The 115,343-nt window shown below is 52.3% G+C and carries 85 protein-coding genes and 1 pseudogene (2 of these 86 only partly in view); 20 read left to right on the top strand and 66 right to left on the bottom strand.

Features of this window, described 5'->3' with window-relative positions; genetic code table 11:
• The 4 genes from PRIO_RS09640 to PRIO_RS09625 all read right to left on the bottom strand — a co-directional run.
• Positions 1-5,883, bottom strand: the 5' portion of a protein-coding gene (locus PRIO_RS09640) for a type I polyketide synthase (RefSeq protein WP_046502074.1). Its footprint begins 3,336 nt before the window's first position; 5,883 of the gene's 9,219 nt are visible here — the first part of the coding sequence; it begins with the start codon at positions 5,881-5,883; its stop codon lies off the left edge, out of view.
• Positions 5,880-7,067 (bottom strand): MFS transporter, encoded by a 1,188-nt coding sequence (locus PRIO_RS09635; protein WP_020427787.1) that lies wholly within the window; start codon positions 7,065-7,067, stop codon positions 5,880-5,882. The genes PRIO_RS09640 and PRIO_RS09635 overlap by 4 nt, the downstream gene beginning before the upstream one ends.
• Positions 7,068-7,080: 13 nt before the next feature.
• Positions 7,081-13,215 carry a non-ribosomal peptide synthetase gene (locus PRIO_RS09630; RefSeq protein ID WP_046506683.1) on the bottom strand — a complete coding sequence of 2,045 codons (6,135 nt, stop codon included), beginning with the start codon at positions 13,213-13,215 and terminating at the stop codon, positions 7,081-7,083.
• A gap of 198 nt (positions 13,216-13,413) precedes the next feature.
• Positions 13,414-14,163 (bottom strand): peptidoglycan-binding protein, encoded by a 750-nt coding sequence (locus PRIO_RS09625; RefSeq protein WP_020427789.1) that lies wholly within the window; start codon positions 14,161-14,163, stop codon positions 13,414-13,416.
• Between the two features lie 117 nt (positions 14,164-14,280).
• Here PRIO_RS09625 and PRIO_RS09620 point away from each other — a divergent pair, with 117 nt between their 5' ends.
• The 5 genes from PRIO_RS09620 to PRIO_RS09600 all read left to right on the top strand — a co-directional run bounded on the left by PRIO_RS09620 (position 14,281) and on the right by PRIO_RS09600 (position 22,229).
• Positions 14,281-17,292, top strand: a complete 3,012-nt coding sequence (locus tag PRIO_RS09620) for an ATP synthase subunit B family protein (RefSeq protein ID WP_141639078.1) — start codon at positions 14,281-14,283, stop codon at positions 17,290-17,292.
• Positions 17,293-17,393: 101 nt separating this feature from the next.
• The gene (locus PRIO_RS09615; protein WP_141639079.1) at positions 17,394-18,776 is read left to right on the top strand and encodes an ATP synthase subunit B family protein; all 1,383 of its coding nucleotides are present in this window, start codon (positions 17,394-17,396) and stop codon (positions 18,774-18,776) included.
• A 22-nt stretch (positions 18,777-18,798) separates the two neighbouring features.
• Complete coding sequence (locus PRIO_RS09610; protein WP_046502072.1) at positions 18,799-20,571, top strand: S8 family serine peptidase; 1,773 nt, start codon at positions 18,799-18,801, stop codon at positions 20,569-20,571.
• A gap of 6 nt (positions 20,572-20,577) precedes the next feature.
• On the top strand, positions 20,578-21,486 hold the full coding sequence (locus PRIO_RS09605) for a hypothetical protein (RefSeq protein WP_020427794.1): 909 nt from the start codon (positions 20,578-20,580) through the stop codon (positions 21,484-21,486).
• A gap of 161 nt (positions 21,487-21,647) precedes the next feature.
• A complete protein-coding gene (locus PRIO_RS09600; RefSeq protein WP_020427795.1) occupies positions 21,648-22,229 on the top strand; it encodes an LOG family protein in 582 nt (193 codons plus the stop codon).
• Positions 22,230-23,267: 1,038 nt separating this feature from the next.
• Here PRIO_RS09600 and tyrS read toward each other — a convergent pair.
• From tyrS to PRIO_RS09565, 7 genes are all read right to left on the bottom strand, one after another.
• Positions 23,268-24,527, bottom strand: a complete 1,260-nt coding sequence (tyrS, locus tag PRIO_RS09595; protein ID WP_020430762.1) for a tyrosine--tRNA ligase — start codon at positions 24,525-24,527, stop codon at positions 23,268-23,270.
• A 487-nt stretch (positions 24,528-25,014) separates the two neighbouring features.
• Entirely contained in the window at positions 25,015-25,812 is a 798-nt protein-coding gene (locus PRIO_RS09590) for a hypothetical protein (protein ID WP_020430763.1), read from the bottom strand.
• A gap of 39 nt (positions 25,813-25,851) precedes the next feature.
• Positions 25,852-26,643, bottom strand: coding sequence for an ABC transporter ATP-binding protein (locus PRIO_RS09585; protein ID WP_231869941.1), 792 nt, complete (start codon positions 26,641-26,643; stop codon positions 25,852-25,854).
• 86 nt (positions 26,644-26,729) lie between these two features.
• The gene (locus tag PRIO_RS09580; protein ID WP_046502065.1) at positions 26,730-27,773 is read right to left on the bottom strand and encodes a FecCD family ABC transporter permease; all 1,044 of its coding nucleotides are present in this window, start codon (positions 27,771-27,773) and stop codon (positions 26,730-26,732) included.
• On the bottom strand, positions 27,770-28,765 hold the full coding sequence (locus tag PRIO_RS09575; RefSeq protein WP_020430766.1) for a FecCD family ABC transporter permease: 996 nt from the start codon (positions 28,763-28,765) through the stop codon (positions 27,770-27,772). The genes PRIO_RS09580 and PRIO_RS09575 overlap by 4 nt, the downstream gene beginning before the upstream one ends.
• Positions 28,762-29,796: an ABC transporter substrate-binding protein gene (locus PRIO_RS09570; RefSeq protein WP_046502062.1), complete on the bottom strand. Its 1,035-nt coding sequence runs from the start codon at positions 29,794-29,796 to the stop codon at positions 28,762-28,764. Before PRIO_RS09570 ends, PRIO_RS09575 begins: the two co-directional genes overlap by 4 nt.
• Before the next feature lie 110 nt (positions 29,797-29,906).
• Complete coding sequence (locus PRIO_RS09565) at positions 29,907-31,481, bottom strand: helix-turn-helix domain-containing protein (RefSeq protein WP_020430768.1); 1,575 nt, start codon at positions 31,479-31,481, stop codon at positions 29,907-29,909.
• 249 nt (positions 31,482-31,730) lie between these two features.
• Between PRIO_RS09565 and PRIO_RS09560 the strand changes: the two genes are divergently transcribed.
• From PRIO_RS09560 to PRIO_RS09550, 3 genes are all read left to right on the top strand, one after another.
• Positions 31,731-33,395, top strand: a complete 1,665-nt coding sequence (locus PRIO_RS09560; RefSeq protein WP_046502059.1) for a cellulase family glycosylhydrolase — start codon at positions 31,731-31,733, stop codon at positions 33,393-33,395.
• Between the two features lie 288 nt (positions 33,396-33,683).
• Positions 33,684-35,183, top strand: a complete 1,500-nt coding sequence (locus PRIO_RS09555; protein ID WP_046502056.1) for an amidase — start codon at positions 33,684-33,686, stop codon at positions 35,181-35,183.
• Between the two features lie 261 nt (positions 35,184-35,444).
• On the top strand, positions 35,445-36,899 hold the full coding sequence (locus PRIO_RS09550) for a transposase (RefSeq protein WP_046501121.1): 1,455 nt from the start codon (positions 35,445-35,447) through the stop codon (positions 36,897-36,899).
• Positions 36,900-37,104: 205 nt separating this feature from the next.
• On the opposite strand, the gene PRIO_RS09545 is transcribed toward PRIO_RS09550, so the two are convergent.
• From PRIO_RS09545 to PRIO_RS37440, 4 genes are all read right to left on the bottom strand, one after another.
• Entirely contained in the window at positions 37,105-37,560 is a 456-nt protein-coding gene (locus PRIO_RS09545; RefSeq protein WP_167345601.1) for a GNAT family N-acetyltransferase, read from the bottom strand.
• A 220-nt stretch (positions 37,561-37,780) separates the two neighbouring features.
• Complete coding sequence (gene tnpB, locus PRIO_RS09540; protein ID WP_046502053.1) at positions 37,781-38,860, bottom strand: IS200/IS605 family element RNA-guided endonuclease TnpB; 1,080 nt, start codon at positions 38,858-38,860, stop codon at positions 37,781-37,783.
• Between the two features lie 281 nt (positions 38,861-39,141).
• Positions 39,142-39,243 carry a YjcZ family sporulation protein gene (locus PRIO_RS36675; RefSeq protein WP_231869851.1) on the bottom strand — a complete coding sequence of 34 codons (102 nt, stop codon included), beginning with the start codon at positions 39,241-39,243 and terminating at the stop codon, positions 39,142-39,144.
• A gap of 31 nt (positions 39,244-39,274) precedes the next feature.
• A complete protein-coding gene (locus tag PRIO_RS37440) occupies positions 39,275-39,409 on the bottom strand; it encodes a sporulation protein YjcZ (RefSeq protein WP_144412093.1) in 135 nt (44 codons plus the stop codon).
• Positions 39,410-40,259: 850 nt separating this feature from the next.
• Between PRIO_RS37440 and PRIO_RS34760 the strand changes: the two are divergent.
• A pseudogene (locus tag PRIO_RS34760) lies at positions 40,260-40,403 on the top strand (winged helix-turn-helix transcriptional regulator); the annotation flags it as partial.
• A 732-nt stretch (positions 40,404-41,135) separates the two neighbouring features.
• Here PRIO_RS34760 and PRIO_RS09525 read toward each other — a convergent pair.
• Positions 41,136-41,654, bottom strand: a complete 519-nt coding sequence (locus tag PRIO_RS09525) for a MarR family winged helix-turn-helix transcriptional regulator (protein WP_046502042.1) — start codon at positions 41,652-41,654, stop codon at positions 41,136-41,138.
• 199 nt (positions 41,655-41,853) lie between these two features.
• On the opposite strand from PRIO_RS09525, the gene PRIO_RS09520 reads away from it, so the two are divergent.
• Complete coding sequence (locus PRIO_RS09520; RefSeq protein ID WP_020429968.1) at positions 41,854-43,485, top strand: MDR family MFS transporter; 1,632 nt, start codon at positions 41,854-41,856, stop codon at positions 43,483-43,485.
• A gap of 77 nt (positions 43,486-43,562) precedes the next feature.
• On the opposite strand, the gene PRIO_RS09515 is transcribed toward PRIO_RS09520, so the two are convergent.
• On the bottom strand, positions 43,563-44,036 hold the full coding sequence (locus tag PRIO_RS09515; RefSeq protein ID WP_020429966.1) for a MarR family winged helix-turn-helix transcriptional regulator: 474 nt from the start codon (positions 44,034-44,036) through the stop codon (positions 43,563-43,565).
• A 91-nt stretch (positions 44,037-44,127) separates the two neighbouring features.
• Positions 44,128-44,562 carry a MarR family winged helix-turn-helix transcriptional regulator gene (locus PRIO_RS09510; RefSeq protein ID WP_020429964.1) on the bottom strand — a complete coding sequence of 145 codons (435 nt, stop codon included), beginning with the start codon at positions 44,560-44,562 and terminating at the stop codon, positions 44,128-44,130.
• A gap of 135 nt (positions 44,563-44,697) precedes the next feature.
• On the opposite strand from PRIO_RS09510, the gene PRIO_RS09505 reads away from it, so the two are divergent.
• Positions 44,698-45,153 (top strand): CBS domain-containing protein, encoded by a 456-nt coding sequence (locus PRIO_RS09505; RefSeq protein ID WP_046502039.1) that lies wholly within the window; start codon positions 44,698-44,700, stop codon positions 45,151-45,153.
• Between the two features lie 129 nt (positions 45,154-45,282).
• Here the strand turns inward: PRIO_RS09505 and PRIO_RS09500 are convergent, their stop codons facing one another.
• Complete coding sequence (locus PRIO_RS09500) at positions 45,283-45,885, bottom strand: TetR/AcrR family transcriptional regulator (protein WP_020429959.1); 603 nt, start codon at positions 45,883-45,885, stop codon at positions 45,283-45,285.
• Positions 45,886-46,052: 167 nt separating this feature from the next.
• On the opposite strand from PRIO_RS09500, the gene PRIO_RS09495 reads away from it, so the two are divergent.
• The 3 genes from PRIO_RS09495 (at position 46,053) to PRIO_RS09485 (ending at position 49,164) form a co-directional block, all read left to right on the top strand.
• Positions 46,053-46,946 carry an ABC transporter ATP-binding protein gene (locus tag PRIO_RS09495; protein WP_020429957.1) on the top strand — a complete coding sequence of 298 codons (894 nt, stop codon included), beginning with the start codon at positions 46,053-46,055 and terminating at the stop codon, positions 46,944-46,946.
• Complete coding sequence (locus PRIO_RS09490) at positions 46,943-47,755, top strand: ABC transporter permease subunit (protein WP_046502036.1); 813 nt, start codon at positions 46,943-46,945, stop codon at positions 47,753-47,755. Before PRIO_RS09495 ends, PRIO_RS09490 begins: the two co-directional genes overlap by 4 nt.
• A gap of 203 nt (positions 47,756-47,958) precedes the next feature.
• Positions 47,959-49,164 carry an ROK family protein gene (locus tag PRIO_RS09485; protein ID WP_020429952.1) on the top strand — a complete coding sequence of 402 codons (1,206 nt, stop codon included), beginning with the start codon at positions 47,959-47,961 and terminating at the stop codon, positions 49,162-49,164.
• A 29-nt stretch (positions 49,165-49,193) separates the two neighbouring features.
• On the opposite strand, the gene PRIO_RS09480 is transcribed toward PRIO_RS09485, so the two are convergent.
• The 25 genes from PRIO_RS09480 to PRIO_RS09355 form a co-directional block, all read right to left on the bottom strand.
• Positions 49,194-50,849, bottom strand: a complete 1,656-nt coding sequence (locus tag PRIO_RS09480) for a DUF6138 family protein (RefSeq protein ID WP_039789638.1) — start codon at positions 50,847-50,849, stop codon at positions 49,194-49,196.
• 701 nt (positions 50,850-51,550) lie between these two features.
• Positions 51,551-52,570 (bottom strand): SGNH/GDSL hydrolase family protein, encoded by a 1,020-nt coding sequence (locus PRIO_RS09475; protein WP_020429611.1) that lies wholly within the window; start codon positions 52,568-52,570, stop codon positions 51,551-51,553.
• Complete coding sequence (locus PRIO_RS09470) at positions 52,567-53,955, bottom strand: FAD-dependent oxidoreductase (protein WP_020429612.1); 1,389 nt, start codon at positions 53,953-53,955, stop codon at positions 52,567-52,569. The genes PRIO_RS09475 and PRIO_RS09470 overlap by 4 nt, the downstream gene beginning before the upstream one ends.
• 62 nt (positions 53,956-54,017) lie before the next feature.
• Positions 54,018-55,031 (bottom strand): glycoside hydrolase family 130 protein, encoded by a 1,014-nt coding sequence (locus PRIO_RS09465; RefSeq protein ID WP_020429613.1) that lies wholly within the window; start codon positions 55,029-55,031, stop codon positions 54,018-54,020.
• A gap of 41 nt (positions 55,032-55,072) precedes the next feature.
• Positions 55,073-55,972, bottom strand: a complete 900-nt coding sequence (locus tag PRIO_RS09460) for a carbohydrate ABC transporter permease (RefSeq protein ID WP_020429614.1) — start codon at positions 55,970-55,972, stop codon at positions 55,073-55,075.
• 102 nt (positions 55,973-56,074) lie between these two features.
• Entirely contained in the window at positions 56,075-56,974 is a 900-nt protein-coding gene (locus PRIO_RS09455; RefSeq protein ID WP_020429615.1) for a carbohydrate ABC transporter permease, read from the bottom strand.
• A gap of 71 nt (positions 56,975-57,045) precedes the next feature.
• The gene (locus PRIO_RS09450) at positions 57,046-58,470 is read right to left on the bottom strand and encodes an ABC transporter substrate-binding protein (protein WP_020429616.1); all 1,425 of its coding nucleotides are present in this window, start codon (positions 58,468-58,470) and stop codon (positions 57,046-57,048) included.
• Positions 58,471-58,598: 128 nt separating this feature from the next.
• A complete protein-coding gene (locus PRIO_RS09445) occupies positions 58,599-60,224 on the bottom strand; it encodes a response regulator (RefSeq protein WP_046502033.1) in 1,626 nt (541 codons plus the stop codon).
• A gap of 1 nt (position 60,225) precedes the next feature.
• Positions 60,226-61,974 (bottom strand): cache domain-containing sensor histidine kinase, encoded by a 1,749-nt coding sequence (locus PRIO_RS09440; protein WP_231869850.1) that lies wholly within the window; start codon positions 61,972-61,974, stop codon positions 60,226-60,228.
• 211 nt (positions 61,975-62,185) lie between these two features.
• A complete protein-coding gene (locus tag PRIO_RS09435; RefSeq protein WP_052741436.1) occupies positions 62,186-63,211 on the bottom strand; it encodes a CapA family protein in 1,026 nt (341 codons plus the stop codon).
• A gap of 686 nt (positions 63,212-63,897) precedes the next feature.
• A complete protein-coding gene (locus PRIO_RS09430) occupies positions 63,898-67,125 on the bottom strand; it encodes a glycosyl hydrolase (protein WP_167345599.1) in 3,228 nt (1,075 codons plus the stop codon).
• 32 nt (positions 67,126-67,157) lie between these two features.
• Positions 67,158-68,159: a glycoside hydrolase family 130 protein gene (locus PRIO_RS09425; protein ID WP_020429622.1), complete on the bottom strand. Its 1,002-nt coding sequence runs from the start codon at positions 68,157-68,159 to the stop codon at positions 67,158-67,160.
• A gap of 122 nt (positions 68,160-68,281) precedes the next feature.
• Positions 68,282-69,118, bottom strand: a complete 837-nt coding sequence (locus PRIO_RS09420) for a carbohydrate ABC transporter permease (protein ID WP_020429623.1) — start codon at positions 69,116-69,118, stop codon at positions 68,282-68,284.
• A 13-nt stretch (positions 69,119-69,131) separates the two neighbouring features.
• Positions 69,132-70,034: a carbohydrate ABC transporter permease gene (locus tag PRIO_RS09415; protein WP_020429624.1), complete on the bottom strand. Its 903-nt coding sequence runs from the start codon at positions 70,032-70,034 to the stop codon at positions 69,132-69,134.
• A 109-nt stretch (positions 70,035-70,143) separates the two neighbouring features.
• On the bottom strand, positions 70,144-71,541 hold the full coding sequence (locus PRIO_RS09410) for an ABC transporter substrate-binding protein (protein ID WP_020429625.1): 1,398 nt from the start codon (positions 71,539-71,541) through the stop codon (positions 70,144-70,146).
• Positions 71,542-72,200: 659 nt separating this feature from the next.
• Positions 72,201-73,811, bottom strand: a complete 1,611-nt coding sequence (locus PRIO_RS09405; RefSeq protein WP_231869849.1) for a response regulator — start codon at positions 73,809-73,811, stop codon at positions 72,201-72,203.
• A 1-nt stretch (position 73,812) separates the two neighbouring features.
• Positions 73,813-75,729, bottom strand: coding sequence for a sensor histidine kinase (locus PRIO_RS09400; RefSeq protein WP_020429627.1), 1,917 nt, complete (start codon positions 75,727-75,729; stop codon positions 73,813-73,815).
• A gap of 302 nt (positions 75,730-76,031) precedes the next feature.
• A complete protein-coding gene (locus tag PRIO_RS09395; RefSeq protein WP_020429628.1) occupies positions 76,032-76,697 on the bottom strand; it encodes an SGNH/GDSL hydrolase family protein in 666 nt (221 codons plus the stop codon).
• Between the two features lie 172 nt (positions 76,698-76,869).
• Complete coding sequence (locus PRIO_RS09390) at positions 76,870-78,210, bottom strand: erythromycin esterase family protein (protein WP_046502021.1); 1,341 nt, start codon at positions 78,208-78,210, stop codon at positions 76,870-76,872.
• A gap of 626 nt (positions 78,211-78,836) precedes the next feature.
• Positions 78,837-79,310, bottom strand: a complete 474-nt coding sequence (gene tnpA / locus PRIO_RS09380; RefSeq protein ID WP_020426871.1) for an IS200/IS605 family transposase — start codon at positions 79,308-79,310, stop codon at positions 78,837-78,839.
• Between the two features lie 249 nt (positions 79,311-79,559).
• Positions 79,560-80,546: a phosphotransferase family protein gene (locus PRIO_RS09375; protein WP_046502018.1), complete on the bottom strand. Its 987-nt coding sequence runs from the start codon at positions 80,544-80,546 to the stop codon at positions 79,560-79,562.
• A 228-nt stretch (positions 80,547-80,774) separates the two neighbouring features.
• Entirely contained in the window at positions 80,775-81,107 is a 333-nt protein-coding gene (locus tag PRIO_RS09370) for a DUF3888 domain-containing protein (RefSeq protein WP_231869940.1), read from the bottom strand.
• A 773-nt stretch (positions 81,108-81,880) separates the two neighbouring features.
• Positions 81,881-82,354: an IS200/IS605 family transposase gene (gene tnpA, locus PRIO_RS09365; protein ID WP_020426871.1), complete on the bottom strand. Its 474-nt coding sequence runs from the start codon at positions 82,352-82,354 to the stop codon at positions 81,881-81,883.
• Positions 82,355-82,679: 325 nt separating this feature from the next.
• Positions 82,680-84,077: a helix-turn-helix domain-containing protein gene (locus tag PRIO_RS09360; protein WP_046502015.1), complete on the bottom strand. Its 1,398-nt coding sequence runs from the start codon at positions 84,075-84,077 to the stop codon at positions 82,680-82,682.
• 149 nt (positions 84,078-84,226) lie between these two features.
• On the bottom strand, positions 84,227-86,905 hold the full coding sequence (locus PRIO_RS09355; protein WP_046502013.1) for a YhgE/Pip domain-containing protein: 2,679 nt from the start codon (positions 86,903-86,905) through the stop codon (positions 84,227-84,229).
• 222 nt (positions 86,906-87,127) lie between these two features.
• Here PRIO_RS09355 and PRIO_RS09350 point away from each other — a divergent pair, with 222 nt between their 5' ends.
• Positions 87,128-87,655 (top strand): hypothetical protein, encoded by a 528-nt coding sequence (locus tag PRIO_RS09350; protein WP_020432595.1) that lies wholly within the window; start codon positions 87,128-87,130, stop codon positions 87,653-87,655.
• A 205-nt stretch (positions 87,656-87,860) separates the two neighbouring features.
• On the opposite strand, the gene PRIO_RS09345 is transcribed toward PRIO_RS09350, so the two are convergent.
• From PRIO_RS09345 to PRIO_RS09320, 6 genes are all read right to left on the bottom strand, one after another.
• Positions 87,861-89,315 (bottom strand): transposase, encoded by a 1,455-nt coding sequence (locus PRIO_RS09345; protein ID WP_046501121.1) that lies wholly within the window; start codon positions 89,313-89,315, stop codon positions 87,861-87,863.
• An 861-nt stretch (positions 89,316-90,176) separates the two neighbouring features.
• On the bottom strand, positions 90,177-91,139 hold the full coding sequence (locus PRIO_RS09340; protein ID WP_046502010.1) for a glycoside hydrolase family 43 protein: 963 nt from the start codon (positions 91,137-91,139) through the stop codon (positions 90,177-90,179).
• Positions 91,140-91,347: 208 nt separating this feature from the next.
• Positions 91,348-92,826, bottom strand: coding sequence for an alpha-N-arabinofuranosidase (locus PRIO_RS09335; protein WP_020429505.1), 1,479 nt, complete (start codon positions 92,824-92,826; stop codon positions 91,348-91,350).
• 31 nt (positions 92,827-92,857) lie between these two features.
• On the bottom strand, positions 92,858-93,772 hold the full coding sequence (locus PRIO_RS09330; RefSeq protein ID WP_020429503.1) for a carbohydrate ABC transporter permease: 915 nt from the start codon (positions 93,770-93,772) through the stop codon (positions 92,858-92,860).
• A 54-nt stretch (positions 93,773-93,826) separates the two neighbouring features.
• A complete protein-coding gene (locus PRIO_RS09325; protein WP_020429502.1) occupies positions 93,827-94,705 on the bottom strand; it encodes a carbohydrate ABC transporter permease in 879 nt (292 codons plus the stop codon).
• Positions 94,706-94,785: 80 nt separating this feature from the next.
• Positions 94,786-95,988: an extracellular solute-binding protein gene (locus PRIO_RS09320; RefSeq protein WP_046506665.1), complete on the bottom strand. Its 1,203-nt coding sequence runs from the start codon at positions 95,986-95,988 to the stop codon at positions 94,786-94,788.
• 467 nt (positions 95,989-96,455) lie between these two features.
• On the opposite strand from PRIO_RS09320, the gene PRIO_RS09315 reads away from it, so the two are divergent.
• Positions 96,456-97,409, top strand: coding sequence for an ArsR/SmtB family transcription factor (locus tag PRIO_RS09315; protein WP_020429500.1), 954 nt, complete (start codon positions 96,456-96,458; stop codon positions 97,407-97,409).
• A 143-nt stretch (positions 97,410-97,552) separates the two neighbouring features.
• Positions 97,553-97,711: a hypothetical protein gene (locus tag PRIO_RS09310; protein WP_020429499.1), complete on the top strand. Its 159-nt coding sequence runs from the start codon at positions 97,553-97,555 to the stop codon at positions 97,709-97,711.
• Between the two features lie 627 nt (positions 97,712-98,338).
• On the opposite strand, the gene PRIO_RS37315 is transcribed toward PRIO_RS09310, so the two are convergent.
• The 3 genes from PRIO_RS37315 to PRIO_RS09300 form a co-directional block, all read right to left on the bottom strand.
• Entirely contained in the window at positions 98,339-98,488 is a 150-nt protein-coding gene (locus PRIO_RS37315; RefSeq protein ID WP_331709832.1) for a helix-turn-helix domain-containing protein, read from the bottom strand.
• A 10-nt stretch (positions 98,489-98,498) separates the two neighbouring features.
• Complete coding sequence (locus tag PRIO_RS09305; RefSeq protein ID WP_046502005.1) at positions 98,499-98,984, bottom strand: DUF2975 domain-containing protein; 486 nt, start codon at positions 98,982-98,984, stop codon at positions 98,499-98,501.
• 212 nt (positions 98,985-99,196) lie between these two features.
• On the bottom strand, positions 99,197-99,856 hold the full coding sequence (locus tag PRIO_RS09300) for a TetR/AcrR family transcriptional regulator (RefSeq protein ID WP_046502002.1): 660 nt from the start codon (positions 99,854-99,856) through the stop codon (positions 99,197-99,199).
• A gap of 186 nt (positions 99,857-100,042) precedes the next feature.
• Here PRIO_RS09300 and PRIO_RS09295 point away from each other — a divergent pair, with 186 nt between their 5' ends.
• Positions 100,043-101,035, top strand: coding sequence for an aldo/keto reductase (locus tag PRIO_RS09295; RefSeq protein WP_020432876.1), 993 nt, complete (start codon positions 100,043-100,045; stop codon positions 101,033-101,035).
• Positions 101,036-101,121: 86 nt separating this feature from the next.
• Here the strand turns inward: PRIO_RS09295 and PRIO_RS09290 are convergent, their stop codons facing one another.
• The 12 genes from PRIO_RS09290 to PRIO_RS09235 form a co-directional block, all read right to left on the bottom strand.
• Entirely contained in the window at positions 101,122-101,892 is a 771-nt protein-coding gene (locus PRIO_RS09290) for a class I SAM-dependent DNA methyltransferase (RefSeq protein ID WP_020432877.1), read from the bottom strand.
• A 127-nt stretch (positions 101,893-102,019) separates the two neighbouring features.
• Positions 102,020-102,955, bottom strand: a complete 936-nt coding sequence (locus PRIO_RS09285) for a CvfB family protein (RefSeq protein WP_020432879.1) — start codon at positions 102,953-102,955, stop codon at positions 102,020-102,022.
• The gene (gene rsfS / locus PRIO_RS09280) at positions 102,952-103,299 is read right to left on the bottom strand and encodes a ribosome silencing factor (protein WP_020432881.1); all 348 of its coding nucleotides are present in this window, start codon (positions 103,297-103,299) and stop codon (positions 102,952-102,954) included. Before rsfS ends, PRIO_RS09285 begins: the two co-directional genes overlap by 4 nt.
• The gene (gene yqeK, locus PRIO_RS09275) at positions 103,296-103,874 is read right to left on the bottom strand and encodes a bis(5'-nucleosyl)-tetraphosphatase (symmetrical) YqeK (protein ID WP_020432883.1); all 579 of its coding nucleotides are present in this window, start codon (positions 103,872-103,874) and stop codon (positions 103,296-103,298) included. The genes rsfS and yqeK overlap by 4 nt, the downstream gene beginning before the upstream one ends.
• The gene (locus PRIO_RS09270) at positions 103,846-104,448 is read right to left on the bottom strand and encodes a nicotinate-nucleotide adenylyltransferase (RefSeq protein WP_020432886.1); all 603 of its coding nucleotides are present in this window, start codon (positions 104,446-104,448) and stop codon (positions 103,846-103,848) included. Before PRIO_RS09270 ends, yqeK begins: the two co-directional genes overlap by 29 nt.
• 62 nt (positions 104,449-104,510) lie before the next feature.
• Positions 104,511-104,804: a ribosome assembly RNA-binding protein YhbY gene (yhbY, locus tag PRIO_RS09265; protein WP_020432888.1), complete on the bottom strand. Its 294-nt coding sequence runs from the start codon at positions 104,802-104,804 to the stop codon at positions 104,511-104,513.
• 132 nt (positions 104,805-104,936) lie between these two features.
• Positions 104,937-105,806 (bottom strand): shikimate dehydrogenase, encoded by an 870-nt coding sequence (aroE, locus tag PRIO_RS09260; protein ID WP_020432890.1) that lies wholly within the window; start codon positions 105,804-105,806, stop codon positions 104,937-104,939.
• 22 nt (positions 105,807-105,828) lie between these two features.
• Complete coding sequence (gene yqeH / locus PRIO_RS09255; protein WP_039790832.1) at positions 105,829-106,947, bottom strand: ribosome biogenesis GTPase YqeH; 1,119 nt, start codon at positions 106,945-106,947, stop codon at positions 105,829-105,831.
• A 5-nt stretch (positions 106,948-106,952) separates the two neighbouring features.
• Complete coding sequence (locus PRIO_RS09250; RefSeq protein ID WP_020432894.1) at positions 106,953-107,480, bottom strand: YqeG family HAD IIIA-type phosphatase; 528 nt, start codon at positions 107,478-107,480, stop codon at positions 106,953-106,955.
• 89 nt (positions 107,481-107,569) lie between these two features.
• Positions 107,570-109,816 carry a DUF4129 domain-containing transglutaminase family protein gene (locus PRIO_RS09245; RefSeq protein ID WP_020432896.1) on the bottom strand — a complete coding sequence of 749 codons (2,247 nt, stop codon included), beginning with the start codon at positions 109,814-109,816 and terminating at the stop codon, positions 107,570-107,572.
• Positions 109,813-111,063, bottom strand: a complete 1,251-nt coding sequence (locus PRIO_RS09240; RefSeq protein WP_020432897.1) for a DUF58 domain-containing protein — start codon at positions 111,061-111,063, stop codon at positions 109,813-109,815. Before PRIO_RS09240 ends, PRIO_RS09245 begins: the two co-directional genes overlap by 4 nt.
• A gap of 1 nt (position 111,064) precedes the next feature.
• The gene (locus tag PRIO_RS09235; protein ID WP_020432898.1) at positions 111,065-112,021 is read right to left on the bottom strand and encodes an AAA family ATPase; all 957 of its coding nucleotides are present in this window, start codon (positions 112,019-112,021) and stop codon (positions 111,065-111,067) included.
• A 188-nt stretch (positions 112,022-112,209) separates the two neighbouring features.
• Here PRIO_RS09235 and PRIO_RS09230 point away from each other — a divergent pair, with 188 nt between their 5' ends.
• The gene (locus PRIO_RS09230) at positions 112,210-113,160 is read left to right on the top strand and encodes a hypothetical protein (protein ID WP_231869848.1); all 951 of its coding nucleotides are present in this window, start codon (positions 112,210-112,212) and stop codon (positions 113,158-113,160) included.
• A 175-nt stretch (positions 113,161-113,335) separates the two neighbouring features.
• On the opposite strand, the gene PRIO_RS09225 is transcribed toward PRIO_RS09230, so the two are convergent.
• Positions 113,336-114,679 carry a methyl-accepting chemotaxis protein gene (locus PRIO_RS09225; RefSeq protein ID WP_231869847.1) on the bottom strand — a complete coding sequence of 448 codons (1,344 nt, stop codon included), beginning with the start codon at positions 114,677-114,679 and terminating at the stop codon, positions 113,336-113,338.
• Positions 114,680-115,060: 381 nt separating this feature from the next.
• Between PRIO_RS09225 and PRIO_RS09220 the strand changes: the two genes are divergently transcribed.
• Positions 115,061-115,343: the 5' portion of a hypothetical protein gene (locus tag PRIO_RS09220; RefSeq protein ID WP_046501990.1), read on the top strand. Its footprint extends 200 nt past the window's final position; only the first 283 of its 483 coding nucleotides appear in the window; its start codon is at positions 115,061-115,063; the stop codon falls past the right edge of the window.

Raw genomic sequence — 115,343 nt, 5'->3', positions numbered from 1 at the left:
AACCCCATGCAGCGGTCCATAGACGTCATGAATGCGGGCCAGCAGTTCCTCCATTTGCGCACGGCTGGTGACATCCACTGCCGCATACATCACCTGCGCCCCCAGCTTCTCCAGCTCCAGGAGCAGCTCAGGGTTGGCCGGAACCGGCTTGCGGCCGGTAATCACCAGATTGATCCGTGCCTGCCGGGCAAGCGCTTCGGCAATCCGGCTGCCGACAAGCCCTGTGCCGCCGGTAATCAGGTAGGTCTCGCCGCTGCACGGCTCAAACACTTCCCCGGCAGCTTGCTCCGGCATCCGTTCCAGGCTCCGCGAATACGCGGTGCCGCTGCGGATCGCGGTGACAGATTCCCCGTCTGCCCTCAGCAGCAGGGAAGTGTGCAGGGCGGCGGCAAATTCCCGGCCTGAAGGATAGTCCTCCTTGTTCATATCCAGCACCGAAACATGAATCCCTTCATGCTCCAGATCAATAACCTGACCCACTGCAGCCGCTGCCGCCTGAGCCGGATTGCCTGCTTCCAGATCCCCCTCGAGCCTGAACGCCTTATTCGTCACAATGACCAGCCGCACATCGCTCAGCCCCTGCAGCACCAGAGCCTGGCCGAGGAAATAGAGGCTCCAGATTCCGTCGTTCAACGCCTGGATGTCCGTTAAAAGCTCAGCGGTCCCAAGCTTCTCCCGCGCGTAGTTGGACAAATGAATCACGGCGGAGACCGCGCCCGGCAGCTGGCGCAGCATGGTGCTGTAATCCTCCTCCCTGTCCATCCGAATCGTGAAGCTCCGGTCCCCGTCATAATGCGGTTCATTGCCGAAGCTTATATAAAAGACAGGATTGCGCTCAGGGTCGAGCAGGCTCTCCAGTTCTTTTCCGAACTCCGTTTCCCCCTTCCACACCAGCACCGCCCCGGCCGCAAGGCTGTTGTCTTCCGCAAGCGGTTCAGGTCTCCATTTCCATTCATAGAGCCACTTCCTTGCATGTACAGCAGAGTCTGAGCCAGAGGCATCCCCGAAATCGGGCTTGAAGATGGTATGCTCAAAAGGATAGACCGGCAGGGGGACTTTACGGAAAAGACCGCCTTGCTCCACAGCCGCCCAGTCCAGCCTGGCGCCAAGGCAATGCAGCTGGCCGAGCAGGCCAAGCCAGGTGTCCCATGGGTCCTTCTTGCGGCTAAGGGCATGAAGCACCTGCGGTTTGCCCGGGTGCCGCAGCCCTCCGGCCATCCCGGCGAGGATGGCGTCAGGTCCGCATTCAATCAGAACCGAGACCTCCTGATCCAGCGCGTAGGCAAGGCTCTGTTCAAAGCGGACAGCTTCCAGGATATGCCGCAGCCAGTACTCTGCCGCAGGCGGGCCTTCGATCACTTCGGCCGTGACATTGGAGATCACCGGAATCAGCGGCGCATGGAATACAGTGGCCTCCAGCTCCTTCCTGAACGCCTCCAGCATCGGGGTCATCAGCGGAGTGTGGAAGGCCTGGGACACATTCAGCCGTTTGGCCCCGATTCCTTTGGCCTGCAATACGGCGAGGAATTCCCCGACCGCCTCGCTGCTGCCGGAGACCACTTGGTGCGTAATGTTGTATCCGGCAACCCATAAGGAACCGGCAAAAGGTTGCAGCAGTTCCTCCAGCGCGCTGCCTGAAGTGAATATGGCAGCCATGGCTCCGGCAGCCGGAAGCCCGCTCATGAGCCTGCCTCTTGCGGCGACCAGTCTCGCCGCATCGTCAAGGCTGACGATGCCCGCAAGGCATGCAGCGGTCCATTCTCCGATGCTGTGCCCCAGCATATAAGCAGGCTGGATGCCCGCATCCAGCAGCAGGCGGCCAAACGCATAGTCCAGCGTAAAGACGGCCGGCTGGGTAAGCTGCGTCCGGGCAAGTTGTCTGTCATCGGCTTCCCCGCCATAGATGAGATCCGTCAGCTTCAGATCCAGATAAGGCTCGAAGGCTGCGGAGCAGGCGTCTACATTTTTCCGGAAGGCGGGAAGTCCATCATACAGCGCTCTGCCCATGCCGGCATACTGCGAGCCTTGTCCGGTGAACATCAGGGCCATTGCGGGTGAATGAGAAACCGGGGCAGCGGCCGGGACTCCCGTTTGCAGCTTTCCGATGAGGTCCTGGACCGAATCCGTCACGGCATGGAAGCGGTGCGGCAATGCGGTTCGCGCGGCATTCTCGGTGTAGCAGACATCTGCCAGCGGATAGTCCCCGTGCTGCTCCAGAAATGCTGCAAGCTCCAGCATCTTCTGCTGCAGCGCATGCTCAGTCTGCGCGGACAGCCCTATAACATGCTTCGCGCGCACCGGCTGCTCCGCTTCACCTGCCGAGGCCCGTGCAGGCGCTTCTTCAACTACCATATGGCTGTTGGTGCCGCCGAAGCCAAAGGAATTGATCGCCGCTCTTCTGGCCTTTCCTTCGGCCACCGGCCATTCCTGGGCTGCGGCAAGCAGATAGAACGGCGTCTTCTCAAATTTCAGCATCGGGTTCGGAGCGGAGACATTGATCTGCGGCGGCATGATTTTGTGCTGCAGCGCCATCACCACTTTGATGAAGCCTGCAATGCCCGCTGCTCCCAATAGATGGCCAATATTGGCTTTCACCGATCCAATGGCAACAGACTGCCGCAGCAGCCCCCAGCGCTTGAAGGCACTGTCCAGTGCCCTAACCTCGCTCGGATCGCCGATTTTGGTGCCTGTTCCGTGAGCCTCCACATACTGCACATCCGCCGGACTGAGATTGTGCCTGATGTACAGTGATTCTATCAGCTCCCTTTGCCCGTCCGGATTCGGGGCCATTACGCCGATGGAATGCCCGTCATTATTAATTCCGCTGGCCTTCAGCACCGCCAGCACCGGATCGCCGTCTCTCAGCGCCTGCTCCAAAGGTTTCAGCATCACCAGTCCCGCACCCTCGCCGGGAACGAAGCCGTCCGCGTCAGCCGCGAACACGCTGCTGCGTCCGGTGGGAGACAAGGCTTCGGCGCTGCTGAAATATTGATAGGAGGTCGGCGTCAGCATAAGATGAATGCCGCCGGCAATGGCGGATTCGCATTCCCCCCTGCGGATGGAGTCTGCGGCCAGATGCAGCGTGACCAGGGAAGAGGAGCAGGCGGTATCTACCGCCATGCTTGGCCCTTTGAAGTTGAACTCCTGAGAGGTCCGGGCCGGAATCATATTGATGATATTATCCACCAGAAGGTTCGGATGGGTTCCCGTAACCCCCAGCTTCCGCTTCCATTCTTCCATAATACGCTCCTGCTGCACGCTCGTCAGTGTAGAAAAGCTGTCAAAGCTCTGCAGATTCATCCGGTTCAAGGTATTCAGGTGATATTCAAAATAGGAATTGCCGCCCGCTCCGACGAACAGCCCGACATCCCTGCCATTCATCTGCTGCCTTGAATATCCGGCCCGTTCAATCAGCTCGTATACCAGCTCCATCACGATCCGCTGCTGCGGGTCCATCACCGCCGCTTCATCCCCGGAGATGCCGAACAGAGCGGCGTCAAAGCCATAAGGGTTATCAAGGAACCCGCCATTGCGGCAGTAGATTTTGCCGAATTCCGGGGTGGGGCTGTAATAGTCGTCAATATTCCAGCGGTCCTGCGGCACTTCACCGATGGAATCCTTCCCCTGCAGCAGATTATGCCAGAATTCCTCCGGACTTGAAGCACCCGGGAACCGGCAGGCCATCGCAATTACAGCAATAGCTGCATCGCCGCAGCCGCTTCCTTGAACAGCAGCGGATTGCCGCTCCCCGGCAGAAGGCGGATTGCCGCCCATATTCACCTTGCGGGCCAGATAGCTGTCCATCTCCTCAATGGTGCGGCATTGGATCAGCAGATCATGCGTCAGTTCAATGTGCAGCTCATCCTCCAAAGCACCCAGAATCTGTATCGCCTTGAGCGAGGTGCCTCCCATGGACATGAATGATTGGTTATACGGAATCGCTGCAGGCGGACGGCCCAGCACTTCAGCCCAGACGCCGCGGATTTTCTCCAGAAAAGCTCCGGGAGCCGCCACAGGGAAGGGTTCCTCCAAGGACGGTGCCTCCAAGGACGGCGCCTCTAGGGACGATGCCTCCAGGGACGGTGCCTCCAGAGAGTAATCCCCCTTAGTCTCCTCTGCGAAAAACGCGGCGGAATACGACTTATCCTGGAATTCCCCCTTTCGGAAGGCCTCTACAAGAACGAACCGCTGCACTTTGCCGCTTGTCGTCTTGGGGATAGAGCGGATAAGGGACACATAGTCTACAGCAATGCCGATGACCTCGTTCACATGACGGAGTATTTTGGCGTAGAACGGCTTAACCTCTTGTTCCTGCAGCCGTACCGTTGAGAAGAGCCCGACTCTCTCTTGTCCTTCCTGTTCATCATGCCAGCCGCACACGGCAATCTTGCCCGGCTCGACCCCATCCAGCTCCTCAATTACCGCTTCAATATCATGCGCAAAGAAATTCTGTCCGTTGACAAAGATAATGTCTTTAATTCTTCCGATTACCGATAAGCGCCCGTCCAGAACAACGCCGGTGTCGCCGGTCTTCAGCCATCCGTCCTGATAAGACCGCGCGGTAGCCTCCGGGTTATTGATATAGCCCGAAGTCACATTGCGGCCGCGAATCTGAATTTCTCCCACCGTTCCTTGGGGAACGACTACACCGGAAGCATCGTCCACGATCCGGATTTCCATGCCTGTCACAGGGTAGCCCTCATCGGCTATTAATGAGGCATGCCGGTCATTCTCGCCGATGGCCTCAATCCGCGATTCACCGACCAGCCGCTCGCGGTTGACGGAATGAACCAGCGGCTCTTCGCCGGGCCGGGGGAAGCTGACCGCCAGGCAGGCCTCCGCCATTCCGTATACGGGATACATCGCACTGCGTTTTAGCCCGCTATGCTCGAATTTGTCCATGAACTCCCGCATGGTCTTGACCGATATAGGCTCGGCACCGTTATAGAGCAGGCGGAGCGAGCTTAGATCCCAGGATTTCAGCTGCGCTTCCTTCACTCTGCTGCTGACAAGCCGAAGCCCGAAATTCGGGCAGCCGGTGAAGGTAATCCGGTGCTTGTCGATCATATCCAGCCACAGGGTCGGCCTTTTTACAAATTTCATCGGCGTCATATTGAACTGGTTAATCCCGCAGGCCAGCGTGGACAGATGGAAGCCGATCAGTCCCATGTCATGGTGATACGGCATCCAGCCAAGGGAACGGTCATCTTCCGACATTCCTGAGCTGGTGATAATCGATTCAATGTTGGTTAGCAGGTTATCATGGGTCAGAATGGTGCCTTTCGGCACACTTGTGCTCCCGGAGCTGAATTGAATCATCGCCGGAGTATGCGCCCCGGCCAGCATAAGGGTCCCGGTCTGCCCGGCTGTATCCAGCTTTGCGGCTTCCAGAATCCGCAGGCCGCTGATGCCGAGTGTTGTCTCCATCTCATCCCTTGCCTCTGCGAGGCTGTGGTCCGAGATGATCAGCGGCCGTTCCAGGACCTCCCATATCGCCTGCAGCTTGCTGAGGGAGGTATTGATGACCTTCGAGGACGCAGGATAGGAGGCCGGTACGGGGATGATTCCGCCCAGGATGCATGCCCAGAATGTAAGCACGAATTCCCGGCTGTCCTCCAGCAAAATAAGCGCATACTGGCCTGGTGTAAAACCTTGCTCCTGCAGCCCGCCCAGTCGGCGGGTTGCGCCTTCAAGGAGGGCCGGATAGGAGAGAAAGAACTCTGAATTGTCATTCTGCAGGAAGGTAATGCCCCGGTCTTTATTGGCGGACACGTGAACCAGCACATTGGCCAGATTCTCCATTTCCGTAAATCTACCGGTGATGCTTTCGCCCTTCAGGATGGAAAGTTTGGTTTCTGATTTCTTCCGTTTGGAACTGCTCACAATATTTCCTCCTTCGTTACCCTTACTTTCGATCCTTTTCTTGTTATTGCCGCATGGGCAAGGAACAGGCAGAACAGAAGCACACATACAGTGAATAAATGCTGATTGCCCCATGCATTCATGGCTACTGAGGATAAAAACGGACCCGCCGCTGATCCAAAGCCATAAAATGTGGTAAACAAAGCGTTCCCTGAGGATCTCTCCGCTGGCGTCAGTACCTGGGCCGTAAGCGCCATCGCCAAAGGATACAGGGGGCCGATGATGAACCCGGAGGCAAAGGAGAACAGCAGTCTTAAAGGCATGCTGCCGGAGTTCACAATACCCAGCAGGGTAAAGATCGAGATAGCTACACATAAAATCAGGCACCTCTTGCATCCGATCCGGTCAGCCAGATAGGTGACCGGCAGCAGGCCGAGGATGCTGCCGACGGCAAAGATGCTTAAGCCATACCCCGTCTGGGCAACGGCAACATGCTCACGGATCAGATACAGGGGATACAAGGCCACCACTATCGTTTCACCGAAGCCGTAGACAAAAGCGCCGAACAGCGGCAGGTTGATTTTGGACAGCACCTTTTTCCCCGCATGCCCAGGAATGACCAGTGTACCCGGCAGCTTGAAATAGATAACGGCTGAAGCAAGCACCAGACAGAAGCTGCTGAACGCAAACGGCAGCCAGGCCACCTGGTCATAGACCATAGGCGCAAGTGCAGAGCTGGCAATCAGTCCAAGCGCAAAACACAGACTGTACATTCCGCTGACCATCCCCAGACTTTTCTCACCCGTAAGACTGTGGAGCGCCGTCTGAAGTCCCATCATGTTGCAGCTGATGCCTATCCCCATCAGTGACATCAGCAGCAGCCAGACTGCATTTACAGTAAACAGCGGGAAGAGCGCGGAGCAGACTGCTGTAAGCAGCAGGCCTGACGTAATGACCCTCTTCATATCGGTGCCTCTCATCGTTCTGTCTGCAGCCATGGAGCCAAGCGCCATGAAGAAAAAGTAGGAGGAGGAGATCACCCCAATCCATATTTCCTCGCCGTGATTCGCCGTCATGTGAGTGGTGGAGAGCGGATTAATGACACCGACGGAGGTGCCTACCAGAAGGGCGATACCGTAAATAACGGCTTTCCCTCCTCCAAAAAGGTCACCCAGCTTCCCTGTCTTATGCGTCTTTTGTTCCATCACGCCGCCCCCATTACGGCTGCCTGCGCTGCACGGCCTGAAGCATCTGCATCTGCTGTGCTCCGAACCAGTGCATATCCTGCTTGCCGTAGACCTGTACAGCCTCGCCGGTAATATAGTCCGCACGCGGAGAGGCCAGGAACACCACCGAGTCCGCAACCCCGGACGGCGGAATCGCCCGCCCCTTGAACGCCGCCGGCGCCATATCGGTGTCCACGAGCGCCGGGCACACAGCGTTCACCTGAATGTTGCTGTTCTTCAGCTCTTCTGACAGTGCACGGGTCAGTCCGAGCACCCCGTGCTTGGATGCCGCATATGCGCTCATCATCGGATAGCCGATAAATGAGGAATCCGAGCCGATGTTGATGATCTTGCCCTGCTTTTGCTTGATCAGATAAGGGATCACCGCATAGCAGAAATGATAGGTTCCCAGCAGATTCACCTGAATGATCGACTCCCACACCCCCGGGCTCATGTCGGCCATCGCCGCCATGCCGGTAATTCCGGCACCGTTGACAAGAATATCAATACGGCCGAAGCTTCCAATAATCTGTTCAACCGCCTTATTGACGCTTGGAGCGTCACTCACATCGGCGGATACGGACATGGCCTTCACCCCGAGCCGGCGGATTTCATCTGCGGTTTCCCGGAGCTGCTGCCCGGATCTGGATACCAGCACTATGTCGGCCCCTTCACCGGCCATGGACAGGGCTATGCTCCGTCCGATGCCTCTGCTGCCGCCCGTTATGACCGCTACTTTATTGGCCAGCAGTCCTTTTCTGGGAGCCGGGGGCAGCACCGGCGTATCCTGGATGGACTCCAGAAGCTCAAGGGCTTGCTCCCTATACTGCTCAGCCAGACTTTGGATCGTAGCGGCAGCATAAAGATTGGCCGAGTACTCGATCTCAACGGTCAGCTTCCCTTCTTCAATGGAGAAAAAGAATTCAATGACCGATATCCGTTTTTGACCCGGCAGTGATAATCTGCGGTCCATGCCTTCTCTGGAAAATTCCAGGCCCGGCAGGCGGGGGGCATCCCGGTTTCCGAGATAGTTCGCCCGGATTGGAGTCAGCTTCACATCCGGGTACATGTAGCGCGGCAGATTCTCGGATACCAGATCATAGCTCACTCCGCCAAGCGGCACATTTTCGAGACCTTTGCGGATGCTTGCGATCAGATTGCTCCAATGGCTGCCCTTCTCCACATTTATGCCCAGCGGAAAATTCACAGCAAAGTTGCCCGGTGTTTGCATGAAATTCTGTCCGCCGCTGAGTTCTCTTCCGTGCACCCGATGGCTCACCACAACCTCCGGCTGTCCGAAAAAAACGCTCAACTCCTTATAGAGGGGAGCCAGTAAAATCGGATACACATTGCTGTTGAAATGCTTCTTGGCCCTGGTCAGAAGCAGCGAGGTCTGCTCCCGGTCAAAAGTGAAGCGCTGAGTCGCAGCAGACTGTTCGTCATTGGGTCCCTTGATGAAGTCTGCCGGCAGCCTGCACACGGATTCAGGAGGGAAATGTGTGGACCAGTAGCCTGCGTACTCTTTCCCGTGGATTCTTTTTTTCTCCTGGACCGCCCGGACAAAATCGGCAAACGGTTTGGCATCGGGTAAGCTTATGTGCCGGGCTCCCGGGCTCAGCGAAGCGTAAATCTGCCAGACCTCCTGCAGCAGCAGCTGATTCGTGACCACATCCGAAATCAGGTGATGCCCGACCGCCGCAATCTCATAGACCGCTTCCGATACCTGAACGACAATGATCCGCCATAACGGCCATTGGTCCACCCGGAACCCTTGAATCGCTTCTGTCAGAATCGCCCCGATTTCTTCATTTCTTTCAGCTTCCTCCATATGGCTTCCATCATAGAAATCCACATTGCCCCCCAGCTCTCCTTGCAGGAACCTTTGTTCAAAGCCGTTATCCTTCCGCTCCAGAATGCTTCTCAGCGCGTCATGCCGCCGGTTCAGCATCATAACAGCCTGCTTGAACTGCTGGAAATCCAGCGGCTGCTTGTATAGGAAACGGGTATAGCCCGCCCAGCAGTAGGGATCATCGAAATAATTCATCAGCCAGCTCTGCGCCGGCGCAAGCGGGAGCAGGTCCCCTGCGCTCAGCGGCTCACGCTCCGCAGCCGGAGGAATCTGCATCTCTGAAGCTTGAGGCGTTTGAGGCGCTTGCCCTGTTCCGCTGAACATAACACTCAGCGCCTTGCGGTCCAGCTTGCCGTTCGGATTCTTGGGCAGCCTGGGCAGCCATTCCACCCGATGTGGAATCATATAGTACGGAAGCTTGCGGACGGCGAAGTTTTTGATCTCCTGGTCCGGCACCTGCTTGCCGGCCAGGCAGGCAAGCAGCAGCTGTTGTCCGGGCGCGGGCTGCGTGACAATCACCGCCGCCTCGGCCACATGGTCATGGCTGCCCAGCACAGCTTCAATTTCGCCCAGCTCCACACGGAAGCCGCGCAGCTTCACCTGGTTGTCAGTGCGTCCATGGTACTCATAGCTTCCGTCCGCCCTTTTGACCGTCAAATCACCTGTGCGGTAGATAAATTCTCCCGGAATCTCCGGAAACGGGTTGGGGTGGAAGGCTTCGCGGGTTTTTTCCGGGTTGTACAGGTACCCTTTGGCCAGTTGAATGCCGCCGATCCACAGCTCGCCAAGTTCACCCTCCGGCACTTCGCGCATGTGCTCATCCAGATTTTTGATATACACGCCGGGAATCGGCTTGCCGATGGGAATGCTCATCTCACCTGCTGAACCCGGCCGCCCTGAAATAATGTGGTAAGTAACATCGATTGAAGCCTCGGTAGGACCATACAGATTAGCCAGCTTCGTCTTGTTTCCATAGCGGTCCATCCATTTCTGCACCGGGCGGAGCGGCAGCCCCTCTCCACTGAAAATCAGCCAGCGAAGCGCAGGAAATGTATAGCTCTCATCCTCCAATGAATCTACAAATTCACCGAACAAGGAGGGCACGAAATGCATGACATTGATTCCGGTGTCCGTCATCCACCGGGCCAGGCTCCAGGGATTCTTGACAATTTCCTGCCTTACGGGGCATACCGTTCCGCCGTACATCAGCGGCCACAGCAGCTCCCACACGGAAATATCGAAGCAGCAGGAGGTCTTCTGGGCTACACGCTCGCCAAGCTGCAGGCAGAAGGTCTGCTGATGCCATTCCAGCCGGTTCATATAACCGCGGTGATTCAGCATAACTCCCTTGGGCTTCCCGGTTGAACCCGATGTGTACAGAACAACCATCAGGTCATGGGGGGCGCTGTCCACCCGCAGATCACCGGCGGGGCAGCTCTGCCACACTTCCGTTCCCGTCTGTTCAAAATGGCCGTGGACTTCATACCCTTCATCGAGATAGACCACTTTCCGGATAGAAGGACTCTTCTGAACTATAGGGTCTGTCTGCTTTTGCAGCGACTGCTCTGTGAGAAGGATACTGAGCTGCGCATGCTCCGCGATATATTCAATCCGGTCAGCGGGATACATCGGATCAAGCGGCACATAAGCCGCTCCCGCCTTCAAGATCCCCAAAATTCCGGTCAGCATGAGACGGCCCGGGAACGTCAGAATGCCGACCAGGCTCTGCGAACGCACCCCTTGTGAGATTAAATAATGCGCAAGCCGGTTGGACTGTTCGTCCAGCTCACGGTAGGTAACCTCCCTGGTGCCGTCTAATATCGCAACCGCATCGGGAGTTGCCTTGCACTGCCGGGAAATATGGAGATAGGGAATTTCTGCAGCAGAATCCCGGTCTGCCGGTTCAATCGCATTATTAACATGTGAAATGTGGGTAATGATTTCATTGAGAGTCCTGCATTCAAGCAATGCCCCCTTGTCGGCATGCCCGAATACTTTGCCCAGCCTGGTAATCAGCCGGATGCGCTGGAGGGAATCCATCCCGAGCTCTGCCTCCATATCCTTGAACAGGGCTTCCTCGTCAAGCGCCGTTCCGGAAATATCACGGACTATTCCGTACAGCCGTTCTCTTATTTCCGCGCTATGCGGCCCTTCGGTATCTTCCCCGGCAAGCACCGGCTTGCCCACAGGTCCCATTCCGGCAAGCTGGCTGAGGTTATCCATGAACCTGTCCATATGCTCCCCGATATAATCATCATCAAAAAAGCTGCTGTCATAGTTGGCCGTGATCATCAGCCTGCCCTGAAACAATTCAGCCAGGCAGTCAATCGTTCCCGGATTGGTACCTGTATAAGCTTCATAATCGTAAACTTCGTAATCCCCGTATCGCGTGTGTATGGATGTATTGCCTACAAATGAAAGATATAGGTTTGATTTCAACGTGGAGCGGATCATGGAGGCCACCGCTTCCGGCATAACGCCGTTCTGCAGATGGATGGTGTCTTTAGCATACTGCGCAGCTCTGTAGGTCTGCGCCCTGTCTATGCCTGAGGATAATTGATTGGTGAATTCTTCATGTGTTCTGTTAATTAATGATTCCCATTCTTCATTTGCATCCCCGCAGGTGAAGCTGAGTGCAAGATTCTGGGCAAAGGCGCTGAGCACCTCCGAAGCATCCGTGTGGGGGTAGAGCCTGCCGCCTGTCGGAAGATTCAGAATAATCCGATTCCGCTCTTCCCCCTGCTGCCTGATCGTCTTAAGATAGGCGCTGACCAGAAGAATAAAAAGCGAGGTGCGCCAGGTCTTGGTAGAGGCAATCAGCCGTGCTGTTATTTCCTCGCCGACCCAGTATTTGCGGGAATGAATTACGGCTCCGGCAGCGCCTGCTGCATTTGCCTTGCGGCTTGCCCCGCCGGGGTTGAAGAAGTAGGCTCCACGGCCCTGCTGCTGCAAATACCGGTCCAGCGCCTCCATCTCTTCCGGGGCATTCCAGGCATTGATTTCAGATACAATGCGGTTATATTCCCCGGCTGGCAGCGCGGGCCTCAGCCTGGCTGCTTTGTTGTGCGACTCTGCTCCGTAAATCTCCAACAGTTCTCTCAGAATCTGCTGGTTGCCCAGACCGTCCGAGATCATATGGTTAATGTCCAGAATCAGCTCGTATTCCAGGTCGGCCGTCTGGATAACTGACAAAGAATGCAGCGGCCAGCGGGTGATATCCAATTTCTCATTCAGCGACGCTTCGAACCTTTCCGAGATCCAGCGGAGCCTCGCTTGTTCATCCAGATGTCTGATATCCAGGACGGGAATTTCCGGCGGCACCGCAGCCTTCAGTAATTGGAGGCGGTACCCCTTCAAGCTCGCGTTCGCCGGCTCCGTGATGAACACGGCACGCAGTATAGGATGGCGGCGGATTAGCTCGCCCCACGACTTCCGCAGGTTGTCGGCATCCAGTCTCCCCCTCACGCGCACCCCTGACGTTATGGTCAGGTTGGCTACCGACAAATAAGTAATCAGAAATAAATATTGGGAATGTAATATTTCAAGAAATTCAGGCTCATTTTCAGGAATCTCCGCCTCAATAGTGTTCACGTCACCTGCAACTGCCAGGGTACCGCTGTTCCCCCCGTTGCGGACGGCCAGCATCTCCACGATATCTCCAACCGTATGCATGGACATGAGCGATGTTACTAAATTGCTTTCGCTGTGTCCACCGGATGAATCGGCAGGGAGCAAGGAAACCATCTCGCTCATTAAGGTAATCATTTTAATGGAATCCAGGCCCAAATCCCGCTCCAGATCCATATCCGTATGCAAATCTTCGGACTTATGTCCGGTAATGCCGGAAATCAGCCTGCAAACCTCTATTTTCAACTGTTCGCGCAGATCTGGGGGAGCGGAATGAATCTGGACTGCAGCGGGCTCCGGCCAGGTATCCTCTTGCGCTTGAAGTACGGCACTGGCCGCAGCCTGCACCTCTGCCCCTTGCTGCCGGGCATGTTCCCATTCCTCAAAAATCTGCACAAGCTCGCCGACGGTTTGCAGACCCATCAAGACAGTCACCGGGTATGCGGCCGTAAAATCATCCATTTGCTCTGCCGGGACCAGTCCGATCAATTCATTCATTAAGGTAATCATTTTGATGGAATCCAGCCCCAGATCATCTTCCAGATACATATCCGAATTCAAATCTTCGATCCTATGACCCGTTACATTTGAAACCAGCTGATAGACCGCTTGATTAGTGCCGCTTGAGGCACTTGATGAACGAACAAACATTTTGCTCACTAAGCCACTCCCCCTCGCATAGGTAATTTTTGTTACAAATAATCTTATATAAGATTTTTACCTTGCAATGGGATTTTGTGTCAATGATGTTTTACCTAAATTCTCTTATTTTATAAAATTTAACATCTATTTTACGAAATGGATGTTTTCTATGAGTTACATTCTTCATATTTGATTCCTCAATCTCCCCTATAGAACATCCACATGAAAATGGTCATTGTGTTCTGCGTCCAATGTAATCTTATCGGATACAATGCCATATTTTTCATGAAAAAAAACAGTTTTAATCTGTTCGTTGCCACTGCACAGCTCCAGTAAAGTTTTCTCTTCCTCCGCAGTCATTCCGGCATTTCTTATGTCTACTTCTTTGCCAGTCTGGTGTCCTTTGTGCTCAGGAGTATCTTCACCGTCGATCAGGGAACAGTCATTGATTTCAAGCTTCTTGCCGGTAGCGGTCCGGAAGGAGTCAGCAAGCTGGCCAAGCGTATGAACAGCCTCTTTCGTTAACCAGGAATGATCCAGTAAATATTTCTGGTCCTTCTTCATTCCTTCTTTTGTATCGTTGAAATTAATATAGGAGGCTCCAGGCGGTGATTCCAAACGTATAAATCCTTTACTTGAGACTCCGATCCTGGCGGCCATCCGATTTCTTGAGCTTTGACCATAGATCCCATCTGCGGTGAGATTCTCGAATCCTTGGAACTGGATCAGGTTTTGTTCAGTCTGCTCATCAAAAGTTTCCGGTGAAACATCCGTGATTTCCGGAATTTTGGACCAGTCCCCTCTTGAACCCGATCTGTAATTCCGCAAATTCTCTTTGAGAACTGCCACTTCCGCATGACTGTCGCCTTTGCGTAATAGCTCTTTATAATTTGTACCCCACTTAGTGTTCAAAACGGCTGTGCCAATAGCAGCTATATTGCCTTGACCTTTGGACATTGTTCAGGCCCTCCTTCATATTCTGGCTTCCATCCATAGAAGTTCCCCACAAAACCCTGAATTGATTCAGCGTTAAAACAAGCTGCATAAAAAAATCCATTTATGGGATGCTACACTATGACTTTAACGAAGGAGACGATTATGATGCCAGATGTGACTCGAAATGAACCCGGTTTTACAGGGCCTCCCATCCCGTTTACCGCAGAGGAAGAAGACTCCATTACCTCCAGTTCAACCCTTCCTGAACTTCTTAATAAATTTCTAAGCAGTACCAATCTGCCTGTTCCCAACCTTGAAGAAATACCCGAGATTGATTTGCAGAATATTCGCCTGGAAGGTACGCAGAACCCGGCTTTTGATGATGACACTCTTAACGGTCTCCAGGTAGCAGCCGAATCTCTTTCTGTTGTGACTCTAGGCCAGCAGGACCACGACGTCACGCTTGATGTTTCCTTGCATACCCGAACCTCACCAGATACCTTGCAGAAAGTTTGGGAGGGACTGCTCAAAGGCAGTGTCAGCTTCGGAACAGCCCAGTTGCAAATCGAGTATGATCTGATGAATCCCAAACGGTTGTACGGCAAATGGAAAGTGGTTCCGGGGGAGGAGATGACGTTTCAGGATATTCCCGAAGCTCTGGGGATACTGCACAACATCCCCATTGAAGCAATGCAATTGGATTTGCGGTTTAGCTCCATTTCTTTTGAACTTCAATTGGATAACGGCCATTTTTTCCTATCCGCACGGTCAGCCGCCTTGGGCGATGCCTTTTTTGCGGCCACCAATGCCGCAGACACCTGGAACTTTGTGTTCGGAATCCTGATTCCTCCCGATAAAATAAGCGGCTCATTAGACCAAATGGTCGGCAGTCTTATATCCCAGATTGGAATACGTGAAGCCTGCTGTATTTTCTCTACAATGGAAGATGAGGTTTTTGTGCTTCCCAAACTTCCGGAGTTGCCGGATTCCACGCAGCCTTCGTTTCAGTTCATGGAGTCGCAGCCTTGCAGCATTGAACGCGGGATTATTTTCTGTGCAGAAATATTGTTGTCCGAGGCAGATAACCCGCTGTTAAAAATCATCCATTCGGCCACTGGACAAGATCGCCTCCTGCTGCAGACCCCGCTAAGCCCCCCTTTAACCGGACAACGTTTTAACGCCCGCTTTCCAGAGCCGATTACACTTAAGGCCGGTCCCGCTTCGCTGATTTTGAAGCAGCCGGAGCTTCATTTGAACCTTGACCCTTTGCTGGTTCAGCTTGAGGGGCTTATGGATGTTCCGCTTGGAGCAGAAATCCTGTTGTGTACCGCAACGATGGAAATCGGCGAAACCCAGGCTCAATGCTCCGTTAGAGTCAACAATATGGAAGAAAACGGACAACCCAGATCCCTTCCCTCCCCTCTTGGCTTGCCGGGCCTTCACTTGGATGAAATTGAAGTAGACCTGGGCTGGACTTTCACACCTCCGGCCTTTCTGCTGGGCTTGAACGGAACCTTTCATATCCAGGAACAGCCCGCCGGCGTGAACGCCTTTGGAATCACTGTCGCCCTGACAGGCCCGCTCATTTCCCCTCAGCTCTTTTATGGATATTTGGAACAGCTGGATCTGGAAACCTTCTACGCTGCTGTAACAGGAAAACCGCTCTCAGGAATCCCTGACTTTCTGAAAAAGCTTGCAGCCAAGCAAGTGTTCATGTACTGGTCACAGATTTCCAAGGAATTACCGGACGGCACGCTGGTTAGCCAAGGAATCGGCTTTAACGGCTTCATTGATCTGTTCGGCTTCAGAACCCATGCCTCTTTTATGCTGTCCCGTGGAGGAATTCAGGGAAGCGCGCAAGCAGCCCCTTTCCGTCTGGGAAAGGGGCTTGCAATCGGCGGCAACGGTGAGGGGATCAGCCTCAAGGAGTATTTTGTTGACGGCAGTTGGATTACTTTGAAAAAAGAGCCGGAAGAAGCGTATGACATGCGAACAGTTCCTTATATAGAGCCCGGTGGAGCTGTATTTCGTTTTAACACTGTAGCTTCGCCTTACTTGTATGCCAGTGCGCGCATCTCATTTTTGGATCTGCTGGAGCAGGAAGCCGAGATTGAAATCAGCGATCAGGGCTTTCGTTTTGAACTGGAAACCGGGATAGGGGAATTGATAAATTCCAAGTGGAGCTGCCAGTTAACGGATCAGGCCACCTTCCGCGCCAAGGCGGAATTCACGCTCGATCTGGATATCAAGGTTGGTCCGATAAAAATGCTGGGGACCGATTTGGGAACGTACGGACTGGATATCGAGTTTAATGCCCAGGCAGAAATAAGCGGCAGCCTTACGGAATGGACACTTAGTGTCAGCGGAAAATTCATGTTTGAGGGAATCGAGATGAGCCTTCCTCCCTTTAGTTTAACCGCCGATGCCGACGTGCTCACCCATTTGCCCAGCCGCTTGGCAGATAAGATAGCCGATTTTGTGAAAAATAACTTTCAATTCCCCTCCGCGAGTGATGTGCTGCAAAAAGCTGCTGAAGCCGTAAACCATGCCTTGGAACAAGCTGGAGAAAACGCCAAAGCCCTTATAGACCATGCATCAGCCGAAGCGGCTAAGATTGCGGAAGAAGCGGAGAAGATGATTCAAACCATCGGTGCGGGAGTGGCCGGTGTGAATGAGCAAGCGGCGAAACTCAGCGAGGAAACCGGGCAAATTATCGCTAATGGCGCTCAGATGGTCACCAAGATTGCTGATGATGCGAAGGCGAAAGCGGAAGAGCTTAAGATGCAAGTTGAAGATTTCCCCAATAAAGCGGAAAAAGAAATCAAGGACATTCTCAATCACGCTGATGAGGAGGTCAACCGATTAGCCCAGGAAGGAGAAGCCGTGCTGAAGCATGCCGGCGAGCAGGCTGGGAAGCTTTTGGAGGATGCAGGGATAGAGAAAAAACGGCTTCAAGACGAAGCGGATAGATTAGCGGGAGATATCCTCAAGAGTGCCGAGGAGCTTGCCGCCAAACTGGAGGAAGAAGCCGCCAAAGTATGGAAGAGCATTGAGGACTGGGCAAAAGAAGAAGCGGAAAAAATTAAAAATTTCGGAAAAAGCCCCGGACATGAGATTGGAAAAGTGTTCAAGAAGAGAAAACTCATATAACAAAAAAATCATTAAAATCCAGGGGGAAGAACATGGCAAATTTGGAATCTCTGTCCTCAGCCGCAATTCTGAAGAGTGCAACCGCATATGGGATTCTTCAAATGAAAAAGGCAGCAGCGTTGTCCGAGCAAAAAATCAGTGAAGCAGATACAGTGTCTGCCGCAGCCATTCTAAGAGCCAAAGTGCAGGCAACTAAGCTATTCAACAAAAGTATAGACTCCATTTTTCTTGCAGATGACCGGGGAATACGGATTTGTGATGCACTTGGAAAAGAACAGGATCAATTTCAAACTCCCACCTTTGCCTACTGCATGACGGTAGACCCGTTGAACAATAAGTTATATTTCATCATTGAGACAACCGCACAGCCCATTAGCGTCAACGGAGGTGAACCCGTAAGAAAGCTTGTAGAAGTTACACTGTTTGCTACTTCATTACGGGGTACAGATATTGAGGAATTGAAAAAAATGCAGTATAACGTCCCGGTCGATGTAACGATAACAGGTTCATTGGATATTCATCCGGCGGAAGGAAAAATCATCTGGATTTCGCCTACGGGAACCATTCAGTCCATGAATGTCCGGGGAAATGAACTTCATGAACTTGCAAAAGCGAATTTTTCACCCAAAACACCGGCTGTCCATGCAACGCTCACAAGCACTGGAGCTCTATTCTGGACCGCGATGGAGAAACAAACTGCCGCAGGCAACAACTATGGGATCTGGAAATTAGAGAAGGATAGTACGGAAATAAGGAAGTTGATCAGTTATCCTCTCCCTCTTGCCGATGCCCATAGTGTGTTCCCGTCCAGAGTACAAGTTGATGAAACCGCCGGAAAGTTGTATTGGAATAGTTACCGTAAAATTGAAGCGATGACTCTTGAAGGCACAGACCGTGAGGTGATTTATACATCCGATTCTGCCATAACCGGCTTGGAGATTGACCCTCATTTGAAGCGGCTATACTGGCTGGAACAAAACCATATTCTTGTCCGGTCCACCCTTGATGGGAAGAACATCGAGCAGGCTATGAGGTTTGAGGAGAGTGAGTTCACTGTAAAAAGTCTATACCTTCGGACAAAGGCGGACGAGGCTGCCGGAATCCTCCTGGCCGCCCAAAGAGCGCGTCAGCTGGCCGCCCAAAAAGCTGCCGAAGATATCAGCACAGCCAACAAAGCAGCTTATGCCTATTTATTGCCTGCCCAAGAAACTTACCAAGCAGCGGAATCCGCATTCAAAGCGCGGATTGCTCCTGCTTTAAAAGAAGCCGAAGATAAGCTTGGACCTGCTAAAGCTCAGTATATGGAACAAAAGTCGCAGGCTGATACACAGTTGGCGAATGCTGCAAGTGAAAGGGACAAAATCTTGCTTCAAGCCCGGGATGAACATAAAAGCAAGGTTGCGGAAGCGCAAACTGATGCGGATAAAAAAATAGAGGCAGCCACAGAAAAATTAGACGAGGCCAGAAGAAACAAGAAAAATTAATGTGAGGAGACAAGAGATTATTATGAGTGAACAAAATCCTCCATCCCATTTAGACCCGCGGCTGCAAAAAACGATTGCCCGCTCGCAGGCCGGAACTAACGAAAACTTCGAAACATCGGAAGAGGCAGAGGAACTGGTCTCCGTAATTGCAAAGGTTAAAAACGTTCAAACATTTCTGGATCTTCCGGGTGTTTATCAAGGGAAGAGAATCACGCTTGCCCCGGATAAATCCGGACATATTGTCACCGCCAAAGTCTCCGTATCCCGGCTGGAACAAATCCAGCAATCTTCCGTGGTCATGACTTTGAGCAGTGCACAGCCCATAAAATTAATGCTGAAGGATACCCTTAGAGAAATCGGCCTTTCTGCCCCAGGTCCACTGGAAATGAACGGGGGAAATGGGGTCATCATCGGTATAATCGATCACGGCTGTGATTTTGCCCACCAAAACTTCAGGAACAGCGATGGAACTACCCGGCTGCTCTCACTTATGACCCAGAGTGTAAATCTAATTAATGGACAAACCAAAGAAATCATCTACACGCCTGACAAGATTAATACTGCGCTCCAAAACATTAATCCGTATCAGCAGCTTGGATACGATCCGGGTTATAGCTCACACGGCACTCACGTCATGGATATCGCTGCGGGAAACGGACTGGCGAAAATGAGCCCTGGAGTAGCGCCAAAAGCGGACATCATCTTTGTGGACCCGGATTACAGGGATATTCAAAATGGAGAGCTGGGTAACTTCGCTGATTCTCGGAATCTGCTGAATTCTGTAAAATATGTGTTTGATGAGGCTGGTGCTACCCCGTGTGTGATTAATATTAGTCTTGGCACCTATGGCGGTCCCCATGATGGAACCTCTCTAGTAGAACAAGGCATTGATGGTCTGGTGATGGAGCAAACCAATCGTGCGGTGGTTATAGCTGCCGGCAATGCATTTGACGACCGCATACATGCGTCCGGTACGATTACGGAAGGAAGTTTCACCGATTTGCATTGGGAAGTCTTCGAAGGGGATACCACCAATAATGAAGTGGAGATCTGGTATTCTGGAGAAGATGAGTTCCGCATCGAATTGCTTAACCGGGATCATCAAAGCATTTTCAATATAGGTGTAGGTGAAAAAGCAGACTCACCCGGCTTTTTTGCAGCCCATACCAAAGGGAGTAACGGGGACCATCAGGCCATGATTTTTAGCGGTTCCGGTTTAGCGGGAGTCTGGATTGTGCGAATTCACGGAGTGAAGGCCGCGCACGGAACCTTCCACGCCTGGATTGAGCGGGATGACAACCGCAATCTGCACAAGTTCAATCAATCCCGGTTCCAGTCCCCCGTGGACAATACCTGTACATTAGGTTCCATTTGCTGCGGGCAAAAAAGCATTGTCGTCGGGTCTTACAACGGCAAAGATCCCTCCCTTCCCATCTCCTATTTCTCGTCTGCCGGGCCGACCCGTGACGGCCGCCAAAAGCCTGAAATAAGTGCACCCGGCCACTTCATCATTGCCGCCTGTTCCCGCACGATAAACGAGCCTAAGATCGATTCAGGAACAAGCATGGCGGCCCCGGTCGTTACCGGGGTCATTGCCTTAATGCTGGCCGAGGCCGTCAAATATGATCTCAAGCTCTCCATAGATGAAATCCGCAGGCTTTTGTTCAGCACAACAAAAAGGAACCCCCCGGCTGAGCAGGGCTGGAACAACCAATACGGCAACGGAAGAGTGAATGCGGTGGCTGCCGTTAAATCAGTAACTGCGCTCGTCGGCAATATGCCCGTGCCAAGCTGATAAATCATGGCTCCTTTTTTAACGGTAAATCTGAAGAAAGCAGGGATTGGCATGCCGCAAAAGCTGGCAGTGATTGTGATCCACGGGTTAGGCAAACAGCATGAGGACTTTGCAGATAAATTTATTGAAGAAATGCACAAGGCCTTCTCGGCGGTAAGCGGAGAAAAAGAGCCCGGTCAGCGAATCGTGGTTAAGCCGGTATATTGGGCTTCTGTCTTTGCTAACCGGGAAGATAAATTAATGAAGACGCTGGTAGGACCTCCTTACAATCTGCACTATAGGGAACTTAGGGAGTTCATGATTCACTACTTAGCGGATGCTGTAGCCTACCAGCCCTTGGATGGCGGGGACGATAATTATGAGGCCGTTCATAAAACGATAAGCACGCAATTAAACATACTAAGCGCTGAAGCCGGACCGGATGCACCGCTTTGTGTCATTTCACATAGTCTAGGGACTGTGATTGCAAGCAATTTCTTTTACGATTTGCAGAATGGCCACCGGAAACCTCCTATTTTGAATCCAGATTCCGCGCTGGAACGGGGAGACACCTTGTCGCTGTTCTATTCCTGTGGAACCACACTGCCATTGTGGGGCTTGCGCTTTCCTGAGTTAGACAAGCCGATCCAGGTTCCCAGCAAAGAGTTCTCCGCTCAGCATCCGCAGATTTCAGGCGAATGGATTAACTTCTTCGATAAAGATGATGTGCTAGCCTATCCGCTCAAGAGTATTGACCCTGCCTATGATAAGGTTGTGACTGAAGACCGGGATGTCAATGTTGGAACAATTATCAAAGGCTGGACCCCTTTATGCCACAATGGTTACCTTAAGAGCAGCAACGTCATAACCCCGATAGCGGAAGGTCTGGATAAACTGTGGCAGCAGATCAACGTTAAGGCGCTGCACAACCATTGATTTTATTGACCCGTTTGCCCGTATCCCTCCCCTCTTTCACCCCTAATTCTTGAGCCAGAGGAAGTGCATTAAGCTTATCAATGTGCTACCGTTAGAAGTATACTCCTGGAGACGGCTTCCGGTGAGTTGATCTTACTCAAGCAAAGGAGAGTTATTCACCTATGAAAAGCATTGCTGTTTTTTGCGGGTCACGTGATGGAGCTTCACCCGTCTACAAAGAAAGCGCCCATGCGCTGGGAAAAGTGCTGGCAGAACACGGCATCACCCTGATCTACGGAGGGGCGACTGTCGGCCTCATGGGTGAGGTGGCGGACGCCGCTTTGGAAGCCGGAGGGGACGTGATCGGGGTCATCCCCCATTTTCTCAAAAGCCGGGAAATCGAACACAAGCATCTCACGGAACTGATCCTGGTGGATTCAATGCATGAGCGCAAATTAAAAATGTCGGAGCTGGCTGAAGGCTTCATTGCTTTACCGGGCGGCCCGGGGACGATGGAGGAGTACTTTGAGATTTTTACTTGGGCGCAATTGGGACTGCATCAGAAGCCTTGCGGAATTTTGAATGTACATCATTATTATGATCCGCTGATTGCCCTGTTTGACCAAATGGCCCGGGAACAGTTCATGCCGGACAAACACCGGTCCATGGTCCTCACCGATGTCTCTCCCGAGGGCATGATCCGGCAATTCCTGAACTATTCCCCGCCGCCGGTGAAGACGTACCTCACGGATGAGCGCACCTGATTCGTGCAGAACACATAAGTCTTTATAGTTCACAATAGACCGGGTCCGCCGGGCCAAGCACAATATCGAAAACGGGTACACAACCTTTTGAAAGACGTTTCAGAACAAAAACGGCTGTGCCGTCCTACACGGGACAGTGCAGCCGTTTTTGTTCTAGCGTTACCTGGAGAACGATGCCCCATGAATCCTACGGCAACTTTTTAAGTGGAAAAAGGTTAACTAATTTGCCGGAGCACCCTAACCTTGGGCAGATGAAGTGGAAAAAAGGACACTAATTCAGCTAATTTCGCCATTGTTCAGGAAAAGTGGCCCAATTAGATTTACTTTTTCCACTTAATTCTCAGGATTTCTTAATTTTCGGAAAAATAAGTTCCCTTTTTCCAACTAGCACCTGCGAAGAAACCGGTAAGTAACTTGCTAGTTGGAATTAGGATATTTAGACCGGCTACCCCTCAGAACTCGGCCTTCGCCGCCTCAACAACTGTATTTCTGCCGTTGTTTCCGGGCAAGCTGGCCTTCGGCTTACTGCCGCAGGGATCCCCACCGCTCCAAAATCAACGGGGGCATGCTGAAGACGGACCGTTGTACTCCTTCACGATCGATCCGCAGCCGTTGCGGACAGGAAAGCCGTTATTGAAGGAAGATTCGGCTATTCCGCAGGACGGACTGAGATGCCCTTATTTGTCCCTTTCCCCTTTATTCCAGGCTCCATCGATGGATATAACGACTCCTGAGTCCGTAACCGCTGAAAAAACAAGGTTTTTGGCAAAATAAGGGCTCCTCTGTCCGCTCTCCCGCACGCGTTGGTGGGAAAAAGTAGACTTCATCCGGCCTATTCACCCCCTTTCAGGTGAAATCGCTAAGATTAAGTCTACTAATTCCAACTATTACCTATGCAGCAACGCTTTTCAGCCCATTTAGTTCCCTAATTCCACTTCACATGCCGTTTCAGCAAGAAACATACAGGGCCGCCCCATCCGCAGAAAAATCCCGCGTCTGTGACAGCCCTATGCCTGCTGCGGATATCCCTTATGTGCCTTAGGCCAGCTTGACCAGGCTGTAATTCTTCTTGCCCTTGCGGATGATTATGAAGCGCCCGCCGATGGCGTCTTCAGCCGTCACTTCCGTACCGAGTTCGGTGACGCGCTCCCCATTGAGCGAAATCGCTCCCTTGGTGATATCCTCACGCGCTTGGCGTTTGGACGGCTCAATGCCCAGATCGACCAGCCAATCCACGATGTTCTTCGATTCCTTGCCGGAGGTGTAGGTCGGCATTTCCTTGAAGCCTTCCTCGATTTCTTCCGCAGTGAGGGAGCGGATGTCGCCGCTGAACAGGGCTGCGGTAATACGCTTCGCCTGTTCCAGCAGCTCCTCGCCATGAACGAAGCGGGTCATTTCCTCGGCCAGCGCCTTCTGCGCTTCGCGCTTATGCGGCTCGGTTTGCACCTTTTCCGCCAGTGCTTCGATTTCCTCCCGGGTCAGGAAGGTGAAGTATTTGAGGTATTTCACCACATCGCGGTCGTCGCTGTTGGCCCAGAACTGGTAGAACTCGTATGGGGTCGTTTTTTTCGGATCAAGCCAGATCGCGCCGCCTGCGCTTTTGCCGAATTTCGTTCCGTCCGATTTAAGCATCAGCGGAATGGTCAGGCCGAATACTTTGGCGTCGGCCCCTTCTTTTTTACGGATCAGGTCCAGACCGCTTGTGATATTGCCCCATTGGTCAGAGCCGCCGACCTGCAGCTGCACATCCTCATGCTGGTACAGGTGCAGGTAGTCCAATGACTGCAGAATCTGGTAAGAGAATTCCGTGAACGAAATCCCGCTGTCCAGACGGCTGGAGACAACATCCTTGGCAAGCATGGTGTTGATGCTGAAGTTTTTGCCATAATCCCTCAGGAATTCAATGACGTTAATCTTGTGGGTCCAGTCATAGTTGTTGACCATACGCACCTGATTGTCGCTTTCCGTCACAAACAGCTTCTTCATCTGCGCCGTCAGGGCATCGACATTCGCCTGCACCTGTTCCAGCGTCTGGAGGGAGCGCTCACTCTGCCGTCCGCTCGGATCACCGATCGTTCCCGTAGCCCCGCCGATCAGGATCACCGGACGGTGTCCGGCAAGCTGGAAGCGTTTCAGCACCATAAAGGGGATCAGATGGCCGATATGCATGCTGTCGCCCGTAGGATCAACACCGCAATAGAGTGACACTGACTTGGTATTCGTTAATTCCCGCAGTCCTTCCGCATCCGTCTGCTGGTTGATCGCATCGCGCCATTCCAATTCATCAATAATGTTCAAGCTGATACAGCCCCTTTGTCCATATTTTCGTATCCATCCGCTGTACGCTGAAACAAGCAGCGCTGCACTCTAATTCCGGTAGATCAAGCGAGTTGAAACGGCTACTCCGCCCTATAGGGATGCTTTGGTTTCATCGTAAACCATAAGGGCCACAGAGGGTGTGAACCATAGAGATCCTTATCTTTCCGCACAAAAAAATCGCCCCTTGTCTATTCAGACACAGGGACGATTATAATTAACCGTGTTACCACCCAGATTGCACGAACGGCCTGACGGCAGAGTCCGCACCACTCTTAAGCGAGGTATCGTTCGCTTGATCTCCGCTTGGCATTACCCAAGATACTCCAGAGTGTAATTCGCAGTCCATGTGTGTGCCAGGGTTCCATCCCCCCCGGCTTTCTGTGACAGGGACAAAGGCTGCTACTATCTCGTTCAACGTATGTCAGCTATATGATTACTGAAAGTATAGTCAATTCGAAATTTGTTGTCAATGCCGGGCCCGGTAGCTTTCCGCCACAAGGGTTCTTTGCTCCTCATTCAGACGCGGGCAGGTGTAGCAGTAGCCGTAATCCTCCGTCATATAGTTCAGGCAGCAGGCTGTCTTCATCAGGGGCAATCTGTTCGGGTCGACCAGCGGCTCCAAGGCGCGGATCTGAGCGGCGAACGGGTTTCTGGAACGGCCGAACACGGACCGGGCCTCTAAGCCCTCGCGTAAAAAACGGTAATCGTCAGAGATTCTGGCCTTGACCCGCTCCCTTCGTTCCTCCTCCAGCAGCTGCCGGATATCACGGTAGAACCAGGTAGGCAGCTGGCCCCACAGCTGGCTGATATGCAGTCCGCTTGCGGCGGACAGGCTCTCCAGCAGCGGCCTGGCCTGGCCGCTATAGAAGCCGGCCAGCACTTCGGCCAGCCATTGACGCCGGGGCAGCTCGCCTTCAGGGCTCTCGCGCTCCCGCCAGTGCAGCGGGCGGAAGGAAATATCAGGCCGTTTGCTGCTGAGGCTCATCTGCAGGACAAGGTTGTCTAGCGAGAAATCAGGAGCCCTGTCATGGACAGATACACAATACTGGAGCGCGAGCCCCGCCCCGCCGAAGCTGACTGCGGTAAAAGCTGCCGCCGGCTGCCTGTTGTCTGCCCGCAGCAGGCTGCGGTAATGATCCAGAAATTCTTCCATCCGCGAAGCCTGCAGCAGCTCCGCTGCCGGAATGACCATGGCTTCAGGCTCCGCTGGAAGCAGGGTAATGCCGTACTGCTGCTCCAGACGGTCAAAATCCATAATGCCCATATACTCAGCTCCTTAAGATGCTTCTAATCTATCCGGGCTTCAGCCCCGCTGCAGCAGTACTTTCTCCTGCGGCAGAGGCGGAGAACCCGTTACGGCCTCTGCTGCTATCCTTCTCCCTTTCCCGTGGGGAATGCAGAGCGGCGTTCCGAACAGCGGATCGCGGATCACCTCGCAGTCGAGCTGGAACACTGCTTTAACCGTTTCAGGAGTGATGATGCTCTCCGGCGCCCCTTCGGCGTAGATGTTCCCCGCATGCACAGCCACCATGTGATGGGCGTACCGGCAGGCCAGATTCAGATCATGCAGCACCATGACAATGGTCCGCCCCTGCCGCTCGTTCAATTCATACAGCATGTCGAGAATCTCCACCTGATGCGACAGGTCAAGATAGGTGGTCGGCTCGTCGAGGAGCAGCAGATCCGTCCCCTGTGCCAGAGACATCGCAATCCAGACCCGCTGCCGCTGGCCGCCGGAGAGGGAATCCACCGTGTGATCGGCCAGATCCGCCACCTGTGCTGCTTCCAGCGCTGAGCGCACCATGGCCTCATCCTCTTCCGACCATGCCTTCAGCCAGCCTTGATGCGGATACCTTCCCTGGCGGACCAGCTGCCGCACTGTTAGCCCCTCTGGAGCCGTTGGCCCTTGCGGCAGAATTGCCATCGCCTTGGCCACCTCCCGCGTGGACAAGCGGGCAATGCGCCCGCCGTCCAGCAGCACTTCTCCCCCGCCCGGCTTCAGCAGCCGGGCGAGCGTGCGCAGCAGCGTCGATTTGCCGCAGCCGTTGCCGCCGATGAGCACGGTGATCCGCCCTTTCGGGATTTGCACATTCATATTCTGAATTACTGTCTTGGAACCGTAGGATACTGTTAAACCACGTGCTTCCAGTGTCGCCAATGTCTCTCCCCCCTTTATTATCGCTACCATTGATTCCGGTTCCGGAAGAGCATGTAAATAAAGAACGGCGCCCCAATTCCTGCTGTAAACACCCCTGCCGGAATATCCAGCGGATAGAACAGCGTCCGGGCAATCAGATCTGCCAGAAAGACAAGCAGCCCGCCCGTCAATGCCGACATCACCAGCAGCCCGCCGAACAATCTTCCGGTCCAGCGCCGGGCCAGATGCGGAGCAATCAGACCGATGAAGCCGACCGCACCGGCTACCGAAACGGCAAAGCCGGCCAGTGCCACGCTGATCAGCACCAGCACAAAGCGGTGCCGCTGAACAGTGACCCCCAGGCTTCCGGCTACATCATCGCCCAGCTCCTGGGCGTTCAAGCTGCGGGCAAAATACAGGGCCAGCGGAATTCCGGCGAGCACAGCCGGAAGCACTGTGAGCACGTTGTCCCAGGAAGCCCCGTACACACTGCCCGTCATCCAGAGATAGGCTTTGCTGGCGGAAATCGCCGGGCTCATGACAATCATCAATGTCGTGGCCGCTTTCGCTGCGGCCGACAGGCCGATGCCGATCAGCACGAGCCTGATGGGCGTCACCCCTTTTTTCCACGACAAGCCATAGACCAGCAGGGATACAATCAGCGCTCCCGCTACGGCGGCGGCGGGCAGCAGCTTGATGCTCACACTGCCGCTCAGGAAGGTAATGAAGGCTACGGCTGCCGCCGACGCTCCGCCCGTAATCCCGATAATATCCGGCGAGGCCAGCGGATTGCGGATGACCCCCTGCAGAATCGCACCGGATACGCCCAGTGCCGAGCCGACAAGCAGTGCGGTAAGTACCCGCGGCAGCCTCAATGTCATGATAATAAAGTCATATTCCCCCTGGCTGCTGCCGAATATCGTCCGCAGCACATCCGGTGGTGAAATATAACCGTTCCCCCACCCGGTTCCCGCAGCAACAGCTGTAACATACAGCGCAAACCCGATTGCCAGCGCCCATACGGTTGTACGCTCCATTTGAAAGTACACGCCGCTCTTCTTCGTGCGCGGATTAACCAATCTGATCATCTCCATGCACCTCCCTTGCGGGCCACATGAATAAAGAACGGCACCCCGATCGCAGCCGTCATCACCCCGATGGGGACCTCCGACGGCTGAATCAGCAGCCGCGCCGCAACATCCGCCAGCAGCAATAATCCCGCTCCCAGCACGGCAGAGAATGGCAGCACCCAGCGGTAATCATTCCCCGCAAGCCCCCGGGCCATGTGGGGCACGAAGAGGCCTATGAAGCCGACCGCTCCCACCATCGCCACCGAACCGCCTGCGAGTACAACGATCAAGCCGCCGAGCAGCAGCTTGACGAGCAGGGTCCGCTGGCCCAGGCCTTTGGCGATATCCTCGCCGGTTGTAAGGAGATTCAGCGCACGGCCCAGGCTCATCGCAATCAATCCGGCGAATACGATGAACGGAAGCAGAGGACGCACATTTTCAAGTGAACGTCCGCTGATCGACCCGGCCAGCCAGAACAGCACATCCTGAAGGCCTGAGTCATTCATCACCAGCAGCGCCTGTGTACAGGAGGCGAATAATGCGGTAATGGCTGAGCCGGCCAGAACCAGCTTGACGGGTGTCAGCCCGTCGCGTCCAAGCGATCCAAGCGCATAGACGATCACAGCAGCCAGAATGGCTCCGCCAACAGCGTAGAGAGAGAGGACAACCAGCGGCGTTGCCGGATTCACCAGCACTGCCAGCACAACCAGCAGGATGGCGCCGGAGCTGATCCCGAACACATCCGGCGAAGCCAGCGGGTTGCGGGTCATCGCCTGCATCAGGGTGCCTGCCACAGACAGTGATGCACCTACCGCCAGCGCAATGACAGCACGCGCCAGGCGTTCCGTGCGCACAATCAGCTGATCAACGGCACCCGCATCATAATCGGTAAAGGCCAGAACCAGCGTACTCCAGGACATTACCGTCCTTCCCAGCATCAGGCTGGCGGTGAAGGCCCCGCACAGAAGCAAAACCAGGATCAGCAGCAGCAAGGTGTTGCGCTTGCTCATTTCGGCAAATCAAACATTTCATACAGGCTGTCCAGCATCAGATGGGCCGACAGAATGCCGCCTGCCATATTCCAGGCCACCTCGTCCACCATATGCACCTGATTGTTCTTGACCGCATCCAGGTTCTTCCACAGCGGATGGCTCGTCCAGTCCGTATACAGCTTATTGACCGCAGCTTCATCTGTACCGGAATTGAAGTTAAAAATCACATCGGCATTCATATCCGGGATGCTCTCCTTGGAGGTCAGCTGCACGCCCCAGGTGTCAGCGTCATGGCCCTCCGGTCTCGTAAATCCAAGCTCCTTCAGGATGCCTCCGGCATACCCCATGTAGAATATCCGCGCATGGTCTTCCCGGAAGTTGGTGATTGTGGCCTCAATCGGCAGCCGGTCACCCATTTTCTGCTTGAAATCGGCCACCCGGCTGTCCCATTCACCCATCAGCTCAGCCGTTTTGTCCTGCTGGTTCAGCACCTCGCCCATCAGCTTCACGGTCGCCTTCCAGTCGTACACCTCACCAGTCATCACTGTAGGCGCAATCTGGCTTAGCTGGTCGTAGACCGCTTCATGCCGGATTTTGTTGGCAAAAATCACATCCGGCTTCAGCTTGTAAATCTCCTCCAGATTGGGCTGAACCTCGGTTCCAATCTGGGCAATACCGCCCAAATCTGCACGCAGATATTCATAGACCGGCTTCTCCAGCCACGACTCCACAATTCCGACAGGCTTGACCCCATAAGCAACCGAAGCGTCATTCGCCCCCTGGTACAGGCTGACGATTCTGACAGGAGTGCCTGTAATCTGCGTCTCTCCCATCTCATGCTTGATGGTGCGCACCTCTTCGGATGCCGGTTCAGTACTGTTCTCAGCCGGGTCGGCAGCGGCCTGTGCAGCAGCCTGCTCTGAGGCCGGCGGTGCGGATTCCTCAGCCGCGCTTCCCGGATTCTGCCCGCAGCTTGCGGCAATCAGCATAACCGCGAGCAGCATAGCGGCCATCCACGTTTTTTTCCAGCTATATCCGGTACGTTTCATTGATTTACTCCCCCGTTTTCTCTATAGTTATGAGAATTTTGTAAATGATATTGATTCTCATTATTAATTATAGAAAAAGAGCGTGGAGTGAACATAGCCGTTTGCGTTCATTATTTGGACAATTCCGTCCTCCACAGCTCCAGGAGCTTATCCAGCAGCAAATTATGCGAATATGCGGAGTACAGGGTATATAAATGCTGTTCCTCAAATAAGGAGTAGACCTTGCTGCTGCGCACCGCTTTCATAGCCTTCCAGCGGGGATCACTTTCAATTTGCCGGATTTTTTCCCGGATTGCCAGCTTCGTCAGCGGGCTGCCGTCGTTGCGAAAGCTGGTCAGCAGCAGAAGGTCCGGATCATAGCTATAAATCTCACTATAGTCAATCTCCCGGTACAACCGGATGTCGCCAAGGCCGTCAGGGGCTTGAAGCCCCAAATCCCCGTACAGGACCGCACCTACATTTCTATGGCCGAACAGGCATATTCTCCCGTTGCCTACCCCTACAATGAGCACCGACTTGCCCTCCGTAAAAGGTGAAAGAGCCGCTCGTGTCTGCTGTGCCTTAAGCTCATAATGCTGCAGCCAGTCCTCGGCTTCATCTTCCCTCCCGGTGGCAACGGCCACCTTGCGCAATTGCGTGCGCCAATCCTCGAAAAACGGGATCGTAACCGTCTGGGCAATATGCTCGAACATTCTGGCTTTCTGCTGCGTCTCCTCGTCGTACACCTCACAGGTAAAAATAACATCCGGCCCCACCGCCGCCAGCTTGTCCAGATCGGGACGGAAATGGCCAATGTCCCGTACCTCCTTCAGCCTGAGCGGATAATAGCTGTTGACCAAAGCGGCATACGGCTCGATGCCCAGCGCCAGCAGATGTCCGGTCAAATGATGCTGCAGGGAAACAATCCGCTGCGCAGCTTTAACCTGGCGGACATAATGGGAGGGGGACACTCCTGTCGCTGTCCGGAATTTACGGCTGAAATAGAACTCATCGGCAAAACCGACGCTCTGGGCAATGGCGCGGAAGGATTCTTTGGTGGAGAGCAGCGCCTGCTTGGCGTGCTTCAGCCGGATTCCGGTGAGGTATTCAACCGGTGTCTGGCCCAGCTTTTTTTTGAATAACCTGGAATAATAATCTGCGCTCATCCCCGCCACTTCTGCCAGTTGTTCCCGGCTGACGCTGCGGTGATAATTGCGGTGCATGTATTCAACGGTTTGGGCAATAGCCCGTTCCTGAGCGGATTCATTCGGGCCGGAGGACCCTTCGAACAAGGCTAGCAGCAATTCCTGGAACAGGATGTTTGCCCTCATGCGCTGCGGCGCGTCTCCATCCAGCTTTTCACTGATTTCCATTCCGATATCCATCAGCGAGCACCCCGGGCCTGGACTGAACTCAATGGGCTGCTCCAGACAGACCGGAACATGCCGCCCGCCAGTGCTCTCCTGAAGCATCGAAAAACTCAATACCATAATACGCTCCCAGCCCCCGGTGAAGGCTGAAAGGTCAGCCCCCGGCGGAATAATCATTGCGGTCTGAAGCATTGTCGGACGGCGGACAGGCCGGACAAAACTCTCCGTTTTACCGGACAGCAGCAGCAGTGAATGAAGATAACCGGCCCCGCCCGGCGGAAGCCGTCCGGAAAGCCTGTAGAGATAGCCGGACATCTCCAGATGCATGGCGTTCATATATCGCCCTCCATTTGAGAATAGTTCTCACTACATTTTAGGTTTAAACGCCTGCCATGGCAATTCTTTTTAAATTTGAACATTTTTTTATTTTGTTATTATTTTTTTATAGTGATTCCCAAACAAATATCCATATGTTATATTGGATATATATGGGTATTGGAGGTGGTTTGGCGCGTACCGCACACACTTCTGGGAGTATGCAGATATAAACAGCAAATCCAAATCCGTTATAAGGAGGAACTATCCATGCAAGCGAGCAAGCATTGTTCATTCCGGATCATTGGTATTTTGGCTCTAACGTTTATCCTTATCCTCTCCCTCTCGATCCCACAGAAGCAGGCGGAAGCAGCAGGAACTTCAGTCAAGGGCTTTTATGTAAGCGGTAACAATTTATTCGATGCCACTGGCAGCCCTTTTGTCATGCGAGGCGTAAATCATGCGCACACCTGGTACAAAAACGACCTGGCGGCAGCCATTCCCGCGATTGCGGCTACTGGGGCAAATACAGTCCGTATCGTACTCTCCAATGGGGGCCAGTGGTCCCTCGACAGCTTGTCCGATGTGCAGAATATCCTGGCGCTCTGCGATCAGTATAAGCTGACCGCCATGCTTGAGGTGCATGATGCGACGGGTTCGGACAACGCTTCCACGCTGAACGCAGCCGTCAATTATTGGATCAGCATCAAGGATGCGCTCATCGGCAAGGAAGACCGGGTCATCGTCAATATCGCGAACGAATGGTTCGGCTCCTGGAGCACGCCGGCCTGGGCCAGCGGCTATCAGTCCGCCATCCCGGCCCTCCGGGCAGCCGGCATCAAGAACACTCTGGTCGTGGATGCTGCAGGCTGGGGACAGTACCCATCCTCTATTTTTACAAGCGGGAATGCGGTGTTCAATTCTGATCCCCTTGCGAATACGATCTTCTCCATTCATATGTACGAATATTCCGGCGGGACAGCCGCCACGGTAAAAAGCAATATTGACAATGCCCTGGCTATTGGCGTGCCGGTCATCATCGGGGAGTTCGGCTGGAAGCATTCGGGCGGAGACGTCGATGAAGCAGCCATTATGAGCTATTCGCAGGAAAAAGGGGTCGGCTGGCTGGCATGGTCCTGGTACGGAAACGGCGGCGGGGTCGAATATCTTGATTTGGCGAGCGGTCCCGCCGGCACCCTGTCGGATTGGGGGAAATCCGTTGTGAACGGCCCCTATGGTACAAAGGCAACTTCAGCGCTCAACAAAATCTACACCACCCCTGGTTACGTGCCTGTACCCGACAACGGGACAACACCTACACCTTCGCCAACGGCTACCGTGACACCTACTGCAACTCCTACTCCTACAGCTACACCAACTGCAACTCCTACTGCTACACCGACACCGACCGCGACCGCTACGCCGACTGCAACCGCTACACCAACTGCGACCGCCACCCCATCCGCGACTCCAACGGCAACACCCGGAGCGCTTGCACTCTACTACCGGGCGGCGGATACGAATGTGAACGACAACCAGATCAAGCCCCATTTCAATCTCAAGAACAACGGCACCTCTACCGTCAGTTTAAGCGGGCTGAAGGTACGTTACTATTTCACCAAAGACGGAGCACAGACGCTAAATGGCGCAATAGATTGGGCACAGCTGGGTGCGGCCCATATAACGCTTACCTTTGGAACGGCAAATGCCGCATCTGCAGATTCCTACGTGGAAGTCGGCTTTACCTCAGGAGCGGGAAATCTCCAGCCCGGAGAACAGACCGGGGATATTCAGCTTCGTTTGTTCAAAAGCGACTGGAGTCATTTTAACGAAAACAACGACTACTCCTTCGATGCCTCCAAAACAGCCTACAGCCTATGGGACCATGTTACCTTGTACCAAAACGGCACTCTGGTTTCGGGTGTACAGCCCTAAGCTCGGGCGCATATAATCTGAGTTTATGTAAATCCCTCCACAAAGCGTGAAAAAAGGGGAGTACCAGCAGCCGCTTGCGGCTTGCGGTGCTTCCCTTTTTGCAGCACAATCCGCTCCAGCCGGAATAAGAGCCCGCCTCCGATTCTTCAAAACAAGACCGTCTGGTGTATAATGCAAGAAGCATCACTGCTTGCCCACCAGATCACGGTACATACAAAGACACGATTTCCAATACTAAGATCAGCGGACCCGTGCTTAAAGCGTCCCTGCCGAAAAGAGGTTATCATCATGACATTATCCGCTTATTCCACTTATGATGCGCTGGGGCTTGCCGCGCTGGTCCGGGCCCGCGAAGTCTCGCCGCGCGAGCTTGTAGAGGCCGCATTCGCCAGACTGGACGAAGTGAATCCGCTCCTGAACGCCGTTGTCCGCACCCGCCGTGAAGCGGCGCTGAAGGAAGCCGATGCGATGCCGCCCGATGATCCGTCCCGGCCGTTTGCCGGCGTCCCCTTTCTGCTGAAGGATATCTCCCAGGCGATCGGCGGCGAACCGCTGACCTCCGGCGCCCTGCTGCTGAAGGACAATATCGCGAAGCGGGATTCCAATTACGTCGCCCGCATCAGAGCCGGGGGTTTTATTCCTCTCGGGCACACGAACACCCCCGAATTCGGGCTGAAAAATATCACCGAGCCGCTCCTGCACGGGCCTGCTCGGAATCCCTGGAGCACGGACTGCTCGCCCGGCGGCTCCAGCGGCGGGGCCGCCGCAGCGGTAGCCTCCGGTATCGTACCGGCGGCGGGTGCCAGCGACGGGGGCGGCTCGATCCGCATCCCGGCCTCCTTCACCGGCCTGTTCGGGCTGAAGCCGACGCGCGGACGCACGCCGGTAGGGCCTGGAGTCGGCCGCCAGTGGCAGGGGGCCTCGATTGACTTTGCGCTGACGCGCTCCGTACGCGACAGCGCGGCCATGCTTGATCTGCTGCAGACCCTGCAGCCGGAGGCCGCGTTTCAGACGCCGCTGTATCCGGGCGTCTATCGGGACGATCTTATGAAGCCCCTGCAGCGCAAGCTGCGGGTTGCTTATACAACCGCGTCCCCTGTCGGAACGCCGGTCTCCGGCGAGGCGGTGGCTGCGGTGCTGAAAACCGTAAAATGGCTGCAGGCCGAAGGCCATGAGGTTGAAGAAAAGCTGAGCCCGGTAAATGGCGTGTGGCTGATGGAGAACTACTATACGATGAACGCCGGAGAGGTAGCAGCGATGTTTATGTCTCTGGAAAATGATATGGGACGCAGCATAGCGGCACATGAAGTGGACATCGTGACCTGGGTGCTCGGCGAAGCCGGTAAAAAGGTCACGGCAGCGGAATTCGTGCACAGCCTGAACGAATGGGATGTGGCTGCTGCGCAAATGGCGGGCCTGTTGAGCCGCTATGACCTGTATATCACACCTGCCAATGCGGACTCTGCGCCTGAGATTGGAGAGCTTACCCAGCAGCCGGAGGAAATAGAAGCTTTGCTGCATATAAGCGAGCTGCCGAAGGAAGCACAGCAGCGGATGATCTACGAGATGTTCGAGCCAAGCCTGACCTATACACCTTTTACCCAACTGGCCAACCTGACGGGTCAGCCCGCAATGAGCGTCCCTCTGCATCTTACACCGGCAGGCCTGCCGATCGGGGTCCAGGTGATGGCTTCCAAAGGCCGCGAGGATCTGCTGCTGCAGCTGGCCGCCCAGTTGGAGCAATCGGAGCTGTGGGTGGGGATGAAGGGGAATCCGCTGTTTCCTTAACTCACATGATTGCATTTTGTGCAATAAAAAGCGTATATTACCACGGTAAATCTCGATCTGCTGTATTTCATGCAATTGATTTCTGTGATTTCGCCTCCACAGGGCCTATTCTCAGAAAACTGCTGTACAGAAGAGACAATTTCATAATTCAAAACCCTTGCTAGGATTGGTTTTTTTGAGCATAGAAAAGGGAGTACCTCCCCAAATCTCGAAGATATAGGTGACCAAACCAACATCCGAGAATGAAAAGAGGTAATCCCCATGTATTCTATTCGGCAAGAAGAGCTGTTTTCCTTTGAGGATTTGTTGCTGATGCGACCGGAAGATAAATACAGTCAGATCTTTGAACACTTAAATCTCGCTCCGGTCTTGCACGCGCTTGGAAAAAAGAACAACCGTGGGCGGCCGGAAGAACTAAACGTACCCGCGATGATCTACTCGCTGCTCATCGCAAAAATGGAGGGCATCGAGTTTGTATCCGCGTTGGTCCGGCGACTTCGATTCAGCGAGGAATTTCGGGTGCAGTGCCGGTTCACCGGTTCCAACCGCATCCCGAGCGAAGCCTCGTACTCCCGTTTGATTCATGTGCTTGAGCAAACGGGCATGCTCGAGGACCTTCAGGATACTCTGGTGCTGTCCGCCCTGGAGGAAGAGTTCGTTACGGGTATGCATCTCGCTTTGGATTCCTCTATCGTTGAGGCTTGGGATAGCCTATTTAGCGAAGCTGCATCCAAACGCCGCGCGGCCCGCCGTGCTAAAAAGCCAAGTGATGCTCCGGTGGCTCAGCAGCTGCAGCTAGAACTCACCGAGCCCGAGTCCGAGCCTGTGGACGAGCGGCCCAAAAAACCCGTCTACCCGCCTGGACGTCCTTCTGCTGAAGAAAAGGAACGTCGGCGCAAGGAACGGGAAGCTTATGAAGAGAGCCTAGGACCGTTTGAGAAAACCATTGAACAGATGCTGCCCTACACGTACGATGAATTGCTTGCAGCATTACCCCGGCATGCCGCGCGTTGTGACAAGAAAAATGCGAAAGGTAGACTTACCAGTTATTACGGGTTCAAGGCAAATCTGCTGGTCGATGCGGACTGTCAGTATATTCTTAGTGGCTTATGGAGTTCGGCGAATTTGAATGACCAGCGCATGGCGGTTATCCTTCTCAAAGGCCTGCTCCTGAAGTTTCCTAGGTTAAACGTAAAGCATGTCTTGGGAGACAAAGGGTACGACAGCGCAGCCATCTACCAGTTGATTCATTCGTTAGGCGCCTATCCTACGATTCCAATGATTCACCACAAAGAGCCGCCCAAGGGAATGAACTCGGACTACAATCCCGTATGCTCACAGGGGCATACCTACCGCTACGACAGTTTTGATGCCAAGTACGAAACGCTGAAGTATACCCAGCCGAGCCAGTGCAAAGACTGTCCACTTTCCGGTTCCGGCTGCCAAAAGGTGTTTAAAATCCGCATACAAACGGATTTACGCAAGCACACCTATCCCGCAAGAGGTAGCGAGAGCTTTACAGAGCTGTACAAGAAGCGTACGGCAGTGGAGCGAGTTTTTGCATATCTTAAAGAGTATTTTGGCATGAAACGTACGCGTCACCGCGGCGTCCGGGCAAGAGTTGATTTCCAGCTCAGTACACTAGCTTACAATCTCAGCAAGTTTGCGCTAGACAAGTTAAACCAGCGGTTACGCAACTCCCAGCAAGTGGCCTGATTTTTTAAAAAATGACCTTAGATTTTGGCCGAGTCTTGCTATTCAGCAAACTGAATTATGAAATTGACTCCAGAATGCAGCAGATTTTGTTTTTCGGCTGAGCCGGGAGCATTCTGTTGCTGAATGTGCAGCAGATTGTCTCCGAGCAGCACTTCACCGCACAGGGCAGCCTCCAAACAGCGCAAGCCTCAGCTCAGTGCAAGCCTCAGCTCAGTGCAAGCCGCAGACATTTCATATTGGAATACCGGTAGCCCGCAGCCTCGTAAAAATGCAGCGCCCGCGCATTCCCGGCATCTGCCAGCAGCGTGATACGCAAGAAACCGTTCGCCTTTGCATATTCCACAATTCCGTCCATGAAAAATCTCCCGCCCCCTCTTCCACGCTCTGCCGCAGATATAATAAAATCCTCCAGCATGATGACCGGCCCGCCTTCAAAGGTACTGAAGCCAAAAGCCAGATTTACCATCCCCACAACACTTTCCTCCCGTTTGAGCAGCAGCAGCACCCCACGGTCCGGATGATTCAGAATCAGCAGAAGCCCCGCTTTCTGCTTGTCCGTATTGCAGGCACCGGCGAAATCCGCCTCAAGGGCGAACAGTTCGCTAAGCAGCGCACTCATGGCTTCCAAATCCTCTATTCCGGCTGAGCAAATTGTCAGCATAGTTTCATCCATCCCTTCTCACGCGAATTTGGTTTCTCCTATGATAAGGGATGTTCAGCCTTTTCACTGTGATTTTTGGGAGCTGTGGTGTCCGGACTATATTTTTTTCACAGGTGTGAACTACACACCACCTAAGAGGTGGGTGCTTCTTGGTCAATAGAGCTACTGCTCCAAGTTTACCCAAGCTTAGAGGCTAGTTCCTAGCCCAATCGTTGCCATCTTATATGGCTAATTGTAGTAAGTTTTTAGCTGCGTTTACATCTCTGTCGTGTTGTACACTACATTCAGGACAAGTCCATTCACGTACCGCAAGGTTCTTCACTTCTGCGTTTTTATAGCCGCAGCAGGAACATAGTTGGCTGCTCGCAAAGTGTTTTGGGGCAATCATCAATGTTCTCCCGTACCACTTCGCCTTGTATTCGAGCATCGCTCGAAACATGCTCCACGATACTTCGGATATGGCTTTAGCTAATTTATGATTCTGCATCATGTTCTTTACACGCAAGTCTTCCATCACGATCACTTGGTTTTCGCGTATCATTTGGGTTGACGTTTGGTGCAAGAAGTCTTTACGCTGATTCGCTATTTTTTCATGAAGCTTGGCGACCTTCAAACGTGCTTTATTTCGGTTATGGCTTCCTTTCTTCTTTCTCGATAAGTCCTTTTGCAGTTTGGCTAATCGTTGTTCAGATTGACGAAGATGTTTCGGATTTGCGATCACTTCGCCACACGAAGTAATCGCAAAGTTTCTTAGTCCCAGATCTACGCCAATCTTCTTTTCTGTTTTTGGCAAAGGAGCGATATCTGTTTCTACCCGTACGGAGGCAAAATATTTTCCTGATGGTGTTTTGGATAGGGTGCAGGATTTGATTCGCCCCCAGAATGGACGATGTACCTTGATTCGGATTCTTGTCTTTAGTTTCGGAATTTTAATCGTTCCAGCTTTGGTGGCTATCGTTCCGTTTTGATTGTTCGTTGTGAAGCTATTGTTGTTCGTTTTCTTGCTTTTGAATGTAGGGAAACCCACGTTCTTATCCCGAAAAAAATGCCTATAGGCTTTCTCCAGGTTGAGCTGAACGTTTGCTAAGGCCAGGCTGTCCACTTCTTTCAGCCACGGGTATTCTTTTTTGTACCTGGCAGGTGTATTATGGAGCATTTTCTCCGTTTGTTTATAGTGTTCGATCTTATCCGCAAGCATTTTGTTGTAGATAAAACGGACACATCCGAACACCTTTGCCAGATATTGTTGTTGCTCATGGGTGGGGTAGATCCGATACTTATACGCTTTAAGTACGAACATGCCTCGCAACTCCTTTCCAGGAATTTACGAATCCATCATAGCACAAATGTTCGTATTTATGGAAGATAATTTCCTTTAGATAAGAAAGACCGTTGCCATTCATCCCACCATTTTAGAAATGGGGAAATTCTGACAACCGATGGTTAAATAGACGTTGATTATATCCAGTTATCTACCCATGGATATGATCCACAACCAAACATGCGTTCGTTAATCAATATAAAAAATCCGCCAGTAGATACTGACGGATAATTGAGTAGCCAAATTGGGAGGTTTGAAACTTAGATCATGAAAGTCTTAGTTATGATTACCAATAAGATAAACAGCACCAGAATTGCAGTTGTAGAAGTAAACCCACCATATCCCCCAGCAAATTCACCCATTAAACGTCTCTCCTTTGTAATTGAATAAAATTTAGAATATACAAGCTTTCGTTATAATAACTAACAAGATAAAGAGTACCAGTATTGCACTTGTCGACGTAAAAGGACTAACATGTTTAACTTCTTTTTCAGGCTCACATCCATATCCTCCAACAAGTCCGCTCATTCGTTAACTCCTCCTTTATAATTGGTTACAAATCTAGGATATGCAGGATTATTCTCTGTGCTTGGGTAAATAGGAACTAATATTCACCTGGACTGCAAACGATGAGATTCGGTTTACTCTTTCCATGTTTATCCCTTTCAAACTTTTTTAATCAGGAATAATCTATTATGTGTTCCATATCAGTAAAAGGAAGGGGGATTAAACCATGAACTTTCGCAAACAAGCTAAATTACTGCGGGGCAAAACCGTACAAGTAACCACTCCCTGCAGCACTTATACTGGAACCATCCTATCGGTTGGTACAGATTTTCTTATTCTAAGTTCTATCATTAGAGGGCGTAGAATACGACGCATCATACGATTGGCAGAAATTATTCTGCTCTCAAGATTAATTCGCTAAAATCAAAAATATTAGATACAAAATATCCTAATATCTCCCTGAGTTTCCTCTTATTCACCCGTCAGGCATAAAGCCTGGCGGGTTATTCGAATCAGCCGGAAAAAGTGTGTTTCACAAAATAACGTCTTCTCTGTCTGCTTCGGGCAGCAAATGGTTCCGATTGCTTCTGTATCATTCAGCCAAAGCTTAAATATGGTTATCATGAAGCAGATCCTTGTTCTATTATTTTTCCGTTTAGCAGCGAAGTTCTGCGGCCGAGTTTGCGACAGCCTATCAATACTGGATTTCAGTGACGATGGACGTGTGAAAAGTCAGGATTTTTGCGGCGGCTTTTCCGCTTCGCGCCAGTAGCGGCCGCATCTTTTCGAAGCCAGGCCGCCAGGCGCTGCACCAACTGCGGTTGCCGGGTTAGTCAATATGTGCAACGGCGCTGATTTCAATCAGGTGCTCTTGGAAGCAGATGGTATGGTGAGACGGAAAGAGTACCCCCAAGTTCCCCCGAAAGTCGAGTACAGCCTCACCGATAAAGCAGAAACACTATTGCCCGTTTTGGAGTGGTTATGTGAATGGGGAACAAAAAACCAAAATAGTTAATCCAGTTTCAAATCAAACATATGGTGTCGACTCCACCCGCGGATAGCTGATTTGCCCTTGTACATCAAGGGTAAGGCTGCAAAAAAAATGAGTTACTCTCATTCCTCCAATTTGCCCGCCTACGCCGAAATCAAAGGCACTTTTACCTCTCATTTCACCAATTTGCCCGCCTACGCGAAATCAGAGGTACTTTTACCTCTCATTTCACTTCGTAGCCCAAGAACGCCGAATTCAGAGGTATTTCTACCTCTCATTCCACCCCGTAGCCCGAGAACGCCGAATTCAAAGGTATTTATACCTCTCATTCCATCCTCTAGCCCAAGAACGCCGAATTCAAAGGTATTTATACCTCTCATTTCCCCCTATAGCCCGGTAACCCCGGATTCAAAGGTATTTATACCTCTCATTCCACCCTGCAGCCCGAGAACGCCGAATTCAGAGGTATTTATACCTCTCATTTCACCCCGTAGCCCGGTAACGCCGAATTCAGAGGTATTTATACCTCTCATTCCATCCTGTAGCCCAAGAACGCCGAATTCAGAGGTATTTCTACCTCTCATTCCACCGTTCAGTGGGCCTACGTGCTTACCTGCCATTAAGTTTTCGTCCTCCGCCGTTTGTCTCAATCATGATTACCTATACAAAAAACCCCGAGGGGGTATATTCCCCTCAGGGTTCCGAACTTCTATCAAGTTCCCGCAAATTAACGAAACTATACAACTATACCGGCAACTACACCGGCTCTTCCACAGGATGCTCCTCCGCAGACTGAAGATTATCGAGCAGCCGGGGCTTCACTTCGTTCACCACTTCCTGGAACCGGTCACACAGAAAAATCAGCTGATCGATTTCCTTCCGGCCCACTTTCTCGATGATCTCATTTAGAACACCGGAATAACGGGTCAAATTCATCTGCAGAACGGCCTGGCCCTTCTCCGTTAGACAAATGTAGATCACTCTGCGGTCCGATGTGGACATCACCCGCCGGGTATATCCTTTCTCTTCCATGCTGCTGATCATTTGCGAAGCGGTAGGCCTGCTGATCTGGAGCAGCTCGCTTAATTTGGAGATCATCACCCCCGGGGAGGTTTCCTTCTCCTGTTCCGCTTTTTGCATGCTGGCGTTAATCACGAACATTGTCAAAAATTCCGCACGCGGAATTGAGGCAAACAGTTGGGTACGCGTAGTCAGACGTTTTATATTTTCCAGTGCAATGAGCAGCTTTCTCTCTTGACTGTCCTGGGTATCCATAAGGCACCTCCGGTTAATGGTTGGGAGCAGAGGACGGAAAAAAACCTCATTTTATTTAGATTACCTACCTATTTCGCAAAAATCAAGAACAACTCATCTAAATTTTAAAAAATTATTTAGTTGTACTATGCTTTTATTTTTTGTATGATACATAAAAGATAGTTAGCCTACCTAATTAGAATAAAGGAGAGGAATCATTGTGGAGCATCTCACGCAAAAGAAAAAGGTTACCATTATGATCGCATTAATGGCAGCCATGTTTTTCGCGGCAATCAACCAGACGATTGTGGGCACCGCGATGCCGCGCATTATTGCGATGCTGGGAGGGATTGAGCATTACACCTGGGTCATCACCATCTATATGCTTACCTCCACTATCGCTACCGTGCTTGTCGGCAAGCTGTCCGACATTTATGGACGAAAGCCGTTTTTGCTTGCCGGGATTATTATTTTCATGATCGGGGCTTTTCTGTCCGGACTGTCGGCCAATATCTTTCAAATGATCGCTTACCGCGGGATTCAGGGGGTCGGCGGCGGGATTCTGATGTCCGCGACTGTAACCGCCGTAGGGGATTTGTTTGCTCCAAGGGAAAGAGCCAAGTGGACGGGAATTATGATGGCGATGTTCGGATTCTCCAGCGTCATCGGGCCAACCCTCGGGGGCTTCATGATTGACCATATGGACTGGAAATGGATCTTCTGGATCTTCCTGCCGCTGGGCCTTGTGGCCTTTGTCATGATCTGGAGAATGTTTCCCAAAACCACACGCGCCGCTTCCGAATCCATCGACTATCCGGGATCGGTCTTCCTCTCGCTCAGCATTGTGGCCCTGCTGCTCGGATTCTCCTGGGCAGGCACCCAATATGACTGGGGATCGCCGCAAATTCTCAGCCTGTTCGCAGCAGCGGTAGTCTTCGCGGTCATTCTGATTCTGATCGAGCGCAAAGCCAAAAGCCCCGTGCTGCCGCTCTCGCTGTTCAAAAATTCGATTATCTCCCTGTCGATGGTTATCGGCTTTCTGATGAATGCCGGCATGATGGGGGCCATGATCTATCTGCCGTTCTTCGTGCAGGGCGTAGAAGGTGTATCGCCTACCAATTCCGGCTTTATCAATATGCCGATGTCCCTGATGATGATTGTGCTGAGTACACTGGTCGGCCGCTGGATTTCCAAATCGGGAAAATACAAGCGGTATGCGCTGATCGGCATGCCGTTTATGGTCGCGGCGATGCTGATCATGGCCTTTATGAACAGTATTGCGATGGCCGTAGCCAGCATGATCATCTTCGGGATTGGTCTGGGTCTTGCCATGCCGGTATTTACATTAACCGTGCAGAACGCGGTTGCACCGGCTATGCTGGGTGTCGCTACTGCCACCTCAACGCTGTTCCGCAACCTGGGCGGCACGATCGGTATTGCCATTATGGGCACGGTCATGAACACGACTCTGACACATAAGCTGGAGAACGCGGTTCATTCGGGGCAGGGTCCCGATATGTCCAAACTTGATGCCGAATCCGCCCGGCAGCTGTCGGCATTCATGAATCCGCAAATGCTGCTGGATCAGCCCAAGCTCAAGGAGCTGCATGCGACACTGCCGGAACAGATCCAGCCTCTGTTTAACCAGCTGATTGAGATGCTGCGGTCCGCTCTAAGCGATTCCTTGACGGTTGTCTTCCTGAGCGGTACAGCGCTTCTGGTCATTGCGGCACTTCTGGTGGTATTCCTCAAAGAGATTCCGCTGCGGTCCAGCGAAGCCAGAACAGAGGCCAAAACCGGGGAAAAAGGCGTAGACAGCAAGCTGAAGGAACAGGCGCCTGCTGTACAATAAGCACGGATAGCAGTCTTTCGGGAGAGATGTCCTCAACAGCGTAAGCTGCGGGGCATCTCTTTTTATATATGCGGGGGTTAAAATTCGTCCTGACGGTTATTCAACTGTTCAAAATATTCATACACGCCGTTCAGCAGCTGTCTAAGGGTGTCGCTCGGCTCCTTGCCCAGATAATCAATCATTCCCTTAAAGGTTTCATGGGTTCTCACCGTAACCAGCTCCGCCAGGCGCTCGCCCCGGTCCGTCAGTGTAATCTCGCTGATCCGGCGGTCCTGGGCATCTGTAGTGCGGATGGCGTAACCCTGGGAAATCAGACTGTTGACCATTTGGGTAACCGTAGGAGAAGTGACCTTAAGCTGCTTGCTGAGATCGGAGACGGTCTGCCCTTTCCTGCCTTCCCGTTCATTGCCCTGTCTGATCGATACCAGCATCCGGAGCTCGCTCGGCTTCAGACTGGATATGGAGTTCCTGCGCCAGTTCAACCGGGAAAATTGCTGGAACGCTTCTATTAAAGCATCAATATTCTCATAGTCGTCCATTTCGTCTGTCATTGGTACACCTCATATGCTCAATTATCATAAGTAATTATAGCCTAAACGCTTCGTAAAAAAAAATTCGCCCGCACGCAGGGGCAGGCTTGTCTTATTCTAATGCTTCTTCAAGAATGGCCATATTGAATTTCCGCAATAACTCTCCAAAAATCACGCGTTCCCCATCGCTCCAGCTGCTGAGCATTTTGCCGATGCTGTCCTGCCGCGCCTTCTTGTTCTCGTTCAGCACTTCAAGACCCGCTTCCGTCATCTCCAGCGAATAAGCCCGCCCGTCAACGGGGTCAGGGATACGCCTTACATACCCTTTTTGCTCCAGCGCTGCCGCCTGTCTGCTGACCGTCGAAATATCCAGGTGGAATTCATCAGACAGCGCCTTCACTCCGGCCGAGCCGTGGGAGTCGATTTGATACAGCAGCAGATAGGCGGAGCGGTCCAGATTGCCGATCTTTTTATAAGTGGTCATGGACACCAGGCGGCGCACCAGAATGGCCATCTCCAGTTCTATGACATCAACTGTATTATTCATGACGCTGCATCCTTTCCTCTCAAGTTGTATCTACATATTATGATCATTGACATTACCATTCCCGCTTGTATAATACAAGTATATACTTTCATTATACAAGTTATTTTCCGGAATGATAAGCTGCGGAGGGACATTATGAAAGCTCATGAGTTTATGATCAGACAAGTATACAAAGTCAAGGAATCCGATACGGTGCGGACCTTTATCGAACGCTGCATTCAGTTCCGGATCAGCGGCATGCCTGTGGTCAATGATAGAAATGAAATCGTCGCCTATTTAAGCGATGGGGATATCATGCGTTATATCGGCAGACATGAAGATCTGATCGTCGATTCTTTTTTTCAGATCAATGTATTTGTGGGGGATAATGAGGAATTCGAGGAGCGGACCCGCAGACTGCTGAGCCTGAATGTAATGGATATCGCCAAGAAGAAGGTCATCACTGTTCCCTGGGACGAAGATATTGAAAGAATTGCAACCATTCTCGGCAAAAAACAGATCAAAAAAGTCCCGGTCGAGCGGAACCGGGTGCTTGTCGGCATTATCAGCCGCGGCGATGTCATCCGCCATAGCTTCAAAACCCTGCTCTAACCCGGACCGGGCCTTCCGGCCGGTGCGGCCTCCGGCTGCCTGACAACTGATGTACCTGTTCAGCCGGAGCCGCTTCAGCTTTTCCTGCTTCATGCCAGCCCCGCACCCCACACTCTAGAGGCTTCTTCCTTATTCCTCCGGCTCCCGGCCGCACAACCCATAGAAAAAGATATGGAACAGCTCATCCAGGAATTGATTCTTGTCCTCATGCTTCGCCACACTGTCCAGCATTTCCCCGGAGCTCTTGATATACATCTGGATCATCACCAGCACCGCTTCCATGGACACCTTTTGCGAAATTTCTCCGCTGGCCTTGCCCTCCTCCACCATTTGGACCATCAGCGGCATGACCCTGTCATCATACTGCTGCTGGATATACTGGTACATAGCCTCATCGTCGAACATGATCTCTTTGACAAGCGCAGGATCCAGGGTAGAATAGGTTTCCTTATCCTTGAAAATAAAATAAGTGATCCGCTCCTTCAAGGTTTTCTGCTGCCGCATCTCTTCTTCGAACTCCAGCAGGGATTCCTCCACAAAATCCTTGAAGGATTCGCTGATCAGCGCCTCCTTGCTGCCAAAATAATTATAAATCGTCACCTGGGACACCCCTGCCGCCTTGGCAATATCGGCGATCCGCAGTTTTTTGATCTCCCAAGTCTTCAGCAGCTCCATGGTTGTCTTCATGATTTTGCTCTTGATCAGGGCTGCTCTCTTCTCAAAACCGTTCATCTTCGTCCTCCTAAGCGGCTTGTATAGAAAATATGCAATTCCAAAAATAATGAAATATTCAGAGTTAATAATTTCATAATTATATTGACTTCGCGTAATCCCGGGACTATTATAACATATGAAATATTCAATCGTTAATATTTCATATTTGTTGCGGAGGTGGCGTCATGCTGAAGGTTGAAGGGCTCAGCAAGCGGTTTTCAAATGGCAGAGGCATTGACAATGTATCATTCACAGTTCATCAAGGCGAGGTGTTCGGATTCCTGGGACCAAACGGGGCAGGGAAATCCACGACCATCCGCCACATCATGGGGTTCATGCAGCCGGATCGCGGCTCGGTTACGATCGGCGGGCTCGATGCCTGGAAGGGGCAGGGAACGGTGCAGAAGCTGACCGGGTATCTGCCGGGAGAGATTAACTTTATCGACGGCATGACCGGCACAAGCTTTCTCAATTTCATGACCTCGATGCAGGGAATGAAGGATACCTCCAAGCGTGACCGCCTGATCCAGCGACTGCAATTCGATGCCGCGACACCGATCCGCAAAATGTCCAAAGGCATGAAACAGAAGGTCGGCATTGTGGCCGCCTTCATGCACAGCCCGAAGCTCATTATTCTGGATGAGCCGACCTCCGGTCTGGACCCGCTGATGCAGCGGGTATTTATCGAGCTGGTATTAGAGGAAAAAGCAGCGGGAACCACCTTTCTGATGTCCTCGCACAGCTTTCAGGAGATTGAACGCACCTGCGACCGGGCGGCGATTATCAAGGATGGCCGGATTGTCACCGTCAAAAATATCCACGAGCTGCAGTCCATGCAGCGCAAGCTGTTCGAGGTGGTCTTTGCAGCACAGGAGGATGCCGCGCAGTTTGCCGCTTCGGGTCTGCAGGTCGAATCGCATGAAGGCAACCGGGTACGGATCGCCATTCAGGGCGATTATGCGGCATTTACACAGGAGCTGGCCCACTATGCCGTACGCAGCATCGACATCTCTACGCAGAATCTGGAGGATATTTTCATGAACTATTATGACCGGGACCGCGAGGTGACTGCGGAATGAACTTTTCACTCTATAAAGAAATGATGCGGGTCAATTTGAAGGGAATCATGAACTACGCTGTTGGCTCTGCTTTTTATATGCTGTTCATGATCTGGCTGTATCCCGGCTTGGGCGGCAGTACAGCAGCCATAGATGAACTGGTTAAGGCGATGCCGGAAGGCGTAGGCAATGCGTTCGGGCTGAACAGCGGCTTCGCGAGCGCGGAGGCTTTTATCTCCGGGGAATATTACGGGCTTATTCTGGTCCTGATCCTGTCCATCGTCTGCGTGCAGCTCTCCACTCAGCTTATCGCCCGGCTGGTGGACCGGGGTTCCATGGCCTATCTGCTGGCTACTCCGACCACGCGCCGCAAGGTAGCCTTCACGCAAGGCCTGGTCCTGGTCACCTCTCTCTTCATTATATTGGCGGTCACCCTGTTGTCGGGGTTTGCCGGAAAAAGCTGGTTTCTCGGCACCAAATATGAATTCGATATGGGCCGCTTCACCCAGCTGAATACCGTGGCCTTTCTGCTGTTTTTCGCTATCGGCGGGCTATGCTTCCTGATTTCCTGCGCCTGCAATGACGAGAAGAAGGCGCTCGGAATCTCCGGTGCGGTCACCTTCGGCTTCTTCACGCTCGACCTGCTCGGCAAAATCAGCGGTAAGCTTGACGTGCTGCGCTACTTCACCCTGTTCAGCTTCTACCGCCCCGCCCATATTGTGCAGGGCACAGCCGAAGTTATGCAGATTTGCCTCTGGCTGCTGCTGATCGGCCTTGCGGCTTTTGCCGCAGGCATCCGGATCTTCCGGCGGCGGGACCTGCCGCTGTAAGTGGATCAGGCAGGCGCTGCTTAGGCAGCGCCCGCACCGGGCAGCACGCCCCGCGGCCATGGTCCGTTCGCAAGTTCGCCGTTTCACTTTCGTCGAAATGTATCATTCAGTTGCGGCCCCCTCCTTTTTGTGTCATTGTAATATCAGGTTTAGAATTCCCCTCTTTACCTGATCGGGATACTTACTCATAAGGAGAGACCTTTGTGCTGCCTATTCATGAACTCATACCTAATTCCAGAACCAAAGAGATGTACTTATCTGTCCGAAAAAAAGGGACCGTATCCAAACAAACCCTGCTGGAGGAAAGCGGCCTGACTGTCAGCACCTTAACCCGGATTCTTGATGAGCTGCTTGCCCAGAACCTGCTGCTGGAGGTAGGCTTCGGGGAATCCACGGGCGGCAGACGGCCCACCCTATATGAAACCAATCCCGCCTATGGCTATGTATTCGGCCTGGAAATCTCCCGGACGTTTTCCAGGCTCGTGCTTGCAGATCTCCATCTAAAGCTGCTGGATGAATATTCATGGCCTATGGATGAGCAGGCCACACCGGAACGCCTGATCGAATCTGTTCATGCCCAGGTGCTGCGCATGCTGGAGCAAGCCTCCATTGATATCAGCCAAGTTATCGGGCTTGGCATTGGAGCCGTCGGCCCCTTGGACCGCAAGGAAGGAATGATTCTGCAGCCAGCCGGCTTTGCAGCTCCGGGCTGGTCACAGGTGCCGGTCAAAGAACGGCTGGAGCAGCTTCTTGATGTGCCGGTGTGTCTGGATAATGGAGCCAATACCGCGCTGCTTGGCGAATATTGGGCCGGCGGTGACCGGCGGCAGCATCAGCTGCTCTATCTCCACGCCGGCATCGGGCTGCGCTCCGCGATTATGAACGAAGGCCGGATTCTCTACGGCGTCATCGACACTGAAGGGGCCGTCGGCCAGATGATCATTGAGAGCTCCGGCGTTCCTTCCAGCGTGCCGGGCGGCAATTCCGGCGCATGGGAATCCTATGTTTCTATCCGCACCCTGGAAATGCAGGCCCGGGAGGAATGGAAACGCGGCAGACCCACCTTGCTCCGTGAGCTGGCCGGCCGCCCGGAGGACATTGAATTCGCACATTTAGTTGAAGCGCTGCAGGCCGGGGATTCCGTGGTGAACGGAATATTCGGGCAGGCGGCGGCCTATTGCGGCATTGGTCTGGCCAACCTGATTAATATTCTCCATCCGGAGGAGGTCATTCTGGGCGGCCCCCTGTTCTCGGCTGCGGATTTTTTCTACCGGGAAGCCACAAGGACTGCCCTTGAGAAGACCTACTACCGCGGGCAATACAAGGTCCGCTTCACTCAAGGCAGCTTAAGCGACACGGCTGTCGCCGCCGGGGCAGCCGCCCTCATACTGAACCAGCTTACTATTTGAGGACGGTATGATCCCCCAAAGCCGTAAGGTTAGCCGCGGCTGGCCGCCTGTGCCAGCTCAGATAGCCATTTCCCCCGCTCCCCTTCGGCTTTGGCGGCGATTTTTTTCAGCTTGTCTGTTCCGCCCCAGATCAAATACACAATATGCTCCACCTCATGGCGCTTAAGGCCGCGAACTTGATCGATCAGCAGCCTGAGAATCCTGTCATCCCCCAGATCGGCATCGATCTTCAGCTTCATCGAATCACCGCTATGCAGCATACATTTCACCAGTGTAGGAAGCGTCTCCGCGTTAACGCCATGCCGCCCGGCCAAAGCAGCCGTGAAGCTGTTCTGAACGGACTGGTGTTCTTCGTCGACCTGCTCCATATATTGTTCTACTAATGGAAAATACGCCCGGTCCGCGAGACCAAGGCCAAAAACCGCATAACTGCCCGGCATGCAGCTTTTTTCCCCTTCTGTATCCGTATACCATTCGAAAGTTTCCATCGCCACCCCGGCATACTCCTCCAGCAAAGGCTGCAATTTCGGATACTCCAAGGCGTTGGCAAAGAACCGGTGCGTGCCCGACTTGGCCAATCCTTTGACCGGCAGCCATTGCTTGACGGAGGATTTCAGCTTGATTTGATAGCTCTTAGGGAAACCCAAGCTTAGCAAGCGGATAAGAAACCGGAGCGCACGCGCGTAGCTTTCCTCCGTTTCTTGCTTAATGGCTATGGTTACCTCGGCAAACACATCGTTGGCTGTGCATTCCGCCAGTTCACCGCGAAGGCAGACATCTTCCCGGGCGAACGTTCCGCTGCCTTCCTCAGTCAGACGTTTGGCCCGGGTGCTTCCCAACTCGATAGCGCAATTCAACATAGACAGCCCCACACTTCTGCTGTAGGAAGGCTCATATTTCAAAATCAAGATTGCGGAATACAGGACCAGTTCGATGAGACCTTGCTCGGGATTGTCCAGCCGGGCATCACTTTTTCGCTTGTATTCCTTCTGCCACTCTGATCCTATATTATCGAAATAACGGGGCAACCAGTGATTTTCCACCCAATTCCGCAAAGCCCCGCTCAGATTACTCCGGTGCTCGGCAAGATGTTTGTTTCCTTTATTCACTTGTTGAATGTTCTCGAACACAGAAATGATCCGGCCAGGGTCCAGCTCCGGGAACAGTCCCTCATCCAACAGGTGTCTGGACAGGAAAAAGGTCTCCAAGGGTTTGGTCGGATATTTTCCCGCTTCGAGCTTATTCCCGACATAGGCGGAGATACGTTCCAGCAGCAGTTTCTTCTTCGTCCCGTCGACGTATTCAAGAATACGAACGTTGACCCCGCCTTCCCGCACCTGGAACTTGCCGTTAAAAGTAAAGTGATAATCGATTAATGCCGGCGGCATCCCGTTCAATTTATGCTGCATATAGGAAGCAAGCTCAGGGACGATCTGCTCCCGCACTTGTTCCCCGGTCAGCCACTCGCTGGGTCCGGCCTTGCCTCCCGGCACCGTAAGATCGAGTTCCCCATCCGTCACCTCCACCCTGCCCTTGGCATATTCGAGCAGAGCGCCACTGTGAATCCCCACCTGCAGCGTTGTGCGTTTCACGATTTTGTCCGCGTCTATATTGCTAATATAGGCTGCCCATCTGTCAATCTCCTGTTTCATTTCGTCCAAAAGCGTTTCCAGTGTGTGATCCATAATCATCCAAAGCTCCTTTATGCAGAGTTATAGATTTAATGCGCCCCCATACAGCTAGCTGGGATTGCTTTCTATCATAGCCTGTCCCCGCAGACAGGACAATTAGGCGTTGGACTCAGTTCCTTCAGTTGAAATAGACCAAGTGATCTAAGCATTCATCTTTCATGGGACCAAGGAGAAGGACAAACTGACCCTGGCGGGTGAAAACACCCCGGAGCTTACGACCGCACAGATACCCGACCGTTCCAAAATCAACGGGGGCACGCTGAAGACGGATCGTTGTAAGGTTTTTGGCAAAATAAGGGGCTCCTCGGTCCGCTTCAGTCCCTGGATGAAGCCCGATCCTAAACTATAATAGAGTGAACTTAAGATATTAACATTAGGGACTTCGTCGGGACTACGGTGAATGTTTGGACTTCCGGCCGCTGTTGTCTGCAGATTTCTTGATTTATACCGCTGTTCGCAGTGGAAATCCGCAGACAAAGGCGGACGCTAACGCTCCTACAGTTCCAAACTTCCCCTCCATCCCTTTTCCCTTTTGTTCGTTTTTCAAGTTCACTCTATATAGAACAAAACGGCGGCTCCGTCCTTTTCTGGGCAACACAGCAGCGCACCCACAACCGTTCCCGTCACCTTATGCTCAGAAAAAGCAGCAGGCATACGGGGGCTCCCGATACCTGCTGCTTTTTTCAAGCTGAAGTTCAAATTTCACCCTTGGTCTGCTGCAGCTGCCTTGCCTGAAGAGCGGTTTGCTGCAGTGCGCGGAACCTTCTGCCCAGCAGTTCATAGCCTTTGGCTCCCGGATGCAAGCCGTCCGTCAGGAAGGCTTCGTCCTCCGGGCCAAACCAGCTCAGGCCGTCCAGATCATACAGCTGGCGGTCCCCCCGTTCCCGCAGCAGCTCCACGGTCTGCCGGATATCTTCACGCATCATGGGCAGCGTGAAGCCGAGCGGGTTAGGCTCCGTCTCGCGGACGGTGCCGTAAATCGGGGAGATGACCAGCAGCGGAGTCTCCTTGTGTCTGTCGCGGATCGTTTCCAGCAATCCGATCAGCAAAGGCTTGAACATCCGCGGGCTTAGGGTACCGGCGCCATAGATGTTCACCCCCACGCATATAGAGATGAAGTCGGCCGGCAAATCCCGGATCAGACGTCCGATCATCGGCTCCATGTGGCAGTTGCCGGAGAAGCCGAGATTGGTCACATTCCAGCCGCAATCAGCGGCGGCGATGGCCGGCCAGGCACGCGAAGGGCTGGAAGCTGCCACACACTGGGTAATGGAACTACCATAGGTGATCCAGCGGGGACGGCGATCCGGCAGCGGATCACCAGCAGCCCCGCTGCCGATCCGCAGGCCCGTTACCGTCATCCCGATATTTTGCGGGAGCCAGATTTCCAGATCGTTGATGCCTGCGGGAAGTCCGCTGAACAAGGCTTCGGTTGCTCCTGGGGGAAGGGTGAGGGTCAGGAACAATTGACCTGCCACCAGGCAGTCCATAGCAGCTGCATCCGCGAGGGGGAGGAACGATACCGCTACCTCTGCGGAATCACTGCGCAGCCGCAGGCGCACACCGGCACAAATCTCGGCTTTGCCCCCGATTCCCTCCGGTGCATACAGCTCATAATCCGCGTAGGGAATACGCCACGGCTTGACTCCTTCCTCCCGGTGCTCCAGTGAAACCGCACCGTGGAACCATTCATCCGTTAAGGGAAGCTGTTTCACAGCGCATCCCCTTCCTTCCTGCCGGTGTGCTCCGCAGCAGGCACGAAGTTTTCGCCGAGCCAGACATCCTGCTCCAGCAGGCGCTGCTGAAGCTCGGCGACGGAAATGCCGCGTGAGCCTGTGCCGTCACGCAGCGCCAATGCGGCGGCTGTCCCCGCAGCCTGGCCCATGGAAAAGCAGTTCGGCATCACCCGCAGGGAGCCTTGAACCGCCCGGTCCGAGGACACGGAACGCCCGGCCACCCAGAGGTTGTCGATACCCGCCGGCAGCATGATCCGGTAAGGGACGCCGTGTGAGACGCCCGGCGGCAAGTGGTTGAAGGTCATCTCGCTTTTGCTGTTGGCGAGATGGATGTCGATATAATACGCGTTGCGGGCAATGTCATCCGGGAAGGAGCGGGCAGCAATGAAATCATCGACGGTCAGGACGTAGTCCCCTTCGATGCGCCGGGTCTCCCGGATGCCGATCTGCTCCCCGCTCGCCACCATATGGGCATGCTCGAAGCCCGGCACATAGCTGCGGAAGAACTGGAGCTGGCGTTCTGCCGTGCGGCGCCCCTCAATCGCGCCCCGCGTCAAATCCTCGGCACGGGTGCCGTCCACGCCGAATACATGGCCGAAGTTGACCCCTACCAGATAATCGCTCACCCACGCCAGGCCGGAGACGGACTTGCGGCCCTCCGGCAGCGCGCCATCGGCTATTGCCCGCTCCACCGTTGCATGCAGCTGGCCCGTATCCCCGCTCTCCTTCAGGAAACGGCTGAACTTCGGACGGTCAACATTGGCAAGGAGATAGCACATGCTGCCCGGCTGAAGCTTACCCGCCTCGCCGCCCTTCTGGAAGGGCACCCCGGACAACGCGGCGATGTCCCCGTCCCCCGAGCAGTCGATAATATAGCGGCAGCGGATGAAGGAGCGCCCCGTTTTGTTGACGACAATGACGCCTTCGACCGTTCTGTGGTCCTCCGATACTACTACATCGTAGACAAAAGTATGATAGAGCGGCGTCACGCCGCTTTCCAGAATGGCGTCATCATAGACCCGCTTCAGCACCTCCGGATCAATCGGCACCCAATCCAGCATGTCCCGGTATTCTTCGCGGTAGCCGGGACCGCAGGCCAGCTTCATCCGCTCCATCAGCTTTAGGCCTAAGCCGCGGATAATCGGCTTCTGCTTGTCTGTAAAGGGACAAAAGGCGGGGACAAGCGCAACTGTGCCCATTCCGCCGAGGAATCCCCTCTGCTCCACAAGCAGGGTGCTCGCCCCGCCTTCCGCAGCAGCAATCGCCGCGGCGATGCCGGATGCTCCTCCGCCGATGACCAGTACGTCTACTTCGCGGGTAACCGGCACACTGGCGGATGGCAGGGTTATATGTCCGTAATGCATAGAATCATCCTCCAAATCTATATTAGCTGAACTTGAAATTCACCCATCTGGTGAATTGCCTTCTATTTAACAGACCCGCCCTCCAGACAGAGACGCAACAGATCATCGACATGTGCGGTGGCCAGGCATTCAACAGTATCCGCGGCACCGTAATAGATTTTGACTTCCCCGGAATCCTCCAGAATCATGCCCCCGGGGAAAATAACATCATTGCGGAAGCCGCCGCTGGTTTCATAGGCGGCTTCCGGCGCGAGCAGCGGCGCAGCCGCCCTTCCGATAACCCGGCCAGGATCATGCAGATCCAGCAGCATAATGCCTGTGGTGTAGCGTTTTTTCCAGCTGTCCTCCCACCCGTTTTTGCCCCGGCTGCGGTCCAGATCGACCGCGTGGAACAAGGTTAGCCAGCCTTTGTCCGTCTTGACCGGCGGTGCGCCGGGACCCACCTTGTCATTGGCATAGGCCACTTCTTCAACCGTCAGCAGCAGGCGGGAATTCCCCCAGTACTTGAGGTCAGGCGAGTCGCTCATCCACATATCAAAACGGTCAATGCCGCCCCGGCTGTACACCGGCAGCGGACGCTCCAGCCGCACATATTTGCCCCCGATCAGCTCCGGGAACAGCACCATATTGCGGTTGTCCGGCAGGGACAGGCTCAGCACCTCGAAGGAGCGGAAATCCTCCGTCACCGCGATGCCGCCGCGCAGGCCATGCTTCGTATCCACTGCAAAACACATATAACATTGCCCGCCGATCACCGTCAAACGGGGATCATACACGCGGATAACCTCTTCATCATGCCAGGACCAGCATGGCTCCGGCTGCACCTCCCACTTGATTCCGTCATCGCTGAAGGCCAGGCCGAGATTCGTTGTGTGAAAGGGGGCAACGATTCCTTTGGCCTCATCGCCGTAGTCATTGCGGAAGACCATCACATATTTCCCTTTAAATTTCGTGACCCCTGCATTGAATACCATAGCCGGACCGTAAGGGACATCGCCGGGAGCCAGAATCGGATTCGCAGGATGCCGGGTAATGACCGGACTGGAGAATAAGGGCCCAACTGTAAAATCGCTCATATGATAATGCTCCTTCTATAGAGAATTGAATTTGTAGTCTATCAGCCTTTGACCGAACCGGCCGTCACCTGAATAAACGTCTTGTTCGCCAGAATATAGGCAAGCAGCATCGGCAGGATGGACAGGCACGCTCCCGCCATCATCAGATGGATCTGCATCGCCGCTGAGGAACCGTAACGGAGATTGGCCAGCCCTACGGTCAGCGTCTGGAGCTGCGGATTGGTCATTGTGAACACCAGCGGCAGAATGTATTCGTTCCACGCATGGCGGAAGGCGAACAGTCCGGCCACGCCAAGCCCCGGGGTCAGCAGCGGCAGAATAATGCGGAAGAAGGTGCGGATAAACCCGGAGCCGTCTACCATCGCTGCCTCATCAAGCTCGCGGGGAATGGCTTTGAAGAAGCCTTGAAGCATAAAAAACGTGCTGGAATGAGCACTGACCAGGATCAGGATCACGCCCCACAGTGTGGTATTCAGGTGCAGCGCGACCATCAGGTCAAACTGCGGGCGCAGCACGATGGCTCCTACGGATATGAACATCATCGATGCCTGAACCGTCACATACAGGGATTTGCCGGGAAAATCACGCCGGTCCACCACATAAGCCGCCATCGAAGCCACCAGCAGCGTGCCGACGGTAACCATGATGCTGACAAAAGCGCTGTTCCATGTGTAGCGGGCGAAATTGGCCTGCTTCCAGGCTTCGGCATAGTTGGCGAATTGCAGCTTGGACGGCAGCAGGCTGCCGCCGGTCATCATTTCCGCTCCGGTTTTCAGCGAGCCGGATACGGTCATGACCAGCGGAAACAAGGTCAGAACCGCTGTTGCCAATAAAAACAGCCACATGACCGTACGGCCGAGAATTCTGCCGGCATTGCCGGAGGGGCGGGCAGCCATCTTTTCCCGCACAGGGGGCTGTTGGGATAACACTTGTTCGTTCATCTTGTCACACCTCCAGTACGCCTGCAGCCGTTCATTGATAGTTCAGACTGCGGCGTTTTGATCAAATAGTAAGAATATTCGCAGATTTGGTGTCTAACGCGACTAATACACCTTGTTCATTTTGCGGCTCAGGAAGAAATACAGTCCGGTAATCGCTCCGACGATGACTGCGCTCGCGAAGCCTACGGCACTTCCGTACCCGAGCTGCTGGGCAACCGGTGAACCGGTGGATACCGGGAACAGCAGTTTATACAAGTAGAGGTACATGACCTCGGTTTTGCCGATCGGTCCGCCTTCCGTGATGACCATGATGCTCTCATAGCCTTTCAGGGAGGCGATAATCGCCAGCATGATGACCATCTGAGCAACCGGGGCCAGCATCGGAAGCGTAATGTTCCAGAACCGTCTTCCGGCGTTCGCGCCGTCAATGGCCGCGCTCTCGTATAAATCCTGCGGGATGCTCTGCAGTCCGGCCAGGAACAGCAGCATATAGTTGCCGACCGCCCCCCATACCGCCACGAGAATGACCGTGAGCATGGCATGCTTCGGACCCAGCCAGTCGACGGGCTGAGAGACCAGGTGCAGCTTCATCAGAACTGTATTAACCATCCCGTTATAGGAATTGAAGATGTTATAAAAAACAACAGAGATGACTGCGGTACTGATCACCGTAGGCATAAAGTAGATCCCCCGCAGCAGATTTCCGCCGCGCAGCCTGCCGTTCAGAATGACCGCCAGCAGCAGCGACAGCGGCAGCGTCAGCAGCAGCTTGCCCCCGGCAAAAATAAAGGTATTGCCGACAGATTCCCAGAACAGGCTGTCACGCATCAGCCGCCGGAAATTGTCCAGGCCCACGAACAGCGCATCGCCGTATCCGGCATAATCGTAGAACATGTAGCGCAGCATCCAGAACAAAGGATATATGCCGAGCGCAACCGTAAGAATAATGCTCGGGATCAGAAACAGGGAATTTTCCCCCAGCCGTTTCCATTTAATGCTCATGATTCATTCCTCCTTCGGGAAAAGAAAAGGGGCGTCCGCCAAGAAGTGCGCGGCAGCCCCATCCTTGCCTGTTATTCACCCTGCGGTTTGGTGGGATCAAAGGCAGGGTCCGGCGTTACTTTAACCTCGCCCTTTTCTACAGCTTTGGACAATGCGGCGTTATATCTTGTATTCAAATCCTCGGTGATTGCTTTGGCATCTCCCCCGGTAAGAATGTATTTGAAGAATGCATCCGCATAGTTAGAGCCTTCCGGAGTGACGCTTGGCGTTGCCGGCCAGAGAGAGTCATGTTCTCCGACCAGGAAACCTTCCATGCCTTTGATGTCCGGGTTTTTCGCTTGTTCCACAATGCTTGGCACAACGGCAATCCCGAAGCCTTTTTCATGATAAGTCTTCAGAACCTCGTCGCCGTACATATACTGCATGAATTTCCAGGCTGCATCCTGGTTAGCCGATTTGGCGCTGATGCCGAGCCAGGTACCGGCGGACACGATTTCGGAAGTTCCCTTGATCTGGCCGTCAAGCGTTGGCGCCAGAGCCCCTGCCCAGTTGATTTCTGTCGGGAACTGGTCCTTGTATACCCCCGGCTCCGTCGAGAAGGAGAGGTACATGCCGATTTTGCCTGCCGCGAACTGGGCGCGCAGCGGATCGATATCCAGCGTTTCAGCGCCCGGCAGAACACTGCCGTCTTTGTACATTTGCTTGAAATATTCAATGACCTGCGAGTAAGGTGCGAAATCAAACTGGCCCGTCTTTAGATCAAAGCCTAAGCCCTGATAACCGCTCAGCGAGAGAATCTCCCGGATGGAACGGTCGAAGGCCTGCTTCGGATTTTTGAAGTTCAGCGCGAAGCCGTAAATGCCCTCGGATTTGCCGGCTTCAGTAATCTTCTTGGCGTCGTCCACCATTTCCTGAAGGGATACCGGAGGATTCTGAATGCCGGCTTTGGCGAAGATATCCTTGTTGTAGACCAGACGCATAGTCAGACCGGTATTTGGCAGAGAGTAGAGCTTGCCGTCAAAACGGTTGACGTTGTCGAGCATGAGGCTGCTGAATTTGGTTTTCATATCATCGGTAAGATAGGAATCAACCGGTGCCAGATATCCTTTTTTGACAAACTCGGAGGTGTTGGCGCTCTTCAGCCGGAGCACATCCGGCGCCTGGTTGCTGGAGAAGGCGATATCGACGCTTTGCGTGTAATTCTCGGACATGACCGTCAATTCCACCTGAATGTTGTCGCTATTGGTTTCATTGAATTTGTTGATCAGTTCCTTGATATATTCCTGGTCATGACGGTCGTCGGTCCAGTACTTGAGCTGTACAGGCCCGCTTTTGGCCGTATTGCCGCCTGCCTCGGCTGAGGGACTTGCTGTGCTGCCTCCAGCCGCTCCATTCGCCGCACCGCTGTTTCCGCTGTTGTTTCCGTTACCGCCGCAGCCGGCGATTCCGGCTGCCAGCATGAGGCTCAGGCTGAGACCCAACCATTTTTTCTGCATACGTTCTACCCCTTTGATTAACATTTGTATTGTGAACTCATCTATCATTATAGGCCCCTGCCCGGACGAAGGGAGTGTGGCAGACTCACTCTCCAGGGATAGAATTCTATGGTCTGTGAAGCTGTCCCTTACCTCTCCGGCTGGTCCGGATGATAGCCCGCCCTGAACTCCGTCGGGGTCTGGCCGGTGATTTTCTTGAACATCTCGCTGAAATATCTGCGCTCCTCATAACCCACAGCAGAAGCCACTTCCTGCACCTGCGCTCCCTCCACCAGCAGCGCCTTCGCCTTCTGGATGCGCTCCGAGGTCGTAAACTGCGTGACCGTCATCCCGGTCACCTTCTTGAACAGGCTGGAAAAATAGCTGGCGCTGAGGTGGACATGAGCCGCACATTCGCCGACGGTGATGTCTTCCGGCAAGCGGCTTTTGATGTAGTCAATGGCTTCATAGATCACCTTCTGCCCTTCGGACAGGCTGTTCTGCCGGACGAGTCCGGCTCCCTCTGTGCACAGTGCCAGCAGCTGCCGCTGCAGGGAGGCCAGCGGCAGCCCCGCCGTTCCCTGCACCGCCCTGAACTTCTGGATCAGAGGCTGAATGTCCCGGTACGGAACCAATTCATAAAAGGTGCGGATCGCCGAGGCCGCCAGCTCGTCGTACAGGCTGAGAAGATAATCGGGATTCTGCCGGGAGATGAGGGGATGCAGTGTCTCGGCGATGGCCGACAGAATTGCGTCAGCCCGTCCGGCATTGCCGGAACGCAGCGCCAGCAGCAGTTCATCCTTGTACTCCAGGGCCAGCGGCTCCTGGCTCCCGGTCTGGTGCAGGTCATCATACATAATGGCCGCGTTGCCTTCTGTGAACAGGTGATGGGCCAGCGCCCGGTGGGCCTGGCGGTAGGAATCTGGCAGCTCGCTTGTCTCCTCCACTCTGCCGCCGACCCCGACTGATACCGTGAACTTGGTATAACGCTCAATATTCCGGCAGCACTGCTCCGCAATTTCAATGGGACTGACCGGGCCGGTATCGTTCATCACAGCCAGGTACCGATTATGGCGGGCCCGGAACACGGCACAGCCCGCATATTCTGCAATCGTCTCCTGGGTGATGTTGAGCAGGGAGAAGCGGATCAGCTCCACTTCACGGATAGACAGCTCGGCCACCTGCTCCTGAAAACGGTCGATTTCGATCAGCATCACCACGAATCCGCGCGGATTCAGTTCAATGTTCAGGAACTCCCAGCGCCCCGCCGCCTGTTCCCAGGACGTACGGTGGCTCACGAGCAGTGTAAAGTATTCCTGGCGCAGCACCGGCATACTCTCGCGCAGCTTGATCTCCATTTCTCTGAGGCTGAGCCGCCTGGATCTCTCCTCAAGGATCTCAGCTTTGGCCCGCAGCACTGCCGCCATGATATCCTCTTCGGAGAAAGGCTTCACCACAAAATCAAAAGCTCCCAGCTGCACCGCCTGCTGCGCATATTCAAAATCGGCATAGCCGCTGATCAGGATCACCTTGCAGCTGCGGTTGTCCTCCAGGACCGCACGCAGCATGCTCAGCCCGTCCATTCTGGGCATCCGGATATCCGTGATGACCAGATCCGGCCGCACTTCGGTGATCAGCTTCAGCCCCTCCTCGCCATTGCCCGACACCCCTGCAACCTGAATCCCCTGATCTTCCCAGCTCATGGCGGTAAGGCCATCCACTACGCTTTTAATGTCATCGATAATGCAGAGACTGACCGTCTCGTGATTGTACATGTTAATGCTCCCCTTTCTTGGGTACAGAAATCCGTACTTCTGTTCCGCGCCCAGCTGCGCTGTCCACGTAGAATTCCGCACTGTCCCCGTAATACAGCTGAAGCCGCCGGATCAGATTGGACACGGCATACCCCTTCTCCGATTCCTGCCAAAAAAGCGCGCGCACCTGGTCCTCCTCCATGCCGCTGCCGTTATCACGCACGGCAAGCACCCAGCGTTCCCCGTCCCCGGCAATTTCGATTTCGATGCGGCCTCCGCTTTCGAGATCACGGAAGCCGTGCAGAATGCTGTTCTCAACCAGCGGCTGCAGAATGATCCGGGGAATGGACAGCGCAGCCAGCTCCGGTTCGCGGACATGAATCTCATAATGGAATAAGCCTTCATAACAGCTCGACTGCAGCTCCAAATACTGGCGCACATGCTCCAGTTCCTTGGATAAGGTTGTGATTTCCTGGCCTTTGTTCAGCCCCAGCTGGAACAGGCGGGAGAGCGACAGGACCATTTTCTGCGACGGCTCAACCTGCTTCAGATTAAGTTTCCAGTAAATCGTGTTCAGGGTATTGTACAGAAAATGCGGGTCCATCTGTGCTGACAGCGCCTTGATCTCCGCTGAGCGCTTATGTGTTTCAGCCTCGGTGACCTCCCCGATCAGCACAACAATCTGTTCCAGCATCCGGTTGAACCGGAAGCCCACCTGGGCCAGCTCATCCCCGCTGCCGCTCTCAAAACGGGCCGACAGATCGTTGCTCTCCACCCGTTTCATCACCTTCATCAGCCCCTGCAGCGGCACCAGCAGATAACCCGTAAATGCCCCGGAGATCAGTGTAGTGACGGTGAAGGCCGCCAGGGCTACCGCGCCGATCAGCCATTTGACATAGACCATATCCTTCAGCACACTGGCCTGGGACTGGATGGTGGTCATCGTCCAATCTGCAATGCCGAGATGGGCATAATTAAGCAGATAGGTTTTCCCGTCCAGGTCGAAGGACTGGTTGCCCTCCGGGCTTTTCATCATGCCGCTGAGATTTCCGCCGTCTACCGCCTGCCGGACGAGCGGTTCTTTTACCGGGTATACCGTCTTCCCTTCTGCATTCAGCAAAAAACTGGCCGCTCCAGCCCCGGTGTCCCCCTGCACCAGCTTGCGGAAGCCGTCTTCACGGATATTCACGACAATATAGACGCCGCTGACCGGTGTGTCAAAAATCGGCTCCAGGATCAGCGAGATGACACGGTCTTTGCCGGAGAACAGCATATCCTCATGGCCTTCTACCCAGATGTTTTTTTGCTCCTGTTCGATGCGGCCGTATAGAAAGGTATCCTTGAACGAGGTGAGCCGGTTGCGGTTCATCGACGACGGGTAGAATTCGCCGATTGGCGTAGAAACATAAATGGACTGGATCAGCGGCTCGGCAATCCGCGCCTGCGAGAAAACGTTATCAAGATCGTTCAGATGCGTGTAATACCGGCTGGTGTCCCCGGCGGCGGCATCCTTCAGCATGTCATGAAAGGGCTGGCTGATCATGAATGTCATCATAATCAGCATCAGCTTGTTCAGTTTCTCATCCACAATCTGCGCGGATCTTACGACCGTGTCCTGTGTAAGCTTCAGGGCATTTTTCTCCAGGGTGGCCGCCGAGATGTAATAGGACAGCCCTCCGGTCATCAGCACCGAGAGCAGGATGACGGCCAGAAATGCGATTTTGAGTTTGCTGCGGAACGATTGCCTGCGGAGATAGTCCAAGCTTTTCACGCCTTCCCTTAAAGTCTCTATGCTACGATTATGTCACTCCAGGCCCTAATTCGACAATGTGCGGCGCAGAGGACAGTGAAATGACCGTATGTCGGCCGTGGTTTCACCGTATGCCCCCCTTAACAGGAACAGCGGCAGCCACGGACAATAACGTCCTGGACTACCGCTGTTTTATCAAACTATGATGTTCCGGTGGGCAGACCGGGGGATGTTAATGACGGCGCTTTTCCCTCTTCAGAATGGACTCGGTATGGTTCAGCATCCGATTCAGGTGATTCCGCCGGCCTGTTCTATCCGGTACGCCCGTCTTCAATGCATCGCGGATGGGGACAACCTCAGTCATTGTGCTGCCGCTTGCCATTCTCCGATCCACGCCAGTCGGGATGTAATTGACGTTAGTGATATTCGTGTTTCCTTTTTGATCCTTTTGAATGGTGAGATTAAGAATGATTCCGCTTTGTGTATAAGGAATATTCATAAGTTTAGTCGACACAAAGTTCCCCAGCGAATAAATCACAAATTTTTTCTTTCCCCGGGATTCCATGGGCTGGAGAACATGCGGATGAGATCCCAGAATGATGTTGGCGCCATGTTTAAAGAAGAGGTTCACCAGCTGTTTTTGCCTCTTGTTGGGAGTATAGTGATATTCGTTCCCAAAATGCAAATACAGCAGGACCAGATCGACTTTCTTTTTTAATTTCCGGATCTCCCGGCTGATTTTGCCGGTTTCGATCCGATTGACGAGCCACGGCCGGTTCGCCGGTACGGGAATCCTGTTGGTTCCTGCCGTATAGGAGAGGATTCCGATCTTAATCCCTTTTACATTTTTGATCAGAACTTGCTTGGATTCTTCCAATGATCTGGATGTACCGGTATGGCTGATTCCATTGCGGTCCAGCACCTGCAGCGTCCGGATCAGACCCGGGGTTCCATAATCCATGCAGTGATTGTTCGCCGTCACTAAGACATCGAACCCGGCTTTTTTTAGCGCAGGAGCCAGTTCATCCGGGCACTTGAATATCGGGCCGGAAGACCGTAGCGTTCTCCGGGAGTTTGGCCCGTTTCCGGCAAAGGTGGTTTCGAGATTTCCGATCGTCAAATCTGCCTGTTTCAGATATGGAGCCACTTTTGCAAACAAGGCGTCGAACGAATGGGTACCGTCAGACCGTCTGGCCTCCGAAATAATGTAACGTTTGACCATAAGGTCTCCCACAGCGGCTATTTGTATTTCCGTCATTCCGTTCACCCTTTTGGCTTTTTCAATAGGATATGACAGAAAGCTGTTATGGGTTAATGTACTCAGATTCCGATGCTTCTCCGTTCAATGCCGGCAACCGGCACGACGTGCTATTTCTAAGCAGCATAAGGCTGCTGCTTGTCCTAGAATGAGAATTATAGTTCATTAAGGGAACGGAGATAATATGCAAAAAACGCATCAACCAAAAACTATACAGTCTATTTAGCCCGCGCGCGCTGAATTCAGAGGTATTTTTACCTCTCATTCCGCCATTTAGCCCGCACGTGCGGTATTCAGAGGTATTTTTACCTCTCATTTCGCCATTTAGCCCGTGTGGGCCGAAATCAAAGGTATTTTTACCTCTCATTCCGCCATTCAGCCCGTGTGGGCTGAATTCAGAGGTATTTTTACCTCTCATTCCTCATTTAGCCCGCGCGCGTCGAATTCAGAGGTACTTTTACCTCTTACTACACAGTTAGAGTTCGGGGGCAAGCTTAAAAGAAGACAAACATGATCTTATCAGCAACTCAATCAGCAATCCGCTTCTGCACCGGGGAACTAATACTGTACCGCCCAATCCGCGATACAGCCAAAGAGCCGCTCCGTGCAACCGAGTGGCTCTTTGCTGTAGCTGAGGTTAGTTCCCATCTAACAAGTTATTTTCACGCAACAATGGGCAGTCTGTACTAAGCCTGCTCTACATAGATAAGCGGAGAAGCCGCCAGTCCAAACTTTACAAAAGCGTACCGCGTCTGATACACATGCGTATCCTTATCCAGGTCCTTGTCGGTCCAGCCCGGCTTATCCTTATAGCTGTCCGGCCCAACCTTGTAAACTTCACCTTTGATATGATGATGCGGTCCCAGCAGATTGCGGCAGCTGCCCGTCAGCTCCAGTTCAATGACGTTGCTCCCGCTGTGCAAAAAGGAAGAAATGTCTGCGTCATACGGCTCCCACAGGAAGCTGCGCACCTCCGCCCCGTTGATGAACAGCTTGGTTACTATTGCGTCAGGGGGGGATTGAAAGAACCATTGTGCTCCCGAAGCTCGCGCTGCATCAAGTTCCAGCGTCTGCCGTAAACGGAGGCTGCCGGAAAAGAACGGGAAACCCTGCCGGGTCAAATCTCCCGTCTGCACCTGCCGGGCCGGCTCCATCAATTGAAAAGGCCCTTCAGTACATACCGCTCTCCGCTCCCCGTCCGTGAACCCCGAACCGGAATGGACTCCAAAATCGCCGAGCAGATAAATGCTCTCCAGCTCCTGATCGATCGTCAGCTTGTTGCCTTCTGCTTCAAATGCCTTGGCCCGTGCCAGCCGATCCGCGATTTCCTGCGAGCTGTGGAATTCCATTCTCAGGACAAGCGTGTTCCGTCCAGCAGCCGCCAGGCCGCTAATATCGATGGTTCTGAACGAGATATCCCGCCACCAGCCGCTGCCGGCCGTCTCTACCCTGGCCCCGTTCAGCTCAACCTCCAGCTCCTCCGGCCGTTCGATTACGAGATACAACTCCCGCTGCCTCGCGGTATCGAAGCCGACTGCAAATGCAAATTCCAGTTCCGCCGTCACTGTCCGGCCATAAGCCAGCAGCTGTTCCTGGATAAATATCACAGGCTGCAGCTCCGACCATTCACCGCCATCTACCCGAAGGCGGGCGTTGTCCAGCGTCAAGCTGTTGAGATCGGCATGCACGATTTCCCAATCCGCTGCAAGCTCCACCGGCGAACGTTCTTGGTTATCCGATTGTTCCCGCACACTCCCGTAATCCCCAGTGATTGGGGCTGAACCCGTAAACGGATCGACCTTCAGCATATAGGACTGGCCGGGATGCAGCGGGAGCTGCAGGCGCACGCCCTGTGGCTGTAGTTTCTGCCCCATCTGCTTCTGCCCCGCCTGCACCTGCTCCTGCTCCGGTAGTTCCTGCTCCAGTAGTTCCTGCTCCATTTGATCACGCTCCAGCGGCTCCAGCTCCATTAGATCACGCCCCAACAGTTTCTGCTCCAGCGGACGGATCTCTCCTGTTTCCAGATCTACCAGTGAAACTGTACCCTGGCGGGTCAGCTGTATATTCAGCAGCGGGTAGAACTCCGTGCCGGAGTTCACCACATAATGCAGAATCGAACCTGCAAGCTCCAGCGTCCGCACATTGAGTGTATCCGCAGCAACGGGTTCACCGTTCCCGCCGGATATCTGGAGAGATGGTCCTGCCCCGGCAGACACCGCCCGGCACAATGCCTCGCAGCTCCATTCCGGCAGGACCGCTGCCTCCATGAAGCGTGCAAACTCTGCATCCTCCTGCCCGTCAACCAGCACCGGATAAGGCTCAAAAGCAATCAGCGTCCCGCCCTGTGCAGAAAATTCCCGAAGCAGCTCTGCCGTACGCCGGTCCACCGTCACACTTGGCGGCACTATGACTACGCGGTATGCCGCTTCGCCGACGATGAAGCTGCCGCCGCTGACCCGGCCATGTCCGGCGATAATGCCCTCGCTGCCATAGTCATGCTCAATCAGGCTTTGGCACAGCCATCTGGTGAGCCGGGCGAATGCCTCATGATAAGGGATCACGGCGGAATAATCTCCGCCGCGCTGCAGCGTCCAGGCTGTGCGCACCGGATGCAGCAGAAGCACCTCCGCCTGGGCGGCGCCTTCGGACAGCAGCAGGGACAGCCGGGCGAAATAGTCGTTGAAGTTTTTGTATTCACTCCACCACGGCTGCTGATAGAACAGGGAAGGCGGGTAATCCCGCTTGCGCAGCCCCCTTAAGGAATAGCCCTGCAAATGCTGGCACAGCAAATTGATGCCATGCACGAACTGCCACTCGCCGATCCGCTTGAGATCGGCAAAGCTGACGTTCCAGCCGGAGCAGCCGAAGCTCTCGGTGATGGCCCGCTTTTTGCCGAGCTGGCGGGCCACCGAGCTGACCTGCTTCGGCACCATGGCATCGTTTCCGACGAACCGGCCCAGCCAGTCGCAGCCGGGAATCTGCAGATGCTCATAGAAGGCCATCGGATCGCCGACGGAGGTCACTTGATGCATCAGCTCCTGCTCATCGACGACATGTCCGGTCGCCGACCAGCCCTTGCCTGCGCACCAGTCGCCGATTTGCTTGGCATAGGCCTGCGTGAACATAAAGGTTACGGTCTCCCAGTAAGCGTATCTGGCCCTGCTTGCGCCCATCGTATCCAGGAAGAGAGCCGGCAGAACCTCCTTCACGTTGCCGCCATGTCTTCTGATGAACATATCCTCCAGCTCAAAAGACCAGGGAAGCGCGCCGCGTCCAAACTGCGGCTCATCCGTGAATATCCCGCTCAGCTCCCCGCCGTATTTTTCTCCGAACTGCTTCCAGTAGCGCTCATAGGTGCTGTCGATAAATTCTTTTACAGCCATAGAACTGAGTGTATCCGTATAGTAAGGATTCACATCATAGCTGATTCGAAGATCAGCACGGGCTTCTTCACCCGGAGGCAGCAGCCGGTAGTCCGCTCCCCCGTCCGGTCCAGCGGCGTACCAGCCGATGATCCGTTCCGCTGGAACATCCTCAAATGGAGCCTGTTCACAGACCAGCCGTTTCTGCTGATAGTCCAGTCCTTTGGCGGGAACCTTCCCGTCTGCAAAACCGCTGGGCCAACCGTTCTCGTCATAGAACCAGGCGTTCATCCCCAGCTCGCGGCTTTTCTCAATCGAAGTGCGGATGGCCTCCATCCATTCTTCGCCCATGTACGGCGTTTGCAGCCCGCCCCGGGCATGCATGAAAAAGCCGCCTATTCCCGCCCGGTGCATCTCTTCAATCTGCCGCTCCAGCTCCTCTTTCTCAAGCAGGTCATTCCAGGACCAAAGCGGAACGGAGCGGTAGGCGGCAGGCGGGTTTTTCAAGGTATCCCACGGGTTCAATATCCTGTTCGTCTCTCGGTTCGTCATCCCGTTCGTTTCCCCGTTCGTCATCCTCGCTATCAGCCTTTAAGGCACAGGGAGACCAGATCATCTACATGCGCGGTAGCAAGGCATTCAATCGTATCCGCAGAGCCGTAGTAGATTTTGACTTCGCCGTTATCCTCCAGAATCATGCCGCCCGGAAAAATAACGTTGTTGCGGAAGCCGCCGTCAATCTCATAGCTGGTCTCTGGTGCGAGCAATGGCTGTTTATACATGCCAAGAATCTTTTTGGGATTGTCCAGATCCAGCAGCATGATGCCTGCAGTATACCGCTTCTTCCAGGCTGGCTCCCAGCCGTGCTTGCCGCGTGAAGGGTCAATATCCACCGCATGGAAGGTCGTCAGCCAGCCCTTATCCGTCTTCACCGGAGGCGCGGCAGGGCCCACTTTGTCATTGGCGAAAGGCACATGCTCCACAGCGAGCAGCAGGTCGGAATTGCCCCAATATTTCAAATCGGGAGATTCCGAAATCCAGGTGTCAAAACGGTCCTTGCCGCCCCGGCTGTACACAGTAAACGGACGCTCCAGGCGGACGTAATTGCCGCCTATTTTTTCCGGGAACAGAACCATGTTGCGCAAATCGGGCGAAGACAGGCTGAGGATCTCAAACTCCTCAAAATCATCCGTTACCGCAATCCCGCCCCGGATGCCATGCCGGGTATCCACGGCAAAACACATATAGCAGCGGTCCCCAATCACCGTCAAACGCGGGTCGTAGGCGCGGATAATCTCTTCGTCATGCAGCTTGAAGCATTTCTTGGGACTGGCCTCCCAGTGAATTCCGTCATCGCTGAAGGCGATCCCCAGGTCGGTGGTATGATGCGGCTCAATCGTCTGATCAGCAAGCGAGCCATAATCGTTGCGGAACACCATCACATACTTGCCTTTGAATTTGGTCACACCTGCATTGAACACAAGCGCAGTGTTATAGGGAACCTTAGACGCGTCCAGCACCGGATTGCCTTCATAGCGGTGAATCACCGGACTGGATGTTAGAATTGCGGGAACCTGAACTGTCATGCTGTAAACCTCCTGATTATTGACTAGTAGGATTAGTCAGAGTCTCAAAAATACCTCTATTTCCATTGTTATACGCAGTTTCGATAGTTAATAGCAGTGTCAGCGAATGCCGGAGCGGGCGCTTACCCCTTCAGGGAACCGGCCGTCATCTGCATAAAGGATTTATTGGCAAACACATAGGCTATGAGAATCGGCAGAATGGACAAGCAGGCACCGGCCATCATGTAGTGGGTCTGCGAGGCGGCGGAAATGCCGTATTTCAGGTTCGCCAAACCAACGGTAAGTGTCTGCAGCTCCGGCTTCGTCATCGTGAACACGAGCGGCAGCAGGTATTCATTCCATGCGCCGCGGAAGGTGAACAAAGCTCCAACCCCAAGGCCGGGACCCAGCAGCGGCAGGATAATGGTCCAGAAGGTGCGGCCCAGCGAACTTCCGTCGATCCGTGCAGCTTCGTCCAGCTCACGCGGAATGCCTCTCATAAAGCTCAGCAGGATAAAAAAGATCGAAGCATGCGCGGAGATCAGAATCAGAATGACACCCCACAGCGAGCTGTGCAGATGCAGCTTGACCATCAGATCGAACTGCGGACGCAGCACCACTGCCCCAACGGCGACAAACATCGTGAACGACTGAATGCCAACATAAATTTTTTTGCCGAAAAAATCCATCCGGTCTACCACATAAGCAGCCATGGAAGCTACCAGCAGCGTACCGGCTACCGTGGACAGTGACACGATCAGACTGTTCACCGTATAGGTGGAGAAATTGGCCTGGTCCCAAGCTTCGGCGTAGTTGGAGAAATGCCACTTGCTTGGCAGAAAGGTTGCGCCTGTAGTCAATTCACTGTTTGTTTTGAACGAGCCGAGTATGGTAATTACAACAGGGATCAAGGTTATAAAGGCGAATGCCAGCAAAAAGATCCATAAAACCGTCTTTCCCGTTATCTCTTTTGTTCTCATGTCACATCTCTCCTCAATCAATCCGATTCATTCGTCTGGAGGCGTAGAAATAGATCAGCGAAATCATTCCCACGATAACTGCAGACACAAACGCGACTGCACTGCCATATCCAAACTCCTGCACCTGGGTGGAGGCTGCGCTGCCGCCGACCGGAAAGAACAGTTTATACAGGTAAAGGAACATTACTTCCGTTTTACCGGCAGGACCGCCTTCGGTGAGTACCATTATGCTCTCATAGCCCTTCAGCGCATTGATAATTGCCAGCATGATGACCATCTGCAGCACAGGTCCCAGCATCGGCAGGGTGATGAAGCGGAACTGCTGTATTTTATTGGCTCCGTCCAAAGAAGAGCTCTCGTAAACATCCTCGGGAATATTCTGGAGTCCAGCCAGGAACAGCAGCATATAGTTGCCGACCGCGCCCCACACCGCTACCAGAATGACCGTAAGCATGGCATGCTTCGGACCCAGCCAGTCAATGCCGGAGGATGAAATGTTAAATTTGATCAGGAACTGGTTCAGAATTCCGTTATATGAGTTGAAGATGGTAAAAAAAACCACAGCCATGACGGCTGTACTGATTACCGTAGGCATAAAAAAGACTGCCCGCAGCAGCTGTCTGCCCCTGATCTTGCGGTTCAGAATCGCTGCCAGCAGCAGGGACAGCGGGATCGAGAGCAGCAGCTTGCCTCCCGCATACACAAATGTATTCACGACCGAGTTCCAAAACTCTGTATCGCGCAAAATCCGGCTAAAATTATCGAGGCCGATGAACCGGGCAGTTCCATAGCCCTTGTAGTTGTAGAACATGTAGCGGAATGCCCAGGCAATCGGGTAAATTCCCAGCACCAGCGTGAGCAGTGCGCTCGGCAGCAGAAAGCTGTAGGCAAAAGCGGCATTCTTGGATTTGTTCATGGGTTCTTCCAGGCTCCTTTCCTGTCTTGCAGCAGACCGGTGAGGATAGGGGGGAATCCCCCCCTCCCCAGGTCATCTCTATAAACCGCTCGAATTAGCTTGCCTTAACTTATTTGGCAAATTTGCCGGCAAGCGCGGCCGGGTCAAAACTTGGGTCCGGTTCTGCCTTCAGGCCGTCATTTTTGATCGCATCATCCAGTGCAGCGTTGTAGCGCTTGTTCAGATCGGAGATGGTGGCATCCAAATCTCCGCCGTTCAGCATGTATTTGAAGAAAGCGTCATCTGATTTCATGCCTTCTGGCGCCACTGATGGATATACCGGCCATACGCCGTCATATTGGTTCGGCAGGAAACCTTCGATACCGTTGACCTCCGGTGTTTTGGCTGCAGCGCTGATGGAAGGAACCATCGAGATGCCAAAGCCTTTTTCCTGATAGGTTGTCAGCATTTGATCGCTGTACATGTACTCCATGAACTTCCAGGCAGCATCCTTATGCTTGGACTTGGAGCTCAGAGCCAGCCATTGTCCGCCGAGGAAGCCGGAAGCTCCCTTGACCTTGCCGTCAATCGTTGGAGCGGGTGCCGCAGCCCAGTCGATTTTGGCCGGAAACTGTGTGCTGTAAACGCCAGGTTCTGAGGAGTAGCTGAGGTACATCCCGATCTTGCCTTCGGCAAACTGTGCCCGCAGCGGGTCGATATCCAGCGATTCCACACCCGGCAGCATGCTGCCGTCGTCCCTGATCTGCTTGAAGGCCTCAATAATGGGCTTGAAGCCGCTGAAGTCAAAACGTGCTGTTTTGAAATCATAACCAAAGCCGCCGAACCCGCTCATCTCAGCAATGACACGGGCCGAACGCCCAAATGCGCTGGCCGGACTTTTGAAATTCTGTGCAAAGCCGTAAGCGCCGTCCGCTTTGCCCGCAGCAGTCAGCTTCTTGGCGGTATCCACCAATTCCTGCAGAGTGGTTGGAGGATTCGTAACCCCCGCTTTGGCAAACAGATCCTTGTTGTAGATCAGGCGCATGGTTGTCCCGTAGTTCGGCAGACTGTAGCGTTTGCCGTCAAAGATGTTCAGATCCGTCATCTCTGGAAATTTCGCCTTCATGTCATCTGACAGATATTCATCGATTGGAGCGAGATACTCTTTTTTATAAAAGGTGCCGATGGTGTTCTCCTTCACCCGGATTACATCCGGAGAGTCGGAAGTCTGAAAGGACAGGTCCAGTGCAGTATCGAAATCGTCACCCTTGACAACCAGCTCCACCTCAATGCCGTCGGTGTTCGTTTTGTTGAATTCGGCTACCTTCTCTTTCACAAATTCAGCGTCATGGCGGTCACCCGTCCAGTAAGTGATTTTGGTTTTTTCGCCCGATGCCGCTCCCGCGTCTGATGTTTTCCCCGCGTTTGAGGCCTCTCCGGAATTTTCAGCGGTATTGGAGTTGCCGCAAGCGGCCAGGCCGAATGCCAGTACCGCGCTTAGTGAAGTCAGAAGCAGTTGTTTCTTCATTTCTGTTAGCCCCCTTAAATGTTCAAAGCTGTGTTTGCCTTACACCCTGATTATAGGGCAGGCCATGCATCTGCATAATGCGGGTAAACCCACATTAAGGGCAGAAATTTGCTGGACTCCACGCCAAACGGGGATGGACCCCGCAGCATCAGCGGATCGTCCATCCCCGTGGGTTCGTAAATTATAGAGCGCCCATCTCACGGGCGGCGCGGTCCGCGTTGGCCCGGCGGCGACGCTGCGCTGGGGCGGTAGGGGGCGGTTTGGTGCCCCCTTCAGCTTATACATCACCCGGTCAGCAAGTGGAAAAAGGGAACTTATTTCTCACCCAAATCAACAATTTTGAGATCTAAGTGGAAAAAGGAAACTTATTTAGGCATCATTACTACGTCAGGAGCGAAATGAGCTGAATTAGTTAACCTTTTTCCACTTAAATTGCGGAGAAGCATGATGCTTGAGTAAATTAGTTAACCTTTTTCCACCTAACCCAGCCAACGAAGCCGAGAAGATACTCAATGCTTCTTACACAAACTTCTGATGCTACCCATGGCAAGCCTATTACGGCATTTCTGCCGTTATTTCCGCAATTTCTGAGCACGGTCCGCGAAGGCGCTCCCGCTCCCCCTTTCAACGTACGCGGCTCACGTGGCTCCCGCTTTACTTCACCTGCCGAGATATGAAATCTTGAACTCCGACGGGGTCATGTCAGTGTATTTCTTGAACACCTCGCTGAAGTAGCGGCGGTGCTCGTAGCCGAGCTCCATAGCGATTTCCTGCACCTGCATCCCTTCAATCAGCATGGTCTTGGCCTTCTCCATCTTCTCGTGCATGACGAACTGCTGAAAGGAGATGCCTGACACCTTCTTGAACAGGTTCGAGAAATAGCCCTGGCTGAGGCTGATCTGCTTCGCCACCTGCTCCAGCGTCAGGCTGGTGTGCAGATTGGCGCAAATGTAGGCCTTGGCCTGCTGGATAATCCGGGTGGATTCGACCGAACGCTCTTCCTCAATCCAGCGGCAGGCCTCGGCGCATAATCCTTCGAGCAGGGAGCGGATCTCCTGCAGTGAAGGATGCAGGCGGTTCTTCAGCTGGTTCACCTGCTGCTCCAGCGGCTGGACCTTCTCATAGGGGAACAGCTCCAGCATGACCCGGCAGATTTTGAAGGACAGCTCGTAGCCGATGTTCTCCACATACTGCGGGGCAGGCAGCGGGTCGAGCTGCAGCAGCTCATCGAAAATCTGCTGCAGCACCAGCCGGCTTTTCTCACGGTTGCCTGAACGCAGTGCAAAAAGAAATTCCTGTTCGGCGGTAACGGAATAATGGCTCGCGGCCCGGGGTTTATGCACGATGCTCGCGTAACTGTACACAGCGTTTCCACCGGTATAGAAATGATATGCCAGCGCGCTGAGCGCCTGTGCGTAAGAATCCGCCAGCTCATGGATCGCAGCCACGCAGAGTCCCACCCCGATCGAAACCGTGCAGCGGGAATAACGGCTGACATTCGCACAGCAGGCTTCCGTGATCAGCCCGGCAGCATGAGGGTCACCCCCGTTGATGATGCAGACATAGCGGTTCGTCGCCTCGCGGAAGATGACTCCCTGCGTCCAGGCATGGATCGTCTCCTCCAGTATATTTTGCAGGCTGAAGCGGATCAGCTCGATTTCCTGCACCGGCTGGCGGCCGTATTTCTCGGCAAAATGGTCAATCTCCACGATAAACACTGTGAAATTCTTCTGCGCCAGCGGAATGCCAAGATACTCCCAGCGGGCTTTTGCACTCGGCTCCGTTGTCCTGTGCTGCATCAGGAAGGTCAAATACTCCTGGCGCAGAATCGGCAGGCTCTCTTTGATCTGGGCCTGCATGGCCATGATCTTTTCCTGCTCCTCACGTTCCTGCAGGCACAGCGCCTTGGCTTTCAGCACGACGTTCACTATCTCCTCCAGCGAGAAGGGCTTTTTGACAAAATCCATCGCCCCCAGCCGAATCGCCTGCTGGGCATAGGAGAACTCCGAGTATGCGCTGAGAATAATAATTTTACAGTGCGGGGCAAACTCCAGAATCGCCCGGGTCATCTCCAGGCCGTCCATACGCGGCATGCGGATATCTGTAAGCACAATGTCGGGCTTCATTTCCCGGACCATCTGCAGCCCTTCTTCCCCGTCGAGCGCTGTGCCGGCCACCTCGATGCCGTACTCCTGCCACTGCGGCTTGCGGGTGATCATATCCACCACACTTTTAATATCATCGATAACGCAGATTTTAACTGGTTTCACTTCAGGATATTCCATAATTTCCTCCCTCTTCCCTCAGCGGGCTAAGCGGTATCCACAGATCTGTGCGCGAGCCCACGCCCGCCTGGCCGGACAGCTCCATCCGTGCCTCATCGCCATAGTACAGCTGGAGCCGGTGCCTGATATTGACCAGGGCGTAGCCTTTTTTCGAAATCTCCCGTTTGGCCATTCCCTGCTCCACTTTGGCGGCATCCATGCCTTTGCCGTTATCCTCCACCACAATATGCAGCATGGACTGCTCCAGCGAAATCCGCACTTGGATGCAGCCGCCGCTCCGCCGGTCCGAGAACCCGTGCTGGATGCTGTTCTCTACAAGCGGCTGCAGCAGTATTTTGGGAATAGGGAAGGACAAAAGCTCCTCCTCTTCCGCTTCGGCATGGTACTCGAACAGATTCTCATAGCATTTTTGCTGGATGGCGCAATATTGCTGCACATGCGAAAGCTCGTCCTCCAGCGTAATCAGATCCTGGCCGCCGCCAAGCCCCAGCTGGAACATTTGCGATAAAGCGAGGATCATCTCGTTGACATCATCATTTTCGCCCATCACGGATTTGCAGTAGATCGTATTGAGCGTGTTGTACAGAAAATGTGGCTCCATCTGCGCAGTCAGTGCCCGGATCTCCGCATGGCGTTTGTCTTTTTCCTTCTGGCGCACATCTTCGATCAGCGTTTTGATCTCCGTCATCATCCGGTTGAACTGGAACCCTACCTGGGCGATTTCGTCGTTATATTTACTCTCAAATGAAACGCTCAGCTGGTTCTCCTCCACCCGGCGCATCAGCCTGCTCAGCTTGAACAAGGGCCGGAGCAGTGCAGCCGTCAGCTTGTTCGAGAAAAACCACGTCGTCAGCAGAAAAACAAGAATCACATACAGAACCGCCCGCTGCACACCCTTGAGCTGTCCCAACACCTGATCCTTGGACTGCATCCCGGCGAGAATCCAGTTCGGCGCAACCGCCGACTGCTTATAATTGACCAGATAATTCTCTCCTTCAAAAGGATAAAAGAAATTGCCCTCGCTGTCCGCCGTGCTGTCCTGCAGAAATTCCGGGTCCTTTGGGGGTTCCCCCTTGGCAGGCCAGCCTGTCTGCACTACCGTCTCTCCTTCCGTATTCAGAAGCAGATATTTCCGGTCATTCCCGGATGTGCCCTGGCCAAGCAGTGAGGCGATTTTATTCTCCCTGAGGTTGACCACAATGAAGACATTGGTAATAGGCGTATTCTCATAAATCCCCCGCACGACAAAGGAAACCACCCGCTGGCTGCCGGTGAACAGCCGGTCGTAATGGCCTTTGGCCCAATAGCCGCCGGGGCTTTTTTTGCTGTTGTCGTACAACTCCGAGCCGTAGAACGAATTATCCTGCGCACGGACCTGTGTGGTGGAATAAAAATCGCCGATCGGCGTCGCTATAAGAACGTTCTCAATCATCGGCTCATTGAAGGTGGCCTGCGAGAGAACGTACTGCATTTCGGATAAATGAACATAATAGTTCGTCACATCATGAGCCTGCACATCAATCATCATCTGCCTGTAAGCATCGCTCAGCATCAGGGACTGGACCGACATCGCCACATCATTCAGCCGGTAGTCCAGCAGCTGCAGGGTTTTGTCCACCGTCTCCTTGCTGGTATCAAACGCATTATTCTGAATTTCCTTCCCGGCTATCCGGTAGGTCAGAACGCCCATGGCGCTGATTGACAGCGTTATCAATACGATAAAAGAGATAAGCACCCGCTGCTTGATGGACACCTGATAAAAACGTTCACTCCACTTGCTCCAGATCAGGCCGCCCCATTGTCTCAAAAGCTTCATGGATGCCTTCTCCCCTTCCCACAGCAGAAATTTCGCCAGCTCCCCGGCAACCAGCGCATGCCCCCGTGCATTCGGAGGATTGGACATGGGGCAGCCAGCTTTCATCCCCTGTACCATACGACCGATCCCGGGCTGGTGTCAACAAAAAAAGAATATCAATGTTGGTTCATCTTTATTCCCAAAAACGGGTATCCGGTGTGACGGCACATCAAACAGAGCACTCCTTCAATATTAAGGGGTGCCCTTGTTTACCTTGCTATTCACCATGAGTCGCCTATGAGCCCTACGAGTCACCTGTCGAGAAAACCCGGTGTGATTGCACTTTGTGCAGCAGAATGCACCGTATGCTGCCGGAAATCGCATTCTGCGGTATGAAGTGCAATAGAATCTTAGCCGTGCAAAATTCCGCTCTTCCCGGCAGCGCTCAGCCATTCGTTAGCAATCAGGTCATGGCCGGCATGGGTCGGATGGACGCCGTCCCAGAGCCAGTAGGCGGCATCCGCTCTTGACGCCGCCGCATCGAAGGCGGCCTGCAGCGGAACATGCAGCGCACCAAACTCTTCTGCCAGCGCACGGACCACCTGCTGATAATGGGCCATATGCTTCGACCATTCGTCCCAGGCTTCCGCCGGAGCTCCCGTTCTCAAGATAAACGGCTCGCAGAGCACCAGCTTCGTCTGCGGCAGCACTTCGCGGGTTTCCACCAGCACATGGCGGTAAGCCCGCTCAAAACGGTCAGTTACCCCGCTGGGCTCGCCCTTCATTATTCTCCAGAGATCATTGACCCCGATCAGAATACTGAGCACATCCGGCTTCAGGTAGATTGCGTCCTCATTCCAGCGGGCATAGAGATCTGAAATCCGGTCCCCGCTTATGCCCCGGTTATAGAACACCGGCTTCTGCTCCGCAAGCTCATTGCCCAGCCTGCCGCCGATGATATACGCATAGCTGTGGCCCAGAATATGATTAGGGTCCTCGTCGCGGCCCCGGTTGCCGTCTGTAATCGAATCTCCTTGAAATAGAAAAACCTTGCTTTTGCCAGAAAAAGTAGACATGAATACTCATCCTTTGATTATGATTTAGTAGTTATTGCCTGCAGTTACCCATTCGTATTCTACCGTGATCGGGGCCTTCTCTTCAATGATCTGCGTTGCAATCCACTGCAGCAGCTGGGACCGTTCCTTCTTAAGCCGGAACTACGCGACTTTTAAGGACTTCATCGACAACTTATCGGTTCAGTTGAGACGGATTCACTTTCTGAATTTGAACAATGATATCAAATGTTTTACCTAATGATAAATCAATAGTTGTCGGGATATCTGGACCTACGGTAGTTATTCCGGCGAAAATCGGATGTTGTTCGTTTAGCCACGTTTTTGTCACTCCGCTTGCCTTACGTAAATCAACAAAAAACTGGTCGTAATGGACTTGTCCAAACGAATAGTTAAAACTACTCGGGTCATCCAATTTTAATGTTCCAAAGGGCCCAAATTCTTGTTTACTGTTATAAACATTGTAACGTCCCTCATAGACAGATGTTCCAATGGATACATACCGTTTTCCATAATGTTCTGCTAAATACTGCCCAGCTACTTTAGGGTATACAAAAGGGATCATGTTTGTCTTCGAAACGTGCCCATTATGGCCCCATACGATTGTTTTTCCTACATGTTCTTCTGTCCACTTCGCATTTTCATACATGGCAATATCATGTTTCAAATAAAAGTCTTTCAGGTTATCAGGATATGCCGCTACCATTGTCGTAAATTGCTCGATAATACGGGCATTTTGTTTGATCCATGCGAACTCTGGGGATTTTCCATTCAGTTTACTTTTATTTTGTTCTAATAAAGCACCGATTTGTTTCGCATCTGAAATATATTGCTCCTTTTTTTCTTTCTTAAGGCCGCCAAAGGTATCCAGATCCTTGGTTACAGGAATAAGGCCTTTCATCTTTTGTTCGAAACGAGTGGCAAGTTTTGAATCGTATTTCTTTACATACACTAGGATATTGTTATAAACACTCTCGTTTACGTTTTGGATATCCATCCCGATGATCCGTATTTTGGATTTATGCTTTGGATCAGCATTATATTGGCGAATCCATTGAAGCAGATCTACAATTTCTTTCGTGTTAAATACAGGATTTAGATATTGGCTTGGGTCCCCTTTACCCGTAAGAACATAGCGATCGAGTTCCAATGCTCTGTCCCATCCCTCTTCTAACACTAAGGCCTTAAAGCCCATTTCATGTACCAAATAATTAACAATGCGATGCTTCATGGTAAAAACTTCGTGAGCTCCATGCGTCGCTTCACCTAAACCAACAATTGTAGCTGATCCTATCATATTCTTAAGCGGACTTAAATCCTGAAGAGAGGCTGTTGGATCCGTTGTCTTTAATGGCATTGCATGCTCTTCTAACCATTTTATCTGTTCGGCTATCTGATTTGTGTTGTAGGGGGCTGTAACAGAAACTTCTGCTTTCGAAGATGCATAAGTACCTCCTGTAAAACTAGTTAGAGTGATAATAGAAGCAGCAATTGCGATACCCATCTTCTTTTTCATAAAAATCCTCCTGATATACTTTTAGATTGGTTTGTTATGATATATATTTTAGCTTCTAAAATTCTCTTATTTATTACTAGATTCTTAATTAAACCTTACGATGCTTATGTATATACAAAAAACAAAGCAGCTGCAATCCTTATAGTTGAAGGATCACAACTGCCTGCTTGCCGGGGCCAGTTCACAATCATGTTCATGAAAGGGGTGTTGTCCCAAAAGTATCCATACCTCATCCATCCGATATTGCTTTCATCCTGACTTCGCAGAATGTATATCTCATTTTCTTTTATTTTTGACAGTATTAAGCTCTCAGAAATATGATGGTCACGGTTTCGTATGTATTCATAGTCTGAGTCTGTTGCAAAGACAATCCTCAACTTAATCCCTCCTTAATGCCTCATAAAAATCTAATAATATTCTAACAAAACTCAATAGGGCACGGACAATAGATAACGTCTTTAATTAAACTATCCTGCTCGTTAGCTGAATCAGAACCACCCGTCCAACGGGTGGTTTGCTCTTGGGGTATAACCCCTTGTTGCCAAACTGCGCCTAAAGACGCTAGCCTGACAATAAATCGTTCAGGCTCAGTGTTGTTGTCCCTTTCACTTACCAGTTAAACTGGTTTACTTCTTCTTGCTACTGTTTCTACTGAACGGGTCTTCGTATTCTTTCACACTCAATTTATCAATCGCTTGGTCATGTGCTTCTTGTTCACGTATATATTTTGCTACTGTGGCTTCATTTAGGCCTACCGTGCTGACGTAGTATCCCTCCGCCCAAAATTTGCGATTGCCATACTTATACTTTAAGCTGGCATGCTTCTCAAATATCATCAGGGAGCTCTTCCCCTTCAGATAGCCCATAAACGAGGATACTGAGATTTTGGGTGGGATCGCTACGAGCATATGTACATGATCTGGCATCATGTGACCTTCGATAATATCAACTCCCTTGTATTTACATAAACGTTTGAAGATTTCGATCAAGTCTTTTCTCACTTGATTATAGATCTCTTTCCGTCTATACTTCGGGGTGAATACAATGTGGTATTTGCACATCCACTTTGTGTGAGCCAAACTGTAGCTCTTGTTTGCCATCTAAGACCATTCCTTTCCAATTGAGCCTGAACATCTCAATTTTATCGGAATGGTCTTGGTGGTCAAACCCTACATCCCTCCACCCGCATAGCGGGTGGTTTTTTGTTTCGCGCGTTTCACGCACTCAACTGGCTAAAGCCTAAACAAAAGCAGCCGATCACGTTGATCAGCTGCCTTCTTGTTTTTATTGAGCTAACGATCCCCGATAGCTCAATGATTACTGTCAGTATTTAATACCAAAATCCCAATTCATTTATCCAATAACGGCTCAGCTTCCCCGGCCAGCAGCTTCAAATTCTTCTCGATCTCACCATTAATCGCCGATCCCCAACCGTCAGGAATTTGCGATTTATTAATGAGGTGGAGCATGGTGGATATGTCGGCAAGCTTGGACAGCGCGTACCACTCCCCGGGCAAAGGCTCTCGCGCGTTACGGTTGTAGCCTTCCTCGAAGGCGGCAATGGTGTCTGCGCCGATATAGCGCTCGACTTGCGTCCTTGTCCTAAAGAATTTGCCTATGTCATAAAAGACAGGCGCCGCGAAACAGTACTCGTAGTCGATGAAACAAGGCTCCAATGAAGGCGTGACCATAATATTGGAGAAAATGAAATCGCCATGCGAGAACACATGCTTATCTGCAATCCTCTCTACCAATTCAGCGTGATCCGCCAGGAATTGCATGCACTTCTCTTTGGTTGAAGGTTGAATGTGGGTTCCTGCAAGGCCGTTTAGCAAGGTGTAATATTGGCTCGCGAAGGATTCAAGCTGTCCCGCGATCTGCAAATGCTCGTCTAACAGCGCCATATGCGAATATTTGGTTTGATGCAGCAAGGCAAGCGAGCTGCCGATTCGATGCACGACATGGTCGGGACATCCCTCGTTCTCGGCAATAAAGTCCCCTAGCGTCGAGCCTTCAATGAACACCATGATTAGGTAAGAAAAAGAGATAATCTGCTTGCTATCATCGAAGAAGAAAATCTCAGGGGTGCGAATCTTTGTTTTTGCATACTGATAGGCTGCAGCCTCAATCCCGCTGTGGTCGTTGTTAGCGGGATAAATCCTTAACACATACCTACTGCCGCTGTCTGTCCGTAAGGCATAATTGCTGGTGCTCATGCCTTTCGTCAAGGGCGAGACTTGGGTAATGCTTGCCTTGGGGTCGAAAGCGGAGAACAGCCTTCTGACCATGTCTTCGTTAACCGCTTGAAAATCAAACAGTCTTGCCGAGTCTTTCACCGTAGGCCGCCTCCTAGTCGAATTCTAGGGTCCTATTCATTATCAAATTCTCTAATAGCTAAAAAATCACTCATATATTCCTTGGACAAGTTCTTTTTATTAATAACTACCAACCCCCGATGCAAATATTATACTGAATTTAATGATACCACAAATTGGAACTATCCTGCCTGTTAGTTCAATCAAAAGCAGCCGATCGCGTTTACTGACCGGCTGCCCTATCGTGTTTTAGCTTTTGTTTCCCGTTAGCATATTCTTTACAATGTTCTGCCAATGAGGAGGGAGTTCATAACTCTTTAAGTGGATGTAATTAACCAGTTTAACCTCAGGTCCCACTGAGATTTGAAACGTTAACCTGTCTTCTCCAACAGAAATATGTGGTCCGACAACAGGCGTTACATCGAGCGTTATCGATAAGTTGAAACCACGAAACTCATTTATCCTCATTGAGTCGACCACATTAACGAAATATGGATATACTAGCGGCGGTTCCACTAATAAACGTCGATAATAATCCCGGACAGCATCATTAATATATGGAGTTAAAAAATTCAAAAGCATATCCTGCAATCTCAGCTCCTCTGAGTCCTCCTGAGGAACGCGATAACTAGCTTCTGCGTTTGATTGCAAGGGAGATGACAGGCTCAATGTCACAGTTAGAACCACAGCTATAATGACTCTTATCATAAGCATTGATTACACCTCATCCATGTTTACAGATAGGGTGTCCAATTTTTGAATATGAATGCTTCATCAGACACTTTTAACATGCCGATGTCGACTAAATGTTTGAGTACGAAGGCAGGTATTGTTCCCGATGCCATGCAGTTTCGTGGCAGTTTCTTTAATTCTTTTGGACGGTTGCGGAATTGCCGCATGCAGACGTCCTCGGGTTTGCTTATCCTTGCAATAAACAATGTTAACTTCCAGGTCAGATTCTGTTCGCCTAATTCTCGTAGCTTAGATTGCTTTCTTAAAAGATTAACTCACAATCTTTATGCTCCCATACATCAAATAAGTTTCCATCCAGGTCCTCAAAAACGAAAAACTTTCCGTAAAAACCTTCATTGCTGATTTGTCTAACAGTAACGCTCTCTGTTGTTAGTTTCATGTGTAATGATTCATGTTAAAACCAAAGTGACTGACAGAACAACCCTCAAACACACCTGGGTACAAAAGCAATGCCCCGAATGCAATCAGAACCACCCGTCCAACGGGTGGTTTGCTCTTGGGGTATAACCCCTTGTTGCCAAACTGCGCCTAAAGACGCTAGCCTGACAATAAATCGTTCAGGCTCAGTGTTGTTGTCCCTTTCACTTACCAGTTAAACTGGTTTACTTCTTCTTGCTACTGTTTCTACTGAACGGGTCTTCGTATTCTTTCACACTCAATTTATCAATCGCTTGGTCATGTGCTTCTTGTTCACGTATATATTTTGCTACTGTGGCTTCATTTAGGCCTACCGTGCTGACGTAGTATCCCTCCGCCCAAAATTTGCGATTGCCATACTTATACTTTAAGCTGGCATGCTTCTCAAATATCATCAGGGAGCTCTTCCCCTTCAGATAGCCCATAAACGAGGATACTGAGATTTTGGGTGGGATCGCTACGAGCATATGTACATGATCTGGCATCATGTGACCTTCGATAATATCGACTCCCTTGTATTTACATAAACGTTTGAAGATTTCGATCAAGTCTTTTCTCACTTGATTATAGATCTCTTTCCGTCTATACTTCGGGGTGAATACAATGTGGTATTTGCACATCCACTTTGTGTGAGCCAAACTGTAGCTCTTGTTTGCCATCTAAGACCATTCCTTTCCAATTGAGCCTGAACATCTCAATTTTATCGGAATGGTCTTGGTGGTCAAACCCTACATCCCTCCACCCGCATAGCGGGTGGTTTTTTGTTTCGCGCGTTTCACGCACTCAACTGGCTAAAGCCTAAATAAAACCTCTCTTGTGAAAGAGAGGCTTGGTTTGCTTTTGAACAATCAACCGCCTGACAAAATCACGTTACTTCAGTCATAGACCTATTCGGCGCCTATTCCATGTGTCAAAGGCTCAATGCTTGAATGGGCGGAAGCGGTTTGCATCACCCATGCCCGGGCTTCTACAGCCAAAACAATGCTACCTATTGCCAGCAGCAGAGCCACTTTTCTTTTCATCAGTCTTCTGCACCTCACCAATTAGAATTTTATATCGTTCCCGGTCTTCGACGGAGCTTAGATGTCTGTACTGCTCAAATAATGCTACACACCCAACAATAGCACTGTCACTGTTCATTCTAACAGAAAGGTCCAGATTTTGAAGTAAATAAGCGAGCCCCCTGTGAACTCTTTGAGTTTTTAAATAATATACAGACAGCTCAAATAATAGAACCGCATATTGATCTTCGGTGACCTGCATATTCCGTTTCCCCATCAGGGTCCGTTGCTCTTTCAAGCCCGCGTGGGGTTCGAAGCGCTCAATAATAGAATCCACGTTCAAGCCAAAGCGGTTGGCCGCTTGCATGATTTTGGTCAGGCCCGGAATGATCTCGTTCTCTCTGGTGCTGATAAAATCGACATAGCCGGCAAGCACAGCCGTCTCTCCTGACATCAGGCGGTACAGATATGTATTGGCCTCGGCCCATTCCCTGAACTGCTCCATGATCTGCCGGGCCTCTTCCGTTCTCTCCTGGACCCAGCTGAAATCGGAATAACGCGAGACATAGTGGAGGGCCTGTCCGTAATCCCCGTGTTCAGCACAAACAGCCGATCGCAGCAGATGCGAATACAGAATATAGAAGCAAAGAGGTCTGGCGGTTTCCTTTTGTGCCGCACGGCGGCTGACTTTATGATATTTATTGTGGTACTGGATGGAAGCTTTGTGTCCCATTTTTTCCGCCAAAGAATCAACTGTATCCCAGCGGTGCAAGGAAGCGTAAATATTCGCCAAGTCCTTCAGCGCATTCAACTGGTCCGCCTCATCCAGACGTTCCACAAAGTATTCAAAATGCATCGCCGCGCGCAGATTCGCTTCCTGGTCTTGTCCCAGCGCAATCTTGAACAAGCGGTATTGGCATAAGGCCAGCCGCTCTGAATGCTGATACTTCTCACTTTCCGCCACGCCCTCGTACAGCAGCGCAGCCGCCTGGCGTTTGCCTTGCCCGAACCATTCCTCCCCCATTTCAAATACCGCCTGGGCATAGGATATATTATCCATAATGGTCCGCACTACCTGCCGGATGCATTCCAGCTTGTCCAGCTCCGCACAGCGCTGCAGAAAAGGTCCCAGCCGCCGCCAGTCAGGGGTGGAGTTGACAACATATTCATCTATATATAATTCATACCATTCACCTTCGGGAAGTCCCATTCCCGCTGTAATCCGGTCCAATTGCTTCACGGCAACGGGACGGTTCCCATTAATAATGCTGCTGAGCGTACCGGAGTTCACACCCGATATTCCGGCAAACTGATTGATGGTGATGCCTTCTCTCTTCAAGTAAGCGTCAAGTTTTGCTTGTATTGTATTTTTGAATTGCAAACAAACACCGTCCTAAGAACCATATATTTGAACGATAATCCAGATATTCCTATATCTTAGGTTCTCCTATGGCACAGGTCAATGTTCATTGGCAGGTTGAACACAGGTTGACAGGAAAGAATTAGGTGTTCCACGGTCAGACCAAGGTTTTAGGAGATCAGCCTGGACGCCTCTGCCTGCTCTGCCGCACGCCGGATGAACCGTTCCAGCGGCTTCTGGAGGGTAAGCGCCAGCACCAGGGCAAGCATACCGAAAAGAACCAGATACAGGGCGTCACGGACAGCAACCTCCGGCAGTATGCCGCCAACGGCTTCTCTCAGCAGGCTGATGGCATAGGTAAAGGGCATAAACGGGTTCAGGATTTGAAAAAAGCGCCCGGTGGTGCTGATCGGAAAAGTCCCGCCCGAACTGGAGAACTGGAGCACCATGAACACGATGGCTATGCCTTTGCCCAGATTGCCGAAGACGTAGACCAGGGTAAATACGATTGTCACAAAAACGATGCTGATCAGGACGGCAAACAGCACGAACCACAGCTTGTCGGCAACATAGCATTTCAGCAAATACATATTGCCCAATACCGCTATCAGAGCCTGAAAGATGCCTACGGTAAGAAAAGTCAGCAGGCGCCCAAAATACAGCTGGTGCCGCCGGTATGGGATACCACCGGTATCCACACCGATCCGCAGCAGAGAAATCAGCAGGGTGCCGCCTACCCACAAGGACAATACTACGTAAAACGGTGTCATCGCCGATCCGTAATTGGGGATGGGATACAGCGCCTTTTCCTTCAGAACCACAGGGCTGGCCAGAAAATCGCTGGTGCCCTTGATATCCCCGCCCAGCAATTGGGCGATTTCCTCCAGGTTGACCTCCCGCTTGACCTTGCGGACCGTATCGGCGGCGCGGCGGACAGCATGCTCCAGGGCGGGAAGATCATTCCGCACCAGCTCGGCCGCCCGGTTCACCCCCCGGTCTGCACGGGGAAGGCCGGCGGTGATCCACTCTGACGCGCGGCGGAATTTCTCCTCCGCCCCCGGCAGGTCCTTCCGGGCGAATTCAGCCGCCGCATGAATGTGTTCTCCGGCAGCAGGCAGCCCATTCTGAATGCGCGGCAGCACATCCGTCACGAAGCCGGTGAACGCTGCCAGCCTGCCGCTTATACCGGCTGCCGCCGCGCTGACCTCGCCCGCTGCCGCGGGCAGCTTGTCCCGCAAGGCGGCCAGGCCGGTCTGCCCGTACTGGATGGCGGTTCCCGCTTCATCCAGCACCGCGCTCAGCGCCGCCAGCCGCTGCGGCGCCTGCTGCAAGGCCGTGGCGGCGGTCCCCGCCACGGATGTCAGCTGCTGCAGCGTGCCCTGCAGCGCAGACTGCCCCTCCGCGCTGTAGCGCGCGAGGATTCCGCCCAGCGCTGCTGCGCCCTTGGCGGAATCCCCGCCAAGCTGCGCCAGCGCGGCGGGGTCCAGCCCGCCGCCGTCCCGCAGCCCGGCGGCGAGGCGGGCCGCCTGCGCAGCACCGGCGGCCCAGGAGGCCCGCGCCCCGGTCAGGGCGCGGAGCTCGCTGCCCGGCACGGTGCCGGGCGCGAGGGTGTTCACGGCGGCGAAAAGAGCCGCCGTGTGCTGCAGCGCGCCGCTTCCGGCGGTCAGCCGGTCAGCGGCCAGCTGCAGCCGGGAAGCCGCCGCTGCGTCCGGCGGCGCGGTGCCTTCCGCGAGCTGGCTGGCCAGCAGCGCTGCGCTGTCGGCATTCTGCTGCAGCAGATGGAGATTCTGCTGCAGCACCTGCGGAACCGCGGTGAAAGCCGCGCGGTTCTGTGCCAGATACTGCAGCAGCTCCTGCCCGAAGGCAGGCCCCGCTGCAGCGATCCGGTCGGTCTGCGGCAGAGCCCGGGCAGCCGCAGCAACAACCTTCCCGGCCTCCTCCAGCCTGTCCGAGGCCCGGTCCAGGACCTCCCCGACCCGGCTGAAGTCAGCATCCAGGCCGGACAGCAGCTCCTTCGCGCGGGCCAGATCCGGGAGCCTGCCCTGCAGCTCCTGCAGCCTGCCCGCGGCATCGCTGATCTGCCCCCAGTGCTCGTCGAGCAGCTCAGCCGCTTTGCCCGCCTGCTCCACTTCCGGCAGCTTGTCCGCAAGCGCGGCAATCCTCCCGGCCGAATCCGCAAGCTGCGGCCAGTCCTGCTGAAGCTTGAGCACCAGCCTCCCGGCCTGTTCAATCTCCGGCAGGCCCGCCTCCAGCTGGAACAGCCCCTGCTCCACCTTGCGGATGACCGGCAGCTCAGCCTGGAATTCGCGGTCGATGGCACTGAGGGCCGTCAGCACCGTGCTGCTGAGGGTTTCCGTGAACCGCTCACTGATCTGCGCGGTAATCGTAGAAGCCCCTTTCGCCGTAATTTTGGGCGCAATCGCGTTGATTTTTTCATTGACGGTATAATCCACCTCCGGCTTCACAAGTTCCCCTTCGAGAACCCCCGCCATCCGCTGTGAGAATTCTGCCGGAATGACGATGCTGGCATAATAATCCCCGCGCTGCACCCCGCGCTCTGCCGATTTAACATCCGTGAACCGCCAGCCCAGTGACTTGTTGCTCCGCAGGCTCTCCAGCACCTCATCGCCGATGTTGAAGCTTTTGCCACCGACAGAAGCTCCCTGATCCACACTCGCCACGGCGATTGGGATGCCGGATGTATTGCTGTAGGGGTCCCATACCGCAGCGACATTCACCCAATCGTAGACCGAGGGAAGCAATGCGAGTGCTGCTATCAACAATAGGGCTACCGGTGCTTTGAACAGGCCCAGCCAATCTTTTTTATAAATCCGCCACACTGCCGCCATGTTTCACCACACCTCTATGCTGTAATCTGAATAGTTTAATATGCCCTGGAGCAGTTCTTTTTACTTCCCTTACTTTCCCGCACCACAGTTCGGAAACTTTTTGCAACATTTTTTCGCGATCTACGTTTATAGAGATATAATACCCGTTTGAGAAATACAGCGAAGGGTAATTAGGTATATAGACGTATACCGGGTCATATTTATACCAAGGGGGAATTTTACATGTTCAAAAGAAAATCGGTTTATCTGTTTCCTGCTCTGGTTCTGCTGTTCCTCTCCCTTGTGACTACGGCAAGTACAGTAGGTACACGCGCAGAAGCGCAAAGCGGTGATAAAAGTCAGGAATTGACGGTTTACATACACGCGCTGAAGTCCAAAGACGGACATACGGTCATGACCGCCGACCAGATCGAATGGTATGAAGGCGCTGAAGCCGACCGCATCTTTGCCGAACGGGAGCCAGACGCAGCGGCAGAGCTTGGCGGTACGCCGGATGGCTACTATATCGTAAATGACAGTGACTCGCTTACTTCCTATCCCATTGCCGATAATGCTGCGGTAACGATGCAAATTTACGATCATACCGGGCACATGGAGGATCTGGATATCAACTGGAATGAGCACATATCTCTTGATAAGTTCATCAGCGAATTCGCCAAAACCGGCATCATCGACCTGAGCCAGTCCCCTTACCACATCACAATCCAGGCTGGCAAAGTTACTTCGATCGTACAGCAGTACACTCCATGACTTCAGAGCCTACTCGCCACAAAGCACTGCCCATAGGGCAGTGCTTTGTGTTTTGCTTTGCTTTACAGCAATAATTGCACTTCGTACAGTTAATAGCTGCCTTTTGGCAGTCCAACTGGTTTTAATTGCACTTTGGAGTCAATTTCATAATTCAGTTTGCTGAATAGCAAGACTCGGCCAAAATCTAAGGTCATTTTTTAAAAAATCAGGCCACTTGCTGGGAGTTGCGTAACCGCTGGTTTAACTTGTCTAGCGCAAACTTGCTGAGATTGTAAGCTAGTGTACTGAGCTGGAAATCAACTCTTGCCCGGACGCCGCGGTGACGCGTACGTTTCATGCCAAAATACTCTTTAAGATATGCAAAAACTCGCTCCACTGCCGTACGCTTCTTGTACAGCTCTGTAAAGCTCTCGCTACCTCTTGCGGGATAGGTGTGCTTGCGTAAATCCGTTTGTATGCGGATTTTAAACACCTTTTGGCAGCCGGAACCGGAAAGTGGACAGTCTTTGCACTGGCTCGGCTGGGTATACTTCAGCGTTTCGTACTTGGCATCAAAACTGTCGTAGCGGTAGGTATGCCCCTGTGAGCATACGGGATTGTAGTCCGAGTTCATTCCCTTGGGCGGCTCTTTGTGGTGAATCATTGGAATCGTAGGATAGGCGCCTAACGAATGAATCAACTGGTAGATGGCTGCGCTGTCGTACCCTTTGTCTCCCAAGACATGCTTTACGTTTAACCTAGGAAACTTCAGGAGCAGGCCTTTGAGAAGGATAACCGCCATGCGCTGGTCATTCAAATTCGCCGAACTCCATAAGCCACTAAGAATATACTGACAGTCCGCATCGACCAGCAGATTTGCCTTGAACCCGTAATAACTGGTAAGTCTACCTTTCGCATTTTTCTTGTCACAACGCGCGGCATGCCGGGGTAATGCTGCAAGCAATTCATCGTACGTGTAGGGCAGCATCTGTTCAATGGTTTTCTCAAACGGTCCTAGGCTCTCTTCATAAGCTTCCCGTTCCTTGCGCCGACGTTCCTTTTCTTCAGCAGAAGGACGTCCAGGCGGGTAGACGGGTTTTTTGGGCCGCTCGTCCACAGGCTCGGACTCGGGCTCGGTGAGTTCTAGCTGCAGCTGCTGAGCCACCGGAGCATCACTTGGCTTTTTAGCACGGCGGGCCGCGCGGCGTTTGGATGCAGCTTCGCTAAATAGGCTATCCCAAGCCTCAACGATAGAGGAATCCAAAGCGAGATGCATACCCGTAACGAACTCTTCCTCCAGGGCGGACAGCACCAGAGTATCCTGAAGGTCCTCGAGCATGCCCGTTTGCTCAAGCACATGAATCAAACGGGAGTACGAGGCTTCGCTCGGGATGCGGTTGGAACCGGTGAACCGGCACTGCACCCGAAATTCCTCGCTGAATCGAAGTCGCCGGACCAACGCGGATACAAACTCGATGCCCTCCATTTTTGCGATGAGCAGCGAGTAGATCATCGCGGGTACGTTTAGTTCTTCCGGCCGCCCACGGTTGTTCTTTTTTCCAAGCGCGTGCAAGACCGGAGCGAGATTTAAGTGTTCAAAGATCTGACTGTATTTATCTTCCGGTCGCATCAGCAACAAATCCTCAAAGGAAAACAGCTCTTCTTGCCGAATAGAATACATGGGGATTACCTCTTTTCATTCTCGGATGTTGGTTTGGTCACCTATATCTTCGAGATTTGGGGAGGTACTCCCTTTTCTATGCTCAAAAAAACCAATCCTAGCAAGGGTTTTGAATTATGAAATTGTCTCCAAAATACAGTTACTTTAGCCATAAGCCGAAGGTTGGAGCTCCTTCTCAGTTACTTTAACCACACGCCAGGGTTAGAGCTCCTTCTCAGTTACTTTAGCCATAAGCCGAAGGTTAGAGCTTCTTCTCAGTTACTTTAACCACACGCTTAGGGTTAGAGCTCCTTCTCAGTTACTTTACCACACGCCAGGGTTAGAGCTCCTTCTCAGTTACTTTAACCACACGCCAGGGTTAGAGCTCCTTCTCAGTTACTTTAGCCATAAGCCGAAGGTTAGAGCTTCTTCTCAGTTACTTTAACCACACGCTTAGGGTTAAAGCTGCTCCTCAGTTACTTTGACCACACGCCAGGGTTAGAGCTCCTTCTCAGTTACTTTACCACACGCCAGGGTTAGAGCTCCTTCTCAGTTACTTTACCACACGCCAGGGTTAGAGCTCCTTCTCAGTTACTTTACCACACGCTTAGGGTTAAAGCTGCTCCTCAGTTACTTTAACCATACGCCGAGGATTGGAGCAGCTTCCAGTTCCTTTAGCAATACGCATAAAGGATAGGGTTGCTCCGGAGCAAAGCAAAAAGTGTCCCGCTCCCCTTATCAGGGAAGGCGGGACACTAATCATAAGCCGTTTAGCTATTCATTTTGCAAAATGATGCGGCCGCAACCGGTAATCTTACTCCCTGCCATCCTTCACCAGCACGCCGAACTTACTCCCTGCTATCCTTCACCAGCACGCCGAACTTACTCCCTGCCGTCCTTCACCGGCACGCCGAAGTTAGGCGTGCCGTCCTCATTCCACTCCAGCACCTGGGCGCGGGTGTGGCGGTTCGGGTCGTAGAGCGGATCACCGGTAATTTCCTTGTAATTGCGGCAATGGTAGATCAGCACATCTTCCCCGTTTTCGTTAACTGTGAAGCTGTTGTGCCCCGGACCAAATTGTCCGTTCGCTTCACTCGTCTGGAATACCGGCTCAGGGTGCTTGCTCCAGGAAGCGGCATCCAGCAGATCGCTGTCCTCGTCTGCCGTCAGCAGCCCCATGCAGTAATTATGGTCGGTCGCACTGGCTGAGAAGCTCATGAAGATTTTGCCGTTCCGCTTAAGCACCGCTGCGCCTTCGTTAACGCTGAAGCCGATGATTTCCCAGGGATGCTCCGGCTTGGCGATCATCGTCTGCGGGCCGGTCAGGGTCCACGGGTTCTCCATCTCTGAAATGTACAGGTTGGAGTTCCCCGGAATATCCGGGTCCTTCTGCGCCCATACATAATAGAGCACTCCCTTGTGCTGGAAGGCCGTGGCGTCGAGAGCAAATGACTCCCAGGCCGTCTTTACCTGGCCTTTCTCCACCCAGCGGCCCTCCAGCGGATTCGCCGATTCGTTCTCCAGCGCATACATGCGGTGATCGAACAGCCCCTCCTTCGTCTCCGTAGTCCGGGCCGCCGCGAAGTAAATGTACCATTTCCCGTGAATATAATGGATTTCGGGCGCCCAGATATTGGCGCTGAGCGGCCCCGTCTCATATTTGCGCCAGGCGACGACAGGTTCGGCGCCTCTTAGTCCTTCAATGGTTGCAGCCCTGCGCACTTCGATCCGGTCATATTCGGGCACCGAAGCTGTGAAGTAATAATAGCCATCCGTATGTTTATAGACCCACGGGTCCGCACGCTGTTCCACAAGCGGATTGCTGTATTCTTTTTTCCTGCTCATAATGGTTTCTCCTTTTATCTATATAAGATGAACATTTCTTGATTGGAACCGCCTTTAGCGGTTGAAATCCGGTGACTGATTATGCTTCCGAAGCGAGCTTTCCTACGGAAAGCTTTCAGGCGGACGCTACCGCTCTGTAAGTATCCAAACTTCCCCTCCGCACTTCTTCCCTTTTATGAATTTTCCAAGTTCATCTTATATATTTCTCTTATTCTAGGGTCAGGACAACTACGGATGCCGGAGGAAGCTGACAGTCCAGCACCCCGTTCTTCAGCGAAGCCCCTTCGAAAATAGCCGGAGCAACGGTTGCCGGAGCTTCGAAGGTATTGTGCGCATTCAGATCGGAATGGGTCAGGATCTGCCCGGCCACTGTTCCAGCCGAAGTTCCGGCAAGTTCAATGCGGAGGCCAGCGCTGTCCTCGTGGCTCAAATTGCACAGGGAAATGTACACCCTGCCGGCTTCATCCCGGGATGCAGACACGCTAAGCTGGGGAATGGACTCCCTGCCCATGCTGTACACCGGACTCTCCATAACCACCTCAAGCAGCTCGTTATCCTGATGCACTTTATACATGTCAAAGACATGGTAAGTAGGGGTAAGCAGCAGCTTGTCGCCTTCGGTTAAGATAAGCGCCTGCAAGACATTGACCATTTGCGCGATATTGGCCATTTGTACCCGTTTGCTGTGGTTCTGGAAAATATTCAGGTGAATCCCTGCCACCAATGCATCGCGCAGTGTATTCTGCTGATACAGGAAACCCGGATTCGTCCCCGGCTCGCTGAGGAACCAGGTTCCCCATTCATCTATAATCAATCCTACCCGCTGCTCCGGATCATACTTGTCCATGATATTGGAATGACGGGTAATCAGCTCATCCATATAGAGTGATTTCTTCATGGTCTCGAACCATTCGCCGTTGTCGAAGCCAAGTGCAAAACGTTTTTCTTCCCAGCTGCCGGGAATCGTATAGGAATGCAGACTGAGACCATCCATGTACTGTCCGGCTTCCCGCATCAGCACTTCCGTCCAGTTATAGTCGTCCACATTGGCGCCCCCGGCGATTTTGTAGAGCTTGTTGTCCCCGTAATTGCGCGCATAGGTCTGGTAGCGGCGGTACAGGTCCGCATAATATTCCGGACGCATGTTGCCTCCGCAGCCCCAGTTCTCATTCCCGACGCCAAAATACTTCAGCGCCCAAGGCTGCTCGCGCCCATTCTCAGCCCGCAATCCCGCCATCGGGGATTCACCGTCAAAGGTCATATATTCCACCCATTCGGACATCTCCTGCACGGTACCGCTGCCTACATTGCCGCAAATATACGGTTCACATTCCAGCAGCTCGCAGAGCCGGAAGAACTCATGTGTGCCGAAGTGGTTGTTCTCGACGACCCCGCCCCAGTGGGTGTTGATCATCCGCTTGCGGGTTTCTGGAAGGCCGATACCGTCCTTCCAGTGATACTCATCGGCGAAACAGCCGCCCGGCCAGCGCAGCACGGGAATATCGAGCTTGCGCAGCGCAGCAATCACGTCGTTACGGATACCGCCCGTATTGGGAATAGGCGAATCCTCGCCTACCCAAATGCCCTCGTAAATACATCTGCCGAGATGCTCGGCAAAGTGGCCGTAAATATTTTTATTAATTTTACTTTTTGGCATATCCGACAGGATTCTAGCTTTTGTAGTCATCGTTTCTCTCTCCTTGGCTGTCTCTATTTTTTTAACCCTTAATGCCTGAATTCAGATTGATGGATTGGACAAAGTACTTCTGCGCGAACAGAAACAACAGCAGGGTTGGAATAATCGCCAGAACCGCTGAACCCATCAGCTGACCAATCATACGGTAATTTCCATAGATATCTTGAAGCAGCAATAACCCTGCTGTAACCGGCATTTTGTCCACATCTGTAAACACAATTACAGGCCAGAGGAAGTCATTCCATGATCCGGTGAAGGAAAATAAGGCGCATACAATCAATACCGGCTTGATCAGCGGCAGAATGATCGAGAAATAAATCCGGAAATGACCCGCACCGTCCACGTGAGCCGATTCATCCAGGTCCTTCGGGATTCCGTTCATGAACTGCCGGACCAGGAAGATATTGCCCATGCCCGCCAGTCCCGGGATAATCATGGCCCAGGAGGTGTTGACCCAGCCCAGTGCGTCTATAATTTTGTATGAGGGAATCAAATTCACCACGCCGGGAAAAAATGAGATGCCGAGCAACGTAAAAAAGAGCGTATCTCTGCCTTTAAATTTCATCCGTGAGTAGCCATAGCCGGTAATGGAGATGACCACAACCACCAGAAGGGTATGCATGGAGGCAATAAACAGTGAATTCATGAGCCACCGCAGAATCGGTGCGGTAGAGGTATTCTCCAAAATCGCGACATAGTTGTCAAAGATCCATTCCTTTGGGAATAATCTGAACCCGGAGGAAACCACCTCAGACTGGGAACGGAAGGACGTCGTGATGCCAAAGACCACCGGAATGATCCAAATGATACAAAGCACGATCAAAAACAGATAAGAGATATACTTTGAGATGCTGATTCCCGGGCTTTTACTTTTTACTGTGCCCTGCTCTTTGAAGCGGGGGCGTTTATCATATTGCTGCGCCACCTGATTGGACATACGGGTACACCTGCCTTTTCAATTTCCATTACTGGTTCCTTGCCCTGCCGAACATTAAGCCGCATTCCGGTTCATGACGTAATATTGCAGAGCCGAGATGACCAGTATGACCAGTCCCAGCAACACTGCCATAGCGGACGCCATACCCGCAATGGACTCTCCATTGCCGAACGCCAACTGGCGGATATACATCATAAGCACATGCGTACTCTGGCGCGGTCCCCCGTCTGTCATCATCAACGGCTGGCCGAATACATTGAAGGCCCCTGCTGTGGTCATGACAAAAGTGTAAATCAGCGGGAAACGGATGGAGGGCAGCGTAATGCTCGTAAATCTGCGTATCGTTCCGGCTCCGTCCATCTCTGCCGATTCATACAAATCCTGCGATACGCCGCTTATGGAGGCACGGTAAATAATCATGTTGCCGCCGACTCCCCCCCAGATCGTGATGATAATAATGAGTATCCAGGCATACGGCTGGTTAGCCGGCCAGGAAACATCCGATCCAAAAACATTGCCGGCCATCCCAAGCTGCTTGTTGAACAGCAGAAGCCAGATCAATGCTCCCGCAGATATGGAAATCAGGCCCGGAACGTAAATAATGGACTGGATCAGGCTTTTCCCTTTGACTTTTTTGTGTTCAAGTGCTACTGCAACAAGCAGCGGAATCACGATTAACAGCGGGACACTGAGCAGAACAAAAATAAATGTATTTTTAAGCCCGTTGTTGAATTGCGTGTGGAAGGTAGAGCCGCTGTCAAAAAGGATGGTTTTATAGTTGTCGAGGCCCACCCAGACCGGCTCGTTCATCAGATTCCATTTGGTGAAGGAAGCATAAATTCCGTAAAAGGTTGGCAGCAGGATGAAAACGGCAAATAAAATGACATGTGGACCTACAAAGAAAGCAGGCGCGAGATTCAGTTTCTTTTTCATAGGCATTCTTTTCTCCTTTGGCATGAAGCAATGCTCCGGATGGCGGTCCATTGCTCCATGCAATCATTTCCGCTTTTCGTTTACTTCGCTGCTCCGCCCGTTCCTTCGGCGATTTTATCCTCCACAAATTTCTGCATCGTCTGGAGGGTTTCATCAATATCCACATTGCCGCGTACAATATCCCCGCAATACGTATCTACGGCTTCCGCAATATACGGATAATATTCGTAAGTGTAAATGTAAAGGGATTCAACTTCTTTTTCATTGGAGGTGAAGAAGGATTGGATATAATTTTTGAAATCAGGACTTTCATTGACCTGCTTACTGGCTACGATCTGTCCCGCTTTAGCCCACTCGATGGAATTCTCGCGGATGAACTCCAGGAAATTGCCGATGCCCGCGACCTTTTCTTCGGATCTGTCTTTATTCTTCATCATCGAGAACAGGTGCGAGGACGATCTGTTGGTGAACTTATCCGCAGTAGGCGAATATACATTGGTTACTCCGAAATTCAAACCTTCCACCCCGGCATGTGCCGTAGAACTCCAGGTCCCGTCCGTAGAGAACAATACGTTCCCGGATTGGAACATCAGGTATCCGTCTTCGCCGAACGGCGTCATCAAGCCCGCGTCGTTGATCTTTTTTACATTCTCAAATGCCTGCTTCATCACCGGAGTATTCACGGCAGGCTTGCCATTCTCCTGGATATCTCCGCCAAGGTCCTGAATCTGAGCAAGAATGACCCAGCCCAGCAGCGCATCATTAACAACATAATCTCCTTCATCCAGCTTTCCTTGCAGAGAGAGCATTTCATCAATCGTTACCACATTATCGTCGAGGAAGGATTCCGCATTGTATTTCTTAAGCAAATCCTTGTTGTAATACATAACATTACTGTGGATATCGAGAGGTACTGTATATTGAGTGCCGTCAATCGTGCCTGTTGACCAGGCTTGCGGCAGATAATTTTCCTGTTTGATCTCAGGCTGGGCGGCGGTTACTGCCGTCATCGGCTCAAGCACCCCCTGCTTGACATAGCCCGGAACACGGTCAGCATGAATAATAGTCAAGTCCGGAACACCTTTGCCCGAGTTCAGCACTGTGGAGAGCTTGGTGTACATATCAGAGGTGATGACATGCTTTACCTTAATTTCCGGGTTAGTGGCATTGTAATCCTTAACAAGCTGGTCCATATAGGCACCGTCATCACCGGTTAGCGGAGTCCAGAATGTAATCGTCTTGGAGTTGTCTTCCCCGCATCCCGCTAATAACGTTGATAACATTAGAACAAGTACTAATACTGAAAACCCCCATTTTTTCTTCACACTTTCTCCTCCTAATGAAATAATTTTAGTGAATCATCTACAAAAATGTTTTTGCAAACAATTAACTCAGACGCCTTCTTTCACACATTCATTAAATAATTAAAAAACATTTGAATGTATTCGCTTACAGGTATAAAATAGCATACAAAGGACACCTTGTAAACAATAATATCTAAACCTATTTATATTTATACAAAATAAAATCAAAAAATAAGCTTAATAAAAGAATAAACCGCTAATTTTGCGCGTAATTCCTCATTTATATTTATTTTATATTGAACCAAAAGTGAGTTTTTGTTTGAAATATAATTAATTTTTAAATTATTAGACAAAAAAATGGAGAATACTTCCCTTTTTAACCTGATTAGTTTATAATTTTATAAAATAGTTTCGATAATGACGTTAGCGGAAGAAGGTACTTAACCATGATTTATATTAAAGATCTAATGAGCGGGATCGATATCTTCAAAGCGCTCAGCTCCGAGATCCGGATTCAAATTCTGGAGCTGCTCGCCACCAATCAGGCCCTCAATCTCAATGAAATTGCCAAGAAGCTGAATCTCAGCAATGGAGCCATCACCATGCACATCAAGAAGCTGGAGGAAAGCGGCCTGATCGAGATTAATACTTCCGTAGGCAAGCATGGCATCCAGAAGGTGTGCTATTTGAATAAAGATAAGCTGATGGTGGACCTGCGGAGTAAGGAGACTGACAATCTGTACGAGGTCGAAATCCAGGTTGGGCATTACAGCAACTATCACGCAGTGCCGACTTGCGGACTGGCTACTAAGGACAGTATCATTGGCGACTTTGATGAACCGCGCTATTTCGCCGATCCCCAGCGGATTGATTCCGAAATCATCTGGATGGCTGAAGGCTTTTTGGAATACCGGATTCCGAACTACCTGAAGGCAAATCAGACCTTCCGCGAAATTCAGTTCTCCATGGAGATTGGATCGGAGGCTCCGGGATTCAGCGACAATTATCCTTCGGATTTGTATTTTTATGTGAACGGTATCGAAATTGGCTTTTGGACCAGTCCCGGCGATTTCGGCGCTGCCCGCGGCACCTTCAACCCCGACTGGTGGCCCCCCCACCTGAACCAGTACGGCATGCTTAAGCTGATCCGCATCAACAATGAAGGAAGCTTCATCGACGGCTGCCGCATCTCGGATATTACGCTGGACGATATCAAGCTGGATTACAAAAGCGAGCTGACCTTCCGCATTGCCGTCACCGACAAGCCGGTCAACAAACGCGGACTGACCATATACGGCAAGCATTTCGGCAATTACAGCCAGGACCTGCTGGCCCGTGTGCTCTACGATGTTCACGAGGTCGAAGACGTCTCCGGCCCCACTCCAACCAGCGCGGAATAGGCTGCGCACCGCAAAGACCATGTGCAGGGCATGCTGCCCGGCATATGGTCTTTTTTATGGAAGCCATCTCCACAGTATAAAGTCCCGCGCCTTAACCCACACTAACCATGTCTTTCAAACCAGCTTAAGAGGGAGTGTTTCGGATGCGTGAAGGTTTGATTCCCACCGTTCTTGGAACTGTAGTCACCGCTTCAAGCGCAGCTTTTTTAGGCAGCCGGTATAAGATGGCCGCTACAGGTATTCTTGGATTTGGCCTCGCCCACATCGTGCTGGGAGCCATCGATCTGTTCGAGCACCGCTGAAAAAGGTTGAAAGATGCCGGCCCGTCCTGGGCCGGTTCTTATTTTTGCACAGCATAAAATTTTCTTCGGCAGTTGAATATGAACTTGAGGCGCACGTAGCCCGGATTGTTGGACCATAGGCAAGATTATCGCCGATTCAGCGTACTTAGAGCACAGATTGTTGTACTCCGTGCAAGATTATCGCCGATTCGGCATACTTAGAGCGTACATTGTTGTATTACGTGCAAGATTATCGCCGATTCGGCGTACTTAGAGCGTAGATTGTTGTACTTCGTGCAAGTTTATCGCCGATTCGGCGTGCTTAGAGCATAGATTGTTGTACTTCGTGCAAGCTCTGAGGCACTTTACGTGGTCCACTCACGATTCAGCCGCGAATGATGCGGACAGGAGATCCTTATTGGGGGCGGATCAGGCTATTCTCCAGGGCAAACGGACTCAGATTCCACTATGTGACCTATTTCTCCTCATTTTAAAACCGAATGAACGATATAACGGCTCCTGAGTCCGAATCAGCGGGAAAACTAGGGTTTTTCGTGTTCGGTGAAAATAAAGTGTTGGACTGGAGTTGTTGATTTAACGGGGGTTTTGAATTGGAGATTACTCAGTTTTTGAAAAACGTTTAATAAATTAGTCGCGTTTGCACTCCAAAATATCACTTGGCTGACAATCCAAAGTCTTACATAGATTCGCCATAGTAATTCCAACTCTCTCCGAAAGCTCCGTTACGCTTATTTTTCGTTTTGCTAACATCACATCATTATTAATGATAATTGTCATATCCCCCACCTCAGACCGTCAAATCATTTTCTAATTTTATGTTAATCGCTTCTTGTAGAAGCCGTTGGAGGATAGCAGCAAAAACGGCGATAACCAACGAAGCAAAAATGATAATGAGCCCCATTAATCCAATAGGAGGGTCCACTTTCTTCGCTATAAAACGAAAGAGTGGCAAACCTAATACATATAAACCACTGATTGTAATCGCACAGCACTTTATGTTCTTTAACGCCTTTACAGATAATTCAGAGAACGCTGTGTTCTCGTCAATGTACCGTAAAAGATTGAAAGCCTGATAGAGAGCAAAGTAAAAAGGCACAGCCGCTCCATACATCACGATGAAAACAAGATATTTCATCAAGGCAATATTTGGATACAATTTTGCTGCGAAATTCGCCATATGGGGCACTAAAAATATACACAAAGCAAGCACTGCAATTCCAGCCAGAAAAATAATTACCTTTAAGAAAGTGGTTGAAAATCGTTTAATATTCATTTAAAACACCTCCTCCACTTATTTAATGATAACATCATTTTAGCACATGATTTATCGTTTTAAAATAAATATATATTGTTTTTATACTATTATTGTATTTGGATATCCTTTTATTTTTGACAAATATAAAAAGCATTTCTCATTACAAAGAAATGCTCTTACTTTCTGTATTCCTTGCTTTTGACATGGTCAATTAATCCTCATTGCTAAGTTTAATACAAGTTCTTCGAAATTTTTTGTGCCATATGCTCAATTCTAGGGATCATCAGGTTGTCATCCATCATTTTAATTTTATCAGGTTTAAACAACTGGAATTTCTTTAGAGTGTAATAGTCAAATAGCACCTGATACACGGTCAAATGATTCTCCATCAAGTACTTTACATCTAAAACGTTACTTAGAATCTCATCTTGCATAATGATAAGCCTGCCATCAATCTTATTAAAAAAACCCTCTTTTATTCCTTCATCATAAAAAGCCAATTCCTGATCTTCTCGTTGCTTCATGGCTTCTTTTAGCCGCTCATAGTTCTCAGGGTAACTATTTTCAAGTTCCCTTAGGAAAATGTCTGTGATGTACTCTTTTAATAAGATTGTTTGTTCAAATGTTTGCTGAAATCGCTGAACGAATAATTGATCAGAGTCAGAATCTTCAATAATCTCGTGGATGTATTCGACAAAAGCACTCACAATAAACGTAATAATATCTTCTTTGGTGGAGAAATATTTATATAAAGTCGCCCTGCTTATATCCATAATCTTTGAGATTTCATCCATCTTCAAACCTTGAAACCCATTTTTTCTAACGTGTAATAACAATCTGTTAGTAAGCTTTTGCCTCATCTGATGTTGTTTTTCAATCTGCCGTTCCATCTAACTGCCCCCTTATAAAATATATTATATCTCAAAATCATGATTTTAGACAAACTATACTAAATAGACATTTTATATACTTTTTGTTTACTTTATTCAGTTCTCATGATATTATGTTTTTTGTTCCTAGGCTTTAAACACTTGGGTGATAACAATCTAATTTTCATTATTTAGGGAGGAACAAAAATGCAAACTCGAATTCTTGGTCAACAAGGTTTAAAAGTCTCTTCTATTGGTTTGGGTACTATGGGGATGACAATGGCATACGGTCCTTCAAATGAAAATGAAGGAATAGCGACTATTCGTCGAGCTTATGAGCTTGGAGTTAATTTCTTTGATACGGCAGAATTATATGGATATGGAAATGGTCACAATGAACAGTTGCTGGGTAAAGCTGTGAAGGATTTTCGTGACAAGGTAGTACTGGCTACCAAATTTGGATTTGACATGACAGCCGAGCAGCTCGGAACACGTTTTAACAGCCGTCCAGAAAATATTCGTAAAGTAGCTGAGAACAGTCTTCGCTATCTGCAGACTGATTACATTGATGTTTTCTATCAGCATATCCCTGATCCTGATGTTCCTATCGAGGAAGTAGCCGGGGTCGTTGGAGATCTTATCAAAGAAGGGAAAGTTAAATATTTCGGTTTGAGTAATACGGGTTCCAAAACAATCCGTCGAGCTCACGCAGTTACCCCTGTGTCTGTGCTTCAGACTGAATACTCAATATTCGAACGCGAGATCGAGGACGATATACTACCAACTTTGAATGAATTGGGTATAGGTCTAGTACCTTACTCTCCATTAGGCAGAGGATTCCTGACAGATGCAGTTAAACCATCCCACGAGTATCCCGAAGGAGATATGCGTCGATTCGATGAGCGTTGGCAAGGGGAAAACTATATCTACAACCTACAAGCAACTGAACAACTTAAAGAACTTGCTTCTGACAAAGGTATTTCTGTAGCAGAATTGGCACTAGCTTGGCTTCTTAACCAAGGAGAGAATATCGTCCCAATCCCTGGTACACGCAGTGTTACTCGGGTTGAGCAAAACATTAATGCTGTTAATGTCAATCTTACAGAAGCTGATCTTGGGCGTATTAAAGAGATCCTCCCACATGGATCAGCAGGTAGCCGGTATCCAGCTGGAATGATAGAGAACTTCACAAGAGATTGATAGTTTTTATAACAAGGCGTGCCTCCGGGCACGCCTTAACAGCAAAAAGGCCCTCCCTGAATGGTAGGACCTTCATCATCTACTGTTTATTTTACCGCTACATAGAACAGCCGTCCGGCGCTGTCGTCGGCCTCCACCCACTCAAAATCGGCGTAGACCTTCACTTCGCTGAAGCCCGCCTTCCGCAGCTCTTCTGCCATCCACTCCGGGTCATAGGCCCGCTGGATGTGCGTCTCTTCAAAACGGCGGTACAGGCCGCTCCCTCCCTCTTCACGGGCGAAGATGGACAGATGATGCTCAATCTCCCGGCGCGGAACATCCATTTCACAGGTCCAGATATACGATACCGCAGGCTCGTCCAGCACAAACGGCTGCTCCTCCTCATAACGGATGAGTGTATTCGGATGATGCACATCGAAGAGGAAGGTGCCTCCGGCCTTAAGACCGGCATAGGTGCATTCAAATACGGAGGTGATATCCCGCTCTTCCAGCACATAATTCAGGCAATCGCAAAAGGAAATGACTGAATCGACCGGTTCCGGCAGCTCCCATTCCTTCATGTTCTGCCGAACCCAGCGCACACTGCCCTCGCGCAGAAAACGCCGCCCCTGCGGATGGCGCTCCATCTTCATCTGTGCCACGGAGAGCATATCCGAAGACAAGTCAATTCCCGTCATGTGGTAGCCGGAGGCCGCGAGCGGAATGGTGATGCTTCCGGTTCCGCATCCCAGCTCTGCAACCGTCAGGGGCTTGCCGTATTTGCTCCATGCCGCCTCCGCAAAGGCCAGCCAATCCGGATACGGCATATCCGCCATCAGTTCATCGTATACATATGCAAATTTCCCATAGGAAGACACTGGCTTACACCGACTTTCTGTCTGTAAATCGTTGATTGTGACTACAGGGAAGGTTGAGGCTTCCGGCTGCTAGCGCTCCTTAAGTCCCTGCCACCTTATTACGAGCAGGCTATCAGCTTCCGGCCCGTTATGATCCGGGCACCCCGTTGTCCTTGGACTGTCCTTGATCCGCTCCATCCTCTTCGCTGCGGGCCAGATAGGTCCAATTCTCCTTTTGCGTAACAAGACCTTCCTTCATCAGCTTGCCGAGGGCACGCTTGAATGCCGACTTGCTGATGCCAAACCGCTGCTTGATGATCTCCGGCGGTGTGGCATCCGAATACGGCATCGCTCCGCCCGGACGTTCCTTCAGGAAGTCCAGCAGCGCGGCGGAATCAACATCCCGGCCGATTTCCTTGCGCTGCGACATGGACAGATTCACCCGGCCGTCTTCACGGATATGGGAGACGCGGGCCTCGAATTCCTCGCCGAGCCGCAGCAGGCGGCTGCGTTCGGAGGAATGGACCATGCCGATGATTCCGAAGCCCAGCACACCGCCGTCCACAAGCACAAAGGTACCCATCTGCAGCGGCTTGTACACGCGGGCCTTAACCGTCTGCCCCATCCAGGAGGCAGGCGCAGGAAGGGCAAGCGGTGCAAGCTCCTGCTCCCCGGCCAGCTTGGCGCGCAGGCGCCCCTGCTTGTCATGCTCCATGAGCACAAATACCTTATCGCCTACCTGCGGACGCAGCTCAACCAGCTCCGGGAGCTCACGGATCGGCAGCAGCAGCTGCCGTCCCAGCCCCATCTCCAGGAAGCAGCCCAGGCGGGGATGAATGTCCGCCACTTCCAGCAGGGCCATCTCGCCCAGAGTCAGGAACGGCTTCTTCATTGTGGCCGCCAGGCGGTCCTCCGTATCGAAGAAGATGAATACCTCCACCTTGTCTCCAGTCTTAGGCTTGCTGCCAACGAGTTCCGTATAGTGCAGCATGACTTCCTGGCCGCCCGCGCCCAGGAAGTACCCGTAAGGGGACACCTCACGCAAAACTTCCAATGTAACCGTAGTTCCGGCAATCAGACTCATACGGGTTCCACAACCTTGGCGTCGGACCACAGACGCTCGATATTGTAGTATTCGCGCTCATCGCGGTGGAAGACATGCACAATCACGTCTCCCAGATCCATCAGGACCCAGCGGGCTGCATCCATGCCTTCAATGCCGCGGATTACGCCGCCGGCTTCATGAACCACCTTGCGTACTTCTGTGGCAATAGCCTGTACCTGTGTGTCGGAATTCCCGTGGCAGATGACAAAATAGTCGCTGATCGGTGACACGCTGCGCAGGTCAAGCGCAACCACATTCATTGCTTTTTTATCTTCGGCGGCTTTAAGGGCCAATTGCAAAAGCTTGCTTGATTCTATCGTCATATTTTATCCTCCAATATTCTTACTAGGTCGTTGCGGGCCAGTACGGTGAGCGGAAACACAATCTGCCGCTTCTGCAGCAGCAGGCTGATCGTGGAGTCGAATCCGGCCAGCAGCCCTTCCTCCAGACTTGCCTTGGACAGCTTGCGGATATGATCTACCCCCGGAAAATCCCGCCCCGGTTCAATATAATCAGCGAGACATACGATCTTCTCCAGCAGGCCCATGTTCTCGCGCCCGGAGGTATGGTACCGTATAGCATCCAGCACCTCAGGATCGGTAATCCCGTATTCATCCCCGGCCACAAAAGCGCCCACCTCCGCATGCCACAGCTGCTTGTCATAGCTCAGCAGCTCGGCGGACAGCCCGTTTGCCTCAATGATCTCCTTCATTCGTTCGACCGGCCAGTATTTGGCCACATCATGCAGAATCGCCGCCGTTTCGGCACGGACGGGGTCACCGCCGTAACGTTCTGCCAGCTTCACCGATGTCTCCATCACGCCCAGTGTGTGCTTCCAGCGTTTGTCGGGCATCTGTGCGGAGACGGCTTCAATCAGCGCTTCGCGGCTGAGTGCCATACAATCCACTCCTTTGAACATAATCATATACAGCATCCGGCACCATATAGCGGATAGACTTGCCTTCGGCGGCCCGGGCCCGAAGCATCGTTGAAGAGATATCCACGAGCGGCATGTCCGCCAGCAGCACCTTCTCGGCAATGAAGCCGGGCAAGGCCGCAAGATCCAGCGGTGTGCCCGGCCGTCCTACCCCGATAAAGGTCAGACGCCGCACCAGCTCTTCAATTCCGTGCCACTTCGGCAGATACTGGACCATGTCCGCGCCTACTATGAAAAAAAATTCATGCTCCGGATATTCCTCCTGCAGCATGGTAATCGTTTCAAAGGTGTAGGATACGCCGCCCCTGGCGATTTCGAGGTCCAGAATGCCAAAAGCGGCATGATTCCTGACAGCACCCTCGACCATGGCCAGCCGTTCCTCGCCCGACGCACCGGCCTCATGCTTATGCGGCGGAATATGCGAAGGCATGAACCATACCTCTTCCAGTGCGTAGGACTCCCTGGCAGTCTCCGCTGCCATCATATGGCCGATATGAAGAGGATCAAAGGTCCCTCCCATAATTCCAACTCTCAAGAGGTCTACCTCCTCTTATTAACAGGTTAACTGCACGCTCCCGCAAGCTGGGGGGGCCGCTTTTAGCGGGGCAGCTCGATGGTTTTGTTGTCGCGTGACTCCTTGTACAGAATGATCGTCTTGCCGATGACCTGCACCAGCTCGGAGCCTGACTGCTCCGCAAGTGCGGCGCCGATTTCCTTCGGATCATCCGTATTGTTGTTCAGCACGCTGATCTTCATCAGCTCCCGTTTTTCAATCGCCTCTTCAATATGGCGGATCAGATGGTCGTTGACCCCGCCTTTGCCAACTTGAAATACAGCATCCAGATGATGCGCCAGCGAGCGGAGATAGCGTTTTTGTTTTCCAGTTAACATAAATGAACAAGCTCCTTAATTAACAAATATTATTACCCTAACTGCAATAAACTAATGAACCCTATTTGATAAAGCTGGCGGAAAAGATATCCCTGTAGAGAAGATATGCAAGACGCACCGGAAGGTTGAGGATTAGGCGCTGCCGCCGAGACAATCTATAATTGTCTGCCGCATGATATCCACCGGAGCGCTCCGGCCGCTCCAGTACTCAAGCGAATAAGCTCCCTGGTAGACGAACATGCCCAGGCCGCCGTGAATCCGGCAGCCCCGCTGCAGGCTCTCCGTAAGCAGCCTGGTCTGCAGCGGATTGTAGATCAAATCACTGACAATCATGCCTTCACGGAGTAAGGCGGGGTCGATTGGCATAGCGTCTATATGGGGGTACATGCCTACGGAGGTCGTATTGATTACAATATCCATATCCGCAATATGGGCTGCGATCTCATCGTTTCCGATGCCGTTAACCGTACCTTTGCCCTGAAAAGCCTCCGCCAGCTGCTTCGACTTCTCCACCGTCCGGTTCGCAATCACCACTGCCGCCGGATGTTCCAGCAGCAGCGCGGCAATAATCCCTCTTGCCGCCCCGCCGGCCCCGATGACAAGAATCCGGGAGCCTGCCAAATCCGGCGTTGCTTCCGCTTTCAGCGAGCGGACATAACCAATCCCGTCCGTATTGTATCCGGTCAGAACGCCATCGTCATTGACCACCGTGTTGACCGCTCCGACAGCCACCGCGCTGTCATCAATCCTGTCTATATATTCCATCACCGCTACCTTATGCGGAATGGTCACGTTCACCCCGCGGAATCCCAGTGTTCGGATTGCCTGAATGGCTTCACCTAACTGGCCGGGGGCAATATGCAACGGAACATAGGCTCCCGGAATGCCGAGCGCCTTCAAGGCCGCTGTATGCATAAGCGGGGATTTGGTATGGGCGATAGGATCACCCATTACCCCCAGCAGTATATCCTTGTTCCCGTACTGGCCGTTTGCAGTTGTCACAGCGTATTCGCCCTCCTATAGATCAGATCAGCGATGGGCGGGTCAGAACCTTAATGCCCTTCGGGACATGAACAGCCACAACCGCTCCGCCTGTTCCGTTCACCTTGATCCAGCCCAGGCCGGAGATGAACAGATCACTCTGGCTGTTCCGGCCGATGCGGAACTCGTGGCGCTGCCACTGCGGCAGCTTGTCCATGTCTGCGGTTCCCGGCGGAGACAGCAGTTCTCCCCGGTGCTCCTGATAGAGGGAATCCGCACGTTCCAGCTTCGTGCGGTGAATCTTCAGCGTTCCGCTGATGTAACAGGTGAAGGACTGGCGTTCCCCCTTCACGAAATCAAAACGGCCCAGCCCGCCGAAGAACAGCGACTGTCCCTCGTTCAGTTGATATACGGCCGGCTTCAGCGGATTCTCGGGCATGACTGCTCCCAGATCCTTGCGTTCCACCAGTTCACTGTAACGCCAAGGGTATACAATCCCAGGTGTGTCGATGATATAATGCCCGTCATCCAGAGGAATCTTCACAGTATCCAGCGTGGTTCCCGGATAACGGGAGGTAGTCAGCTCCTGCTCCAGATCGCTGTAATCGGAGATGAGCCGGTTAATCAGCGTGGACTTCCCGACATTGGTTGCGCCGACCACATACACATCGCGCTGTCCGCGCAGCTCAGACACTGCCTCCAGCAGACGGTCAAAGCCCTGGTTGCGCTTGGCGCTGCAGAGCACAATCTCCGCCGTCCGCAGGCCATGCTCCTTGCAGCGCTGCTGCATCCAGTTGCGCAGCTTATTCCAGTTCGTCACCTTGGGCAGCAAATCGCTTTTATTGACGGCCAGAATGACCGGATTGTTGCCCACAAACCGCTGCAGGCCGGAGATCAGGCTGCCTTCAAAGTCAAAAAGATCGACAATATGAATGACAAGCGCATTTTTCTCGCCGACGCCGCTCAGCAGATGCAGGAACTCATCCTGATCCACGGATACGGAAGAAGCTTCATTATAGTTCTTAATACGGAAACAGCGCTGGCAGATCACGGGCTCCCGCTCAAATGCCACCCCCGGAATATAGCCCGGAAGGTCCTTATCTGTGGTCTGCAGCTTAATGCCGCAGCCGCTGCATTTCTCAGGGCGCTTCGTTTCATTCATTGAATTCATTCAGGTTTATCCTCCTCGTGCCACAATCCTTGCTTGCGCAGCCGTGTCGTTGCAATCCGCTCCACCCTGCGGTTGATTCTCGTGCCGATCCCTTCATCCTTAACGGAGATAGGCAATACCAATACCGTATACAATCCCAGCCGGTTGCCGCCGTAGACGTCGGTCAGCATCTGATCGCCGACCACAATCGTCTGTTCCGGCGTTAGCCCCATCTGCTTCATTGCTTTCAGGAATGGAGTATTGCTGGGCTTGCGGGCCTGATGCACGAACTCAATATTAAGCGGCGTGGCAAAGCGTGACACCCGGTCCATGTTATTGTTCGACACAATAATGAGCTTGAAGCCAAGCTCCTTCACCTTTGCGAACCATAACAGCAGCTCGGGGGTCGCCAGAGGCGCTTTGGCACCGACCAGCGTATTATCCAGATCCGTAATGATGCCACGGTAGCCCAGAGCGTACAGTTCCTCAAGAGCAATATCGAATACCGTGTTCACCCGGAGTTTGGGTACTAACCTTTCAAACAATACGTTCACCTCGATTTCTTACGAAAAACTATATCATACTCTTTGCGCTTCGCAAATGAATCTGCAGCGGCCATGGTATGCCCGCTGCATCACTTGCCGGACTTGATGCTTTTGCGCAGCCGCAAAGCTTCAGTATACACGCTGCGCCAGTCTTTGTCTTCAATAACCTCGGGGCTGTATTTTGCCCGTTCGAACATGCGCAGCAGCGCCGTTAGATTGCCGGAAGCCGCAGGGCGCTCATGGCTCCAGCGGTCCACGGATTCACGGAGTGTTTCATGCTCTTCCTTCAGCATGCCCTTCCTGCGGGCATACCTTACCCAACGCGCGGTTTCCGCTTCAACTTTTTGAACCGCCGACAGCGGCTGGCCGTTGCGGAGCCGCTGCAGGAAGAAGCGAAGGGTGAACCGGCGCTGCCAGAGCAGGAACCCTGCCCACGCCAGGAGCACAGCCGCTGCCGCTGCCACGATCCATATTTTCAGATGAAAGCTCTGCTCCTGCGTTCCCTTATTCACTTCTACCTGTTCCGGCCGGGTTTGTTCTTCTTCAGGTGCGGCGGTCGCTTGCGGCGCGGTATCTTCGCTTTGTGCCAGCAATGGAGCCGTGAACCCCGGAGTCGCCTCGACCGGAATCCAGCCGTAGTCCCCAAAATAAACCTCCGCCCAGGAATGGGCATCCGCATTGGTAATCGTATAGTTATTATTAAGCACAGCGCCTCCCTGCTGAACGGCAAGGTTGTCCGGAAGCTCGGCCTGCTCGCCTGGCGCATAACCCTTCACCCAGCGGGCCGGGATATCCAGTGAACGGGCCATGGTCACAAGCGCGGTGGAATAATAGTCGCAATAGCCTTCCATAATCTCGAACAGGAAGCTTTCCACAAGGTCTTTGCTTTTGCGCCGTGACAGATCCGGCTGATTGGTGTAGGGAAAGGACTGCTGCAAATATTGCTGCAGAAGCGCTATTTTCTCATAAGGCGTCTTCCCCTGCGCTGTAACCTTTTCCGCCAGCTCTCTGACCCGCTCCGGGAAATTTCCGGGAAGCTGCAGATACTGCTGATCAATATCCAGCCCGCCATAAAGCTGCTCATAGGTCTGCTTGTTCAGTTCCTGTATGGGAATAACAGGCACCTGGGAGGTCAGCACATATTCTCTCGGATACGCTCTGCTGTTCTCCACAGATTCCCACAGCAGCTCGCTGCCCTCGCTTCTCCAGAGCAGACTGCTGCTGGTATCCGCGCCATTCACCGAATTAACCTTGGAAATGGACAGGCCCCCGAACAGCACCGGATAGGAATTCCCCCCCAGTATCTTTACGGTCTGCTTCAGCTCTCTTGTCTGGACCTTGGAGGCCTTATTTTGCTCCAGCGGCTGCCCGACCACGCCCCCTTTCAGGTCTCCTCTGGTGAACGGGTTGTCGTCGCTCCAGCCCGTGCCTGAATATACGCTGCGGGTCTCTCCTCGCATATACGTGCGCAGATCCGCGGTTACAGTCATCACTGGCGAATAATCGAAATTGAAGCCTCCGCCCAGATTATTGTCATCCGTACTGTATCCGGAGGTCGTGCTGCCTGCAGAGGCTGTACCGCTTCCGTTATCAGACGACCCGGCGGTTTTGGAACCTGAGCTGCCGCTTCCGTTGCCGTTCCATTCCTGCCATGCGGTATACGGGTCCGTCAGCGTCGGACGCACTTCAGGCATATTTACACCGGTAATAATCACTAAAGAGAAGATAATGGCTACATTAACCGCGATTTTAAAAGGATATTTCAGCAACTGGGTCCAGCCGCGCGGATAATGCAGCTGAAAGCTTCTTAAATGCTGGGTAACCAGCCAGCCCATGCCGGCAAATACGGTCCAGGCTACCTCTTGCCATAGAATAGAAGAAGTAAAAGAGTCTAGCGCAGCAAACGCCGCGATATTCATTCCGGTAAACATCAGGATCCGCGGCTTCGAGGATACCCACCAGGAGGACAGCAGAAGCAGAACAAGCGCCCCCAGCGCAAACCAGATGTACGGCGTCATATGCGACATGATATCCGGCAGCCTCTCACGAAGCCCCGGCAGCCAGGGATCGGGAACATAGGTTCCATAATGCAGGATCATGCGGTAGGTAAGGTATACCCCTGTAACAGCTTCAAGCAGCAGACGGTAGATCATTTTGACAGGTACAAGAATTTCAATAACTGCCGCAAAAGTCAGGGTAAGCAGTACCGCGGCGGTTGTTACTTCCAGCCAGTAGGGCTCTGTGTAGGAAACCCACTGCCGGGCAATGACCATCAGCCACAATAGGCTGAAGGAGTGATGCCATGACGATTTGATTCCATTCCACCAGCGTATCATATGACTCTGTCACCTCCGAGCACCGCGGGGAGCTCCTGCAGCGAACTCACACTGTAGCCTGTTATGCCGCGTGATGCCAGCACATCCATCCACTCCTGATTGCGGTTCTTGGCCGCCGGGTTCCGCACATGTATCTGCGAAGGCGTCATCCCCCGGCTCTCTGCCCAGCGCATCACATCCAATACAGGCTGTCCCGACTGCGGGCTGATCAGCACAAAATAGGAGCCTTTGGGGAACATGCGGTACGCCTTTTCCAGCCGTGTGATCAGCGGTCCCCTGCCTTCAGCATTGATATCGATTAAATATTGGATCATTTTCTGGCGTTCCGCACTGCCCTCCGCTGGACTGAACACCTTCGTATTCTTATCCAGGCAGCACATGCCGATGCCGATCCGCTCCCGGATGCCATAGCCCAGCAGCGAGGAAGTGACCGAAACGGCAAGCTCGAACTGATTGCTGCTGCCATAGGCCGAAGCGCTGCCGTCCAGGACCAGCACGGTTTTGGGAATGGATTCATGCTCGAATTCCTTCGACTTCCAGTCGCCGGTCTTGGCCGTCGCGTTCCAGTGGATGCGGGTCAGCCGGTCACCGTAGACGTAATCACGGACGCCGTTGATCTGCGTCGTCTCGCGCCGCGAGGGGACCAGGGAAGCCTGGGGCCCGGCCAGCCGGGCTCTCCGCTCATAGAGCTGCCAGCGCGGAACGAATACCGAGCGCGGCAGAACGCGGAACTGGCCTTCGGCGTGAAAGGTTCCTTTATGCTCTACAAGACCGAAGATATCCTCCGCGAGGATATCCGTACTTTCAAAAGTATAATGACCCCGTTCCAGCGCCGGAGTCTGAAAATGCAGTTCCCCCTTGCCCTTCAGGCTCGGGATAAGACTCTCCTCGAACACCCAGGATTCCCCGTTGTGGCGCTTCAGTATTTCCCTTACCACTACATACGGCAAGGGCAGAAACCCCGGGATGGTAATGTTCAGCTTCACCCGCAGAAATCCGCCGGCATATAATAAATCAGGCTTGTCCTGCTCAGAATACAGGCTGCGCGTGCCTCTGGCCCGGCGGACGCCGCCCAGGCCCCCGATGATTAAATACAGCAGCAGCACTGTGACCATAATAAACAGCATGAAGGAAGTTTTGCCGCCCTGAAAAAGTACGTAGAGCAGCGTAATGCCCCAGATGGCAAGAACCCCGGCCAGTTTGCCGGGCTGGATAACCGCCGCAGCCCCGGATAGATAGCTCTTCATCTCACTGCCTCATCGTGACAGGCACGTGAATGCTCTGCAGCAGCTTCTGCAGCAGGGTGTCCACATTAACGTTGTCCAGACGCGACTCCGGACGCAGCAGAATACGGTGCCCCAGGGCATAAGGGGTCAGAATCTTCACATCATCAGGCAGCACATAATCGCGTTCCTGCAGAAACGCATAAGCCTTGCAGGCCATCATGAACGAGAGGGAGGCCCGGGGACTTGCCCCGAGCAGCACCAGCGGGTGCTCCCGGGTCTGCCGGACCACATCCAGCAGATAATTCAGGACAGGATCGCTGATATAGACGGAACGGATTTCCTCCTGAATGGCGGCAATCTGGTCCATGCCGGTAACGGGGGTCAGCCTGTCCACCGGCTGGCCCTCCTGATGGCTCATCAGCAGATTCTTCTCGGTATCCGCATCCGGATAACCCAGGCTGATCCGCAGCATAAAGCGGTCAAGCTGGGCTTCCGGCAGCGTATAGGTGCCTTCGAAGTCAATCGGATTCTGCGTCGCGCAGAGCATGAACGGATGCGGAAGCGGATACGTCTCCCCATCCACAGTAACATTCCGTTCCTCCATCACTTCAAGCAGTGCAGACTGCGTTTTGGTGGTGGCGCGGTTGATCTCATCGGCAAGAAGAATATTGGTCATGACCGGGCCCGGACGGAAATGGAACATTTCATCGCGCGGATGATAGACAGACACCCCGGTGATATCACTTGGCAGAATATCCGGATTGCACTGGATCCGGCGGTATTCACCGGACATGGATCTTGACAGCGCCCGTATAAGCTGGGTTTTGCCCGTTCCCGGTACATCTTCGATCAGAACATGTCCGCCGGCAAGCAGAGCAGTCAGCAGCAGCTCTATTTCAAATGATTTACCAAGGATGCAGGATTCCAGATTATTGCGTACAGCGTTCATAATTTGCATGGATTCTTGACGTACGGGCATATAGGGTAATCCTCCTAAGTCAGAATAAGCAGTAATATTTACATTTTACATGATTAGGGGCCCCAAAGTACATTATTCGAGATTACGATCTTTAAGATACGCAGGCATGCCGTCCCCCAAAATCAATAAATCCCATGGAGGAAAATTATACTTTTAATAGAAAGTATTATGAGTCCCGGTTTTGCATCATGTTTGCAGAAAGAAGTGGAGATATGGATACATTTTATTCGCTGTGCCTTCAAGGAGATATTCCCCAGGCTATGGATTACCTGAAATCCCTCCAGCCCAAGACCGAAGAAGTCACAGCAATCGAGCAGCAGTTTACAGAACGTTTTTATTCACAAGATTATGAAGAGCAGATTGTATGCCCGGATAGCTGGATCAAGAGTGTCATTCTAACTTACCATGCTTATTTCCGTAGAGTGTTAACCCGCACCGAAGAGTTACCCGCCGCCGAGGAAAATCTCAAGAATGCTTTGGCTGCGTTAGTACAGCTGGAGAACACGCCGGACCTCGATGCAATTGAGCAGAAACTGACCCTTATCTTCGCAGAAAAAGGCTATTATTTCTTAGGAGGTGTCACGCCTCCCTATAGAGGACCCTATATCTGGCGCACGATGGAAAGCGCGGATTTTGAGGTTGAGCTTCCGTCCGGGCAGCAGCACGTTACGGTCTATATGATGTCGGACTTTCTGCTGGAGGGCTGGATAAGCTTCGCTACATGTGAGCATAAATGGGTCGGTGGATGGGCCGACGTGGAAGGGCTGTATTGCAATTTCAAGCGCTATGGCGATCTGCAGTCAGAAGAATTTCAAATTTCCTTTTTGAAACACGAAGCGCAGCATCAGTATGACTACAGCCAGTTTCCTGACATGAAATCCACAGAGCTGGAATATCGGGCCAAGTTAGTCGAGCTATTCTATTCCAAGGATCATACGATTCTAAAAAAATTTTTGCTGCAGGCCAAAAACGATCCGGATTTCCCTCATCCTTATGCGTCTTATCTAATGATCAGCAACCTGTCGGCCCTGCTTTTTAACAAAGACTATGAACCGGAACCCCGGCTCTGGCTCGAAAAAGATTATAAAGATATCAGCGCTTCGGCATTGAAGCTTCTCGGGAGCCGCTTGCCTTTGTAGCCGACGATGCGGACAGGAAATCCGTTATTTAGGCGGATCAGGCGTTTCCACAGGACAATCGGACTGATTCGACCACAGCGGTATTCGGGGTTGAGAAGCCGGCCTCATAGCCGTATGCAGCAAAAACACATAAAAAAAGAAGCCGGACGGGTCTCCCCAGCCAGCCTCTTATACTCTATTCTTTTTTAGTATCTGTGTTTTCGCCCGAAACCAGTTCATTCAGTCCCACAATCAGGCTCTCCAGCTGTTTGAAGCTCTCCACCATGTGATGGGTAATGTTGCGCTGCTCCTCCACACCTGCCAGAATCTCTTCTGTTGCGGCGCTGGACTGCTCGGTAACACTGGAAAACTCCGTAATTTCTCCGACCACCTTTTCGGAAAAATGCTTCATGCCCGCTGAGCTTTGCTCCACATCCCCGGCCTGTGCCAGCACCTTGTTGGCGTTAGTCTGGATGGACTGGAATACCTTCTCTGTGTTCTGTGCGGATTCACTGCCCATATGCAGAATCTGAAGGCTCTGTTCGAACTGTGCAATCAGACCTTCGGTCTGCTGGCGGAGGCTGGCGAGTACCTCGCTGATGGAATCCGCTGTCTGTCCTGAGCTTTCGGCAAGCTTGCGCACCTCTCCGGCCACTACGGCAAACCCCCGTCCATGCTCCCCGGCTCGTGCCGCTTCTATAGAAGCATTCAATGCCAGCAGATTGGTCTGCCGGGAAATTTGCATAATTCCGTCAAGCATCGTGTGCATGTCCAGGCTCCGCTCGGAGAATTCCTGCATTTGCCCGGAGGTGTTATTCATGACTTCCCGCAGTTCGGCGAATTGACCCGCAAGCAGGGAGATATTGCTGCTGCCCTGCTCGCTGACGTCTGCCGTGTCCGAAGACAACTGCTTCATTTCTTGGGAATAGCCGGCCACATCGCGGATGTGCTGATCCGACACGGAAATGGACTCGGTGATGTCCGCGATGCTGCTCGCCTGATATTCAATGCCCTTGGATACTTCCTGAAATCCGATAACCACTTCATTGGTGATGGCATCGACCATCTCCACTTCCTCTTTGAAATTCCCGGTAAAAGCATACAATCCGTCTACCGCCTTTTTCACACGCTCCATCAAATATTCCACCTGTGCCCCCGAAGCCTCGACCGCTTGCCGCTGCAGCTCACTGCGAAGGAACAGCTTGCGGTTCACAATGGATACGCCGAGCATAACGGCGCTGATCAGCACAAACATGCCAAATCCGCCCAAGTAGGCCAGAAAATCCGAGTTGGCACCGCCCGCTGAATGTCCCGTAACGGTCTGAATGAATATATTAACAGCATTCGCACCCGCCGCAATCGCAAAATAGTGATAATTCGGGTAAAACAGCAGCATCGAGCAAAACAGCAGCGCCACCGGAATGTTAACCTCACCCTGATTCAGATAAACGGATAATACTCCAAGAATAACGGTAAACACCCAAGGTATGATGAGAGTTCCTTTTTTCCTGAGATGAAGCACGGTTAAAACGGCACTCAAGGGAACAACAAACGCATTTGTTATCCACAAGTCTGACGATTGGAAGGCTACAACCACGCCTAACAGGGCCACAACCCAAAAAGCGCAGATGATAATCTTGTTTCTCATCCAAATAATTTCGGTTAATCTATGATTCTGCAACGCTCGCACTTCCCCCATCTTATTATGATGCTTTTCTTACTTTGTTTATCGTCATTATTCGACATGTTTTTAACTGTAATGTTGGTCATTTTAACTTTCATTCCTTTTAACGTAATAAGAGAAATATGTAATATAATGTATCTCAACCCTAATCCTAATTAATATTTTGGAAAAAATTTGATTTTTATTGAAACAAAAAAACTTTTTTACCGTCTAGATGGGAGAGGGGGGAGATGGATAATGATTTTGAAAAAATTTTATTTGGGATTTCTTGCTCTTTTTATTCTTTTTAGTTATCCAATGCAAATACCTAATCAATCTTCTGCATCAAGTGCAGAAGGAGGTTCTTCCACAGGTAAACAAAATCCTTTTACGGTTAAGCTTTCTCTACCACAAAAAGTTAAGGTCAATGAGGAGTTTTCAATTGAAGCAAGTTTGAAAAAAGAAACCCTATCCAATTTGCAAATTTCGAGTAGAACACGACTGTTTACGTATGTAATCAAGGATGAAAGTGGGACTCAGA

It is taken from the genome of Paenibacillus riograndensis SBR5, assembly GCF_000981585.1.
GTDB lineage: Bacteria > Bacillota > Bacilli > Paenibacillales > Paenibacillaceae > Paenibacillus_AQ > Paenibacillus_AQ riograndensis.
The sequence above is the reverse complement of the archived record's forward strand: the minus strand, read 5'-3'. Positions and strand labels throughout refer to the sequence as shown.

Excerpts from the sequence above, each read along its gene's own strand:
- PRIO_RS09355 (WP_046502013.1), bottom strand. The coding sequence starts at position 86,905 with ATGGCGGCAGTGTGGCGGATTTATAAAAAAGATTGGCTGGGCCTGTTC.
- PRIO_RS09295 (WP_020432876.1), top strand. The coding sequence starts at position 100,043 with ATGCAAACTCGAATTCTTGGTCAACAAGGTTTAAAAGTCTCTTCTATT.
- PRIO_RS09515 (WP_020429966.1), bottom strand. The coding sequence starts at position 44,036 with ATGACAGACGAAATGGACGACTATGAGAATATTGATGCTTTAATAGAA.
- PRIO_RS09390 (WP_046502021.1), bottom strand. The coding sequence starts at position 78,210 with ATGAAAAAGAAGATGGGTATCGCAATTGCTGCTTCTATTATCACTCTA.
- PRIO_RS37440 (WP_144412093.1), bottom strand. The coding sequence starts at position 39,409 with ATGAGCGGACTTGTTGGAGGATATGGATGTGAGCCTGAAAAAGAAGTT.
- PRIO_RS09445 (WP_046502033.1), bottom strand. The coding sequence starts at position 60,224 with ATGTACAATCACGAGACGGTCAGTCTCTGCATTATCGATGACATTAAA.
- PRIO_RS09245 (WP_020432896.1), bottom strand. The coding sequence starts at position 109,816 with ATGATACGCTGGTGGAATGGAATCAAATCGTCATGGCATCACTCCTTC.
- PRIO_RS09560 (WP_046502059.1), top strand. The coding sequence starts at position 31,731 with ATGCAAGCGAGCAAGCATTGTTCATTCCGGATCATTGGTATTTTGGCT.
- PRIO_RS09480 (WP_039789638.1), bottom strand. The coding sequence starts at position 50,849 with ATGGATCACACACTGGAAACGCTTTTGGACGAAATGAAACAGGAGATT.
- PRIO_RS09575 (WP_020430766.1), bottom strand. The coding sequence starts at position 28,765 with ATGAGCAAGCGCAACACCTTGCTGCTGCTGATCCTGGTTTTGCTTCTG.
- PRIO_RS09490 (WP_046502036.1), top strand. The coding sequence starts at position 46,943 with ATGAACTTTTCACTCTATAAAGAAATGATGCGGGTCAATTTGAAGGGA.
- PRIO_RS09565 (WP_020430768.1), bottom strand. The coding sequence starts at position 31,481 with ATGAACGCCATGCATCTGGAGATGTCCGGCTATCTCTACAGGCTTTCC.
- PRIO_RS09510 (WP_020429964.1), bottom strand. The coding sequence starts at position 44,562 with ATGAATAATACAGTTGATGTCATAGAACTGGAGATGGCCATTCTGGTG.
- PRIO_RS09500 (WP_020429959.1), bottom strand. The coding sequence starts at position 45,885 with ATGAACGGTTTTGAGAAGAGAGCAGCCCTGATCAAGAGCAAAATCATG.
- PRIO_RS09350 (WP_020432595.1), top strand. The coding sequence starts at position 87,128 with ATGTTCAAAAGAAAATCGGTTTATCTGTTTCCTGCTCTGGTTCTGCTG.
- PRIO_RS09330 (WP_020429503.1), bottom strand. The coding sequence starts at position 93,772 with ATGTCCAATCAGGTGGCGCAGCAATATGATAAACGCCCCCGCTTCAAA.
- PRIO_RS09370 (WP_231869940.1), bottom strand. The coding sequence starts at position 81,107 with ATGCTTTTGAATTTTTTAACTCCATATATTAATGATGCTGTCCGGGAT.
- PRIO_RS09610 (WP_046502072.1), top strand. The coding sequence starts at position 18,799 with ATGAGTGAACAAAATCCTCCATCCCATTTAGACCCGCGGCTGCAAAAA.
- yhbY (WP_020432888.1), bottom strand. The coding sequence starts at position 104,804 with ATGTTAACTGGAAAACAAAAACGCTATCTCCGCTCGCTGGCGCATCAT.
- PRIO_RS09300 (WP_046502002.1), bottom strand. The coding sequence starts at position 99,856 with ATGGAACGGCAGATTGAAAAACAACATCAGATGAGGCAAAAGCTTACT.
- yqeK (WP_020432883.1), bottom strand. The coding sequence starts at position 103,874 with ATGGCACTCAGCCGCGAAGCGCTGATTGAAGCCGTCTCCGCACAGATG.
- tnpA (WP_020426871.1), bottom strand. The coding sequence starts at position 79,310 with ATGGCAAACAAGAGCTACAGTTTGGCTCACACAAAGTGGATGTGCAAA.
- PRIO_RS09555 (WP_046502056.1), top strand. The coding sequence starts at position 33,684 with ATGACATTATCCGCTTATTCCACTTATGATGCGCTGGGGCTTGCCGCG.
- rsfS (WP_020432881.1), bottom strand. The coding sequence starts at position 103,299 with ATGACGATAGAATCAAGCAAGCTTTTGCAATTGGCCCTTAAAGCCGCC.
- PRIO_RS09335 (WP_020429505.1), bottom strand. The coding sequence starts at position 92,826 with ATGACTACAAAAGCTAGAATCCTGTCGGATATGCCAAAAAGTAAAATT.
- PRIO_RS09505 (WP_046502039.1), top strand. The coding sequence starts at position 44,698 with ATGAAAGCTCATGAGTTTATGATCAGACAAGTATACAAAGTCAAGGAA.
- PRIO_RS09630 (WP_046506683.1), bottom strand. The coding sequence starts at position 13,215 with ATGTTTGTTCGTTCATCAAGTGCCTCAAGCGGCACTAATCAAGCGGTC.
- PRIO_RS09230 (WP_231869848.1), top strand. The coding sequence starts at position 112,210 with ATGTTTGCAGAAAGAAGTGGAGATATGGATACATTTTATTCGCTGTGC.
- PRIO_RS09550 (WP_046501121.1), top strand. The coding sequence starts at position 35,445 with ATGTATTCTATTCGGCAAGAAGAGCTGTTTTCCTTTGAGGATTTGTTG.
- PRIO_RS09400 (WP_020429627.1), bottom strand. The coding sequence starts at position 75,729 with ATGTCCAATCCTCCGAATGCACGGGGGCATGCGCTGGTTGCCGGGGAG.
- PRIO_RS09580 (WP_046502065.1), bottom strand. The coding sequence starts at position 27,773 with ATGATCAGATTGGTTAATCCGCGCACGAAGAAGAGCGGCGTGTACTTT.
- PRIO_RS09615 (WP_141639079.1), top strand. The coding sequence starts at position 17,394 with ATGAAAAAGGCAGCAGCGTTGTCCGAGCAAAAAATCAGTGAAGCAGAT.
- PRIO_RS09325 (WP_020429502.1), bottom strand. The coding sequence starts at position 94,705 with ATGAAAAAGAAACTGAATCTCGCGCCTGCTTTCTTTGTAGGTCCACAT.
- PRIO_RS09605 (WP_020427794.1), top strand. The coding sequence starts at position 20,578 with ATGGCTCCTTTTTTAACGGTAAATCTGAAGAAAGCAGGGATTGGCATG.
- PRIO_RS36675 (WP_231869851.1), bottom strand. The coding sequence starts at position 39,243 with ATGGGTGAATTTGCTGGGGGATATGGTGGGTTTACTTCTACAACTGCA.
- PRIO_RS09470 (WP_020429612.1), bottom strand. The coding sequence starts at position 53,955 with ATGCATTACGGACATATAACCCTGCCATCCGCCAGTGTGCCGGTTACC.
- PRIO_RS09455 (WP_020429615.1), bottom strand. The coding sequence starts at position 56,974 with ATGAGCATTAAATGGAAACGGCTGGGGGAAAATTCCCTGTTTCTGATC.
- PRIO_RS09625 (WP_020427789.1), bottom strand. The coding sequence starts at position 14,163 with ATGTCCAAAGGTCAAGGCAATATAGCTGCTATTGGCACAGCCGTTTTG.
- PRIO_RS09525 (WP_046502042.1), bottom strand. The coding sequence starts at position 41,654 with ATGGATACCCAGGACAGTCAAGAGAGAAAGCTGCTCATTGCACTGGAA.
- PRIO_RS09285 (WP_020432879.1), bottom strand. The coding sequence starts at position 102,955 with ATGAGTCTGATTGCCGGAACTACGGTTACATTGGAAGTTTTGCGTGAG.
- PRIO_RS09310 (WP_020429499.1), top strand. The coding sequence starts at position 97,553 with ATGCGTGAAGGTTTGATTCCCACCGTTCTTGGAACTGTAGTCACCGCT.
- PRIO_RS09345 (WP_046501121.1), bottom strand. The coding sequence starts at position 89,315 with ATGTATTCTATTCGGCAAGAAGAGCTGTTTTCCTTTGAGGATTTGTTG.
- PRIO_RS09435 (WP_052741436.1), bottom strand. The coding sequence starts at position 63,211 with ATGACGGAAATACAAATAGCCGCTGTGGGAGACCTTATGGTCAAACGT.
- PRIO_RS09450 (WP_020429616.1), bottom strand. The coding sequence starts at position 58,470 with ATGCAGAAAAAATGGTTGGGTCTCAGCCTGAGCCTCATGCTGGCAGCC.
- PRIO_RS09410 (WP_020429625.1), bottom strand. The coding sequence starts at position 71,541 with ATGAAGAAACAACTGCTTCTGACTTCACTAAGCGCGGTACTGGCATTC.
- PRIO_RS09320 (WP_046506665.1), bottom strand. The coding sequence starts at position 95,988 with ATGTTATCAACGTTATTAGCGGGATGCGGGGAAGACAACTCCAAGACG.
- PRIO_RS09235 (WP_020432898.1), bottom strand. The coding sequence starts at position 112,021 with ATGCCCGTACGTCAAGAATCCATGCAAATTATGAACGCTGTACGCAAT.
- yqeH (WP_039790832.1), bottom strand. The coding sequence starts at position 106,947 with ATGAATGAAACGAAGCGCCCTGAGAAATGCAGCGGCTGCGGCATTAAG.
- PRIO_RS09395 (WP_020429628.1), bottom strand. The coding sequence starts at position 76,697 with ATGTCTACTTTTTCTGGCAAAAGCAAGGTTTTTCTATTTCAAGGAGAT.
- PRIO_RS09635 (WP_020427787.1), bottom strand. The coding sequence starts at position 7,067 with ATGGAACAAAAGACGCATAAGACAGGGAAGCTGGGTGACCTTTTTGGA.
- PRIO_RS09460 (WP_020429614.1), bottom strand. The coding sequence starts at position 55,972 with ATGAACGAACAAGTGTTATCCCAACAGCCCCCTGTGCGGGAAAAGATG.
- PRIO_RS09425 (WP_020429622.1), bottom strand. The coding sequence starts at position 68,159 with ATGACAGTTCAGGTTCCCGCAATTCTAACATCCAGTCCGGTGATTCAC.
- PRIO_RS09420 (WP_020429623.1), bottom strand. The coding sequence starts at position 69,118 with ATGAGAACAAAAGAGATAACGGGAAAGACGGTTTTATGGATCTTTTTG.
- tnpB (WP_046502053.1), bottom strand. The coding sequence starts at position 38,860 with ATGTTCGTACTTAAAGCGTATAAGTATCGGATCTACCCCACCCATGAG.
- PRIO_RS09340 (WP_046502010.1), bottom strand. The coding sequence starts at position 91,139 with ATGAGCAGGAAAAAAGAATACAGCAATCCGCTTGTGGAACAGCGTGCG.
- PRIO_RS09620 (WP_141639078.1), top strand. The coding sequence starts at position 14,281 with ATGACTTTAACGAAGGAGACGATTATGATGCCAGATGTGACTCGAAAT.
- PRIO_RS09240 (WP_020432897.1), bottom strand. The coding sequence starts at position 111,063 with ATGAAGAGCTATCTATCCGGGGCTGCGGCGGTTATCCAGCCCGGCAAA.
- tnpA (WP_020426871.1), bottom strand. The coding sequence starts at position 82,354 with ATGGCAAACAAGAGCTACAGTTTGGCTCACACAAAGTGGATGTGCAAA.
- PRIO_RS09590 (WP_020430763.1), bottom strand. The coding sequence starts at position 25,812 with ATGGGCATTATGGATTTTGACCGTCTGGAGCAGCAGTACGGCATTACC.
- PRIO_RS09315 (WP_020429500.1), top strand. The coding sequence starts at position 96,456 with ATGATTTATATTAAAGATCTAATGAGCGGGATCGATATCTTCAAAGCG.
- PRIO_RS09570 (WP_046502062.1), bottom strand. The coding sequence starts at position 29,796 with ATGAAACGTACCGGATATAGCTGGAAAAAAACGTGGATGGCCGCTATG.
- PRIO_RS09495 (WP_020429957.1), top strand. The coding sequence starts at position 46,053 with ATGCTGAAGGTTGAAGGGCTCAGCAAGCGGTTTTCAAATGGCAGAGGC.
- PRIO_RS09465 (WP_020429613.1), bottom strand. The coding sequence starts at position 55,031 with ATGAGCGATTTTACAGTTGGGCCCTTATTCTCCAGTCCGGTCATTACC.
- PRIO_RS09415 (WP_020429624.1), bottom strand. The coding sequence starts at position 70,034 with ATGAACAAATCCAAGAATGCCGCTTTTGCCTACAGCTTTCTGCTGCCG.
- PRIO_RS09600 (WP_020427795.1), top strand. The coding sequence starts at position 21,648 with ATGAAAAGCATTGCTGTTTTTTGCGGGTCACGTGATGGAGCTTCACCC.
- PRIO_RS09545 (WP_167345601.1), bottom strand. The coding sequence starts at position 37,560 with ATGCTGACAATTTGCTCAGCCGGAATAGAGGATTTGGAAGCCATGAGT.
- PRIO_RS09585 (WP_231869941.1), bottom strand. The coding sequence starts at position 26,643 with ATGAATGTGCAAATCCCGAAAGGGCGGATCACCGTGCTCATCGGCGGC.
- PRIO_RS09430 (WP_167345599.1), bottom strand. The coding sequence starts at position 67,125 with ATGACGAACCGAGAGACGAACAGGATATTGAACCCGTGGGATACCTTG.
- PRIO_RS37315 (WP_331709832.1), bottom strand. The coding sequence starts at position 98,488 with ATGACAATTATCATTAATAATGATGTGATGTTAGCAAAACGAAAAATA.
- PRIO_RS09305 (WP_046502005.1), bottom strand. The coding sequence starts at position 98,984 with ATGAATATTAAACGATTTTCAACCACTTTCTTAAAGGTAATTATTTTT.